Annotated in this window: 91 protein-coding genes, 4 tRNA genes, 2 pseudogenes and 1 riboswitch; of the genes and pseudogenes, 37 read left to right on the top strand and 60 right to left on the bottom strand. The window is 71.2% G+C overall.

Annotated features, from left to right (window positions below; translation table 11 throughout):
- Positions 1–173: 173 nt before the first annotated feature.
- On the top strand, positions 174–692 hold the full coding sequence (locus DVR05_RS08860; protein WP_232832045.1) for an ATP-binding protein: 519 nt from the start codon (positions 174–176) through the stop codon (positions 690–692).
- Between the two features lie 98 nt (positions 693–790).
- Positions 791–1,156, top strand: coding sequence for a hypothetical protein (locus tag DVR05_RS08865; protein ID WP_157982411.1), 366 nt, complete (start codon positions 791–793; stop codon positions 1,154–1,156).
- Positions 1,157–1,238: 82 nt separating this feature from the next.
- Here the strand turns inward: DVR05_RS08865 and DVR05_RS08870 are convergent, their stop codons facing one another.
- The 6 genes from DVR05_RS08870 to DVR05_RS08895 form a co-directional block, all read right to left on the bottom strand.
- Positions 1,239–1,676 carry a hypothetical protein gene (locus tag DVR05_RS08870; protein WP_157982412.1) on the bottom strand — a complete coding sequence of 146 codons (438 nt, stop codon included), beginning with the start codon at positions 1,674–1,676 and terminating at the stop codon, positions 1,239–1,241.
- Between the two features lie 185 nt (positions 1,677–1,861).
- Positions 1,862–2,872 (bottom strand): 3-hydroxyisobutyrate dehydrogenase, encoded by a 1,011-nt coding sequence (gene mmsB, locus DVR05_RS08875; RefSeq protein WP_232832046.1) that lies wholly within the window; start codon positions 2,870–2,872, stop codon positions 1,862–1,864.
- Positions 2,869–3,990, bottom strand: coding sequence for an enoyl-CoA hydratase/isomerase family protein (locus tag DVR05_RS08880; RefSeq protein WP_116245366.1), 1,122 nt, complete (start codon positions 3,988–3,990; stop codon positions 2,869–2,871). Before DVR05_RS08880 ends, mmsB begins: the two co-directional genes overlap by 4 nt.
- Positions 3,990–5,129, bottom strand: a complete 1,140-nt coding sequence (locus tag DVR05_RS08885; protein WP_116245367.1) for an acyl-CoA dehydrogenase family protein — start codon at positions 5,127–5,129, stop codon at positions 3,990–3,992. Before DVR05_RS08885 ends, DVR05_RS08880 begins: the two co-directional genes overlap by 1 nt.
- A gap of 9 nt (positions 5,130–5,138) precedes the next feature.
- Entirely contained in the window at positions 5,139–6,665 is a 1,527-nt protein-coding gene (locus tag DVR05_RS08890; protein WP_116245368.1) for a CoA-acylating methylmalonate-semialdehyde dehydrogenase, read from the bottom strand.
- A 212-nt stretch (positions 6,666–6,877) separates the two neighbouring features.
- A riboswitch (cobalamin riboswitch) is annotated at positions 6,878–7,065 on the bottom strand.
- Between the two features lie 141 nt (positions 7,066–7,206).
- Positions 7,207–7,794 (bottom strand): TetR/AcrR family transcriptional regulator, encoded by a 588-nt coding sequence (locus DVR05_RS08895; RefSeq protein WP_116245369.1) that lies wholly within the window; start codon positions 7,792–7,794, stop codon positions 7,207–7,209.
- 429 nt (positions 7,795–8,223) lie between these two features.
- Between DVR05_RS08895 and DVR05_RS08900 the strand changes: the two genes are divergently transcribed.
- Positions 8,224–9,327, top strand: coding sequence for a sialidase family protein (locus DVR05_RS08900; protein ID WP_116245370.1), 1,104 nt, complete (start codon positions 8,224–8,226; stop codon positions 9,325–9,327).
- Position 9,328: 1 nt separating this feature from the next.
- Complete coding sequence (locus DVR05_RS08905; protein ID WP_116245371.1) at positions 9,329–9,613, top strand: ubiquitin-like small modifier protein 1; 285 nt, start codon at positions 9,329–9,331, stop codon at positions 9,611–9,613.
- 154 nt (positions 9,614–9,767) lie between these two features.
- Here DVR05_RS08905 and DVR05_RS08910 read toward each other — a convergent pair whose 3' ends face one another.
- Positions 9,768–10,922, bottom strand: coding sequence for a DUF418 domain-containing protein (locus DVR05_RS08910; RefSeq protein ID WP_232832047.1), 1,155 nt, complete (start codon positions 10,920–10,922; stop codon positions 9,768–9,770).
- A gap of 143 nt (positions 10,923–11,065) precedes the next feature.
- Between DVR05_RS08910 and DVR05_RS08915 the strand changes: the two genes are divergently transcribed.
- The gene (locus DVR05_RS08915) at positions 11,066–12,310 is read left to right on the top strand and encodes a sensor histidine kinase (protein WP_116245372.1); all 1,245 of its coding nucleotides are present in this window, start codon (positions 11,066–11,068) and stop codon (positions 12,308–12,310) included.
- Positions 12,307–12,954 (top strand): response regulator transcription factor, encoded by a 648-nt coding sequence (locus DVR05_RS08920; protein ID WP_116245373.1) that lies wholly within the window; start codon positions 12,307–12,309, stop codon positions 12,952–12,954. Before DVR05_RS08915 ends, DVR05_RS08920 begins: the two co-directional genes overlap by 4 nt.
- A gap of 129 nt (positions 12,955–13,083) precedes the next feature.
- Here the strand turns inward: DVR05_RS08920 and DVR05_RS08925 are convergent.
- Positions 13,084–13,353, bottom strand: a pseudogene (locus DVR05_RS08925) (short-chain dehydrogenase); the annotation flags it as partial.
- Between the two features lie 234 nt (positions 13,354–13,587).
- Between DVR05_RS08925 and DVR05_RS08930 the strand changes: the two are divergent.
- Both DVR05_RS08930 and DVR05_RS08935 read left to right on the top strand, forming a co-directional pair.
- Positions 13,588–13,881 carry a DUF1778 domain-containing protein gene (locus DVR05_RS08930; RefSeq protein ID WP_232832048.1) on the top strand — a complete coding sequence of 98 codons (294 nt, stop codon included), beginning with the start codon at positions 13,588–13,590 and terminating at the stop codon, positions 13,879–13,881.
- Positions 13,878–14,399 (top strand): N-acetyltransferase, encoded by a 522-nt coding sequence (locus DVR05_RS08935; RefSeq protein WP_116245374.1) that lies wholly within the window; start codon positions 13,878–13,880, stop codon positions 14,397–14,399. Before DVR05_RS08930 ends, DVR05_RS08935 begins: the two co-directional genes overlap by 4 nt.
- 30 nt (positions 14,400–14,429) lie before the next feature.
- Here the strand turns inward: DVR05_RS08935 and DVR05_RS08940 are convergent, their stop codons facing one another.
- On the bottom strand, positions 14,430–15,902 hold the full coding sequence (locus DVR05_RS08940) for an SDR family NAD(P)-dependent oxidoreductase (RefSeq protein ID WP_232832049.1): 1,473 nt from the start codon (positions 15,900–15,902) through the stop codon (positions 14,430–14,432).
- A gap of 186 nt (positions 15,903–16,088) precedes the next feature.
- On the opposite strand from DVR05_RS08940, the gene DVR05_RS08945 reads away from it, so the two are divergent.
- Positions 16,089–16,754, top strand: coding sequence for an HAD family hydrolase (locus DVR05_RS08945; RefSeq protein ID WP_116245376.1), 666 nt, complete (start codon positions 16,089–16,091; stop codon positions 16,752–16,754).
- 120 nt (positions 16,755–16,874) lie between these two features.
- On the opposite strand, the gene DVR05_RS08950 is transcribed toward DVR05_RS08945, so the two are convergent.
- The 11 genes from DVR05_RS08950 to DVR05_RS09000 all read right to left on the bottom strand — a co-directional run bounded on the left by DVR05_RS08950 (position 16,875) and on the right by DVR05_RS09000 (position 30,885).
- Complete coding sequence (locus tag DVR05_RS08950) at positions 16,875–17,177, bottom strand: DUF6221 family protein (RefSeq protein WP_116245377.1); 303 nt, start codon at positions 17,175–17,177, stop codon at positions 16,875–16,877.
- 80 nt (positions 17,178–17,257) lie between these two features.
- Positions 17,258–18,085, bottom strand: coding sequence for a glutamate ABC transporter substrate-binding protein (locus tag DVR05_RS08955; protein WP_116245378.1), 828 nt, complete (start codon positions 18,083–18,085; stop codon positions 17,258–17,260).
- A 22-nt stretch (positions 18,086–18,107) separates the two neighbouring features.
- Positions 18,108–19,565 (bottom strand): hypothetical protein, encoded by a 1,458-nt coding sequence (locus tag DVR05_RS08960; protein WP_116245379.1) that lies wholly within the window; start codon positions 19,563–19,565, stop codon positions 18,108–18,110.
- 6 nt (positions 19,566–19,571) lie between these two features.
- Complete coding sequence (locus DVR05_RS08965) at positions 19,572–20,252, bottom strand: FHA domain-containing protein (RefSeq protein ID WP_116245380.1); 681 nt, start codon at positions 20,250–20,252, stop codon at positions 19,572–19,574.
- 73 nt (positions 20,253–20,325) lie between these two features.
- Positions 20,326–21,702, bottom strand: a complete 1,377-nt coding sequence (locus DVR05_RS08970; RefSeq protein ID WP_116245381.1) for a protein phosphatase 2C domain-containing protein — start codon at positions 21,700–21,702, stop codon at positions 20,326–20,328.
- A gap of 17 nt (positions 21,703–21,719) precedes the next feature.
- On the bottom strand, positions 21,720–24,044 hold the full coding sequence (locus DVR05_RS08975; protein ID WP_116245382.1) for a serine/threonine-protein kinase: 2,325 nt from the start codon (positions 24,042–24,044) through the stop codon (positions 21,720–21,722).
- Positions 24,045–24,048: 4 nt separating this feature from the next.
- Positions 24,049–25,278, bottom strand: a complete 1,230-nt coding sequence (locus DVR05_RS08980) for a hypothetical protein (RefSeq protein WP_116245383.1) — start codon at positions 25,276–25,278, stop codon at positions 24,049–24,051.
- Positions 25,279–25,504: 226 nt separating this feature from the next.
- The gene (locus DVR05_RS08985; protein ID WP_116245384.1) at positions 25,505–26,152 is read right to left on the bottom strand and encodes an HdeD family acid-resistance protein; all 648 of its coding nucleotides are present in this window, start codon (positions 26,150–26,152) and stop codon (positions 25,505–25,507) included.
- Between the two features lie 191 nt (positions 26,153–26,343).
- On the bottom strand, positions 26,344–27,633 hold the full coding sequence (locus tag DVR05_RS08990; protein ID WP_116245385.1) for a citrate synthase: 1,290 nt from the start codon (positions 27,631–27,633) through the stop codon (positions 26,344–26,346).
- 763 nt (positions 27,634–28,396) lie between these two features.
- Complete coding sequence (locus DVR05_RS08995; RefSeq protein ID WP_116245386.1) at positions 28,397–30,019, bottom strand: peptide chain release factor 3; 1,623 nt, start codon at positions 30,017–30,019, stop codon at positions 28,397–28,399.
- Between the two features lie 92 nt (positions 30,020–30,111).
- A complete protein-coding gene (locus DVR05_RS09000) occupies positions 30,112–30,885 on the bottom strand; it encodes a TetR/AcrR family transcriptional regulator (protein ID WP_116245387.1) in 774 nt (257 codons plus the stop codon).
- 173 nt (positions 30,886–31,058) lie between these two features.
- Between DVR05_RS09000 and DVR05_RS09005 the strand changes: the two genes are divergently transcribed.
- Positions 31,059–32,213 carry an acyl-CoA dehydrogenase family protein gene (locus tag DVR05_RS09005; protein WP_116245388.1) on the top strand — a complete coding sequence of 385 codons (1,155 nt, stop codon included), beginning with the start codon at positions 31,059–31,061 and terminating at the stop codon, positions 32,211–32,213.
- Between the two features lie 87 nt (positions 32,214–32,300).
- On the opposite strand, the gene DVR05_RS09010 is transcribed toward DVR05_RS09005, so the two are convergent.
- The 3 genes from DVR05_RS09010 to DVR05_RS09020 are packed head-to-tail and all read right to left on the bottom strand — an operon-like array spanning position 32,301 to position 33,601.
- Complete coding sequence (locus DVR05_RS09010) at positions 32,301–32,519, bottom strand: type II toxin-antitoxin system HicA family toxin (RefSeq protein WP_116245389.1); 219 nt, start codon at positions 32,517–32,519, stop codon at positions 32,301–32,303.
- The gene (locus tag DVR05_RS09015; protein WP_116245390.1) at positions 32,519–32,743 is read right to left on the bottom strand and encodes a type II toxin-antitoxin system HicB family antitoxin; all 225 of its coding nucleotides are present in this window, start codon (positions 32,741–32,743) and stop codon (positions 32,519–32,521) included. The genes DVR05_RS09010 and DVR05_RS09015 overlap by 1 nt, the downstream gene beginning before the upstream one ends.
- 45 nt (positions 32,744–32,788) lie before the next feature.
- Positions 32,789–33,601, bottom strand: coding sequence for an NAD-dependent epimerase/dehydratase family protein (locus DVR05_RS09020; protein WP_116245391.1), 813 nt, complete (start codon positions 33,599–33,601; stop codon positions 32,789–32,791).
- A gap of 268 nt (positions 33,602–33,869) precedes the next feature.
- On the opposite strand from DVR05_RS09020, the gene DVR05_RS09025 reads away from it, so the two are divergent.
- The 3 genes from DVR05_RS09025 (at position 33,870) to DVR05_RS09035 (ending at position 36,825) form a co-directional block, all read left to right on the top strand.
- Positions 33,870–35,060, top strand: a complete 1,191-nt coding sequence (locus tag DVR05_RS09025; RefSeq protein ID WP_116245392.1) for a sensor histidine kinase — start codon at positions 33,870–33,872, stop codon at positions 35,058–35,060.
- Positions 35,057–35,746, top strand: a complete 690-nt coding sequence (locus tag DVR05_RS09030) for a response regulator transcription factor (RefSeq protein ID WP_198659105.1) — start codon at positions 35,057–35,059, stop codon at positions 35,744–35,746. The genes DVR05_RS09025 and DVR05_RS09030 overlap by 4 nt, the downstream gene beginning before the upstream one ends.
- 155 nt (positions 35,747–35,901) lie before the next feature.
- Entirely contained in the window at positions 35,902–36,825 is a 924-nt protein-coding gene (locus tag DVR05_RS09035) for a glutaminase (protein WP_232832050.1), read from the top strand.
- A 43-nt stretch (positions 36,826–36,868) separates the two neighbouring features.
- On the opposite strand, the gene DVR05_RS09040 is transcribed toward DVR05_RS09035, so the two are convergent.
- The 13 genes from DVR05_RS09040 to DVR05_RS09090 form a co-directional block, all read right to left on the bottom strand.
- Positions 36,869–38,626 (bottom strand): serine/threonine-protein kinase, encoded by a 1,758-nt coding sequence (locus tag DVR05_RS09040; protein ID WP_116245394.1) that lies wholly within the window; start codon positions 38,624–38,626, stop codon positions 36,869–36,871.
- Positions 38,627–38,884: 258 nt separating this feature from the next.
- Positions 38,885–39,982 (bottom strand): cytochrome P450, encoded by a 1,098-nt coding sequence (locus DVR05_RS09045; RefSeq protein WP_116245395.1) that lies wholly within the window; start codon positions 39,980–39,982, stop codon positions 38,885–38,887.
- On the bottom strand, positions 39,979–41,265 hold the full coding sequence (locus tag DVR05_RS09050) for a cytochrome P450 (RefSeq protein WP_116245396.1): 1,287 nt from the start codon (positions 41,263–41,265) through the stop codon (positions 39,979–39,981). Before DVR05_RS09050 ends, DVR05_RS09045 begins: the two co-directional genes overlap by 4 nt.
- A gap of 350 nt (positions 41,266–41,615) precedes the next feature.
- Positions 41,616–43,907 (bottom strand): cation-translocating P-type ATPase, encoded by a 2,292-nt coding sequence (locus DVR05_RS09055; protein WP_116245397.1) that lies wholly within the window; start codon positions 43,905–43,907, stop codon positions 41,616–41,618.
- Positions 43,908–44,115: 208 nt separating this feature from the next.
- Positions 44,116–44,286 carry a hypothetical protein gene (locus DVR05_RS26980; RefSeq protein ID WP_198659106.1) on the bottom strand — a complete coding sequence of 57 codons (171 nt, stop codon included), beginning with the start codon at positions 44,284–44,286 and terminating at the stop codon, positions 44,116–44,118.
- Position 44,287: 1 nt separating this feature from the next.
- Entirely contained in the window at positions 44,288–44,503 is a 216-nt protein-coding gene (locus tag DVR05_RS09060; protein ID WP_116245398.1) for a heavy-metal-associated domain-containing protein, read from the bottom strand.
- A gap of 589 nt (positions 44,504–45,092) precedes the next feature.
- Complete coding sequence (locus DVR05_RS09065) at positions 45,093–45,692, bottom strand: GNAT family N-acetyltransferase (RefSeq protein WP_116245399.1); 600 nt, start codon at positions 45,690–45,692, stop codon at positions 45,093–45,095.
- A gap of 240 nt (positions 45,693–45,932) precedes the next feature.
- Positions 45,933–47,432 (bottom strand): sodium:alanine symporter family protein, encoded by a 1,500-nt coding sequence (locus tag DVR05_RS09070; RefSeq protein ID WP_116245400.1) that lies wholly within the window; start codon positions 47,430–47,432, stop codon positions 45,933–45,935.
- 224 nt (positions 47,433–47,656) lie between these two features.
- Positions 47,657–47,944, bottom strand: a complete 288-nt coding sequence (locus DVR05_RS09075) for a GNAT family N-acetyltransferase (protein WP_116245401.1) — start codon at positions 47,942–47,944, stop codon at positions 47,657–47,659.
- A gap of 164 nt (positions 47,945–48,108) precedes the next feature.
- The gene (locus DVR05_RS09080) at positions 48,109–49,047 is read right to left on the bottom strand and encodes a DUF5996 family protein (protein WP_116245402.1); all 939 of its coding nucleotides are present in this window, start codon (positions 49,045–49,047) and stop codon (positions 48,109–48,111) included.
- Between the two features lie 70 nt (positions 49,048–49,117).
- Positions 49,118–49,315, bottom strand: a complete 198-nt coding sequence (locus tag DVR05_RS26545; protein ID WP_157982413.1) for a hypothetical protein — start codon at positions 49,313–49,315, stop codon at positions 49,118–49,120.
- Between the two features lie 155 nt (positions 49,316–49,470).
- Positions 49,471–50,205: an rRNA methyltransferase gene (locus DVR05_RS09085; RefSeq protein WP_116245403.1), complete on the bottom strand. Its 735-nt coding sequence runs from the start codon at positions 50,203–50,205 to the stop codon at positions 49,471–49,473.
- Between the two features lie 117 nt (positions 50,206–50,322).
- Positions 50,323–50,397 (bottom strand) — tRNA-Asp (locus tag DVR05_RS09090).
- Between the two features lie 97 nt (positions 50,398–50,494).
- Here DVR05_RS09090 and DVR05_RS09095 point away from each other — a divergent pair.
- Positions 50,495–50,902, top strand: a complete 408-nt coding sequence (locus DVR05_RS09095) for an RNA-binding S4 domain-containing protein (RefSeq protein WP_116245404.1) — start codon at positions 50,495–50,497, stop codon at positions 50,900–50,902.
- A 31-nt stretch (positions 50,903–50,933) separates the two neighbouring features.
- Here DVR05_RS09095 and DVR05_RS09100 read toward each other — a convergent pair whose 3' ends face one another.
- The 6 genes from DVR05_RS09100 to DVR05_RS09125 form a co-directional block, all read right to left on the bottom strand.
- The gene (locus DVR05_RS09100; protein ID WP_116245439.1) at positions 50,934–51,725 is read right to left on the bottom strand and encodes an alpha/beta fold hydrolase; all 792 of its coding nucleotides are present in this window, start codon (positions 51,723–51,725) and stop codon (positions 50,934–50,936) included.
- Positions 51,726–51,798: 73 nt separating this feature from the next.
- Entirely contained in the window at positions 51,799–52,644 is an 846-nt protein-coding gene (locus DVR05_RS09105; RefSeq protein ID WP_116245405.1) for an ABC transporter ATP-binding protein, read from the bottom strand.
- A 1-nt stretch (position 52,645) separates the two neighbouring features.
- Positions 52,646–53,731, bottom strand: a complete 1,086-nt coding sequence (locus DVR05_RS09110) for an iron chelate uptake ABC transporter family permease subunit (RefSeq protein ID WP_198659107.1) — start codon at positions 53,729–53,731, stop codon at positions 52,646–52,648.
- Positions 53,728–54,780 (bottom strand): iron ABC transporter permease, encoded by a 1,053-nt coding sequence (locus DVR05_RS09115; RefSeq protein ID WP_116245406.1) that lies wholly within the window; start codon positions 54,778–54,780, stop codon positions 53,728–53,730. Before DVR05_RS09115 ends, DVR05_RS09110 begins: the two co-directional genes overlap by 4 nt.
- 13 nt (positions 54,781–54,793) lie before the next feature.
- Positions 54,794–55,837, bottom strand: coding sequence for an iron-siderophore ABC transporter substrate-binding protein (locus DVR05_RS09120; RefSeq protein WP_116245407.1), 1,044 nt, complete (start codon positions 55,835–55,837; stop codon positions 54,794–54,796).
- Positions 55,838–56,050: 213 nt separating this feature from the next.
- Positions 56,051–56,638 carry a TetR/AcrR family transcriptional regulator gene (locus DVR05_RS09125; RefSeq protein ID WP_116245408.1) on the bottom strand — a complete coding sequence of 196 codons (588 nt, stop codon included), beginning with the start codon at positions 56,636–56,638 and terminating at the stop codon, positions 56,051–56,053.
- A gap of 100 nt (positions 56,639–56,738) precedes the next feature.
- Here DVR05_RS09125 and DVR05_RS27835 point away from each other — a divergent pair, with 100 nt between their 5' ends.
- The gene (locus tag DVR05_RS27835; RefSeq protein WP_116245409.1) at positions 56,739–57,317 is read left to right on the top strand and encodes a dihydrofolate reductase family protein; all 579 of its coding nucleotides are present in this window, start codon (positions 56,739–56,741) and stop codon (positions 57,315–57,317) included.
- Positions 57,318–57,379: 62 nt separating this feature from the next.
- Here the strand turns inward: DVR05_RS27835 and DVR05_RS09135 are convergent, their stop codons facing one another.
- The 5 genes from DVR05_RS09135 to DVR05_RS09150 all read right to left on the bottom strand — a co-directional run bounded on the left by DVR05_RS09135 (position 57,380) and on the right by DVR05_RS09150 (position 62,816).
- A complete protein-coding gene (locus tag DVR05_RS09135) occupies positions 57,380–58,606 on the bottom strand; it encodes a PP2C family protein-serine/threonine phosphatase (RefSeq protein ID WP_116245410.1) in 1,227 nt (408 codons plus the stop codon).
- 741 nt (positions 58,607–59,347) lie between these two features.
- Positions 59,348–60,787: an AAA family ATPase gene (locus DVR05_RS26550; protein WP_157982414.1), complete on the bottom strand. Its 1,440-nt coding sequence runs from the start codon at positions 60,785–60,787 to the stop codon at positions 59,348–59,350.
- 202 nt (positions 60,788–60,989) lie between these two features.
- Positions 60,990–61,229, bottom strand: coding sequence for a hypothetical protein (locus DVR05_RS09140; RefSeq protein ID WP_116245411.1), 240 nt, complete (start codon positions 61,227–61,229; stop codon positions 60,990–60,992).
- A gap of 2 nt (positions 61,230–61,231) precedes the next feature.
- Positions 61,232–62,068: a phosphoribosylaminoimidazolesuccinocarboxamide synthase gene (locus tag DVR05_RS09145; protein WP_116245412.1), complete on the bottom strand. Its 837-nt coding sequence runs from the start codon at positions 62,066–62,068 to the stop codon at positions 61,232–61,234.
- A 7-nt stretch (positions 62,069–62,075) separates the two neighbouring features.
- Positions 62,076–62,816 (bottom strand): GntR family transcriptional regulator, encoded by a 741-nt coding sequence (locus DVR05_RS09150; RefSeq protein ID WP_116245413.1) that lies wholly within the window; start codon positions 62,814–62,816, stop codon positions 62,076–62,078.
- 564 nt (positions 62,817–63,380) lie between these two features.
- Between DVR05_RS09150 and DVR05_RS09155 the strand changes: the two genes are divergently transcribed.
- From DVR05_RS09155 to DVR05_RS09225, 16 genes are all read left to right on the top strand, one after another.
- Positions 63,381–63,641, top strand: coding sequence for a hypothetical protein (locus DVR05_RS09155; RefSeq protein WP_116245414.1), 261 nt, complete (start codon positions 63,381–63,383; stop codon positions 63,639–63,641).
- Entirely contained in the window at positions 63,629–63,817 is a 189-nt protein-coding gene (locus DVR05_RS09160) for a hypothetical protein (protein ID WP_232832051.1), read from the top strand. The genes DVR05_RS09155 and DVR05_RS09160 overlap by 13 nt, the downstream gene beginning before the upstream one ends.
- 82 nt (positions 63,818–63,899) lie before the next feature.
- Positions 63,900–64,040, top strand: a complete 141-nt coding sequence (locus DVR05_RS26985; RefSeq protein WP_198659108.1) for a hypothetical protein — start codon at positions 63,900–63,902, stop codon at positions 64,038–64,040.
- Entirely contained in the window at positions 64,033–64,458 is a 426-nt protein-coding gene (locus tag DVR05_RS09165; protein ID WP_116245416.1) for a hypothetical protein, read from the top strand. The genes DVR05_RS26985 and DVR05_RS09165 overlap by 8 nt, the downstream gene beginning before the upstream one ends.
- A complete protein-coding gene (locus DVR05_RS09170) occupies positions 64,455–65,708 on the top strand; it encodes a winged helix-turn-helix domain-containing protein (RefSeq protein ID WP_116245417.1) in 1,254 nt (417 codons plus the stop codon). The genes DVR05_RS09165 and DVR05_RS09170 overlap by 4 nt, the downstream gene beginning before the upstream one ends.
- The gene (locus DVR05_RS09175; RefSeq protein ID WP_116245418.1) at positions 65,705–65,992 is read left to right on the top strand and encodes a hypothetical protein; all 288 of its coding nucleotides are present in this window, start codon (positions 65,705–65,707) and stop codon (positions 65,990–65,992) included. Before DVR05_RS09170 ends, DVR05_RS09175 begins: the two co-directional genes overlap by 4 nt.
- Complete coding sequence (locus tag DVR05_RS09180) at positions 65,989–66,252, top strand: hypothetical protein (RefSeq protein WP_116245419.1); 264 nt, start codon at positions 65,989–65,991, stop codon at positions 66,250–66,252. The genes DVR05_RS09175 and DVR05_RS09180 overlap by 4 nt, the downstream gene beginning before the upstream one ends.
- Complete coding sequence (locus DVR05_RS09185; RefSeq protein WP_232832052.1) at positions 66,245–66,622, top strand: hypothetical protein; 378 nt, start codon at positions 66,245–66,247, stop codon at positions 66,620–66,622. Before DVR05_RS09180 ends, DVR05_RS09185 begins: the two co-directional genes overlap by 8 nt.
- Before the next feature lie 68 nt (positions 66,623–66,690).
- Entirely contained in the window at positions 66,691–68,700 is a 2,010-nt protein-coding gene (locus tag DVR05_RS09190) for a hypothetical protein (RefSeq protein WP_116245420.1), read from the top strand.
- A 216-nt stretch (positions 68,701–68,916) separates the two neighbouring features.
- On the top strand, positions 68,917–69,201 hold the full coding sequence (locus DVR05_RS09195; protein ID WP_116245421.1) for a hypothetical protein: 285 nt from the start codon (positions 68,917–68,919) through the stop codon (positions 69,199–69,201).
- Positions 69,202–69,228: 27 nt separating this feature from the next.
- A complete protein-coding gene (locus DVR05_RS09200; RefSeq protein WP_116245422.1) occupies positions 69,229–69,417 on the top strand; it encodes a hypothetical protein in 189 nt (62 codons plus the stop codon).
- A gap of 146 nt (positions 69,418–69,563) precedes the next feature.
- Positions 69,564–69,890 carry a hypothetical protein gene (locus tag DVR05_RS09205; RefSeq protein WP_116245423.1) on the top strand — a complete coding sequence of 109 codons (327 nt, stop codon included), beginning with the start codon at positions 69,564–69,566 and terminating at the stop codon, positions 69,888–69,890.
- Between the two features lie 446 nt (positions 69,891–70,336).
- A complete protein-coding gene (locus DVR05_RS09210; RefSeq protein WP_198659109.1) occupies positions 70,337–70,735 on the top strand; it encodes a hypothetical protein in 399 nt (132 codons plus the stop codon).
- Positions 70,736–70,745: 10 nt separating this feature from the next.
- Positions 70,746–71,438: an ATP-binding protein gene (locus DVR05_RS09215; RefSeq protein ID WP_116245425.1), complete on the top strand. Its 693-nt coding sequence runs from the start codon at positions 70,746–70,748 to the stop codon at positions 71,436–71,438.
- A gap of 98 nt (positions 71,439–71,536) precedes the next feature.
- Positions 71,537–71,785, top strand: coding sequence for a helix-turn-helix transcriptional regulator (locus tag DVR05_RS09220; RefSeq protein WP_369974512.1), 249 nt, complete (start codon positions 71,537–71,539; stop codon positions 71,783–71,785).
- Complete coding sequence (locus DVR05_RS09225) at positions 71,785–73,224, top strand: tyrosine-type recombinase/integrase (protein WP_116245426.1); 1,440 nt, start codon at positions 71,785–71,787, stop codon at positions 73,222–73,224. Before DVR05_RS09220 ends, DVR05_RS09225 begins: the two co-directional genes overlap by 1 nt.
- Before the next feature lie 129 nt (positions 73,225–73,353).
- On the opposite strand, the gene DVR05_RS09230 is transcribed toward DVR05_RS09225, so the two are convergent.
- From DVR05_RS09230 to DVR05_RS09245, 4 genes are all read right to left on the bottom strand, one after another.
- Positions 73,354–73,427, bottom strand: a tRNA-Phe gene (locus DVR05_RS09230).
- A gap of 28 nt (positions 73,428–73,455) precedes the next feature.
- Positions 73,456–73,530: transfer RNA gene (locus tag DVR05_RS09235), tRNA-Asp, on the bottom strand.
- 90 nt (positions 73,531–73,620) lie between these two features.
- Positions 73,621–73,693, bottom strand: a tRNA-Glu gene (locus tag DVR05_RS09240).
- Positions 73,694–73,782: 89 nt separating this feature from the next.
- Positions 73,783–75,300, bottom strand: coding sequence for a metallophosphoesterase (locus DVR05_RS09245; protein WP_116245442.1), 1,518 nt, complete (start codon positions 75,298–75,300; stop codon positions 73,783–73,785).
- A 107-nt stretch (positions 75,301–75,407) separates the two neighbouring features.
- Here DVR05_RS09245 and DVR05_RS09250 point away from each other — a divergent pair, with 107 nt between their 5' ends.
- The 3 genes from DVR05_RS09250 to DVR05_RS09260 all read left to right on the top strand — a co-directional run bounded on the left by DVR05_RS09250 (position 75,408) and on the right by DVR05_RS09260 (position 78,002).
- Positions 75,408–75,758: a metallopeptidase family protein gene (locus DVR05_RS09250; protein ID WP_116245427.1), complete on the top strand. Its 351-nt coding sequence runs from the start codon at positions 75,408–75,410 to the stop codon at positions 75,756–75,758.
- A 311-nt stretch (positions 75,759–76,069) separates the two neighbouring features.
- A complete protein-coding gene (locus tag DVR05_RS09255) occupies positions 76,070–77,374 on the top strand; it encodes an MFS transporter (protein ID WP_116245428.1) in 1,305 nt (434 codons plus the stop codon).
- Between the two features lie 196 nt (positions 77,375–77,570).
- Entirely contained in the window at positions 77,571–78,002 is a 432-nt protein-coding gene (locus tag DVR05_RS09260; protein WP_116245429.1) for a PaaI family thioesterase, read from the top strand.
- Between the two features lie 15 nt (positions 78,003–78,017).
- On the opposite strand, the gene DVR05_RS09265 is transcribed toward DVR05_RS09260, so the two are convergent.
- Both DVR05_RS09265 and DVR05_RS09270 read right to left on the bottom strand, forming a co-directional pair.
- Positions 78,018–78,794 carry an SGNH/GDSL hydrolase family protein gene (locus DVR05_RS09265; RefSeq protein ID WP_116245430.1) on the bottom strand — a complete coding sequence of 259 codons (777 nt, stop codon included), beginning with the start codon at positions 78,792–78,794 and terminating at the stop codon, positions 78,018–78,020.
- Between the two features lie 6 nt (positions 78,795–78,800).
- Positions 78,801–79,397, bottom strand: a complete 597-nt coding sequence (locus DVR05_RS09270) for a PadR family transcriptional regulator (RefSeq protein ID WP_198659110.1) — start codon at positions 79,395–79,397, stop codon at positions 78,801–78,803.
- 106 nt (positions 79,398–79,503) lie between these two features.
- Here DVR05_RS09270 and DVR05_RS26555 point away from each other — a divergent pair, with 106 nt between their 5' ends.
- Entirely contained in the window at positions 79,504–79,659 is a 156-nt protein-coding gene (locus tag DVR05_RS26555) for a hypothetical protein (RefSeq protein WP_157982415.1), read from the top strand.
- On the opposite strand, the gene DVR05_RS09275 is transcribed toward DVR05_RS26555, so the two are convergent.
- From DVR05_RS09275 to DVR05_RS09285, 3 genes are all read right to left on the bottom strand, one after another.
- Positions 79,656–79,847 carry a hypothetical protein gene (locus DVR05_RS09275; protein WP_116245431.1) on the bottom strand — a complete coding sequence of 64 codons (192 nt, stop codon included), beginning with the start codon at positions 79,845–79,847 and terminating at the stop codon, positions 79,656–79,658. The two genes, DVR05_RS26555 and DVR05_RS09275, sit on opposite strands and share 4 nt — an antisense overlap.
- Positions 79,848–80,104: 257 nt before the next feature.
- On the bottom strand, positions 80,105–81,226 hold the full coding sequence (locus tag DVR05_RS09280; RefSeq protein ID WP_116245432.1) for an IS630 family transposase: 1,122 nt from the start codon (positions 81,224–81,226) through the stop codon (positions 80,105–80,107).
- An 82-nt stretch (positions 81,227–81,308) separates the two neighbouring features.
- Positions 81,309–86,765: a carboxyl transferase domain-containing protein gene (locus DVR05_RS09285; RefSeq protein ID WP_116245433.1), complete on the bottom strand. Its 5,457-nt coding sequence runs from the start codon at positions 86,763–86,765 to the stop codon at positions 81,309–81,311.
- 495 nt (positions 86,766–87,260) lie between these two features.
- On the opposite strand from DVR05_RS09285, the gene DVR05_RS09290 reads away from it, so the two are divergent.
- The gene (locus DVR05_RS09290; protein ID WP_116245434.1) at positions 87,261–87,743 is read left to right on the top strand and encodes a DUF1269 domain-containing protein; all 483 of its coding nucleotides are present in this window, start codon (positions 87,261–87,263) and stop codon (positions 87,741–87,743) included.
- Positions 87,744–87,848: 105 nt separating this feature from the next.
- Here the strand turns inward: DVR05_RS09290 and DVR05_RS27335 are convergent, their stop codons facing one another.
- Both DVR05_RS27335 and DVR05_RS27340 read right to left on the bottom strand, forming a co-directional pair.
- Complete coding sequence (locus DVR05_RS27335; RefSeq protein WP_232832053.1) at positions 87,849–88,064, bottom strand: hypothetical protein; 216 nt, start codon at positions 88,062–88,064, stop codon at positions 87,849–87,851.
- A 60-nt stretch (positions 88,065–88,124) separates the two neighbouring features.
- The gene (locus DVR05_RS27340) at positions 88,125–88,376 is read right to left on the bottom strand and encodes a hypothetical protein (RefSeq protein WP_232832054.1); all 252 of its coding nucleotides are present in this window, start codon (positions 88,374–88,376) and stop codon (positions 88,125–88,127) included.
- Positions 88,377–88,760: 384 nt separating this feature from the next.
- Here DVR05_RS27340 and DVR05_RS09300 point away from each other — a divergent pair.
- Positions 88,761–89,452: pseudogene (locus DVR05_RS09300) on the top strand (transposase family protein).
- A 34-nt stretch (positions 89,453–89,486) separates the two neighbouring features.
- Here the strand turns inward: DVR05_RS09300 and DVR05_RS26560 are convergent.
- Complete coding sequence (locus tag DVR05_RS26560) at positions 89,487–90,032, bottom strand: hypothetical protein (protein ID WP_157982416.1); 546 nt, start codon at positions 90,030–90,032, stop codon at positions 89,487–89,489.
- 78 nt (positions 90,033–90,110) lie between these two features.
- Positions 90,111–90,440: a hypothetical protein gene (locus tag DVR05_RS09305; protein ID WP_232832055.1), complete on the bottom strand. Its 330-nt coding sequence runs from the start codon at positions 90,438–90,440 to the stop codon at positions 90,111–90,113.
- Positions 90,441–90,660: the final 220 nt, after the last annotated feature.

Genomic DNA, 90,660 nt, shown 5'->3' on the forward strand with positions numbered 1-90,660 from the left:
ACCAGCCGTTCCACCATCGACACAGGAGCAGGCTACCGAGAACCCAAATGAGATGAGCTCTAAACCACATCGACTCCAGCACATCCGACGTTGGTGGAGCGATGAACGGTCCCACGCACAGTGTGCCCCAGTCGGCTGAGCCTCCAGGTAACGATCGGCGTGGAGGAGCAGCGATGCATGAAGCCGACATCCCGCGACCGAGGCGCGGACAGCAGCACGAGGACCGGCGGGTGGCGGGCGGGTTGCCGGTGCGCGTGCGGGGTCGGCGGCTGGGGGAGTCCACCGCCTACTTCGACGGGACGCCCGACCAGGTCGGCCGTATCCGCGACTGGAGCCAGAACGCCACCGGGCTCGATCCGGTCGAGGCCGCGCCGGTGGGACTGGTCGTCAGCGAGTTCGTGACCAACGCCGTCCGCCACACCGCTTCCGGCGGCCGGTGCGGCCGAGTGAGGGTCTGCGTCGAGGTCCTCCCCGGAACCGTCGTGCTCGTCTCCGTGACCGACGACGGCCCCCGCCCCGGCCGGCGGATCACCCTTCCCCGTGTTCCCGAACGGACGAAGGACCCGTACCCGGGCGGGCGCGGACTCCTCCTCGTGGCCGCCGTCGCCGAGAAGTGGTGGTGGACCGGCCGCTACGGCGGCCCCCTCACCCTCTGGGCACTGATCGACCCCCACCGCGACCTGGTCCGATGACCGGCCGGGAGCCAGCCGCGCACAAGAAGATGCCCCGGCCGGTGCTCCACCACCGGTCCGGGGCGCGATCAACCACCTGAGCAAGCAGGAGAATGACCATGCACCACCCTAACGGGCGGCACCGCAGGCCCGCCGCGTCCCTCGCCGCGCGGCTGTGGCAGCTCGCCGCCGCCGCGCTCGCGACGGCCCTGGCCTACGTGTGCACCCCCGAAACTCCCGGTCCTGGAACCCGAGCGATCACCCCGGCCCCCGAGCGCCCCTCGCTGGCCCCGACACCCCTGGCAGAACCCGACGCCCAGGAACCCGGACCCGACGAGATCGGCGGTGCCCTCGTCCGCCCCTACGTGCTCCCCCGCATCCCCCGGCCGCGGCTCCCCGAGGGTGACCTCCTGGCGGGACCGGCACCGGGTGAGTTCGACGGACTCGCCTCCCTCGTCCGCACCTACCTCCACCGGTCGGACTGACCGGACACGCCTGTGGCGGGGCGGCGGTACCGCCGCCCCGCCACGGCACCCCTCGGAGGGCGCGATGATCACGGGCGCCTGGTCAGCCGACGGAGCCCTCCGTGGTGCGGAACCACTCCTTGGCGCTCTGGCTCTCGATGAGGATCGCCACGGCCACCATGAGGACGAACCCCAGAACCGCGTTCTCCCCCATCAGGAGGTTCAGGACGGCGGACACGAAGGCGAGCACGACGACCGCGCGCAGGAGCGTCTGTGTCCTGGCACCTCCCCGACCCATGGTCACGAGCACGTAGCCCTCGAAGGCGACGATCACGACCCCGACGACCATGAGCAGTAGGGCGGTTTCGTAGGACATCCCGGTCTGGGCCTCCGTCTGGGCTCGGAGGGAGGGGTCTCCCGACGCCATGACGAACCCCAGTGTCGCGACACCGTAGATGATGACGGCCAGAACCAGTCTGATAGCGAGGACGACCCGGACCGCCTTGAGGTTGCCGGGCATGGGGAGCACAGGGGGGTTCATGGAACTCTCTCGTGTGGGGAACGATGCCACTGGCTTGGACACGATCCGTGTCGGCACGGTTCCATGAAGTTCGCGATTCATCGGAAACGCACCGAACCACCCCTCTCCGCAACCGACGAGGCGCCCCCGAACGGCGAACGCCTCCGCGCGCCACGCACGCGGAGGCGTTCGCCGTGTCCCGTGGGTCAGGAGCCGCCGCCTGATCGGCCGCCTGACTCGACGCCCGGTTCGATCTCCGACGCGCCGACCGATCCGGCCGCCTCCAGCCCGCCGTCCGCTCCGCCGTCGTCCGGCTTCCCGGACCGCTCACGGATGGCGTTGACGATCGCGGAGAAGTCCCGCTCGGTCTCCAGCCCCTCGGCGAAGGCCGCGTAGATCCGGGCCGCGTGCAGCCCGATCTCGGCCTCCACCCCGGTGTCGCGCAGCGCGTTGGCCGCCAGCCCCAGGTCCTTGGCCATCAGCGAGGCGGCGAACCCGGGCTGGTAATCCCGGTTGGCCGGGCTGGTCGGGACCGGCCCCGGCACCGGGCAGTTCGTGGTCAGCGACCAGCACTGGCCGGACGCGGTCGAGACCACGTCGAACAGCGCCTGGTGGGTCAGCCCCAGCCGCTCGCCGAGCACGAACGCCTCGCTGACCGCGATCATCGACGCGCCCAGCACCATGTTGTTGCAGATCTTCGCGGCCTGCCCGCCGCCGGGCCCGCCGCAGTGCACCACCTTGCGGCCCATCGCCGACAGCAGCGGTTCCACGTCGGCGAAGTCGGCGCCCTCGGCCCCCACCATGAAGGTGAGCGTCGCGGCGGTCGCGCCCACGACACCGCCCGAGACCGGGGCGTCCACCGCCCGGTGGCCCGCGGCGACGGCCGCCGCGTTGGCGGCGCGGGCGTCGGCCACGTCCACGGTCGAGCAGTCGACGAAGAGCGTCCCGGGGCGGGCGGCGGCCAGCAGCCCCGTCTCCCCGTCGGCGCCCCGGTAGGCGGAGAGCAGGTGCCGTCCGCTCGGCAGCATCGTGACGACCACCTCGGCACCGGCGACCGCGTCGGCCGGGCTGTCCGCAGCGCGCACACCCGTCTCGGCGGCCTTGGCCAGGGCCTCGGGCACCAGGTCGAACCCGGTGACCGTGTGCCCGGCGGTCACGAGGTTGGCGGCCATCGGCCCACCCATGTTGCCCAGTCCGACGAACGCGACGGCGGTCATGCACGGCTCCCCTCGTCGATGAGTCCCAGCGGCCCGTCCGGCGCGGCGGCGAAGAACCGCGCCACGTGGCTGTCGGACACCTCCGCCAGCCGGTCCGGCGCCCACCTCGGGTTCCGGTCCTTGTCGATCACCTGCGCCCGCACGCCCTCGACCAGGTCGGGGGAGGACAGGGTGGCGCACGAGACCCGGTACTCCTGCTCCAGGACCGCCTCCAGCGTGGGCAGCTCCCGGGCCCGGCACAGCGCCGCCAGGGCGACCTTCACCGAGGTGGGCGACTTGCTCTCGATGACGTCGGCGGCGCGCGCGGCGTCCTTGTCTCCGTGGGAGCGCAACCGGTCGACGATCTCCTCGGCGGTGTCGGCGGAGTAGCAGGCGTCGATCCAGTGCCGGGAACCGGCCAGGTCACCGGCCGGGACGGTCTCGGCGAACCGGCCGACGGCGTCGGCGACGTGCTCGGCGGAGGCGGCCTTGGTGAGCGCGTCGGCCAGGTCGGCCAGCCGCTCGGACGGGACGAAGTGGTCGGCGAGGCCGGTGTACACGGCGTCGCCGGGGCCGACCGAACCGGCGGTCAGGGCCATGTGCGTGCCGGTCTCCCCGGGCGCCCGGGACAGCAGGAAGGTGCCGCCGACGTCGGGCACGAACCCGATCGTGGCCTCGGGCATGCCGACGGTGGAGCGTTCGGTGACGACACGGACGCTCCCGTGCGCGGACACGCCCACCCCGCCGCCCATGACGACGCCGTCCATGAAGGCGACGTACGGCTTGGTGAATCGGGCGATGTGCGCGTTGAGCAGGTACTCGTCGCGCCAGAAGGCGGCCGCCTCGCGGCCGTCCCCCCTGGCGCTGGCCTGGATGGAGCGGATGTCGCCGCCCGCGCACAGGCCGCGCTCCCCGGCCCCGTCGATGAGCACGGCGGCCACCGTGTCGTCGCCCTCCCACGCGGTGAGGACGGCCTCGATGTCCCGCACCATGGCGTGGTTGAGGGCGTTGATCGCGCGGGGCCGGTTCAGGGTGATCCGGCCGAGCGCGCCCTCGACGCGCGACACGACCTCGGCGTCGGAGGGGGTGGGCGGGGCGGTTCCGGTGGACGCGGGGGCGGCTCCGGGTGTCTCGGACATCAGGCGGCCCCGGTGAGTCCGCGAGCGATGATCAGGCTCATGATCTCGTTGGTTCCTTCCAGGATTCGGTGCACCCGCAGGTCGCGGACGATCTTCTCAATCCCGTACTCGGTGAGGTATCCGTACCCCCCGTGCAGTTGGAGGGCCTCGTCGGCGACGGTGTACCCGGCTTCGGTGGCGAACCGCTTGGCCATCGCGCACAGCTGCTGCGCCTCGGGTTCGCCCGCGTCCAGGGCGGCGGCGGCCCGCCACAGCAGGGACCGGGCGGCCTCCAGCTCCGTGGCCATCTCGGCGAGCCGGAACCGCAGCGCCTGGGCGTTGATCAGCGGCGCCCCGAACGCCTCGCGGTCGGCCAGGTAGGCGGTGCTGGCCTCCAGTGCGGCGCGGCCCCCGCCGAGCGAGCAGGCGGCGATCCCGAGTCGGCCGCCGTTGAGGCCGTGCATCGCGATCCGGAAGCCGTCGCCCTCCTCCCCCAGACGGCGGTCGGCGGGGACGCGGACGCCGTCCAGGATCACCTGGCGGGTGGGCTGGGCGTTCCAGCCCATCTTGGCCTCGTTGGCGCCGAAGGACAGCCCCGGGTCGTCGCGGTGGACGACGAAGGCGGACACCCCGGAGGCCCCGGCGTCCCCGGTCCGGGCCATGACCAGGTACACCTCCGAGGCGCCCGCGCCGGAGATGAACTGCTTGGTGCCGGTGATGACGTAGTGGTCGCCGTCGCGTTCGGCGCGCGTGCCGAGCGCGGCGGCGTCGGAGCCCGCGCCGGGTTCGGTGAGGCAGTAGCTGCCCAGGGTGTCGGCGGCGCAGAGGCCGGGCAGCCAGCGGGCGCGCTGTTCGGCGGAGCCGTAGCGGTCGACCATCCAGGCGACCATGTTGTGGATGGACAGGTATCCGGCGATGGACGGGCAGCCGGTGGCCAGGGCCTCGAAGACGATGGCCCCGTCGAGGCGGCTGAGTCCGGAGCCCCCGGACTCCTCGCCGACGTACACGCCGCCCAGGCCGAGGTCGGCGGCCTTGCGGAGCACGTCCACGGGGAAGTGCTTGGCCTGGTCCCACTCGACGGCGTGCGGCGCGAGGTGCTCGCGGGCGAAGTCGCGGGCGGTCTCGGCCAGGATGATCTGGTCCTCGGTGAGTGTGTTCACTGCGGCCGCCTAGCGCATGACCGGGATCGTGAAGCTGGCGCCCTCCTTGGCCCCGGACGGCCAGCGGGAGGTGACGGTCTTGGTGCGCGTGTGGAACCGGATCGAGTCGGGGCCGTGCTGGTTGAGGTCGCCGAACCCGGACCGCTTCCAGCCGCCGAAGGTGTGGTAGGCGACGGGGACCGGGATCGGCACGTTGACGCCGACCATGCCGGTGTTGACGCGCTGGGAGAAGTCGCGGGCGGTGTCGCCGTCGCGGGTGAAGATCGCGACGCCGTTGCCGTACTCGTGCTCGCTGGGCAGGCGGAGGGCCTCCTCGTAGGTGTCCGCGCGCACGACGCAGAGCACGGGGCCGAAGATCTCCTCGCGGTAGATCCGCATGTCGGGGGTGACCCGGTCGAAGAGGCTGGGGCCGGTGAAGAACCCGTCCTCGTGGCCGGGGACGGTGTGCCCGCGCCCGTCGACGACCAGCTCCGCGCCCTCCTCGACGCCGAGGGCCACGTAGCGCTCGACCCGTTCCAGGGCCTCGCGGGTGACGAGCGGGCCGAAGTCGGCGTCGGGGTCGTGGGAGGGGCCGACCCGCAGGGCGCCGATGCGCTCGGTGAGACGGGCGACCAGCGCGTCGGCGGTCTCCCGACCGACCGGGACGGCCACGGACACGGCCATGCAGCGCTCGCCCGCGGAGCCGTAACCGGCGCCGAGCAGCGCGTCCACGGCCTGGTCGAGGTCGGCGTCGGGCATGACGATCATGTGGTTCTTGGCCCCGCCGAAGCACTGGGCCCGCTTACCGTGCGCGGTCGCGGTCGTGTAGACGTACTCGGCGATGGGGGTGGAGCCGACGAACCCGACGGCGGCCACGCGGGGGTCGGTGAGCAGGGTGTCGACGCTCTCCTTGCCGCCGTTGACGACGTTGAGCACGCCCGGGGGCAGTCCCGCCTCCAGGAAGAGTTCGGCGATGCGGAGCGGGACGGAGGGGTCGCGCTCGGACGGTTTGAGGACGAACGCGTTGCCGCAGGCGAGGGAGGGCGCTGCCTTCCAGAGCGGGATCATCGCCGGGAAGTTGAACGGGGTGATGCCCGCGACGACGCCCAGCGGCTGGCGGAGGGAGTGGACGTCGATCCCGGTCCCGGCGTTGTCGGTGAACTCGCCCTTGAGCAGGTGCGGGATCCCGGCGGCGAACTCGACCACCTCCAGGCCGCGCTGGATGTCGCCGTGGGCGTCGGCGACGGTCTTGCCGTGTTCGGCGGACAGCAGGCGGGCGAGGGTCTCGCGTTCGTCGTCGACGAGCTGGAGGAAGCGGAGGAGGACGCGGGCCCGGCGCTGGGGGTTCCAGGCGGCCCACTCGGGCTGGGCGCGTTCGGCGTCGGCGATGGCGGCCTCGGTCTCGGCCCGGTCGGCGAGGGGGACGCGGGCCTGGACGGTGCCGTTGTTGGGGTCGAAGACGTCGCCGAAGGAGCCGGACCGCCCGGGGACGTGCTTTCCATGTACGAAGTGCGTGAGTTCGCGGGGCTCGTCGGGTTCGTGGTTCTCACTGACCATTGGCGCACCAGCTCTCGTCTGGAGGGGGAGGGGCACGGGGGCATGGGGAACGGGGCCGCGATGGTGCGCGGCCGTCCGGGTGGCCCGTGGTGTCGGGTCGCCGGGTTCAGCGGTCGTGCCCGATCGCGTGGCCGGGCGGTGTCGCGTGCCCGGACCGGGTCGCGTGGGCGCGTACCGGTGCCATGCGTGCTCGCTCCGTCCTCGTGGATCACACGGTTGTGGACAGCCGCGGCCGGTCTCCTGACTCCCGGATCGGCGCGCTCTCCCCGCCTTCCCGGCTGACGCCGGTGGCATCGCCTGGAAGAGCACTCCCCGGACACAGTGGCGGGACCGTGCCGGATTCGCACCGGCTTCCCTGCACCGCGGCTCTGTGACGCCCACCATATAGTTGGACGTCCAAGTAAATCCAGAGCCTCCGGACTGTGACCCGGACCACACGGACTGAGAGGTGGTCCGGGACACCGGACGCCGGCGGTCCGGGACGGGGAGACGGGCGGACACGCGCCCGTGCGCCCCGCGGCCGGGGACCGGAGGTCGGGTGCTACCGCTCCAGGGCGGCGAGGAGCCCGTGGGCCTCGTCCAGGCGGACGGGAACGGCCTCCGGACCCTCCGACAGGCGCATCGCGGTCAGCTCGCAGGCCATCGCGACGTGGGCGGCCAGGACGGCCACGGCCTCCGCCGCGCCGACCTCCATGAGCGCGTTCGCCAGCTTGTCGGCCCGGCACTGCCGCATCAGGAGATAGCGGGACCTGAGGTCGTCGCTCTCCCTCAGCAGTCGCATCAGCACCGCCGCGTGGTCGGGCGACAGGGCGACGTGCGCCTGGGCGCCCGCCTCGCGCAGGAGCGCGACCGCGGCACCGAGATCGTCCGCCACGGGAGCGGACGCCTTCTCGCGCACGTGGGCGCAGACGCGGTCGGCCTCATCCGCGTCGTCCGCGAACAGCACCTGTTGTTTGTCCCCGAAGTACCGAAAGAAGGTGGTACGCCCCACCTCGGCACGTTCGGCGATCTCCGCGACGGTGACGTTGTCGAATCCGTGCTCGGCGAAGAGCTGGAAGGCGGCCGACACGATCAGCGCGCGGGCCTTGCGCCGTTTACGGGCGTGGAGCGTGTCCGGGGGGTGGTGCATGAGGCGACCCTATCGAGTGGGAACCCGGTTCTCCCTGAGACTTGGAACCATAAGGACTCTGGTCCCAAAACGCTCCGTGAGACCGGGGTAGCGGGAATCGTACGGCCGATCTGGTTGCGGACACGGGCGTCGGGCTCGACCAGGGACCCCACGCGCATGTTCCGGTTGGGCCGGAATTTTATTGCAGAACCGACACCGGATGACAACCGCATCAGGGATCGACCGGCACCGAGATGGAATGTGGTTCCTCACCCAGAGGGTTATGCCTACGGCGCGGGCCTCCATTTCGCCGGGTGACCGAAATTCCACATCCGGCGAAACAGTCAAGTTTCCTAACCATAGGTGGCGCCACCGTTCGCGCGACCTCCCCCAGAATGACGTCCCCCTGTGCCACAGTGGGAGACCCGCATCACATCCTGGGAGTTGGTTATGACGTATCTCCTGGTCATAGGCACGCGCAAGGGACTCTTCACCGCCAGCAGCGAGGACCGGCGCGCGTGGGAGGTGACCGGACCCCACCGGCTCGACACGGCCGACTACGCGAGTATGAGCTCGGTGTACGCCGTCGGGGTCGACCCGCGCTCCGGCCGCATCCTCGCCGGAGCCGAGAGCTCGCACTTCGGCCCGAGCGTCTGGTACAGCGACGACAACGGCGCTTCGTGGCACGAACCGGACACCGCCCCCATCGCCTTCCCCGAGGACACCAACGCCTCGTTCACCCGCGTCTGGCAGTTCGCCTTCGGGCCTGAACCCGACACGGTGTACGCGGGTGTGGAACCGCACGCCCTCTTCCGGTCGACGGACGGGGGGCTGAGCTTCCGGCTGGTGCGCCCCCTCTGGGACCATCCCCACCGGGCGGACTGGTTCCCCGGCGCGGGCGGCGGCGCGATCCACACCATCCTGCCGGGGCTGCTGGGGTCGAACGGGCGCTCGCCGGAGGCCATGACCGTCGCCATGTCCACCGGCGGCGTCTACCAGACCCGCGACGCCGGGGCGACCTGGACGCCCGCCAACAAGGGCGTCTCGGCCGTGTTCCTCCCGGACGAGGAGCCCGAGTACGGCCAGTGCGTCCACAAGGTCGCGGCGGCGCCGAACGGGGTCCTCTACCTCCAGAACCACCACGGGGTCTACCGCAGCGCCGACCCCGCCGGGGAGGGGTGGACGTCCATCGAGAAGGGACTGCCCTCCAACTTCGGGTTCGCCGTGGTCGCGCACCCGGGACGCCCGGAGACCGCGTTCACCTTCCCCGTGCTCAGCCAGGAGGTGCACCTGCCGCCCGACAACCGCCTGGGCGTGTACCGCACGGACGACGGCGGCGACAGCTGGCGCCCGGTCACCGAGGGCCTGCCGCAGGGCCCCTACTTCGGGATCGTCCTGCGCGACGCGGCCTGCACCGACGGGGCGGACGTGCCGGGGTTCTACTTCGGGACCCGGACCGGTGACGTCTACGCCGCCACGGACGACGGGAAGCGCTGGCACCAGGTGGCCGCCCACCTGCCCGACGTCCTGTGCGTGCGCGCCGTGGAGGTGTGAGGTGCGCGTGACGGTCCACCTGCCGGGGCTGCTGCGGGCGGACGCCGGGGGCGCCGCCCACGTTCCGGTCGAGGTCGACGACGGCGCCGGGCTGCGGGGCGTGCTGGACGCGCTGACCGCCCGGCACCCGGGCCTGGACCGGCGGATCCGCGACGAGCGGGGCGCGCTCCGCCGGTACGTGAACGTGTTCGTCGACGGAGACGAGTGCCGGGGCATCGGCGGACTGGACGCTCCGGTCCCCGACGGGGCCGAGGTCCGGCTGCTGCCCTCGGTGGCCGGCGGTTAGGGCCGTGCGTGTCGCGGGTTCCCGGCGCGCCTCCCCCGCCCGTCGCCCGCCACCGCCCGCAGAGGCGCTTCGCGCACCGGGTGGGCCACCGCCCTCCGACCCCTGTCGGCGTCCGAACGCACCCCCGGGGCGACCGCTCCGGGGCGGCCTCCGGTCAGGCGTCCGCGGGCACCCGGCGCATCGGCATCGGGCGGAGGTGGGTGAGGGAGCGCCACACCCACTCCAGGGGTCCCAGCCGGAACCGGCGCATCCACCACCGGGCGCCCAGCGCCGTCACCGCGAAGTAGGCGGCGGCGACACCGTACTGACCCAGCAACGGGATCTCGCCCTCGAAGGGGGACATGGTCAGGAGGAACACGGCCGTGCTGCCCAGGTACACGGTCAGCGTCATCCGGCCGAGCGGGGCGAAGGCGCCCAGCACCCGCGAGGCGCCGCGCCCCCGGCCGACCAGCCACCAGACCAGACCCAGGTAGAACAGGGCGCCGCCGATCCCCGAGAGGGAGCCGCCCAGGGAGACGAGCGCGTCCGACACCGGGTGCGTGACCGGCACGCCGTCGGCCCCGAGGTGGACGGGGACGCCGTCGGCGTCCACCCGCACCGGGAACAGCAGGTCGGCGGAGAACATGGCGACCAGGCCGACCGCCTGGCCCGCGAGCCCCGACCAGATCATCCGGACCGGCAGGCGGGAGGGCTCGCCCCGGCGCTCCGGGTCGAGTTCGGGGCGGCGGGCCAGCCACACGCCGACACAGAAGAACGCCAGGGTCTGCGGGACGAGGGAGACCAGGATCCACACGCCACCCGTCGGCATCAGGAGCTCGAAACCCGGCGCGAGCGCGAAGAGCAGGACGGCCGCGACCAGCGGACGGCGCCGCGCCCCGGCCAGCAGCACCGGCATCAGCGGAGCCAGGACGATCGCGGTGATCGCGTAGTGGGTGAGGATGTCGCCGTCGAACACGAGCAGGTGCGGCACCCCGAAGAGCAGCCCGAGCACGGCGTAGCGGCGGGCCATCACCGTCATGGGGCGCTGACCGCGCCGGACCGCGCCCCGCCACGCGAGCACGGCGCCCACGCCGAGCAGGACCATGAGCATGGCCCGGGCCTTGCCGGACATCAGCAGCGAGGCGGTGCCGTCGACGACGCTCGTCAGCGTGGACACGGGCACGGCGCCGACGCGCTCGGCGGCGAACACGACGACGGTCACGTTCATCATGACCACACCGATCATCGCGAGCGCCCGCGCGACGTCGAGGAAGGCCACCCGGGGAGCGGGCGGCGCCTGGGGTTCGGGGCGGGTATGGATGTCGGTCACGGGTTCCCCTCCTTGGTAGGCACCCGTCAACCCTCGCCCGCGGACCCCCCGTCGCACATCGACCGATCCGCCGACCCCCGGGACGCGCCGTCTCGTCCTTTCGGTCGAGGCCGCGCACCGGGTTCCTGCCTAACCTGATCATCATGGCGCTGAACAGGGCGTTCGCCCGCATCACCGGACACCTCTCGCACACCGACGGCGGACTGCCCCGACTCGTCGCGTGGGGAGCGGCCGCCCTGCTGCTCCTCGCCTGGTCCCTCGACCTCGCCGACACCGCGCGGTCCCTCCACGCGCCCCAGGACTGGCTCGGCCCGCCGGTCACGTCGCTCTACGCCCTGGCCCTGGGGTCCGGCTCCCTGCTCGTCCTCCTCTGCCTGGTCGCGCTCCGGCCGCGCACCCGGGCGACCGCGACCGCGCTCCTCGGGCTCGGCGGCGCCCTCACCGTCACGGCGGTCTCCGCGGCCCTGTGGTTCCCGCCCAAGGGCGAGTTCGGGTACGCCTTCGCCCTGTCCGAGGTCCTCGCTCTGTTGTTCCTGCTGTCGCTCACGGCCCTGCGCTGCCGAGCCTGGCAGATCGGCGCCGTCTCCGCGGCCGCGTACGCGGCCTTCCTCTCCGAGTACCTGCGGGAGCCGCACTGGACGGGCCAGCTCTCCCTCTCCCTGGTGCTCCTCGGACTGGGCCTGGCCCCGGGGCTGTACCTGCGGTGGCGGGCGGCCCGGCACGCCGCCCAGGTGGCGGCGGTTCGGGCGCACGAACGGCTGGCCCTCGCCCGCGACCTGCACGACGTGGTCGCGCACGAGGTCACCGGGATCGTGGTCCAGGTGCAGGCGCTGCGGCACGTCGCCGAACGCGACCCGGAGACGGTGCGGACGGCGCTGCCGGAGATCGAGGCCGCGGGCGCACGCGCTCTGGAGTCCATGCGCGGTATGGTCTCCCGGCTGCGGGAACACGAGGACGCCCCCCTGAACCCGAACCCCGCCGAGGGGCTCAGCCGGTTGGCCGCGCCCGCCCGCCCCGGCCGTCCCGAGGTGTGCGTGCACACCAGCGGCGGGGTGGCGGACCTGCCGCCCTCCGTCGGCACGGCGGTCCTGCGGATCGTCCAGGAGTCGGTGACCAACGCGCTGCGGTACGCGCGCGGCGCCGAGCGGGTGAGCGTGGCCGTGGAGGTCCTCGACGACGGTGTGCGGCTGCGCGTGTACGACGACGGACGCGGCGCCGGGGTCCAGACGGGCGGCGGTTACGGCCTGGTCGGCATGGCCGAGCGGGCCAGGCTGCTCGGCGGGGAGCTGACCGCCGGACCGCTGGGCCGGAGCCGGGGGTGGGTGGTACGGGCGTGGCTGCCGCTGCCCGACGGGGCGCCGAACGGCCGGAACGGAGACGACGCGTGACGATTCGGGTACTGATCGCCGACGACCAGCGGATGGTGCGGACCGGCTTCCGCTACATGCTGGACGCCGAGGACGACATCGAGGTCGTCGGCGAGGCGGATGACGGGGTGGAGGCGGTGCGGCTGGCGCGGGAACTGCGCCCGGACGTGACGCTCATGGACATCCGCATGCCGGGAGTGGACGGCCTGGAGGCCACCCGGCGGCTGGCCGGACCGGGGGTGGCCGACCCGCTGCGCGTGGTCGTGGTGACCACGTTCGACCTGGACGAGTACGTCCACGCCGCGCTGACCGGCGGGGCCGTGGGGTTCCTGCTCAAGGACGCGGGCCCGGCGCTGCTGATCGAGGCGGTGCGCGCGGCGGCCCGGGGCGACGCCCTGGTCTCCCCGAGGATCACCGTCCGGTTGCTGCGGCACTTCGCCGAGACGGGGCCGCGTCCGAGGGGGGACAGGGCCGGGCTCACCGACCGGGAACTGGACATCGTGCGCGCGGTGGCGCGCGGGCTGACCAACACCGAGGTGGCCGCGGAGCTGTACGTCACGGTGAGCACGGTCAAGACCCACCTGGCGAGCATCCAGAACAAGCTGGGGGCACGCAACCGGGTCGAGATCGCCGCCTGGGCCTATCGGGGCGGCCACGTGGACTAGAGCGTGTCCCGCGGGCACACACCCTGCGGCGCGGCGGGCAGCACCCACGGAACACGCCCTGGTGCGGGCTTCTCGGAGCATTCGCCCGGACACGGGCCGAAGCGAAGCGGAGTCCCGCGGCGGACACCTCTACCAGGCGGCGGGAGCGTAGTCCTTCAGAAAGCAGCCGTACAGGTCCTCGCCGAGCTCGCCGCGGACGATGGGGTCGTACACCCGCGCCGCCCCGTCCTCCAGATCCAGGGGGGCGTGGAACCCGGCCTCGGCGATCCGCTCCTTGTCCGGGTGCGGCCGTTCGTCGGTGATCCAGCCCGTGTCGACGCTGGTCATGAGGATGCCGTCGGTCTCCAGCAGCTCCTGGGCGCTGGTCCGCGTGAGCATGTTGAGCGCGGCCTTGGCGACTTGAGGGGTTTGTGAGACCGCAGCCCCCTCGCACACCCCCACACGCCCCCAAGCCAAGGGCACCATGTGCGGACCACCCCCACGGACGACCGGCAAGCGCGTTTTCGCCCCAGCCGACAGCCGCCTCACCGGTACGCCCTGCGTCCCGTGGCCATGAAGGGGGCATCGCTGTTCGCCGAAGACACACTCCTGCGTGTGCACATTGTGCGTACAATCTGGGGTATGACTACCCCCATGAAGTCAGAAAGAATCCATCTGAGAGTCGACGACCGGCAGAAGGCCCTGCTTGAGGCCGCAAGCACCGTCTCGGGGGACACGATCTCAGCCTTCGTCCTCGGCGCGGCCACCGAAGCGGCGGCGAACATACTGGCAGACCGGCGGGTCTTCACGTTGGACGAACAGGAGTGGGCCGCCTTCGACTCGGCCCTGGAGCGTCCCGCACGCGACATCCCCGGGTTGCGAGAGCTACTGGCCGGACCCACTGTGCTCGACGAGAACAACTCGCAGCGCCATGAGGACGACACGTGAAGCCAAGGTTCGGATCGGTCGAGCCGCTCACCGCACATCACAGGACAACCGACTTCGACTGCGGATCACACGCCCAATCCGACTGGTTGACCGACCATGCGCTCCAAGCACACCGCTCAGGTGGATCACGCGTCTACGTCGTGTGTGACGAAGACCCGAACATGGATCGTCCAGTAGTCGGCTACTACGCTCTGGCCGCTGGAAGCATCGCTCCCTCCTCGGCTCCCAGCCGACTCCTGCGCGGCGCTGGCAAGTACCATCAGCCCGTTGTCATCCTGACCCGGCTGGGAGTCGACATCCGTGTCCAGGGGACGGGGCTCGGCAAAGCCCTCGTAGTCGATGCGCTGCGCCGGGTCGCAGTAGCTTCCGAAACGATCGGTGTCCGTGCTCTCCTCATCCACTGCGAGAGCGAATCAGCACGACAGTTCTACCTCAGCCTCGCTCAGTTCGAGCGGAGCCCAAGCGATCCGATGCACCTCGTACTGCTGATGAAGGATCTCCGCCGCGCACTCGCTTGATCCGTAGACCCGCCCCGAACTCGGACACTCCTACCAGGCGGCGGGAGCGTAGTCCTTCAGAAAGCAGCCGTACAGGTCCTCCCCGAGCTCGCCGCGGACGATGGGGTCGTACACCCGCGCCGCCCCGTCCTCCAGGTCCAGGGGGGCGTGGAACCCGGCCTCGGCGATCCGCTCCTTGTCCGGGTGCGGCCGTTCGTCGGTGATCCAGCCCGTGTCGACGCTGGTCATGAGGATGCCGTCGGTCTCCAGCAGCTCCTGGGCGCTGGTCCGCGTGAGCATGTTGAGCGCGGCCTTGGCCATGTTGGTGTGCGGGTGGCCCGCGCCCTTGTAACCGCGCCCGAAGACGCCCTCCATGGCGGACACGTTGACGATGTAGGCGCGCCGGGCGGAGGAGGCCGCCAGGGCGGGGCGCAGGCGGTCGACGAGCAGGAACGGGGCGCTCACGTTGCACAGCTGCACTTCGAGCATCTCGACGGGGTCGACCTCGCCGACCTTCCGCGTCCAGCTGTTGACCGGGGCCAGGTCCGGCACCAGGCCCCCGGCGTCGATGGCGTCGCCCGCGCGCACCCGCTCCATCGAGGCCGACCCGGTGGTCAGGGCCAGCGAGGTGAGCATCTGCGGGGTGAGCGCGTGCGGGGCGACCCGGAACTCCTCCGCCCCCCGTTCCTCCGCCCCCTCCAGGGCGCGGGGCCGCACTTCCCCGAGGACCAGCGGCTCGGGCAGTCCCTCCCCGGTGAGCGGTTCGGCCTCGGCGGCGATGAGCGGACCGTAGGACCCGGGTGAGCGCCGCACCGTCTGCGCCGCGTTGTTGATGAGGATGTCCAGCGGCCCCTGTCCGGCCACGGTGTCGGCCAGCCGCAGGACCTGGGCGGGGTCGCGCAGGTCGACGCCGACCACGCGGAGCCGGTGCAGCCATCGGTCGCTGTCCGGCATGGCGGCGAAGCGGCGGACCGCGTCCTTGGGGAACCGCGTGGTGATGGTGGTGTGCGCGCCGTCGCGCAGCAGCCGCAGCGCGATGTACATGCCGATCTTGGCCCGGCCGCCGGTGAGCAGGGCGCGCCGACCGGTCAGATCGGTGCGCGCGTTGCGGCGCTCCCGGTTCAGGGCCGCGCACGCGGGGCACAGCTGGTGGTAGAAGGCGTCGACCTCCGTGTACTTCTCCTTGCACACGTAGCAGGGCCGGGCCCTCCTGAGCACCCCGGCCAGGGCCCCGGTGACTCCGCTGGTCAGCGCGCGGCCGTTGGTCTCGTCGTCGATCCGGTCCGGAGCGGCGGTGGCGGTGGCGGAGAGCACGGCGTCGTCGTGCGCCTTCGCGGCGGCCCTGCGGGCGCGCCGCCGCTTCTCCTTCACGATCTTGAAGAGCTTGGCGGAGGCCCGTTGCAGGGCGAGCGAGTCCGGGTGGTCGGTGGGAAGCTCCTCCACCCGTGCGATCACGTCCAGGCACACACGCAGGTGCTCCGGGTCGACTCCGATCTCCGTCGTCTCCGTCACGTCTTCCGTCACCGCTGACTCCACCACTGTCCTCCACGGCCCCCGGGGCGGGGCCAAAAGGAACCATATGCGCATCCGGGGACCGGACCGGGAACGATCCGGTGCGGGGCGGGACCGGTTCCGGACGCGTGGGGGCGGCGGCGACCGGTCTGGGTAGGACGCTGTCAGCGACCCCTCCCCCCGGTAGGAGCAGAGCAGATGCCACCTCGCCCCGTCGCCCTCGCCTTCGACGTCCTCGACACCCTGTTCCCGCTGGGACCGCTGGAGTGGCGGTTCCGCGAGGCGGGGATCCCCCGCGTCCTCATGACCCGCTGGATCGACCACGTGCTCCGCGACACCTTCGCGCTGGCCCTGCTGGGCGGCGACCGCTCGTTCGAGGACGTGGCCCGGGGGTCGCTCAGGGACATCACGGGACACCAGATCGCCCCGGCGGCGGAGGACTCCATCATCGAGGGGATGTCGCGGCTCGAACCCCGGCGCGAGGCCGCCGCGGCCGTGACCGCCGCGCGCGAGGCGGGCCTGCGGGTGGTGACCCTCGCCAACGGCGACGAGCTCCCGACCCGGGAGCTGCTGGAGCGGGCGGGCCTGCTCGACCTGGTCGAGGGGGTGTTCGGCGGCGCGTCGGCGGGGGCCTGGAAACCGGCCGCGGCGCCCTACCTCGCGGCGGCGCGGGTGCTGGGGGTCGAGCCGCGCGAACTCGGCCTGGTCACCGCGCACGGGTGGGACGTGGGCGGCGCGAGGCGGGCCGGGCTGGTGACCGGGTGGTCAGCCCACCTGGAGGGCCGCTTCCCGGCGGTGTTCCCGGAGCCGGACGTGTCCGGCAGGGACCTCGACCAGGTGGTGAAGGCCCTGCTGGCGCTGTGAGCCGCGGCCCGGCCCCGGGAGGTCGACGTTCCAGCGTCCGACCAGGGCGGGTACCGCGCCGAAGGCGTCCGGTGGGGGCGCCCGCCCCGCCGCGAAGCGCAGGAGCGCGGCAGGGACGGCTCACTCCTCCCAGGACCGGTCGTACTGGGGATGGTTCCGGTACACCGTGGCCAGGTACTTCACCGCCCGCCGCCAGGCGAGGAGTTCCGACCACGGGTCGCCGCCGCCCTCGGCGGGCGGGGAGGGCGTGGGTTCGAGGGTGCGCATGCTCGCGGAGTGGGCCTCGGCGTAGCCCGCCACGATCATGCGCTTGGCCGCCACCTCGGCCAGCGCCCGGTCCCGGCCGCGAGTTCCCGCGGGGACGGCCCTCGACGCGCGCTCGTCCTCGTCCAGCCGCGCGTTCAGGAACTCGACGATGGTCACGGAACGACCCTCCTCCGGTCACCGCACAGCCCTACACCCCGCTCAGTATCCGTGATCCGCCGACGGCGATCCACCCACCGTCAGGGGCAGCCCTCGAACTGCGGAACGCTCGTGACCAGGTCCAGGCCGGTGTCCCCGAACCACCTCTCCAACAGTCGCCCGGCGGTCCCGTCCTGGTACATCTCGGTGATCGCCTTGTTGACCGTCTCGCACGCGCGCACGTCGCCGTGCGGCAGTCCCACCCCGTACTTCTCCTCGGTGAACGGGTTGTTGACCAGCCGGAAGGAGTCCGGTTCCCGGGCCAGGAAGCCCGCCAGGATCAGGTTGTCCGTGGACATCGCGTCCACCTCGCCCTCGCGCAGGGCGTCGACGCACGCGCCGTAGCTGGGGGCGTCCGTCTGCTCGACCCGGATACCGAGGCCCTCGGTGATCCGACGCGCCGAGTTCGACCCCCTGCCCTGGCACAGGCGGAGCCCCTCCAGGTCGCGCACGTCGTCGATGTCGGTGTCCTCCGCCCGGACGAGCAGGTCCTGCTGGGCCACGTAGTACGGCCCGCCGAAGGTCACCTCGGTCTTGCGGGCCTGGGTGATGGAGTAGGTCGCCACGACCATGTCCACCTCGCCGCTGACGAGCAGGTCCTCGCGTTCGGCGGAGGTGACCCCCACCAGCTCCACGCGGTCGGCGGAGAAACCCATCCGCTCGGTGAGGTAGTGGGCGACGTCCACGTCGAAGCCGGTCAACTCGCCGTCGGGGCCCAGCAGACCGGTGCCGGGCTGGTCGTACTTGACGCCCACGGTGATCGACTCCGCGTCGAGCACCGAGGTCTCCTCCCCGAGCGCCTCGGAGCACCCGGACAGGCCCAGCGCCAAGGCGGTCGCCACGGCGGCGGAGCGGTGTCGCAACCTCATCGTCCCGTTCCTCTCTCGGGTGTCAGCGGTACTCGGCCAGCCGGGGGCGGACCCCGAGCGCGACCAGGGCGAGCACGGTCAGGGTGAGCACGGGCAGCCCCAGCCGCCAGGGGGTCAGCGCCGCGTCCCCCCGCGCGATGCCGTCGACGAAGGCCCTGCGGTGCAGGTCGGTCAGTTCGTCCAGCGCCGTGACGTAGGCGGGGAAGGCGCCGTCGCGCGAGTCGGCGACGGACATGCGGGTCTCGACCGCGGCGGCCAGATCGCCGTCCCGGGCGGCGGCGCGCAGGTCGCGGTCGGCCGCGTGCAGTCGCTCGTAGGTCTCCAGCACCTCGGCGAGCGCGTCCTCCTGACCGGGCAGCAGCGATCCCTGCGCCCGCTCGCCGAGGTACCCCAGGGTGCCCGGGTCATCGTCGTCGGGGCCGTCCGCCCCCGGCAGGTCGGGGTAGGCGTCGGCGACCTCGTCGACCGCCGCGTAGTACTGTTCCAGGTTCTCGGCCGGACGGAACAGCACCTGCTGGGCGCGTTCCAGGTAGACCTGCTGGTAGTTGTCGGCCAGTTCGGGGTCGCCGAGGTAGCGGCTCTGGTCGGCCTGCATGTCGGTGGCGATCGCCCCCGCCCGCGCGAGCGCCATCGCCGCGTCCAGCCCCTCCTCCTTGGCGGCGCGCTGGTGGTCGTTGCTGAGTTCGAGCGTGACCACGACGCCGACGGTCAGGGCGAGGACCCCGGCGGTCGCGCCCAGGAGGGGGACGTTGAAGCGGCGGCGGAAGCGCAGGCGCAGGTAGAGCTGGAGCGCGACCAGTGCCGCGAGCGCGGCCGCGCCGACCCCGCCGACCGTCAGCATCCCCCACGCGACCGAGCGCTGCCCCTCCTCGTGGTTCTGCCGCACGATCGCGGAGGAGTCCAGCCCCAGGTTGAACGCCTTGGGCAGCAGCTCCGTGTGCATCAGCTGGGTGGCCTTCCGGTACTCCTCCAGCGCCTCCTCGTCCACCCTTCCCGGCGGGGCCTCGGCCTCGTCGTTGAGCAGGAGTGCGCGGGAGGCGTGCCGCTCGTAGGCGCCCATCCCGTCCAGGACCGCCTGGACGGTGCGCTCCTCCACGCTGTCGCCCTCGGTGAGCGAGGCGGCGTGGAGCAGCGCCTCGTCGGCCTGGCGGCGGCTGGCCTCGAAGCGGTCCAGCGCGTCGGCGCGCCCGGACCCCAGGTCGTGGTCGGTCCCCATGAGCAGGACGTCGGCCATGCGCGCGTCCATGTCGGCCAGGGCCAGGTACAGGTCGGTGGTGGCCATGGCGCGCGGACCGGCGTCGCGACCGAGCACGTCGAGGCCGGACCGGGCCTGGCCGAGGGCGGTGTTCGCGGACGCGAACAGCCCCGTGACGGCGACGACGCACACCACCGTCAGCGCCCACACGCGGGCGGGGGTGGAGTTCAGCCGGAACCGGCGGCGCCCGGTCCGGGGCGGCGACCCCGCGGCGTCGCCGGTCACCGGGCCTCACCCCTTGCGCAGGGTGATGGCCGTCCACGCGCCGACGTAGATCCGATCGCTGTCATTCAGGGGAACCTCCACGTTGCGGGGGATGGGGTCGGCGGCCCCGTTGATCGTCGTCCCGTTGACCGACCCCGGATCGAGGACCGCCCAGGTCCCACCGGACGCGGGAAGCAGGATCGCGTGGACGCGGGAGACGGCGGGGTCCCCGTCGGGGCCGCCGAGGTCGATCTCGGGGGTGAACCCCCGTCTGGCGCTGTGCCGGCCGATGTGCACGCGTGACCCCCGGAGCCTGACGCGACGCTGCCGGTGGTGTGCGGGGAAGGGGATCTGGGAGGTGTCGAGCCTGCCCTGGTCGGCCATGTACTGGTAGTAGGCGGGGTCGGCGGTCACGATCGCGAGCCAGGAGACTCCGTGTCCGGGGTCCGCGGAGGGGCTCCGGCGACCGCCGGAGCGCGAGACGAAGTCGAAACCGCACTCCTCGCAGAAGCGGCCGGTGCGGGGCGTGGCGCAGACGGGGCACGGGCCGCCGCGGGGTTCGACCGCGGCCCGGGGGGACGGCGGTTCCGCCGGGCCGTGGGGGATCGCCGGTGGCGACTGGCCGGGCGGGGTCGGGCGCAGCCGCAGACCACACACGTCGCAGACGTCGGCCGTGGTGGACCTGTGACCGGAGGGGCAGCTCGACATGGGTCCCTCCTACCCGGGTCCTGGGGCGTCACGGGGCGGGGTCCGGGGGTGGCGGGAGGGTCTGGCGGGGTGGTCAGACCTGTCCGGCACGGGGTCCCCCTCCTCGGCCGGGCACCGGTATGACCACCACGGTGACGTTGTCCTTGCCGCCGGCCTCAAGGGCGAGTTCGACGTACCGGCGGGCGGCCTCCCGGGGCGCGGTTCCGGCACCGGGGACGGCCGCGGTGAGGTCGGCGGCCTCGGGGTAGTAGTTCCACAGACCGTCGGTGCACAGCACGACGGCCCCGGGGCCGGTGGGGGTGACGGTGGAGACGTGCGCGTCGACCTCCCCGGAGTCGGCGCCCATCCACGCGACCAGGGCGTGCGCGTTCGCCGAGCGCATCGCCTCCTCGCGGGACAGCATGCCCATCTGCACCATTGCCTCGCTCCAGGAGTCGTCCCTGGTGAGAAGGGCGGACGCACTGGCGGCGGGGCCGCCGGAGAGCCAGTAGGCGCGGCTGTCGCCGACCCACCCGACTGTGACGGTGCCGGTGTCGGGGCGCACGACGGCGGAGACGAACGTGCAGGCGGGCGCGGATCGGGGGGAGTCGGCGATCGCGGCCACGGCACGGGCGGCGTGGGTCATCGCCGCGCCGGTGGCCGCCCGGGGGTCGACTCCCTGGCGCAGGTGCTCGGCCAGGACGGCGACACCGGCCTCGGCGGTCACCCGGGACGCCTCGTCGGGGCGGGGCGAGGTGGACACCCCGTCACAGACCACGGCGACGACGGCGCCGGGCGCGTGGGGGTCGTCGGCGGGCAGGGCGCGGACCGTCATGGCGTCCTCGTTGCGCTTGTGTCGGTGCCCGCGGTCGCTGACGCCCGCGGCGTCGCCGGTGGACACCTCGACGTGGTCGCGTCCGGTGGGTTGGAGCAGGCCGCAGGTCGTGCAGTACCCGTCCCGCACCCGTCCCGGACACCAGGTGCACAGGGCGGGGTTGGTGGGGGTGATCGGAACGCTGCCGCTGGCTGGCGGCGGCCACTCCGGCACGGAAGGCTCGGACGGCATGGACGGTTCGCCGGCTCTGTCCGGTCTGGGTGCTTCGCCGAGTCTGGAGGTCTCGGCGGGGCCGCGGCGCCCACCGTCCGGGGTGGAGAGGACGTCGTCGCGCCGCAGGGGTTGGGTGGCCAGGGAGTCGGCGCCGTCGTCGGGCGCCGGGCGCGTGGCGCCGGACAGGCTCACCTGGGGGGCGGTGGGAGCGCCGTCCTCGGGGACGAGCCCGGGGCGTCCCCCGTCCTCGGGCCCGGGGGTCGCCCCCGACATGCTCACCTGGGGCGCGGTGGGCACCCTGTCGGGGTTCTCGGCGGGAGCGTCCCTGATGTCGTTCGGAAGGGTGCGGCCGCACCCCTCGCAGAAGCTGTCACCAGCGGTCACTCTGTCGGCGCAGGCAGGACAGGTCCGCACCTTGGACATCGACGTACCTTCGATTCTCACAGCAGCGTCACGGGGCGTAGGGAGTTGGCCTTGTCCACGAGTTCGTGGCGTTCACGCACCGAGCCGGCGCGATGAGCCAGGGTACGGTAGCGCCGTTCCAGATTGGCACGCACACCGTTCTCCGAGAACGGAGCCCCCAGGAGCACGCGGTCCGTCGGCGCGTGACCGCCCTCGTCGAGCCAGGTCAGGACGTTTTCCAGGACCCGGACGGCGAGCCGGTCGGTGGCGGCGCCCAGGCCGAGGCGTTCCAGGCGCTGGCCCGCCTCCAGGAACTCCGCCGCGCCGGTGGAGCGGTGCCGGTCGGACAGGACGGACACGAGCGCGGTCTGGGCGTGCACGTAGCGGCTGGACAGTTGGGGGACGGTGTCCAGGACCGAGATCGCCGCCGCCCGGTCGTCCTGGGCGAGGCGGATCCGCGCCAGACCGAAGGCGGCGCTGACGAAGGAGTGGTCGGTGTTCCACACCGTCTGGTACTGGCGGGCGGCGGTCACGTGGTCGCCGACCCGTTCGCTGGCGATGGCCAGGCCGAGTTTGGGGGCGCTCTCCCCCGGCAGGAGGGCGTAGATGCGGTCGAAGTGGACGACGGCCTCCTCGAATCGGCCGTCGCCCAACGCGGCGACGGCGAGGTACCACCCGGTGCGCCAGTCGCCCGGGACCGCCTCGCTGAACCGGTGCAGGGCGTCCACGGCCTCATCGCGGCGGCCCGTCGTGATCAGGGCGCGGCACAGCATGAGCAGGGTCTCGGGCGAGGGCGCGGTCATGCCCCGCAGGATGGGGATCAGTTCCTCGTCGGCCAGGGCGGAGAAGCCCCGGAGGCGTTGGGCGTCCAGATCGTCGTCGCCGATGTGGGGCGTGGGCAGGAGCGCCGCCGCCTCGGTGGGCGGGGGCGGGGCGAGCAGGCGGTCGGCGTCGAGCGCTCCGAGCCCGGTGCCGCCGACCGGGTTCTCCTCACCGAACAGGGTGGAGGGCGCCGGGTGCGGCGAACCCTTGATGTCGGACAGCACCTCGCGCAGGACGCCGATGAGCTGGTCGGCCATCTCGTCGGCGCTCTGGAAGCGCATCCGCGGTTCGGCGTGGGTACTGCGGCGCAGGAGGCGGTCGAAGGACTCGTGGTGCCTGAGCAGCGGCACCGTGTCGGCGGGCGGGAGCGTGTGCGCGTACTCTCCCCTGGCGTCGAACCGGAAGCTGAGGACGGCCAGGGTCCGCCCCACGGAGTAGAGGTCGGAGCTGATCGAGGGGCCGGGGAAGCGCAGCTCCTCCTCCGGTACCCGGTAGCCGGGCGTGGTGTAGACGGAGCTGGAGCCGTCGTCCATGCGCCGGACGCCGCCCAGGTCGATGAGCTTGATCTGCTCCTCGCTCTGCATGACGTTGTCCGGTTTGAAGTCGCAGTAGAGCAGGCCCTTGCTGTGCAGGTAACCCACGGCCCGCAGGCTCTCCAGAGCGTAGGCGAGGGCCTGGTCGACCGGCAGGACCTCGTGTCCGGCGCCCTGTCCGCCGTGTTCGGTCAGCAGCTCCCGCAGCGACCTGCCGCCGACGTACTCCATGACGATGTGGCCGGAGGGGATGCCGGTGTCGGGGTCGGGGTGCTGCGAGAAGTTGATGATCTTGACGATGTTGGGGTGCTCGACCTCCGACAGGAACGAGCGCTCGGCGGCGGCCGCCTTGTGCGCCTCCGCGTCTCCGGCGTTGAGCAGGCCCTTGAGCACGACCCAGCGGTCGTTGACGTTGCGGTCCTTGGCCAGGTAGATCCAGCCCAGTCCGCCGTGGGCGATGCAGCCGAGCACCTCGTACTGCCCGCCGACCAGGTCGCCGGGGGCGAGCTTGGGTGTGAAGGAGAAGGGGGTGCCGCACCTGGGGCAGTACCCCTCGGTCCGGCCGGGGCGACCGTCGCGGGAGCGGCCGACGCGTTCGTTGCAGGCGCCGCAGAACCGGTTCTTCTCCGCGACGACGGGCTCGCTCATGACCGCCTCGGCGGGGTCCCGGTAGGGGACCGGGGGCACCTGGACCATGCCCAGTCCGAGCGTGCCACGCGCGTAGCGGCGGCTGGTCCGGCCCGATCCCGTGCCCGGGCCGCTCACGCTTCCCGCCCTCGGGGCGGGGGCGGAGGGGTGCCCGTCGCCCGGGGCCGGGTGGGGATGCGCGGGACCGTCGCCGGAGGGGGCCGCGGAGCCGGAACCCGGCGCCGGGGGCGGCACCGGAGGGGCCAGGGGGACCCGCTCGGTCCTGGCGTGGAGGGCGTCGGCCGGCGCCCGACCGCAGGAGGGGCAGGAACCGTCCTCGATCCGGCCGTCGCAGCCGGGTCCCGTGCACGTGGTCGTCATGTGTTCACACCTCCTCGTGCCCGCCGTCCGGAAGGCCGTCGCCGGAGGGGGTTCCGTCCTCGGGGAAGTCGTCGCCGGAGACCTCCTTGAGCGCGCCGAGGTAGGCGGCCAGCGCGACGGTGGCGGCGCGCAGGTCGCAGGGGACCGACCACAGTTCCCAGTGCGCCGCGCCGTGCAGCGCGGCGAGCCGCGCGTCACCGGCCAGGCCGAGCCGGACGGAGAGCGCGCGGAAGGCGTCCAGTCGGCCGCGCAGCTCGGCCCGGCGTTCCAGCAGGCGGGTGAGTCCGTTCTCGCGCTCGCGGGCGTCGTCGGCGGCGAGGTGGATGGCGCGTTGGAGCTCGCCCAGGCGGGTGCCGAGTTCGCGCCAGCGCCCTTCGTCACGGAGGACGTCCAGTGCGGCGATGGCCGAGCGCAGGCCGGGGACCGGGTCCGGGACCTCGGGCGCCTCGGGTGCCAGGACCTTGGCGACGACCTGGGCGCGCAGGCGGTGGGCCCGCCGGACGACCATCTCGACGTCGTCGACGGCGAAGCGGAGGCGGTCGACGGTCTCGTGGTAGGAGTCGCGCATGCGCAGGGCGTCGCGGAGTTCGCCGCGGGTGCGGTCCAGCAGTTCCCGCAGGCGCTCGATCTCGGTGGTGACCACGCGCCCGTCGACGACGAGTGACAGCGGGTCGCGGCGGATCACCTCACCGATCCGGAAGAGGGCGGCGCGCAGGTCCTCGTACTCGTCCTCGTCGAGGCCGACCATGTCGGCGTACGTGCCGATCTCGTGCCACATGGACTCGAGTTCGCCGAGCCGGGGATGGAGGGCGTCCCAGGCGGTCTCGACCGCGGAGATGGCCTCGGTGACCTCCTCGTAGTCGGCCGTCACCCGGGCGACGGCCTCGGCGAGGGTGATCCGTTCGTCGGAACCGCCTGGAGAGGCGTCGGTGCGCGGAAGCACCACCGAGGGGCCGTCGAGGAGGCGGGTGAGTTCGCTCTGGGCGTCGGGGTCTCCCGAGACGCGCAGCTTGGTGGCGCGCTCGACCACGTCCCGCACGGCGGGGTGCACCGCCCGCAGGCTGTGCACACGCGCGTCCGCCCGCTCCCAGCGCTGCCTGGTGCGCCCGACCAGGTCCGTCTCCCTGAGCAGGCGGTGGCAGACGTGGCCGTCCAGATCGGTGCGGTAGAGGGTGATCCGGTCGGCCTCACCGCGCACACGGTTGAGCGCGTGGTCGATGCCCTCCCAGCTCATCGGAGGCATCCGTGCCCCTGGCGCGCTCCCCACCTTGCCGTACCACTCCCGTCTCACCCGCCCACGCCCGATCCGCGTGAACGGCCCAGTGCTCCCGGTTTCCAGATACGAGTCTGGCCGCCGCCCTCCCGAACCACAAGGGCGCCCCGGCGTTCGGCCGTGACCGGCCACGGCGGGGGCCGCCCCCGGAGCACCGCGCCGGAGCGGAGGAGCACGAGGGCGCCGCCTAGGTGGCGACGGGGCCCGGCGGCTCGTCTCCCTCGTCCGGACCGGTGTCCTCCGGCTCCTCACGCACGCGGTTCCCGGGCAGGGCGTAGGTCTCGGCGACGCCGCGCAGCCGGAACCCGGCCACCGCGAGCACGATGCCGAAGATGATCGCGTAGACGCCGACGACGAGCACGATGGCCTGCGCGCCCTCCAGGGGCCAGAACCACAGCAGCAGACCGAACACGATCGACAGGGCGCCGACGAAGATGAGCAGCCACTCGGAGCTGATGCGTGCTCGCAGGCGGATGGCGGTGACGATCTCGGCCACACCCGTCACGATCGCCCAGGCACCGATCACGAACACCAGCGCCATGACCGCCACGAGGGGCCAGATCAGCGCGATGAGACCCATGATGACGCTGAGCACCGCCTGCACGATCATCGACGCCCGGCTGCCCGGCGTCGCGCGGAAGGCCGCCGCCCCCAACGCGCATCCGTCGACGAGCGCGAACACACCGAAGACGACGGCCAGGCTGACCAGGGTGAGCCCGGGCCAGAACAGGGCGAGCAGACCGAAGAGCACGGCGGCGACGCCGCGCAGGACCACCACCCACCAGTTCCGGCTCATCTCCCCGAGCATGTCGCCGGCCAACGCGTACCGGACCATCCCAGCCTCCCGAGTCCCTCGCGGTCGCCCGTGGTCACGGGACCTTACGGGTGCAGCTTCCCCCGGGGGGCGCGCCCCGACGACAGTCGACGGGCAAAATGCCTGGCAAGGGAGGGTAGCGGCGGGCTACGGGGACCGGATACGCCAACGCCCGCCCCCGGTGGCGGGGGCGGGCGGTACGGGTCTGGGGATCAGCCCTGACCGGGGTAGCGGCGCTCGCCGGAACCGATGTAGTGCTGGCGCGGGCGCGCGATCCGGAAGGCCGGGTCGTGCAGCTGCTCACGGTAGTGGGCGATCCACCCGGGCAGACGGCCCAGGGCGAACAGCACGGTGAACATGTTGGTCGGGAAGCCCATGGCCCGGTAGATGACGCCGGTGTAGAAGTCGACGTTCGGGTAGAGCTTGCGCTCGGTGAAGTAGGAGTCCGCGAGCGCGGCGGCCTCCAGCTTGAGGGCCAGCGAGAAGAGCTCGTCCGGGTTCTCGTGGTTGTCGAGGATCTGGCTGGCCAGACCCTTGATCTCCTTGCTCCGCGGGTCGAAGTTCTTGTACACGCGGTGGCCGAAGCCCATCAGGCGGACCTCGCGGGCCTTCACGCGCGCCAGGAAGTCCTCGATGCTGGTGCCCGAGTCGCGGATCTCCTCCAGCATCTCCAGCACGGCCTGGTTGGCGCCACCGTGGGACGGCCCGGACAGGGCGTTGATGCCCGCGGCGATGCTGGCGAAGATGTCGGCCTGCGCGGAGCCGACCACGCGGACGGTGGCGGTGGAGCAGTTGAGCTCGTGGTCCGCGTGCAGGATGAGCAGCAGGTCCACGGCTTTGCCGAACAGGTCGCCCAGCTCGCCGTCGGCGGCGTTGTCGCCGAACGTCATCCGGATGAAGTTCTCGACGTAGTCCAGGGAGGCGTCCGGGGCGATCGGCTTCTCGCCGATGGAGTTGCGGTAGATGCGGGCCGCGATCGTCGGCAGCTTGGCCAACAGCCGGATCGTGGCGAGCTCCACCTGGTTCTCGTCGGAGGGGTCGACGCTGTCGGCGTAGTACGCCGCGAGGGTGTTGACGGCGCTGGCCATCAGCGACATCGGGTGACCGTTGCGGGGCATCGCGTCGATGAAGGTGCCCATCTCGGCCGGGATGTCGGCGTTCTCGCGCAGCTTGTCGGAGAACTCCTTGAGCTGACCGGGCTCCGGCAGCTCCCCGTAGATCACCAGGTAGGCAACCTCAAGGAAGCTGCTTCCCACGGCGAGGTCCTGGATCGGGTACCCGCGGTAGCGCAGGATGCCCGCGGCCCCGTCGATGTAGGTGATCTTCGAGCTACACGAAGCGGTGTTGCCGAACCCCGGATCCAGGGTGGTCATACCGGTCGCGCCCAGCAGGGTCTTCAGCTCGATGGTGCGCTCACCCTCGGTGCCGGTGAACACCGGCAGCTTCAGTACGCCGCCCTCGTAGTGCAGCTCCACCGTGCGCTCTTTGTCGTCTTCGCTCATGCCCGAGGTCAACCTTTCCAGGCGGGGGATACGTGAGGTGCTCAGCCGCGGGGCGGTCAGCCGCCGCGTTCTTGATTCACTCGTTATTGTTCTGTTTTGTTAAACGACGGTTAAGCAAAATCATATAAGTTTCACCGATTCACGAACAGGTGACATGCAACACATACCCCGACGAGGGCAGAATTACCGCACGGTGAAGATTTACAAACTTTGCCGACCGTCGATTACTCCGTGATCGCCCTGAGGCGTCGCGGGCGACACCGGGGGTCCCCCGATGGCGCCCAGCCTCCTGTGCCGGTCCCCTGAGCACTCCGCCACCCGTCGAACCCGATGACCCCCGGACACCCTTCACAGATGTGGACAGGTACCGCGGAGCCCGGTGCGACGAGGTGTCCGTACGCGCCCTAGTGGCCTCCCCACAGGGTACCTTCGCCCTGATCACGGGCGTTGAGGAGGGGTACCGACAGAGCGGTGATCTTGGCCTCTGCGGAGCGCCCCGCGACCCCGTCCGTCACTCTGGTCACACGTCGACGCGCCCACCGTGTTCGAGGGTGGTACGGAGGGCTCGTGAGTTCACACACGCATCGGGCGGCACGTGAGAACTCCGGTAAACGGCACGCACACGGTCATCGGACCGATGGTCCCGATTCCGCCCGGCCGTCGACCGTGTCCGCGCAGTCATTGACCCGGCGGAAGGGATGCTGCTGCCCCGAAAACACTGAAGTGAAACCCCCGAGTGACAGCTTTTTCGTCACAGTCGGGGCTACTCCTCCTCGACGCCTCCGGCCAGCAGCGGTTCCATGAACAGGTCGGGGTGGTCACGCTCGATCACCCGCAACCGCCACTTGTTGTGCACCAACACCAACAGCTCCCCGTCACCCCGCCGACGCAGCACCTCCGCCCCGGACAGGGCGTGCAGCGCCGGCGCGGACTCGGCATCCGTGCGCCGGGCCACCGAGTACTCCAACGGCGAGGTCTCGATCGGGGAACGGAACTCCTGCTCCATACGGTGCCTGACCACGTCGAACTGGAGCGGACCCACCGCCGCCAGCACCGGGGCCTGCTCCCCGCGCACGTCCGAGGTCAGCACCTGCACCACGCCCTCGGCGTCCAGCTGCGCGATCCCGCGCTGGAACTGCTTGTACTTGCCCGCGTCCTGTGCCCGCGCCACCACGAAGTGTTCGGGGGCAAAGCTCGGGATCGCCGGGAAGCTCACCTTGGGCCCGTCGTAGAGGGTGTCGCCCACCGCCAGCGCCTGGGCGTTGACCAGAGCGATCACGTCCCCCGGGTAGGCCACGTCGATCGTGGACCGGTCCGAGCCGAACACCGCCTGGGTGTACTTGGTGGCGAACGGACGCCCCGTCGCCGCGTGGGTGAGCACCATCCCGCGCTCGAACCGGCCCGAGGAGATGCGCACGAACGCCATCCGGTCCCGGTGGTTGCGGTCCATGTTGGCCTGCATCTTGAACACCTGGCCGGAGAACGGCGCCGCCACCGGACGCGGCTCGCCCCTGTCGTCCGACTTGGCCGCCGGTGCGGGCGCCAGGTCCACGACCGCCTCCAGCAGCTGGCCCACACCGAAGTTGGGCAGCGCGGCGCCGAACAGCACCGGGGAGGACTCCCCCGCCAGGAAGGACTCCTCGTCGTAGTCGGCGCCCAAAGCCTCCAGCAGCTCGATCTCCTCCTGGGCCTGTTCCCACGCGGCGCCCTCGATCCGGGCCGCCTCGTCGGGGTCCAGGGTCTCCTCGATCGCCTTGCGCGCGCCGCCGGGGGTGCGGGTCATCTTGGTGTAGGTGCCGCTGGCGCGGTCGATCAGGCCCCGGAAGTCACCGGCGATGCCCACCGGCCAGTTCAGCGGGGTCGGCCGCAACCCGATGCGCTGCTCGATCTCGTCCAGCAGCTCCAGCGGCTCGCGGCCGGGCCGGTCCCACTTGTTGACGAAGGTGATGACGGGCATCTTCCGGGCCCGACACACGTCGAAGAGCTTGAGTGTCTGCGGCTCCAGGCCCTTGGCCGAGTCCAGCAGCATGATCGCGCAGTCCACCGCTGAGAGCACCCGGTAGGTGTCCTCGGAGAAGTCGGCGTGGCCGGGGGTGTCCAGCAGGTTCAGCACCCGGTCGGAGTAGTCGATGCGCAGCGCGGCCGAGGTGATGGAGATCCCCCGGTCCTGCTCCATCTGCATCCAGTCCGAGGTCACCCCCTTGCGGTCGCCCTTGCCGTGGACCGCACCGGCCGAGGAGATCGCCGCCGCGTGCAGGGCCAGAGCCTCGGTCAGCGTCGACTTACCGGCGTCGGGGTGGGAGATCACCGCGAAGGTGCGCCGCCGACCCGCCTCCCGCGCGACCTCGGCCTCCTGCCGTGTCGTGCCCGCCTGATCCACGCTCATTCCCGTGCCCGTCCCGCGTCGCTGCCACTTCCCGACCCCGTCCAGAGTACGCCCGGTGGCGGACTCCCCGGAGCGCCCTGTGGACGACCCGGTCACGACGTCGCTCGCGGCCCCCGCACCGCCGCGGTGATCCGGCGCAGCAGCTCGTCCCGACCGGTGTCGCTGGGGTAGACCGCGACCAGCACGCTCTCGCCCGCGGGCGGCTCCGGCTCCGCCGGCTCCTCCCCGGCCGGGGTCCTCCCCCGCCCCTCGCCCTCCAGCACCGTCGCGGCCGTCCGGCGCACCAGGTCCGTCGCGGTGTCGAACCGCTCCCACACCCGCCCGGGGTCCTGGTCGGGGGCGCGCAGCCACGACCTCAGGACGTGGTTGTGCGCGGCGATCAGGGACGCGGCCACCACACCGGCCACCAGGGAGTGCCCCTCCCCGCGGTCGGCGGCCAGGTACCGGGTGAACGCCGCCTGGTAGCGGGCGGTCATGGCCACCTCGCGGTCGCGCAGCCGGGGGTGGGCGCGCACGAGCCGGTACCGGGGGACGGTGATCTCGGGGTCGCGCAGGTACCCCTGGAGGACCAGGCGCGCGGCCGCGCACACCGAGTCCAGCGGATCGTCGGGGGATGCCTCCAGGTAGCGGACCACGGTGGAGAAGAGTTCGTCGTGCTCGGCGAAGAGGATGTCCTCCTTCGACCCGAACCTGCGGAAGAGGCTGCGGCGGCTGACCCCCGTGGCCGCGGCGATGCCCTCCATCGTGGTGGCCTCGAACCCGTCGTCGGTGAAGAGCCGGACCGCCGCGAGCACCACGTCGCGCGTGTCCACGCGCGCCGCGCCGCCCCGGCCCTCGGCGCGTTCCCGCGCACCCGTCCCGGCCACGGGTCCACCCCCTCCACCTCGACATCGTGGTCCGTCCGTCTCGGACGACATCCAGCAAGGTATCCGACCTCGTCTGTGTACTTCGTCCCGTTCACCCCCTACCCTGGCACTGAATGCCATACACCGGCACGCGGTGCCACAAGCCGGGACACGCCACCGGAGAGGGAGCGGACATGAGCGACTTCGACCTGTTCAAGACCAGCGAGGAGCACGAGGAGCTGCGCGAGGCCGTGCGCTCCGTCGCCGAGGACAAGATCGCCCCGCACGCGGCGGAGGTCGACGAGACCAGCTCCTTCCCCCAGGCGGCGCACGACGCCCTGGTCGCCACGGACTTCCACGCCGCGCACATCGAGGAGAAGTACGACGGCGTGGGCGCCGACGCCCTCGCGACCTGCATCATCATCGAGGAGGTCGCCCGCGCGTGCGCCTCGTCCTCGCTGATCCCGGCGGTCAACAAGCTCGGCACCATGCCGCTCATCCTCGGCGCGTCCGAGGAGGTCAAGCAGCGCTACCTGCCCGAGGTCGCCCGCGGCGAGGCGATGTTCTCCTACGGCCTGTCCGAGCGCGAGGCCGGTTCCGACACCGCGAGCATGCGCACCCAGGCCGTGGCCGACGGCGACGACTGGATCCTCAACGGCCAGAAGTCGTGGATCACCAACGCCGGGGTCAGCAAGTACTACACGGTCCTGGCCGTGACCGACCCCGAGGGCGCCCGCGGCCGCAACATCTCGGCGTTCGTCCTGCACGCCGACGACGAGGGCTTCACCCTGGGCGAGCCCGAGCGCAAGCTCGGCATCAAGGGCTCCCCCACCCGTGAGCTGTTCTTCGACAACGTGCGCGTCCCCGGCGACCGCATGGTCGGCGCCCCCGGGGAGGGCCTCAAGATCGCTCTGCGCACCCTCGACCACACCCGCGTCACCATCGGCGCGCAGGCCGTCGGCATCGCCCAGGGCGCCCTGGACCACGCCGTGGCCTACGTCAAGGAGCGCAAGCAGTTCGGCAAGGCCGTCGCCGACTTCCAGGGCGTGCAGTTCATGCTCGCCGACATGGCGATGAAGCTGGAGACCGCCCGCCAGATGGTCTACGTCGCGGCGGCCAAGTCCGAGCGCGGCGACGACGACCTGCCCTTCTACGGCGCCGCCGCCAAGTGCTGCGCCTCCGACGCGGCCATGGAGATCACCACCGACGCCGTGCAGCTGCTGGGCGGCGCGGGCTACGTGAAGGACTTCCCGCTGGAGCGCATGATGCGCGACGCCAAGATCACCCAGATCTACGAGGGCACCAACCAGATCCAGCGCCTGGTGATGGCCCGCCAGCTGCTCAAGTAGGCCGCAGGAACGCCGAGGCCCCGGCCGTCCCGCCCCTCCACCGGAGCGGAGCGGAACGGCCGGGGCCTCGGCGTGCGCGGGCGAGGCTCAGCGGAGGGCTCGAAGGTCCTCCAGGCTCAGCCCCGCCTGGGTCAGGATCGATCGGAGTGTGCCTCGCTTGAGTTCCTTGTGCATCGGCACGATCACGATCCTGAACTCCTTGCGGAGCCTGACGTGGTCACCGCGTGTGGTGACGTGCTCGAATCCGGCCTTCTCCAGGGCACGCTCGACCTCGCGACCGGAGAGCACGGGACAGTGCGGCCCCATCAGGCGGGGACTCGGACGTCGACCGGGGCGATCATGGTCAACGTCGGCAGCTCGGGCGTCTCCCCGTCCTCGAAGTACGGTTCGAGTGCCTCGCGAAGGTTGGCGACGGCCTCCTCGACCGTCTCGCCCTGGGAGGCGACCTCGACCTCGACGCCTCTGGCGACGTATCCACCGAGTTCGGTGTCCGGAGTGACCGTGGCGTTGAGGTGCAGCGTGCGCTCCATGCCCCTCAGCGCAGCCGAGCCGGGCCGGGGAGTCCCGGGACCGGCTCAGACCGTGGACTCGCGGACGAAGCGCGCGAAGGGGATCGGGTCGCGGCCCAGTGCCGTGCGCACGTCCCCGGTGACCCGCGCGGCGGCACCGGCGACGGCGGCGGCGAACCGCTCGTTGAGCGTGTCCACGTACCGTTCGCCCCACCCCCGGTCGGTGGCCCGGAAGTAGAACCGCGACTCGTCCACCGACTTGAACCGCCACACCGGGCTGTCGGTGCCCTTCGTCATCCGCACCGCCTCCCGGAACGGGAGCGCCTGGGGCCCGGTCAGCGTGTACTCCCGTCGGTGGTGGTCCTCCAGCAGGGCCGCGACCGCCGTATCGGCCACGTCCCGGGCGTCCACGAAGCTCACCGCCGTGTTCTTCCGGACCGGGAGTTCGAGCCTGCCGTTGCGGGCGCGCGCCAGACCGGCGAAGGTGCCCTCGGTGAAGTCCTGGTCGAGCCAGTTCGGGCGCAGCACCGTCCACCGCGCGAACAGCTCCTTCGCCCGGAGTTCGGCGGCGCGCTGGTCGGAGTCCGAGGGGGCGTGCTCGGTGCCCATCGCCGACATGACCACGGCGTGCTCCACCCCGGCCTCCGCCGCCCGGGTCAGGAAGCCCGCCACCCGTCCGCCCAGGCCGAGGCCGACGGGCGTCACCACGAAGACGCGCTCGACGCCCTTGAGGACGTCGTCCCACCCGGTGGTGTCCGTCCAGTCCAGACGGGTCTCCGACGTCCGCGACGCCCCCGTCGCGGCCACCCCGCGCCGACGCAGCCCGGCCAGGACGCGCCGGCCCACCATCCCGGTGGCTCCGGTGACGAGTGTGCTCATCGGACAGACCCCCCACGATCGGTTCGCTCCGGGGGGCGTGTCCCCCCGCTCCGCGCGCCCCGTTCGGGCCCCACGGTACCGACCGGCGCGCACCGCGCGTGACGTTCCGGTTTCGGGGCCGCCCGGCGCCGGCGGCCGCCACCGCGAGGTCGGCGGACAGGGCGCGGTCGCCGACGCCCCGCAGGACCCCGCGCACGGGACCGCGCCGGGGCGCGGGGGCATGCATCGAACGCCGGTGTCCGGCCGGGCGAGCCGTAGACTCCGGGCGATGAACGCTGCCACGCCCCCCGAACCGCGACGACGGCGCAGTGCGCGCGACTGGGCCGTGGACCTGGCGATGTTCCTGCTCGCCGTGGGGTTCGGTCTCATGGTCATCGCGGACCCCGGCCAGTCCCCGCACGGCCCGATCGGCCCGGACGCGCGTCGCGACCTCCCCCTCTGGCTGGCCGTCACCGAGCAGCTGGTCGCCTTCGCGGGCTGCGCGGCGCTGTGGTGGCGGCGGAGCCGCCCGGTCGGGATCGCCGTGGTCCTGGTCGTGCTGTCGGGTGTGTCCGCGCTCATCGCCGGGGCGATGCTCATCGCCCTGTTCTCCCTGGCGGTGCACCGCCCTCCGAAGGTCAGCCTCTCGGTGTTCGGGCTCGCCGTGGGGGCGTCCTTCCTCCACTCGGCCCTGTGGCCCGACCCCTTCGTCCCGCTCTTCGTCGACTTCCTGCTGGGGGTGGCGATCCTGGGCACCGTCACCGGCTGGGGCCTGACCGTCCACCACCGCAGGAAGCTCGTGGAGTCGCTGCGCGACCGCGCCGTGCACGCGGAGGCCGAGGCCCGGCTCCGGGCGGAGCAGGCCCAGCACCAGGTCCGCGAGGCCATCGCCCGGGAGATCCACGACGTGCTCGGCCACCGGCTGTCCATGCTCAGCGTGCACGCGGGCGCCCTGGAGTACCGGCCCGACGCCTCCTCCGAGGAGGTCGCCCGCTCGGCGTCGGTGATCCGCGAGAGCGCGCACCAGGCGCTCCAGGACCTGCGGGAGGTGATCGGCGTGCTGCGCGCCCCCGTGGGCGAGCTGCCCCAGCCCACGCTGGCCGACCTGGAGCAGCTCGTGGAGGAGGCGGACCACGTCGGCGCCCGGGTGGAGCTGGTGCGCGACCACGAGGGCACGGTGCCCGAACGGGTGGGGCGCACCGTCTACCGGGTCGTCCAGGAGGCCCTGACCAACGTCCGCAAGCACGCGGCCGGAGCCGACACCCTCGTCCGCGTGGCGGGCGCACCCGGCGAGGGGCTGACCGTGGAGGTGCGCAACGGCCCCGCCTCCGCGCCCCGGCCGCCCGGTCCGGTCGACGGCGCGGGACAGGGGCTCGTCGGGTTGGCCGAACGCCTGTCGCTGGCGTCGGGCCGCCTGGAGTACGGGCCGACCGACGGTGGTGGCTGGCGTCTGTCCGCGTGGCTACCGTGGCCGGCATGAGCGAGACCGAACGGGACACCCGCGAGATCGGTGTGGTGATCGTCGACGACGACGCGCTGGTGCGGGTCGGCCTGGTGATGATGATGGGCGGCGCGCCCGACATCCGGGTCCTGGCCGAGGCGGGGGACGGCGGCGCCGTCCCCGACCTGGTCGACGAGCACGCGCCGGACGTGGTGCTGATGGACATCCGGATGCCGACGGTGGACGGTCTGACCGCCACCGAGCGCCTGCGGTCCCGGCCCGACGCCCCCGAGGTGCTCGTCCTCACCACCTTCGACGCCGACGAGCACGTTCTGCGCGCCCTGCGCGCGGGGGCGGCGGGCTTCCTGCTCAAGGACACCCCGCCCGCGCAGATCGTGGAGTCCGTCCGCCAGGTGGCCCGCGGCCTGCCCGTCCTGTCGCCCGGCGTGACGCGCCGCCTCATCGACCGGGTGACCGCGGGCGACCACGGCGGGCGCGCGGAGCGGGCACGGGAGCGGCTCGCGGCGCTCAACGCGCGCGAGCTCGACGTGGCGGTGGCCGTGGGGCAGGGGCGGTCCAACGCCGACATCGCCTCGCGGCTGTTCCTGAGCGTGCCGACGGTCAAGACGCACGTGTCCAGCGTCCTCACCAAGCTCGGGCTCAACAACCGGGTGCAGATCGCCCTGCTGGTGCACGACGCCCGGCTCCTCGACGGAACGGACTGATCCCGCCCCTCGATCCGGCGGAGCCGGTCGCGCGACGGGCCGGACACGCCGGGCCGCGCGGGGACGGCCGGGGCGCTTCCCCCGTTCCACGGACACCGGCACGCATACTGTGTGTGACCACAGCGTGACCAGTGGTGCGAGAGGGGTGAGGGGCCGTGACCGGCCGCGTCGACCTGCCCGGGGTGCTCGACGCCGTCATGGAACGGGTCGAGCCGCACATCGGCGAGGGCCGGGACGCCGACTACATCCCGGAGCTCAGCAAGGTCGACCCGCACCAGTTCGGGTTCGCGGTGGCCACCGTCGACGGCGAGGTGCACGCGGTCGGGGACTCGGCGGTGCCGTTCTCCATCCAGAGCGTCTCCAAGCTGTTCACGCTCGCGCTGGTGGTGAGCCGGTCCGGCCACGGGATCTGGCGGCGCGTGCACCGGGAACCGTCCGGCAACGCGTTCAACTCGCTGTACCAGCTGGAGTTCGAGAGCGGTGTCCCGCGCAACCCGTTCATCAACCCCGGCGCGATCGTCGTCACCGACCAGCTGCTCAGCGACACGGGCGACGCGCTGGGCGCGCTGCGGGAGCTGTTGCGCGAGGAGACGGGCAACACGGGGCTGGACGTGGACACGGTGACCGCGCGCTCCGAGACCGAGACCGGTCACCGCAACCGGGCGCTGGCCTACCTCATGGCGAGCTTCGGCAACATGCGCAACCCGGTCCCCCAGGCGCTCGACCACTACTTCCGCCAGTGCTCGATCACCATCAGCGCGGAGGACCTGGCCCGGGCCGGGCTCGTGCTGGCCAGGCACGGGGTGCGGGCGGACGGCACCCGGCTGATGAGCCGCGAGGACGCCCGCCGGATCATGGCGGTGATGCTCACCTGCGGCACCTACGACGCCGCGGGCGAGTTCGCCTACCGTGTCGGCCTGCCGTGCAAGAGCGGGGTGGGCGGCGGCATCCTTTCGGTCGTGCCCGGCAGGTACGCGGTGGTGGCCTGGGCGCCGGGGCTGGACCCCAAGGGCAACTCGGTCGCGGGGGCGCTGGCGCTGGAGGCCTTCACCGACGTCACGCGGTGCTCGGTGTTCTGAGGGGCCGGGGCGCGGCACGCCCCGGCGGCGGGGACGTCGCCTCTCAGGAGGCGGGCTCGAAGCTCTCGGCCATGCGGTCCAGGAGTTCGTGGTTGGCCTCGGGGTCGTCGCCGCTGGCGACGAGGAACAGCGCGTAGCCCTTGGTCTCGGTGTGGAAGCCCCGGTTGATGGCGTGCATCCGCCCGTTGTCTCCGTCGAAGGTGAACTCCCAGTCGGCGGCGCTGACGTAGGCGTCGGCCCAGTCGGCCTCGACGTCCCTGATGCCGATGCGGGAGTAGCCGGGGAAGTTCCGGCTGCCGACCGGTTCGAAGGCCCGCCAGTCGTCACCGGCGTCGGGGTTGGGGGAGTCGGTCTGGTCCACCTGGAGGTACCCGCCGTCGGGGTTGCGGAAGAAGACGCTGGAGCCCCGACGGTCGGCGCTCCACCCCTCGGGGACGTCGACGGAGAAGCCGGTGGGGTCCTCGTGGCGGGTGAGGAAGTCCCACCGGTCGTCCTCTCCGTCCGTCTCCTCCTCCCCGTCCCCCGGTTCGGCGTCCGGTGCACCGGCCTCCGGTGTGGCGTCGGCGCCCCGGGGGTCCTCCTCCCCCGTCCCGTCGACGGACCCGCTCGCGGTTCCGGCCGCGTTCTGGGCGCGGTCCATGCTGACCAGGGCGCTGGTGACCGCGCCCGCGACCAGCAGCACGACCGCGGCGGCGACGACCAACGCGACCCTGATCCGCCGCGGTCCCCCGCCGCGCCCGGGGGCGCTCCCGGACGGGGTCGACGGGGCGGACGGGGGCGTGGCCCAGGCGACATCGGCCGTGCCGCCGGAGTCCGTGGCGCGGGAGACGCCGGCGGCGTCGGCGTCCCCGGACGCGGCGGCCTGGTCGGGGACCCGCTCCGGACCGGCGTCCGCCGCGCCCGCCGGCCCGGGTTCCCCGGTCGGGCGGGTGGTCGCGAGCGTGGTCGCGGCGCCGGAGGAGGCGGCCTCCTCGGCCTCCCGGATCCCGCGCAGGAGGGAGCGCGCCTCGGCGATGGAGAGCCGGTCCTGCGGCTCCTTCGCGCACAGCCCCTCCAGGACGGGGCGGAGCGGACCGGCCCTGACCGGCTCGGGCAGGTCCTGGGTGCAGATCGCGGTGAGCGTCGCCATCGGTGTGGGCCGGTCGAACGGCAGCGTCCCCTCCACCGCCTGGTAGAGGGTGACGCCCAGCGCCCACGCGTCCGAGGCGGGGCTGGCCTGGAACCCCTGCGCGACCTCCGGCGCCAGGTAGCTGGGGGAACCGATGAGCAGCCCGGTGCTGGTCAGGTGGGTGGAACCGTCCAGGTGGGCGATGCCGAAGTCGGTGAGGACGGCGCGGTTCTCCCCCGCGATGAGCACGTTTCCGGGCTTGATGTCGCGGTGCACGATGCCCCGGCCGTGCGCCTCGGCCAGTCCGGCGCCCATCTGTTCGCCGATGTCGGCGACCCGGCGCACGGACAGCGGTTCCCCGGAGCGGATCAGGTCGCCCAGGGAGGGCCCCTGGACCAGCTCCATCACGATCCAGGGGCGGCCGTCCTCCTCGGCCACGTCGAACACGGTGATGATGGACGGGTGGCTCAGCTGCGCGGCACTGCGCGCCTCACGCAGCATCCGGGTGCGCAGGACCTCCACCTCCTGGGCCGGGAGGCCGGGCGGCGTGGTCAGTTCCTTGACGGCGACCGGGCGGTCGAGGAGGGTGTCGGTTCCCCGCCAGACCCGGCCCATGCCGCCCTCGCCGATGACCTCGTCCAGGCGGTACCTGTCGACCAGGGAGCGACCGGGTTCGGCTGCCGAACTGTTCATGTGGCGCGATTCCTCTGAAGGGGAGGGGAGAAAGGGCAGGGGTGACCGCGGAAGCGGGGCGCGGCGGGGGACGGGGGACATCCCAGAGTTTAGGCACCCGGGGCGGGGTCGGCACCGGCGGTGACGGCGTCGCGGGAGCCCGTCCGCCGCCCCGATACCGGGAACATGCCCCCTGAAATGCGACGATCCCACCAGAAGAGCGGCGAACCCCCTCCGGTGGGACCGTGGTCACCGGGCGTGTCCCACCCGGCGTCACTCTCAGCGCAGGCGCACCGGCAGCTCCTCGACCCCGGAGATGACGATCGACGGCAGCGGCGTCAGCTGCTCTGGCGGCACGGCCAGGTCGAGCTTGGGGAACCGCTCGAACAGGCGGGGCAGGGCCTCCCCCGCCTCCATCCGGGCCAGGCTCGCGCCCAGGCAGTAGTGGCGCCCGTGGGAGAAGGCCAGGTGGGAGGTGTCCTCACGGGTGATGTCGAACTCCCCCGCCGTGGGCCCGTACCGTTCCTCGTCCCGTCCCGCGCCGCCGTAGCCGAGCAGCAGGGGCTCCCCCGCGGGGACGCGCACCCCGGCCAGGTCGAGGTCGCGCGTGGTGTAGCGCATCGGCAGGTACTCGGCCGGGCCGTCCCAGCGCAGGACCTCCTCGACCGCCGCGGACCAGGGCACGCGGCCGGCCATGAGCATGTCGAGCTGGTCGCGGTGGGTGACCAGGGCGCGCACGGCGTTGGCGATGAGGTTCATCGTGGTCTCGTAGCCCGCGCTGATGATCAGGAGCAGGCTCCACATGAGCTCCGCCTCGCTGAGCCGGTCGTCCTCGTCGCGGGCCGCGATCAGGGCGGTGGTCAGGTCGTCGCCCGGCTCCTCGCGCCTGGTCGCGATCAGACCGGTGAGGACCCCGGTGATCTCGGTGAACGCCGCCATCGCCGCCTCGGGCGTGACGCTCTGGTCGAAGAACTGGCCGACCAGGCGGTTCAGCTTCGGCCGGATCGCCTCGTCGAGCCCGAACAGGTCGCTGGTCACGATCATCGGCAGCGGTTGGGCGACCAGGGCCCGCAGGTCCACGACGCCGTCCTCGCTCGCCGCGGCCGCCTCCTCCAGACCGTCCAGGAGGCCGTCGATGATCGCGACGACCCCGCCGCGCAGCAGTTCGATGCGGCGGGGGGTGAACGCCTTGGAGACGAGTTTGCGCAGCCGGGTGTGCTCCTCGCCGTCGCTGGTCAGCATGTTCTCGGCGATGATCCACGAGATGAGCGGCCAGTCCGGCGGGATCTCACCCGCGTTGAACGCCCGCCAGTGCCGCTTGTCCTTCTGCACGTGCGGGCTGGCGAGCGCCTCGGTGACCGCCGCGTGGCTGGTCACGACCCACGCAGCAACCTCACCAGGAAGTTCGACAGGGACGACAGGCCCGAGCGCGCGGAGCTGGGCGGCCTGGGACCGGAGGTTTCCGGGGGCGAGTCGGACGGGCTCCATGAGGGTCCTTCCACATCGGTGGGGGGCAGGGGGGACTGCGGGGTGAACCGGACGGGGAGCTGGAGGGGAAGGCAGGACAGGGCGGTGATCTGCCAGCGCAGGTCCTCGCGCGGCACCGCCACGCGAAGCCCGGGGAGCCGGGCGAGCAGGGTGCGCAGCGCGATGGTGGTGATGGTGGTGGCCTCGTCGCGTCCGGGGCACCGGTGCGGCCCGGCTCCCCAGGCGACGTGGGCCCGGTTGGGAGACTCCTCCAGGCGTTCGGCGTTCTCCCGCCGGTAGAAGTGGTTGGCGGCGGCGAAACTCAGCGTGACCGGCTCGCCCGCCCGGATCGTCCGGCCGTCGCCGAGGGGCACGTCCACCCGCGGGTAGATCACCGGGTAGTTGATGATCGGCGGCTCCAGCCACAGGACGCGGTCGACGACGTCGGCCAGGGCCGCGTCGGAGGGGACCCGGTCCGGGGTGGTCACCGGCTCGGCCAGGGCGGAGCGGACGGCGGCGCCGATGAGGTTGGCCGTGGGCTCGTTGGCGGCCCCGACGATGAGGAGCATCTGCATGATGACCTCCTCGTCGGTGAGCCGGGCGCGGTGCTGGATGAGGCGGGTGGTCACGTCGTCCCCGGGCGCGCGGTGCCTGGCGCCGACCACCTCGGACAGGACGCGCTCGGCCTCGGCGTTGGAGCGCTCGGCGTCCACGCCCATCCACATGTTGCGCATGGCGGCGGCGAAGCGCAGGCCCTGGTCCTCGTCGAAGCCGAACAGGTCGTTGAAGACCAGCAGCGGGAGCATGCGCGCGTACTCGTCGAGCAGGTCCGCCTCGCCCCGCGCGCAGAACTGGTCGATGAGGCCGTCGGCGTAGCGGCGGGTGATCCCGCGCAGGTCCGCGTCGTCGACGGCGCCGAGGCTGTCGGTGATCGCGCGGCGGTAGCGCTGGTGCTCGGATCCGTCGACGAACAGGGCGTTCGTCCGGGGCGCCATCATCGGCAGGAGCGGGGAGTCGGGGGCGACCCTCCCCTCGCGGAAGTCCCGCCAGACCCGTGAGTCGTGGGTGAACGTGGTGGTGTCCCTGGACCAGGAGATGAGGGTCTCGTAGTCGGTGACCAACCACCCGTGGACACCCGGCTCGAGTTCGACCGGGACCACCGGGCCGTGCTCGGCGCGCAGTTCGGCGTACACGGCGTAGGGGTCGGGGTGCGGTTCACTCCGCTGGAACGTGGCGTAGGGGCATCCAGATGTCACGGGGGCCTCGTGTGAGGGGGAGGGGGGCGGGGCTGGCGTCGGTCCGGGGGTCTGCGTCCTTCGGGTCACGGCGGTACCGTGCGGATCGGTACCGACGAGCCCTCGTGGGGCTCCGCGCAAACCCTAGCGGGCGGCTTCGCGGAACGCGAGACCCGATTCACACCGAGTCATCCGCGCTTCCCCGGAGATCAGGGGTTTCGGGCGGAGATCCGCCCCGTCCGCGGACACGCGACCGCCCCGGGACGCGGGGTCCCGGGGCGGTGGTCGATCGGGTGCGGGCGACCGGATCAGGCGGCGGTGGCGTGGTCGCTGAGCGGCCGGAACCGGCGCAGCCGCTGGCTGTTGGTCACCACGAACACGCTCGACAGCGCCATCGCGGCCCCCGCCAGCATCGGGTTGAGCAGGCCGAGCGCGGCCAGGGGCAGGGCCGCCGAGTTGTAGGCGAAGGCCCAGAACAGGTTGCCCCGGATGGTGGCCAGGGTCCGCCGCGACAGCCGGACGGCGTCCGCCGCCGCGCGCAGGTCCCCGCGGACCAGCGTCAGGTCACTGGCCTCGATCGCCACGTCCGTCCCCGTTCCCATGGACAGCCCCAGGTCGGCCTGGGCGAGCGCGGCGGCGTCGTTGACCCCGTCGCCGACCATCGCCACGGTGCGGCCCTCGTCCTGGAGCCGCCGGACGACGTCGACCTTGTCCTCGGGCAGGACCTCGGCGACCACCTCGTCGATGCCGACCTCGGCGGCCACGGCACGGGCCACGGCCTCGTTGTCGCCGGTGAGCAGGATCGGGGTGAGCCCCAGGTCACGGAACTGGCGGACCGCCTCGGCGCTGGTGGGCTTGACGGTGTCGGCCACGACCAGGACCCCCCGGGCCCGGCCGTCCCAGCCGACCGCGACGGCGGTGCGGCCCTCGGCCTCGGCGTCGGCGACCGCGGCGGCCAACTCCTCGGGCAGGGTCTGCGACCACTCCTCCAGCAGGGCCGTCCGGCCGACCAGGACGGCGTGCCCCTCGACGATCCCCTGGACTCCGCGTCCCTCGATGTTGGCGAAGTCCTCCGGGGTCGGCAGGGTTCCGACCCGTACGGTCGCACCCTTGGCGATGGCGCGGGCGATGGGGTGCTCGGAGGCGTTCTCCAGGGCCCCGGCCAGGCGCAGGAGCTCGTCCTCGTCCTGGCCGTCGGCGGTGGTGACCCCAAAGAGCGCCATCTGGCCGGTGGTGACGGTGCCGGTCTTGTCGAGGACGACGGTGTCGACGCGGCGGGTGCTCTCCAGGACCTCCGGGCCCTTGATGAGGATGCCGAGCTGGGCGCCACGGCCGGTGCCGACCATCAGGGCCATCGGGGTGGCCAGGCCGAGCGCGCACGGGCAGGCGATGATCAGCACCGCGACGGCGGCGGTGAAGGCGGCCGACACCGACCCGCCGGTGCCGATCCAGAACCCGAGCGTGCCCACGGCGATCATGATCGCGATCGGGACGAAGACGCCGGAGACCCGGTCGGCGAGCCGCTGGACCTGCGCCTTGCCGTTCTGGGCGTCCTCCACCAGGCGCGCCATCTGGGCGAGCTGGGTGTCGGAGCCGACCCGCGAGGCGCGGACCACGAGGCGGCCGCCCGCGTTGACGGTGGCGCCGACCACGGCCGTTCCGGGCGCGACCTCCACCGGGACGGACTCGCCGGTGAGCATGCTCATGTCGACGGCGGAGGTGCCCTCCTCGACGGTGCCGTCGGTGGCGATCTTCTCGCCGGGGCGGACCACGAAGCGGTCGCCGACGGCGAGCCGCTCGACGGGGACGGGCTCCTCGCGGGCGTCCGGCCCCTCGCCCCGCAGAACGGTGACCTCCTTGGCGCCCAGTTCGAGCAGGGCGCGCAGGGCGGCCCCGGCGCGGCGCTTGGAGCGGGCCTCGAAGAACTTGCCGAGGAGGATGAAGGAGGTGACCCCCGCCGCGACCTCCAGGTAGATGTTGGCGGAGCCGTCCGCGCGGGTGATGGTGAACTCGAAGGGGTGCACCATGCCGGGGGTTCCGGCGGTGCCGAGGAAGAGGGCGTACAGGGACCACAGGAACGCGGCGGTCACCCCGAGGGAGACCAGCGTGTCCATGGTCGCCGTGCCGAGCCTGAGGTTCTTCCACGCCGCGACGTGGAAGGGCAGCGCGCCCCAGACGACGACGGGCGCCGCGAGGGCGAGGGACGCCCACTGCCAGTAGGTGAACTGGAGGGCCGGGACCATCGCCATCGCGATGACCGGGACGGAGAGCAGGAGCGAGACCAGCGCCCGGTCGCGCAGGGCGCGAGCGGGGTCGTCCGGCTCGGCGGTCGTCTCCTCCGGTCCGGTCTCGGGCTGGGGGACGGTGGCGGTGTAGCCCGCCTTCTCGACCTGGGCGACGAGCTCGTCGACGGCGACGGGTTCACCCTCGAAGGACACGCGCGCCTTCTCGGTCGCGAAGTTGACGCTGGCGGTGACGCCCTCCATCCGGTTGAGCCGCCTCTCGATGCGGTTGGCGCACGCGGCGCAGGTCATCCCGCCGATGGCGAGTTCGACCGGGGCCGTCTCGGGGCTCGGCGCCCGGGTGTCGCTGGTACTCAATTCAACGCTCCAACCGCTGTCAGTGTCCGTGTCTGGGGTCCTCCGCCTCGCTTCGGACCGTGTTCGGGCGCCCCGGAGGCGGGGCGCCGACCGCCCGTCGCCCTCCACCACCCGTGAAGGGCGCCTCCGGCGCGGCCCTGTCCACAGGCACCCTGTCGGCGCCCGAACGGCGAACCCCGTGGGGGGAATCGCTCCGGGAGATCAAGCCCTACTCGCGACCGTGAACCGCTCCGCCGCCCGGATCCTCCGCCGCGCTCTCGGTCTGGCCGATGACGCTGTCGGGGAGGAGGGGGCCGACCAGGGAGCCGACCCCGAGCATCGCGGCGAACACGGCCACGAGTCCGAGGGCGAAGAGCCCGAGCCTCGTGGTCACGTTCATGTCAGTTCCGCACCTCGTATCCGGCCTCGTCGATGGCGGCGCGGACCGCGGCGTCCTCGACCGGGCCCTCGCCGGTGACGGTCACCTTCCGGCTCTCCAGGTCGACCTTGACGTCGGAGACGTTCGCGACGCCGGTGACCTCCTTGGTGATGGCGTTGACGCAGTGGCCGCAGCTCATGCCGTCGACCTCGTAAACAGCGGTGGTAGTGGTGGCCATGTCGCCTCCTGAGTACGTGGGTACCTCGGCGACCCGGGGTCGGGTCGCTCCATCTGGGAACAACTATACCCCCCAGGGGTATTGATCCGTCAAGCGCGTCGGAACGATCATCGCGACCCTGTGCCCGAGATTACCCCAGGGGGGTACAAAGGCACGGCAAAGACGCCCCCTTCACGGCGGCTGCGGCCAACCGGCCGCCGTCGAGGTCCGCGGGGAGGCGGCCGGCCCGCGCGGCGGCCCGTTGGACGGCGAGAACCCCGCGGTCAGCGCATGGGCGACGCGGACTCCGGGGATCCGAGGATCGACTGCGCGGCCCAACCCCCGCGCCGCGCCTTTCCGTCCCGCCCCGAGCGCGGCCCCGGCCCACGTCACGGCGGTCGCCGACGATCTCGCCGACCGCGGACGGGCGGTCCTCCGCTCCCGGCTCCGGAGGGGGAGGGGACGTTCTCGTCACCACCGGGTGGATCGACCGCGCCGACCCGCGCCCCTGATCCTCCGGGATACCCTCCCCCGGTTCCCGGGCGCCTTCCTCAGCGGTGTTTCGGACGGCTCCACCCGCCCGATTCGGCGCCTTCCGCGCCGCCCGACCTCAGTCCGCCTTCAGCTCCAGCCGGGCCACCGTCCGCTCGCTGGCGTGGTGCGGGAAGAGCGAGAACCCCGCCCGCCGGAACATCTCGACGGTCCCCGTGTACACCTCCGCGCTGGGCGCCCGGCCGCCCGCCGTGTCCACGGGGTAGGCCTCCAGCACCCGCGCGCCGCCCGCCCTGGCGTACTCGACGGCGCCGTCGAGCAGGCGGCTGCCGAGCCCCCGGCGCCGCCGCCTCGGCGGCAGCCAGAAGCAGACCAGGGCCCACACCCCCGGTTCGTGCGGGTCCGCGGGCCGCAGGGACCGCGACCGCGACAACCGGATGTAGTCCTCCCGGGGCGCCACCGACACCCACCCGCACGGCCCGTCGTCGTCGTAGGCGATCAGACCGGGGACACGGCCCTCCAGGGTCAGCCGACGCAGCTCCCGCTTGTTGTCCACGCCCCGCTGGGAGCGCTCACACGAGGTGCTCGCCGTGTGGTCTTTCGCGCGTCTGCGAAAGAACGTGCACCAACAGTGCCCGTAGGCCCCGGTCGGTCCGAACAGGTTCTCCAGGTCCGTCCACCGCTCGGCGGTGGCGGGCTCGATTGAGACGATGGACATCCGACTCCCTCGGCGAGACACACGGGCGCCACAACTGTGATGCAGAACACTAGCGCCTCGGCTTCGTGACCGAAAGAACACGGATGCCGGTAAACAAGAGGCTTTCCGGACTTCTACACGATTCGTACGGTTCGCCGTCTCCGTGTGCCCCCACGCGCGGGGGGCGGTGACCCGGTCGTCGGCCCGGTCACCGCCCCCGCCGCACGGGGCCGTCACCCCGCCGGCCCCGGTGCGGACGGCTCAGGACGACCCCTGCTTCCGGACGCCGGAGAGGACCTCCTCCTCCGACTCCCAGCACTCGACCCCGCGCAGGTCGGGCATCCGGTCCCGGGTGAACACCGGGTCCCGCCCCTCCCGACGCTGCTGGTTGTAGTCCTTGAGCAGGCGGAACGCGATCAGTGCCAGCGGCGTGATCGCCAGTAGGTTGATCAGCGCCATGGAGCCCATGGTCGTGTCGGCCAGCGTCCAGACCAGGTCGATCGACCCCAGCGAGCCCAGGAAGGTCGCCAGCAGGAACACGACCTTGTACCCGATCAGCACGCCCCGGTGACCGGTGAGGTACTCGATGTTGGACTCACCGTAGTAGTAGTTGCCGAGCACCGACGTGAACGCGACCAGCAGGATGATCACGGTCATCAGGTGCAGCGCCCACGGGCCCAGCGACGCCATGACGGCGTGCTGCGCCAGGTCGCCCTCCAGTTCCCCGCCGACCTGGTCCCCCGCGGCGAGCAGGATGATGAAGGCGGTGACCGTGCACAGCACCAGGGTGTCGAAGTACACGCCCAGCGTCTGCACGAGGCCCTGCTTGGCCGGGTGCGTCACGGAGGCGCTGGCCGCCGCGACCGGCGCCGATCCCAGACCGGCCTCGTTGGAGAACATCCCCCGGCGCACACCCTGGATGATCACCGTGCCGAGCGTGGCCGCGCCGAACTCGCGCAGGCCGAAGGCGTGCTCGAAGATCGTGGCGAACACGGCCGGGATCGCCTCGTAGTTCATGGCCATGATGACCAGACCGATGACGACGTACAGGGCCGCGAACGACGGGATGAGCGCCTGGGCGGTGTGCGCGATCCGGCGGACGCCGCCGAAGATGACCAGAGCGGTGACCACGACGAGCACGGCGCCGACCGCGGCCGACAGCCACATCCCGGAACCGGTCCCCAGGGTCTCGGAGGAGTTGGCCACCGCGCCGGCGATGGTGTTGCTCTGCACCGCGTTGAACACCATCGGGAAGGTCAGGATGAGGATGACCGCGAACAGGACCCCCATCCACCGCTGGCCGAGCCCGCGCTCCATGTAGTAGGCGGGGCCGCCCCGGTAGCCGGACCGGTCGCGGACCTTGTAGAGCTGCGCGAGCGTGGCCTCGACGAAGCTGGCGCCGCCGACCACCGTCGCCATCAGCCACATCCAGAACACCGCGCCGGGACCGCCGAGCGCGATGGCGACGGACACGCCGACGATGTTGCCGGTGCCGACGCGCGCCGCGGCCGAGATCATGAACGCCTGGAGCGAGGAGACGGCCTTCTTGCCGTCGGGCGCCGTCTCGGGTTTGCTTCTCAGGACCCGGAACATCTCGGGCAGCATCCGGAGCTGGACCACGCCGGACCCGAAGGTGAAGTACAGGCTGACGACGACCAGGAGCGGGATCACGCCCCAGGACCAGAGGATGTCGTTGTTGAAGTCCCCGATGGCGCCGGTGACGCGTTCGTCGAGGGTGGGGGTTGCGTCTGCGACTAACACGACGGGTGAGCTCCTTCGCTCCGGGATACAACGGGCAACCGCAGCCGTATACCCCCGAACACGGGTCACTCACCCGTGGGTGCGCACCGTCACGGGAAGGTGATTTTTCCGTTACGCGAAAGTTCGATCTCTCCGTGGACGCGGTGACCCCCGGCGGGGGGCATCGCGGGGACCGCCCCCGACCGGGACGGACGCCTGCGCCCGGAGCACCCGACCGGACCGGCTCAGGCCCCCTGGACCAGGTCCCCGTAGCCCGGGTGCCGCTCCAGGAACGCCTGGACGAACGGGCAGATCGGCACGACCTTCAGGTCGCGGGCGCGGATGTCGTCGAGGGACTCCCGCAGGAGCGTGCTGGCCACGCCCCGACCCTCGAAGGAGGATTCCACCTCCACGTGGGGCAGGGCGAGCACCCCCTCCTCGATGAGGTGGTAGGCGGAGAAACCCACCACCCGTCCGTCGGCGCTCACCTCGTATCTCGACCGCTCCGGCGCGTCGACGACGGTCAGGTCCATGCCACTCCCCCGCTCCGGGTGCCCTCCGCGGGCCCTGCAGGCGCGTTCCGCTTCCGGGGCCCCATTCCCCCGGAAACTCCGCGCACACCAAAGAACGGGGCAAAACTGCCAGGTGTTCCCGAACCGGAGCGCCCGGCGACCTCCTCCGGCGGCGGCGACCGCCCTCAGTGGCCGGCCCGGTACGGATCGGTGATCCCTCCGGGACAGGCCAGCGCGTCGATGTCCCACCCGGCCAGCTCCGCCCCCGCCCGGTAGGCGCTCTCCAGGAACTCCAGGACGGTGGCCCGCGGGTCCGGCGCCTTGCGCGCGTCGGCGTACCGCAGCAGCGCCAGGTGCCCGTGGCCGCTCTCCACCCACTCCGCCGCCGTGGGCGCGAGCCGCCGCTCGGTCAGCCCCCGGGGTTCGGGGGCGGTGTAGGAGTAGAAGCACGGTTCGGGGATGTTGTCGTCGCCGAACCAGAACCCGAAGCTCACGACCTCCCGCGAGTAGGCCTCGCGGATCAGTTCGCCCGCCTCCTTCGGTTGCGGCACCGGGTGCGGGGAGAAACGGGTGACCGCGATGTCGAAGGTGTGCCAGAAGTGGTGCACGGGGCTGGTCTTGCCGGAGAACCCCGCCGAGAACTCCTCCAGGACGAGGTTGACCTGGCTGAGGATCTGCCAGTACCGCGTGGCGTGCTCGGGCACGTAGGTGGCGTGCTCGTGGTCCTCCACGAACGGCCGCTCGGTGTCGGGCAGGTCGAACGGGTGCGCCTCCGGGATGCTCCCGTCCACGCCCAGGCTGTCCAGGGCGGACTGGAACCGCAGGTAGAAGGAGGCGACGCTGTTGCCCTGGAGCGGGAAGGACACCCGTGCCCCGTCGATGTTCGACGCGACCAGTTGGTGGCGGACGAAGTCGAAGTCGACGGTGAACACGGGGTTGCCGTCCACCATCCCCATCGGACGCGTCGTGATCCCCGTGCCGGTCAGGTGGAAGGGCACGTGCCACCAGTGGTTGCGGCGCGGGCTGTGGCGCAGGCGCGTCTTGCCGACGATCTGCTCGAAGCGGTGCAGCGTCTGCTTGGTGTCGTACCACGTGTCGAGCGGGAAGGACGGGAACAGCTCCATGATGCCGGGTCTCCTGGGTGGTGCCTTCTGGGCTGGGCGGCGGTGCGGGCTCGGGCCCCGGGAAACGCGGTCACCTGGGCCGGTGCGGGTAACCGTGCCGGTCGAGCGCGGGGCGGTCCGGCACGACCGCCGGATAGTCGTCCACCCGGGTGAGGGCGGTCCCGTCCTCGGCGGACACCTCCCGGGAGCACGGCCCGACCTGGTTCACTCCGCGGGCCGGACGTACCGGACGCCCCCACGGGACTCCGCGCTCGCCTCGTGACGTCATGAGGACAACCCCCGTTCACCGCTGCCTGACCCGGCGGGCCCCGACCCGGATCCCGCCACGTTCCGTAACTGAATATGCCTGATCCGGCACGGATGTCACGTTTCCCACTCCGTGAGGGGTGACAATCGGCCCCGGACGGAGGAGGACGGGGGGCCTCAGCCGGAGGAGGGGGCCACGTCGCGGGCGCGGACGAGGACCGCCGAGCGGTTGCCGACCCGCACGCGTTCGAGGGCCCGCACCCCCTCGGGCAGCGCGATCCGCCGGGTGCGCGCCGTGACGACCACGACGGCCCGATCGGGCAGGACACGGCCGAGCGAGGCCAGCAGGGCGCCCACCGGGTCCCGACCCGGCACGGCCCCGGACCACCGGGTCATCTCCCCGTAGGGCACGTCCGTCACCACCAGGTCGGCGTCGACCGGTTTCTCCAGGGTGAACACGTCGGCCACCGCCGAGTCGTGCGGCAGGTCTCCGCCCATCGCGGCCAGACCGGCGGCGAGGTCGGCCGCCGCCTCGGCCCGCTCCACGAACGCCACCCGTCCGAAGTCCCGCGCCGACCGGCGCAGCTCCGCCTCACGCGCCGCGAGGCCGGAGGCCGTCAGCAGCTCCAGGTTGCGTGCCGCCAGCTCGACCGCGTCGGCGTCCACGTCCGAGGCGCGCACGTGGGAGATCCGGTCGCGGTGGAGCAGCCCCAGCACCGTGACCAGGTACCCGCCGCCGCAGCAGGGGTCCCACAGGCGCACCGGGGTGTCGTGGACGTGGGCCAGCGCGCGCTGGAAGAGTTCGCTCGCCAGTCGCACGGGGAAGCCCGGGTACCCGGGCGCCGAACGCAGTACCTGCCCGCTCGCCAACGCCGAGTGGTCCGCCCGCTCGGTGGCGTACCGGTAGCCCAACGTGCCGTCATCCTTCCGTGACCGGTGCCGTCGCCTCCGAAGGGGACCTTCCCCCTCGCGCGGGTTCCACCCCACAACGACAGGAGCCCGGCACCTCGCGGTGCCGGGCTCCGGCTGCGGTCCTGACGGGATTTGAACCCGCGGCCTCCACCTTGACAGGGTGGCGAGCACTCCTAACTGCTCCACAGGACCTCGTTGCAGGAACAACTCTAGCGCGACTTTGGAGTACTTCGTACCGCCGCCCGCCTAAAGTGGCTCACAACGCCCGACGAGACCGAGAGGAGAGGGTGTGAGCGACCCGTCGGCGCCCCTGCCGTCCGGCCCCGAATCCACCCGGGTCGACCGCTGGCTGTGGGCCGTCCGCCTCACCAAGACGAGGTCGGACGCCGCCCAGGCGTGCCGCGGCGGCCACGTCCGCGTCAACGGCCGCCCCGCCAAGGCGGCCACCGCGGTGAGGGTCGGGGACGAGGTCCGCGTCCGCCTGCACGGCACGACGCGGCTGGTCGACGTGAGCCATGTCATCGTCAAGAGGGTCGGGGCGCCCATCGCGACGCGGTGCTACGTCGACCGGACACCCGCCCCTCCGCCCCAGGCGACCGGACCCGTGATCCGGCGGGACCGGGGCGCGGGCCGCCCGACCAAGCGCGACCGGCGCCAGCTCGACCGGCTGCGCGCCGAGCGGTGGCCCCCGGCCTGAGCCGGACCGGAACCGGCCGGATCGCCCGGTGTCAGCCGGACAGCGGGTGCTCCGCCAGGAAGTCGAGAACCTCCCGGGTGGCCCCGGGCGCCGCCTCGTGCGGGTACCCGTGGCGGACCCCGGGCAGGAGCGACAGGCGTGCGCCCGGGATGCGCTCGGCCAGCAGTTTGGCGTTGGCGGCGGGGGTGAGTTCGTCGTCCTCGCCGTGCAGGACCAGCGTCGGCGCGGTGATGGCGGGGAGCAGGTCCCACCCGTCGTGGCGGAGGCTGGCCTCGTAGTGCCGCCGCTGGGCGCGCAGGGGGTTGCGCGGCACGATCGTGGCGACGGTGTCCGGGTGCGCGTCGGCCCAGGCCGGTGTGTAGAACAGGTGCGCGATGAGCCCGCGCCCCTCCTCGGTGTTGGCCTTGCGCAGGGCCAGCGACGCCTCGCGGGGGCGCTCGACCTCGTGCGTCCCGCCCGGTGCGGTCGAGCCCAGGATGAGGGCGCCGATCCTCCCGGGGGACGTGGCCGCGAGCGTCTGCGCGACCTTGCCGCCCATGGAGAAGCCGTAGACGTGGGCGCGCCCGACGCCGAGGTCGTCCAGGACCGCGAGGGCGTCGCGGGCGAGGAGGTCCATCGTGTAGGGCTCGTCGACCGGGGCGTCGCTGTCGCCCGTGCCGCGCAGGTCCATCCGGACGACCCGGTGGCGGCGGGCCAGCCCCTCGGCGACCCCGTTCCACATCGTGTGGTCGAGGGACTGCCCGTGGACGAGCAGCAGGGGCTCGCCCTCACCGAGGGTGTCGTACCAGATCCGGGTGCCGTCTGCGGCGGTCGCGTGGCTCACGTGGCCGGACACTACCCGAGCGGCCCCGAACGCGCCGCGGTCCGGGTCACAGTCGCCCGCGGAGCCGCCCGGTTCAGCTCGGCAGGTGCTCGGGGTTGCGCACCAGCGGCGACAGGCTCGGGGTACCGGAGACGGGGTCCGGGTACACCTTCGCCGACAGCCCGAAGACGTCGCGGACCAGGTCCTCGGTGACCACGTCCCTCGGGCGGCCGGAGGCGTGGACCCGCCCCTCCCGCATCGCCACCAGGTGGTCGGAGTAGCGCGCGGCCAGGTTGAGGTCGTGCAGCACCATGACGACCGTGGTGCCCCGGGTCCGGTTCAGCTCCAGCAGCAGGTCCAGGACCTCGACCTGGTGGGCGATGTCGAGGAAGGTCGTCGGTTCGTCCAACAGCAGCAGGTCGGTGCGCTGGGCGAGGGTCATCGCGATCCACACCCGCTGCCGCTGCCCGCCGGAGAGCTCGTCCACCGGCCGCTCCGCCAGGTCCAGCGTGTCCGTCGCCGTCAACGCCTCCTGGACCGCCCGGTCGTCCTCCGCCGTCCAGCGGCGGAACCAGCCCTGGTGCGGGTAGCGGCCCCGGCCGACGAGGTCGGCGACCGTGATCCCCTCGGGCGCGACCGGGTTCTGCGGCAGCAGTCCGACGATCCGGGCGACGTCGCGGGTGGCGAGGGCGTGGATGTCCGAGCCGTTGAGCAGCACCCGCCCCGAACGCGGGGTCAGCAACCGGGCCATGCCGCGCAGCAGCGTGGACTTGCCGCACCCGTTGGCTCCGACGATCGAGGTGACCACGCCCGGTGGCACGCTGACCGTGAGGTCGTGGACGACCGGCTCCTCCCCGTAGCCGAGCGTCAACCCCTCGGTCTCCAGGGAGGTGAAGGCGTCGACGGAGCCCGCCGCGCCGCCGCTGTCGGTCAGAGTCATGTCAACCACCCGCCCCGGACCGGTTGGTCCGCATGAGGAGCCAGAGAAGGTACGGAGCGCCCACGACACCGGTCACCACGCCCACCGGGAGGGTGGTCTCGGGGATCGTGAACTGCGCGATGAGGTCGGACGCGAGCATGATCACGGCGCCGACCAGCGCCGCCGGGACCGGGGCAGGTCGGCCCGAACCCACGGTACGCCGGGCGATGGGCGCGCTGACCAGTGCGACGAACGCGACCGGACCGGTCACCGCCACCGCCGAGGAGGCCAGCGCCACCGAGGCCAGCAGCAGCCAGAACCGGGTGCGCTCCACGGAGACGCCCAGGGCGTCCGCCGGGTCGTCGCCGAGCTCCAGCGAACGCAGTCGCGGGCCCACCACGGCCAACAGCACCGCCAGGATCCCGGCGCAGACCAGCAGCGGGTTCAGGGTGGGCCAGTCGGCGCGGGCCAGACTACCCGTGATCCAGGTCAGCGCCACCGTCGCGTCGCGCACGTCCGTCTGGGTGAGGACCCAGGAGACGACGCTCGTGGCCAGGGCGGCCACGCCGATGCCCGTGAGCAGGAGCCGGTACCCGACCACACCGCGCCGCCAGGCGAGCAGGTAGATCGCGACCGCCGCGCCGACGCCGCCCAGGCAGACGAACCCGGCCAGGGCCAGTCCGCTGATCCCCAGGTAGACCACGCCGACGACCCCGGCCGCGCTTGCGCCGTGGGTGATGCCGACGATGTCCGGACTGGCCAGCGGGTTGCGGACGATGCTCTGGAGCAGGGCGCCCGACAGCCCCAGGCACGCCCCCGCGACCACGGCGGTGAGCAGTCGGGGCAGGCGCAGCTCCACGACGACGAAGCGGGTGACCTGGTCGGCGCGCCCGGTGAGGAGGTCGAGGAGTTCGGGCAGGGACACCGACGCCCGACCCATACTCACCCCGAGCGCCATGAGGGCCAGGAGCACCAGCAGGAAGACGAGCGTGACCCCGAGCTCGCGCCGGTTCCCGCGCAGGCGGACGGCGCGGACGGAGGAGGCGGATCGGTCGGGGGCCGGTCGAGGCGTGGGCGGGCCGCTCGGGGTTCCGGGGTCGCGGATCACAGCCGCACCGCCCTTCCCCGCCGTACCAGGGCGATGAACAGTGGCGCGCCGATCGCCGCGGTGACGATCCCCACCTGGAGCTCCCCGGGCCGCGCGACCACACGCGCGACGACGTCGCAGGCCAGGAGGAGGGTGGGTGCGGCGAGCGCGCTGAACGGCAGGATCAGGCGGTAGTCGAGGCCGACCGCGAACCGCGCCGCGTGCGGCACGAGCAGTCCGACGAAGCCGATCGGCCCGACGGCCGCCGTGGCGGCGCCGCACAGCGCGATGACCGCGAGGGCGGCCAGGCCGCGGGTCCGGGCGAGGTTCTGGCCCAGTCCGCGCGCCACGTCCTCGCCGAGAGCGAGACCGTTGAGGGTCCGGCCCAGTCCCAGGGCGACGACCGCCCCGGCCAGGACGAACGGCCCGGTGCGCAGGAACACGGACAGGTCGCGTGAGGCCAGTGCGCCCACCTGCCAGAACCGCATCTGGTCCAGGGTGGACCGGTCGACGAGGAGGACGGCCGTGACGATCGAGGTCAGCGCCGCCGTGACCGCCGCCCCCGCCAGGGCCAGCTTGACCGGGGTGGCGCCCTCGCGGCCCAGGCTCGACACCCCGTACACGACCGTCGACGCCAGGGCGGCGCCCACGAAGGCGAACCAGACGTACCCGCCCGGGGAGGTGACGCCGAGGAGGCTGATCGCGGCCACCACGGACAGCGAGGCCCCCGCGTTGATCCCGAGCAGCCCGGGGTCGGCGAGGGGGTTGCGGGTCAGGCCCTGCATGACCGCGCCCGCCATGCCCAGGGCCGCGCCCGCCGCGAGTCCGACGAGGGTGCGCGGCACCCGACGGTCGACGATGATCAGGTGTTCCGGGTCGGACAGGTCGGTGTCGAGCAGGGCGTCGGCGACGACGCGGAGCGGCAGGGGGTTGGCTCCCACCGCGAGGCTGCACGCCACGGCGACCGCGAGCCCCGAGCCCAGCAGGACGAAGCCCAGGGGGACGCGGAGCCGCCCGCGGGTCCGGACGGCGGGGGCGGCGCCCGTGCCGCCCCCGGTCGTTGTGGTCATGCCGGCGTCCGCGCTACTCGACGTTCTCGGCCGCGGCGGCCAGCTCCGGCACGTACCGGTCGAGCATCCACGGGACGGACAGGACGGTGGGGGCGCTGCTGGCCATCACGAAGTCCTCGCCGACGATCGGGGCGAAGCGGTCCTCCCGGACGGCGGGCATGGCGGCGACGAGCGGGTCGGAGGTGAACTCCTCCAGGGCCTGCTCGTTCGCGAAGTACATGACCAGGACGTCGGTCTCGATCTCCTGGAGGTTCTCGCGGGAGACCTGGAAGAAGAACGAGTCGTCGGGGTCGGTGTCCAGTTCGGTCGCACTGGCGCCGGGCGCCATGCCCAGGTCGGTGAGCATCTCGACGCGGGGGTCGTACTCCCGGTAGACGTTGAGCACGTCCGCCTCGTTCGCGGCGGCGTAGAAGAAGGTGGTGCCCTCCAGGACGGGGTGCTCGGCGGCGAACTCCTCGACCTGTTCCCGGGTCCGCGCCAGCAGGGCGTCGGCCTCCTCCTCCATGCCGAGGGCGCGGCCGACGATGTCGACCTGCTCCTGCCACGTGGTGGCCCAGGGCTGGTCAGGGTAGGCGACGGTGGGGGCGATGCCGGAGAGGCGGTCGAAGTCCTCCTGGGTGATCCCGGAGTTGGGGGCGAGGATCACGTCCGGGCGGGCCTCGACGATCTCCTCCAGGGGCGGGGCGTCGGAGTGCGCGCCGGTGAGGATGGTGGGGGCCTCGTCGCCGAGTTCCTCGATCCTCTCGGCGTCCCACGGCAGGACGCCGTCCTCGTCGCCCCCGTAGTCGTTGCGGGGCATGGCGACCGGCATCACGTCGAGGGCGAGGACGACGTCCTGGGCGGACCAGCCCCAGGTGACCACGCGTTCGGGCCGCTCGGGGATGACCGTCTCGCCGAGGGCGCTGTCGATGGTGACGGGGAAGGCGCCGTCACCGCCGCCGTCACCGCCCGTGGCGGCGTCCTCGGTGTCACCGCCGGAGCAGGCGGTCAGGAGAGCGGTCAGGGCGAGCCCTGCGGCGGCGTACCGTGCGGGTCCGGGCAGGCGTACTGCGGGCATGCGAAAAGGGCTCCTCAACACGGGGTGGCCGAACCTCCGCCGACCGTCGACGGCATGGCGAGGTCTGGTTAGGTAAGGCTAACAAAACATTGACCCCGGCCTGCCTCCACCCCCGCTTTCGCGACCACGTCCCCGCAGGTGAGAACGGGGTCACCGACGGTAGCAGGGACGGAGCCCGGCGGCGGCCGTCGGGACCGTCTGGCGATGACCCCCTCAGACGGGGTCGTCGGGGTCGGGGACGACCCGCTCGACCGCCGCGTCCACCAGTGCGCGGGCGCGCTCCCGGGGGATGACGTCGGGCAGGGTGAGCCGCTCCAGGATGAGCCAGTTCAACGCCAGGTGGAGCAGGGTGACGGAGGTGCCGCCCCCGGGGAAGCCGGAGCGGACGTGGAAGTCGATGTTGGCGTCCAGGTCCGCGCGGACCCGCTCGGTGAGCAGACGGCGCAGCTCCGGACGGCGCGTGGCCTCCAGGCGCAGCTCGATCTGGGCGAGGAAGCCGGAGCGGAAGTCGCTGACGCGGTCCACGACGTCGTGCATGAGTTCGGCGACCCGGGCGCGGTCGCGCGGCCCCTCCTGGGCGGCGGCGAGGAGGTCGGCCCCGGGCTCCAGACGTTGGTAGAAACGGTGGCCGACCTGGGTGAACAGGTCGTCACGGCTGTCGAAGTAGTTGGAGGACGTGCCGACCGGGACGCCCGCCTCCTGGTCCACGGCTCGGAAGGTCAGACCGCGCGCGCCCTCGCGGGCGAGCACCTCGATGGCGGCGTCGAGCAGGGTGGCCCGGCGCTCGGGGTTCTTGCGCATGGGTGGTTCCCCTTCGTTCGGATTGACATCACTTCAAGCGTAGTACTACATTCAAATCACTTCACTTGAAGTACTTTGCATGGAGTGAAAAGAGGACAGTATGCGCAGACTCGTCTACTACGTCGGCATGTCCCTCGACGGCTACATCGCGGGCCCCGAGGGCCAGGTCGACGACTTCCCGGTGACCCCGGACGTGGTCGACCTCATCGTCGAGGAGTTCCCGGACACCCTGCCGACCCACGTCCGCGAACAGTTGGGCGTGGACGTCCCGAACCCGAACTTCGCCGTCGTCGTCCAGGGCCGGGCCACCTACGAACCCGCCCTGGAGATCGGGATCACCAGCCCGTACGCCCACCTGCGGCAGTACGTGGTGTCGGAGAGCCTCGGGAGGAGCGAGGACCCCGCGGTGGAGGTCATCGCCTCGGACGCGGTGGAGCGGATCCGGGAGCTGAAGGCCGAGGAGTCGGGGGACGGAGGGGACGTCTACCTGGCGGGAGGAGGACGCCTGGCGGGCGCCCTGCTCGCGGAGATCGACGCGCTGGTCGTCAAGCTCTACCCGGTCGTCCTGGGCGCCGGCGTCCCCCTGTTCCGGGCCGACTTCTCGCCGACCCACTTCGCTCTCCAGGGCGCCCGCCCCCTGGAGAGCGGCACGGTCGTGCTGACCTACGACAGGCGGTGAGCGACGCCCGCACGAGACCGGCGGAGACTCGGCGCGGTCCGTACGGTGGGGCCGCCGGTTCCTCAGTCGAGCTCGGCGAGGTGGTCGGCGGAGCCCCCGCGCCACTCGATCATGAAAAGGGTGGCGTCATCGGTGGTGCGCCCGCCCCGTTCCCCCTTCAGCGTGTGGGAGAGTCGGCGCAGATCCGCCCGCGCCCCCTCTGACGGCTCCTTCCCGAGGCGGTTGACGCAGCGGATGAGGCGCTCCTCGCCGAACAGCACCCCGTCTGCGAGGTGCTCCTCGGTGATGCCGTCGGTGTAGCACAGCACCCGGTCACCCGGCCGGAGCGTGTGCTCCTTGAGCCGGGGTCTCTCACCGTTGAGGCCGACGGGCAGCGTCGTCGCGCTCTCCAGCTGCCCCGCGACCCGGCCGTCGCGGATCAGCAGCGGCGCGGGGTGGCCCGCGTTGACCAGTTCCAGCTCACCGGTGGCGATGTTGACGTGCATCAGCTGTGCCGTGACGAAGTGGTCGGGGCCGAACTGCCGGGAGATGGCGTCGTCCATGAACGCGTACTTCTCGGTCAGGCTGATGAACACCCGCCGGGCATGCCGGTAGGCGCCGATGGCGACGGCCGCCATCGTGGCGGCCTCCAGGCCGTGGCCCATCGCGTCGATCACGGCCACGTGCAGGATGTCGCCGTTGAGCGCGTAGTCGAAACTGTCGCCGGCCGCGCGGTAGGCGGGCTCCAGCATGCCGGCCACCTCGACCTGCGGCACGGTCATCGTCAACGGCGGCAGCAGCCCCCACTGGATCTCCGCGGACACGGTCATCGGCTCCCGGCGCCGGACCAGGAAGAACTGGTCGGTGTAGGCGTTCTTGGTGACCAGGATGTCGGCGACCAGGCTGGCGAGCCTGCCCAGCAGGCGCCGGTCGTCGTCGCCGACCGCGTCCAGGGTGAGGGCCATCACCCCCACCTCGTCGCTTCCGTCCAGCAGGGGCAGGTACACGCGGACGCCGCCACGGGGCTGCGGTACCTCGACGACCTCCACACGGAGGAAGGCCCGGCCGGCGGGGGAACCGCCCATCGGCTCGGGTCGGCCCACGTGCAGCCCCTTGCCCGGCAGCGGCACCAACAGCTCCTGCGCGTAGTCCTGGAGCAGGATGGAGACGTCACGGCCGCCGACCTTGGTCACTTCCTCCGCGATCAGCGGGGCGATCAGCCGGGGCGGCATCAACCGGGCCCGATCCAGCAGCAGCCCCAGCAGCCGCTCACCGAAGCCCTCCGGGCGTTCCACCTCATCCTCCGCCATGTTCCGCCCTCTTCCGCTCTCTCCTCGCCCACATCCGGCTCACCGCGCTGATCGACGCGCCCCCGGCCCACCGACGGGGCCCAAGGGACCGGGCGACCCGCGGGACCCTCCCGTCCACCCCTCACATCCTGCCTGTTCGACCACTTTCCGGCCGGTCGCGGCACACCGCTGGCAGCGGTCGGCGCTCTCCGGCCCACGCCGACCCCCGCTCCACCGCGAGGCGTTGGACCCGGCCGTCTCGGGTCCGGACGAGGAGATCACCGCCTACGAGCCCCTGGACCGGACGCCCCGTCCGGGATCCTCCCCGTCGAAAGGGCGTCGGGGCCGCTCGGCCAAGCGCCGTCAGGACGCGTCCGAATCTCCTGGAGCGACCCATACGGCGGAGGACGGTCGGGCGGCGGGCGCTCGGGAGGCTGGGGGCGCGCCCGGCTGAACCGGTTGCTGTCACGTTGACGTCAAAAAACGCCCGGAGCCTGTGGCCTCCGGGCGTCGTCCCTGTTCAGGGTGGGTGGCTAGGGGCGGGGTCGAACCGCCGACCTTCCGCTTTTCAGTAGGCCACGCTGAGCACGCATGCAACCACGTTGACCTGCGCGAACACCGGAACCGGCTTGGTCGCGACGAAACACGGCCGCGCATTGGCCGCTGCATGCCGCTCCGCCCCCACCAAGATGCAACTCAGTCTGAATGCGCCCGCCGATTTTTATCCAGATATTTTTAGAATCTCCACCCCTAAACGCCTCTTTATCCGGAAACTATTCTTTCTATCCCTCTAGCCAGGATCTCACATTCGGCCTTGTTTTCTGAATTACTGTGCCATATTTCGAACGCAACTCGCAAACAATATCCGCGATCTTGTCCAGTTCTCCGAGATAATCTCTCAAGCCACTGGTGATGGTCAAGGCCAAGAAGTTCGCTCAAATAAACTCTCGTGGAAGCTTCTGAGAGCCCGAGCTTCGCTGCAAACTCCGAAGTGAAAAGCAGTGCATTTTCAAAGAGGACTTTCTCAGGAGGTCCACTACCAGGGAGCGCGAGCACACAATCCTCGGGAGATACCTTATCGGATTGGTCTCCATCGATAATTGCCACTGCGGCAACCCTAGAAGAACTGGACAAAATTTTCACAGTTCTCACTACATCGACCCAGGAGCCTGCCTCGATGATCTCCACATTACTAGACAAGGGAAATCCGTGGGCACCGAGAATCAATTGAAGAGTGAGATTGGCAATCTCATCCTCTACCACAACTAATGCCCGAAGCGGGTTCTCTATCCCTAGCGTGTCTCGAAGGTCAGAAATGCGGGAGGGCTCGACTATAACAGGGTTCAGCTCCGAACGCACACACATCAGAACCCAACTCAAGGGAACACGCTCGAGAAAGGATAGGGAGTGAGTTGCTAGGATAACTTGTGTCTTCGACGAACGCGCCAATCGAGCAATTTCGTCGAGAAGCGCTGCATGTCCACGATGAGCTATGTTCGCCTCGGGCTCATCAAGCACGACTGGCCCACCCCAAGGGTTCTTAAGGACCCATCTTATGAAGTGAACACACAACTCTCCATAGCTCATTTGGTGGGAATCGATCCACTCTCCCTTAAGCTTGGCTTTGACATAAGGCCATTCAACGGAGTACTCAGGATCTACTACAACGGGAAAATATATTACCTCCTCGTACGACACACCAAGAATATCCCGGAGCGCTTCCAGGTCTCTCCGGTCCTGAACTTGGGGATCTTCAGAGATCAGGTCAAAATATCGCAGATCGAAATCCTGGAAGAAAATCCCGATCTCTGACGCCAACTCACTTGGATCAAGAAACCTCGGGTGGATTTCTCCAATAGAGTCCGTCAAAGCTGCCGGCGAACCGTAGTCCTCCCCTTCTCGGCCAGGACCGGTCGAATAGCTTATTTCAGATTCATCTCGCCGAACCCTAACATGGCACGTCCCTCGAATAACTGGCCTGTCCCCGCGACTGATCCGATTTTCGTAGAAGGGTGGCCTGTCTGGGTGAAGAATGCCCTTATACAGACAGCTGGCAACGTAGCCAAGCAGTGCACTCTTCCCCGAGCCATGCATTCCGCATACAATAGTGAAAGGTCTAAACCTGACATTTTGCCCCGAGAAAACAGAGTCCTTCGAAAATTCGATGCTCTCTATTTGCTCCGCAGGCTTGAACCTCGCCATCGACTTCCACAGTTCTATTTTCTTACGAGAGATCCCCAAGCCCTACCTCCACCATCTAAGGGCAAAGCTCATCCAGGATAACTGAAACCACAGGGAACTGCAATTTATTTTAGAGCACCCAGGAGCCACCTGCTTCTGAAGGCATTCGACCCGCGATAAAGCCCGGGCCATCAGCCCGGGCTTTCTTCCTCTATAGCCTCCTTTAGGAATTGCGATTCCGATTTCTAGTTCGTTCCTCGTCTGCTTCTTCCCAGGTGCGGTTCATCGCACCCTTGAGGGCTTCCACGTGGTCGACGACGGGCTCCACTCCGAAGGAACGCAGAAGCAGCATCGCGGCGTGCTCCGGCTTCGGGTCGTCCTGCGCCACCGGCTGAAGGCCCTCACGCTCCAGGAGTTCCCGCACCTGCCGCACAAGCTTGTTGCGGTCGTAGCTCTGATACATGCTCACGCCTCCCAGCGCTTGCCGGTGATCCGCTCGTAGACCTCGATGTACCGGGCTCGGGTCGCTTCCACGATCTCATCAGGGATCTCGGGGCCGGGCGGGGTGCGGTCCCAGTCGGTGATGGTGCTGGACCAGTCCCGCACGAACTGCTTGTCGAACGCATGCTGGGGCCTACCCGGCTGCCAGTCGTCCGCAGGCCAGAACCGCGACGAGTCCGAGGTCAGCACCTCATCCGCGAGCACGAGCGTACCGTCCGCCGCGCGGCCGAACTCCAGCTTGGTGTCAGCGATGATGATGCCGCGCTCAGCGGCGATCTCAGCGCCGCGCTTGTACACGTCCAGGGTTACCGTGCGCAGGCGGTCAGCGGTCTCCTGGCCGATCTCCTCGACGACGTCCGCGAAGGTGATGAACTCGTCGTGGCCCTCGGTCGCCTTGGTCGTGGGGGTGAAGATCGGTTCGGGGAGCTTGGAGGCTTCCACCAGGCCCTCGGGGAGCTTGATCCCCGAGACCGTGCCCTGCTTCTCGTACTCCTTGAGCCCGAGGCCCGCGAGGTAGCCGCGAGCGATCCACTCCACGGGGAGCATGGTGAGCTTCTGGCAGCGCACCGCGCGCCCGGCCCACTCCTCCGGGACGTCCGTCGCGGAGATGATGTGGTTGGGCACCACGTCGGCCAACTGCTCGAACCACCACAGCGAGAGCTGTGTGAGGATCTTGCCCTTGTCGGGGATGGGGGTGGGCAACACGACGTCGTAGACGCTCACGCGGTCCGAGGCCACCAGGATGAGGTCGTCACCATCGGCGTAGACGTCGCGCACCTTGCCCGAGTGCAGCAGTTCCATGTCGCTCCTACCTGGAGATCTCGTAGTTGTACGTGGCCCAGCGACGGGCCACGGAGACGGACTGGCCGAACTCGATCACGTCGCCCTCGGCGTTCAAGACCCAGTTCTGCTTGCGCAGGACCGGGGAACCGAGCGGGATGCCCAGCGCCGCGGAGTCCTCCTCCGAGGCGATGTCCGCGCGGAGCTGGTCCTTACCCGCCGCGGCCGTGAGCCCCGTTTGCTCCTCGATGTACTTCGGGGTGCCCTGCGGCAACCGCTTCGCTTCCAGAAGCAGGGGGGCGCTCTCGGCCAGCTCACCCTTGAACCAGGACGTGCTGGCCGAGGAGGGCACGTCATCCCGAAGGGTGACCCGCTGGCGCCGGATGACGTGCGTACCGGCGGGCAGGCCGAGGGCGTCCGCGACTTCCTCGGGTGCCGGCACCAGTTCGGCTGAGCGGATCTCGGCACGCTCGTTCGCCGCGTAGATCCGGCCCTCCAGGCTGCGGAGCACACGGTCCTTGGCGCTGGCCGCCGCCTGGTCGCGGGTGACGATGCTGCCCTTGCCGGGTTCGCTGCGCACCAGGCCCTCAGCCTTGAGCACCCCGACGACCTTGGTCGCGGTCGCCAGCGAGATCTTCCACTTCGCGCTGAGAGCGCGCACGGAATCGATCTTCTGCCCGTCCTGGAGGGCACCGGACTCGATCTCAGCCTTGATGTGCTTGACGACCTGCATGTAGGGCGGGTCGGTTCGTTGGACCTGAGGGGACACGTGTGGCTCCTTCGTGGTGAACATGATCAGTGTACTAGTACGCATAGATGTTCAGCCATGTGAGCTGGGACTCTACGAGCCACAACGCTTCCGAGCCAAGGAATATGCCTACTGTACTAGTACACCTGACGATCGCGTGCTATAACAGTTTCACGGCCACAGGCCGCAGCCCGGAAGAGGACTCCGGTGACCAGGGCAGAGCCCTGTCCACCGCGTGGAATCCCGGAGCGCACGAGCTTTCACAAGCCCTTGAGGCACACAGCGCGCAAGCCCTGACCCCACCCCGAGCAGACAAGGGGCGGCGAAGGGAAGACGTGGCCACGGCACCCCGACAAGGGTGCGCCGACCGGCGGAGAGCGGCGGCACGGAATGGCCGCGCCGCACCCCAGGGGTGCCTGTCCGACCCCGCTTCTCGGCACAACACGGGACGCGGGGCCGGGCCGGGACCACCCGGGTCCATCAGGGCCGTCACCGGCTCGAACAACCGACCAAGCAGAGACGAGTCCCGCCGGGATGCCGCCCGGCGGGACTCCTACGCACTCGCTCACCTGCAAGGAGCAGCACATGCGCACCACCATGATGCCGTCCCCGACGGCTCCCGAGAACAGCACCACTCCCCCCGCGCCGTTCGAGGTCGCCCCCGCAGCGTTGGACGTCCTCGGCATCACCGACACCGACGACCTGTTCGCCGTCGAACTGGCCGACGAGAGCGACCAGGAGCGCGCCGCCCGCTTGGCCGCCGCAGCGGACATCCTCGACGACCGCCTTACCGAGATCACCTATGCCGCCCTGGCGGCCGAGGACGTCCGGGGGTGGGCGCTGTGACCCCCGACCTGCTGCCCCCCGTACTCGCGACCGCCGTCCTCGTTCTCCTGCTCGTGCTGGGAGCACTCCGCGTGGCGGCCGCCTGCCGCAAGGTCCGCTCGAAGCTGCGTCGCCTGTCCCGCACTCGCCTGGTCGTCACCCAGACCACCCGCCGCCGGAAGGGAGGTCGGCGCTGATGCTGCTCGCGATCCTGACCGTCCTGGCCTACCTCGCGCTGGCCGCCCTGATGCTCACTCCCCCGTTCTGGAGGTCGCGCTAATGGCCTCGCTGATTTCGCTGTTCGCCCTGCTCATTCTGTGCGCGCTGGTCTACCTGCTCGTCGGCATCCCGATCGTGAACATCCGTGCTGACCTGCGCACCATCCGTCGCCTCTCCAAGCTGGGAGACCGCCGTGACTGACTCCCGCGTCCCACTGACCGACTACATCGACGAGACCCGCGCCGAGCTTGCCCGCGCAGACGCCAAGGCGTCCGCGCTGACCGCTCTGGGAGGTGCCTCGCTGGCGGTGCTGGCGGCCGGACCTCTGCTGACCGGCGGCACCGCGGCGCACTGGGTGCTGCGGGGCGGAGCCCTGCTTCTGGTCCTGGCGCTCGTCGTGCTCCTGACGGTCGTCCGCCCCCGCACCATCGGCGCTCCGTTCGCTCAAGTCACCGCCGACCCGGAGGGCTGGGAACCCGAGCGCACCCGCGAGCGGCTGGTCAACCTGGCGGCCGTCGCCTCCATCAAGTTCGTCCGCATCCGCATCGCCGTCGACCTGCTGATCGCTGCCGCTCTCGTCATCGGAGCTGGCCTGGTCTGGATGGGAGCCACTTCATGAACCTCCGCCGCAGGCACACGAACAAGACCACCGACGTGGTGACCGACCTCCAAGAGCGCATCCGTCAGGCTCAGGCCCTGGCGGCCGTGCCCGAACAGAAGCTGCTCGCGGACCCGCGCCTGAACCCGCAGACCAGGGCGAGGGCTGACCGCCTCCAAGCGGAGCGGCTGGCGACCGGCCTGGAGATGGAGCACCGCCGGGAGCTGCGGGCGGTGCGCGAGGCCGACCGGCGCGCCGAAGAGGCCATCCGGGCGTCCGCCGCCGTGGACGCCGCCCGCGCCGCGACTGATGAGTCCTACACCGTCCTTGACCTCGTGCGCAGCCGTACGCGGTTCTCCCGGCTGTGCCTGGGAGCCTCGATCGTGCTGTCAGTCGGGTCCGCGATGGGGCTGGAGGCGGCCGTGATCGCCCACCACCCGACCGCCCCGGACGGCATCGGCTACCTCGCCGAAGTCGCCCTGACCGGGATGTCGACCACCGCGATCCTGTGGGCCGGGAAGCTGGCCCGCGCCGAAGCCCTTCCCTCCAAGGGGCGGGCTCGAACCGCGCTGATCGCGCTGATCGCGGTGCCACTGCTGGTGAGCATCATCGGGTCCACGATCGGCTCCGGCCCGGTCGGGGCCGTCGCGTCTGTGGGAGCGGCGGCGTTCTCCGCGATGGCGTACCTGGTGGCCACCACCTCCGCCGCCGCGATCACCGCCCTGGTGGGCCGCATCGACGGCCGCACCCGGACCACGGTGACCGAGGTGCCCGCCGACAACGGGGACCAGGAGCACGGGGAGCCGACGACTCCGCTGCCGCATCACACCGCCGGGCAGGCCCTGGAGGTCGTCGGGGAGGAGATCGCGGAACAGGCCGCCGACTACCTCCGTGACCACACCCGCTCACACGGCGGTCCGTCTGAGCGCTCGCACGACACCACCCGCTCACACGGGCAGTCCCCAGACCGCTCGCACGGCGACGAATCCCCCGACGACAACGGGGCCAACGCCGCATCTGACGAGGTCATCCCGTCTGAGCACCCGTCCGAGCGGGACCGCTCGCACGGCAATGACGAGTCGTCCGAGCGTGTGCTGACCGCGCAGGAGCGGCGCCGCCTGGAGGGCGTCGAGAACCGTCGCCGGGTGGCGGACTTCCTGTCCGATCGCCCCGGCGCTCCCACGGGTGAGATCGCCCAAGCGCTCGGTCTGGCCCCCTCGACCGTCCGCCGGATCCGGCGCGAGATCGAGGACGGGGGCGACGCGTCATGACCGTCCGCCACCGCCCCAAGGTGCGCCGCTGGCGCGAGGAGACCTCGCAAGGCGAAGCGTGGTGCTACACGGTCCGCTGCTCCTGCGAAGCCGAGTTCGATGAGCACTACACCAAGCGCCTGGCCGAGAACGACAAGGCCAAGCACCTGATCGAGGTCGCCCCACCGTACTCCGAGCGGTGCCGCGAGCCCCAGAGGCACCGCTGCCAGCCGCACGACCGCTGCCCGGTATGCGCCGACCAGCTGACCCTGCCCGGATTCGAGGGCCTGGAGGTGCCCGGATGAGCCGTCGTCCGACCTGGCGCACCCGCCTCTCGGCGGCCGCCTCGTTCGTCGATCACCTGCTGTGTCAGGCCGACTCGCTCATCAGCGCGTGGCTGGACGTCCGCCCGCTCCGCAACACCGCCGCCGACGCCGCCGCCTGGCTGGGGCGGACCTGGCGTGCCCACCTACACCACGCCCACGTGCGCCGCTACGGCCCCGGCCGGGGCCTGATCGCCGTCGTCATCAACCGCCGTCCGACCAAGGAGAACACCCGTGGCTGAGGCCAACACCGAGCGCTCGGAACTCAAGCGCATCATGGCGGACCTGGAGTCGATCGAGTTCGAGACCGGCTCGGACATCCGCCGCTACGTCGAGACCACCCGCAAGCTGAGCCGCGCCCTGTCGATGGAACTGGAGTTCTCCGCCCAGGAGCTGGAAGCGGCCTTGAGGGAGCTGCCGCCCGGCGACGGGGAATCGCGTCTGGCGATGCGCCGCAAGGCCAAGAGCGTGACCCGCCACCTGCGCCGGTGCGCTGAGGCCCAGCGCACCGTGGGAGTGGAGGCCGTGCGCACCTGGGCAAGCCTGCACAAGCACTTCGAGTACCTGGTCAAGCGCAAGAAGCGCAAGAAGGCCCTGGACTTGTCCGCCTGACCCGAACCCACCCTGCGGGGGCCACCCGGTGCGGCCCCCGCCCACCACACGAGAATGGAGAGACGCTGATGGCTCGCAACGAGCTGGTGGTGCGCGGCGATCGGGACTCAGAGACCGCGCGACGCGGAAACACCCTCATCGACTACGCCCGCCCTTGGCTGGCCGCCCCGGCGCTGATCCCGGCCGGATACCTGACCCACTGGCTGTGGGGCGACCTGGGGTGGGGCACCGGCCTGGCGGCCGCCGCCATCGCGGCAGCGGGCGCGGTGGTCACCTACGCCACCCACCACCTGACCCACGCACGCACCTGGTACGCCCACCACATCTCCACCGCCATGACCGGCGGGTCCGCCGCGTGGCTGGCACTGGCCACCGGCTTCGGCCCCGGGCGCCCGCTCATGGACGCACTGCTCATCGGCGGGTGGGCCGCCGCAGCCATCTCCAACGTCCACCTGTGGGCGCGTTCGCAGGGCACCGCCGAGGCCGCACCGAAGAAGGGCGTCGGCCGCATCCTGCCGACCTTCGCGGAAGTCGCGGCCAAACTGCACCTCAAGGACGTCAGGGCCAAGCTCACCTCGGACACCGAGATGCAGCAGCGCCACACCCTGACCCTGGACAACGGCACCACGGCCGAGGAACTCCAGAGCCGGGGCAAGGAACTGGCCAGCGCCTACGGGGTCGCTCCCGGCGCGATCCGCGTGATCGAGGACCAGGGCCGCGCCGACCGCGCGGAACTGGTCATCACCAAGAAGGACGTCATGGGCAAGCTCATCCCCTGGGAGGGGCTCAACCCCCAGCACGTGGGCGCCAGCATCGCGGACCACCCGTTGCACCTGGGGACCTACGAGGACGGCGAACCGTTCTTCAACCAGATCACCAACCGGCACAGCCTGACCGTGGGCATGGCCGGGGCCGGGAAGAGCGTCTACGGCAAGGTCAAAATGGTGCAGGTCGCCGCCCGCCGGGACACCTTCACCCTCGCGATCGACCTGGCCAAGGGAAGGCAGACCCTCGGTCCGATCGAGGGTGCGATCGGCTGGCCCGCCTACACCAAGGCCAACGCGCGCGGCCAGCTCGCGGCGGTCAAGCGCGCGATCAAGGATCGCGCCAACTACCTGGCCGACCAGGGGCACTCCCAGTGGGTGCCCGGGTGCGGGTTGACCTTCCTGCACATCCTCGTGGAGGAGGCCGCCGAAGTCGTGGACTTCGACGAGATCGTGGAGGTCGCGCGGGTGGCCCGGTCCACTGGCATCCACCTGGAGCTGTCGTTGCAGCGCGCCACGTGGGGCAACCTCGACACCGACACCCGCGCGAACCTGGGTGATGGCATCTGCTTCGGCGTGCGGGACTTCGCCGACGCCTCGTTCGTGCTACCGGACTACGTGACCGAGGCCGGGTGCGACCCCTCCCGGTGGCGCAAGTCCAAGCCGGGTGCGGCCTACGCCGCGATCGAGCACGTCGACCCGGACCGGCATGTGGTGGCGGTCAAGATGTTCGGCCCACCCACCACCGACCCCAAGGACGAGAACCGCGTCCTGAAGGCCGCCGCCGACTCGTTGCCGGACCAGGACCAGAAGTTGGACCCCATCACCCGCAAGGCATTCGGCGACGAGTACACCGCCTTCCTGGAGAGCCGCGGCCGCACCGCCGCCGCCCCGGCCTCGTCGGCACCCCCCGTGGCGGTGCCCGAAGTCGACGACGAGGAGTTGATCGTGGACGAGGCCATCGAGCCGATCGTGCTGACCACCCCCGACGACGATCCCGAGATCGTCGGTGACATCGACAGCGAGATCCCGCCCCTGGCCCCCGAGGACGACTTCGTGATCGCTCCGAAGAAGGGCACCAAGGGATCGGCGGAGGAAGCCCGCGCCGCCGTGGACGCCCTCATGGAGGAGTGGGGTCCCGGCCACGAGTTCAAGGCATTCGACCTGAAGACGGAGCTGCGGGAGATGGGCGTGGAGCGCAGCAAGAGCTGGCTCTACGGCCAACTGTCCCGCCTGGAGGAGGCCGGTCGCCTGCGCCACGAGGACACCGGGGCGTGGACCGTCCTGGAGGCCCGCCAACTGGTCGACGCCTGACCCCGGGCGCTGCCTGTGGGGCGCCCCCGTCCACCGCCCGGGGTGCCCTCGCAGGGACCGCCCGCACCGATTTCAGGGTTGTCCAACCCGGTTCCAGACCGGTGTCCAGACCCCGTCCAAACCGGGTGTCCAGACCGGTTTGGACACCCGCTGACCTGTAACACCGCGCCGGGGCGTCCACACCGGCTCCCGCACCCCAACGAAAGCGAGACACGCATGGCTCAGGCCACCCCCCACAAGCCCGTCAAGGTCCGTCTCGAAGGGTTCCCGGACGACATCGCCGCGTTCGCCGAACACCTCCAGGCCACCCCGTGGGCGGACGTCCTGGACTACTCCCGCCCCTACCCCAACCGGCGCGGCAACCCGAACCGGTGCCGGGTCTACATGGAGATCCTCATCGGCCCCCAGACCACGGAGGCGGACACCTCCACGACCGTCACCGAGGTCGGCCCGACCGCGATCGCTCCGCCCCCGCCCCGGCAGATCGACACCGACCACTGAACCCAGCGAGCACCCAAGGAGATCACCGTGTTCAACCCCAACGACTGCGAAGCCGAGTTCATCGACGGCAACTACAGCGACTGCGGATGCCCTGTGTGCGGTGACGCCACCGCACACGAGATCGAGTCGCAGTTCGAGGCAGGACTGATCACCCACGAGGAGGCGCTGGAAGCCCACGACGAGAACGACCAGTCCCACATGAGCTGGGACGACTAGCCCTCACACGAAAGCGGTCCCGGTGCCTGGCTGCCAGACAAACCACCGAGACCGTGCCAGTGCGCCCGCACCGCGACGACGGCCCCACCCTCCGCTGGCAGGCACCGGGTGGGGCCGTCTCTCCCGAAACACGAGAGGACCCCAGTATGACCATCAACCAAGACCTCCAGCGCACGGCCGCGCGCGTTCTCGTTGATCTGCTCGCCACCCCTGGTCTGCCGGAGGTGAACTGGAGCCTGTACGCGCTGGGCGGCTTCACCCGGTGCTACACGCCACCGCGCCTGGACACCGACCTGTTGGCGGGACAGGCCGACTCCCACCAGGCGGTCCGGGAGTGGGCCGCGCGTCTGGGCACGAACGTGGAACTGCGCCACGGCACGACCCCGGACGCACGCGCGATCGTGGACGGGGTCGTCGTGAGGGTCTGGTGCGCCCCCGAGTTCCGAGACGACGTGAACGCCTCGGAGGAGTAGTGGCACCGGCTGACCCGAGCACGGTGCGCGGGCGGTGGCTGCGCTACGTCTACGCCACCGCCCGCGTCCCTGACAGCGTGCGCGTGCTGCTGTTGGTGCTGGCGGAGCACATGGACGACGACGGCTGTGTCGAGATCAGCCGAGACGACCTCGCGGCCCTACTCTCCCGCGCTCCGCAACGCGTCTCCGGTCGCTACTCGAAGGCGATCGAAGCGGGACTTCTCCAGCAGGTTCGCCGGGGCACCCGTGGTGCCACATCCGTCTTCCAGGCGGCCCTTCCCGAGGGGGAGTCCATCACCCCCGTGGGTGACACGTTTCCGGGGAAACGGGTGCCGGACCCAAGTCCCGTTTCCGGGGAAACCGATCACCCCCGGGGAGGACATGCTTCCCAGGAAACAGGTCACCCCCGGGGGAGACCAAGCGTCCCCGCTTCGTCACCCCCGGGGGTGACGAAGAGCGACGCCCCTATAAGGGAAGGCGTGCGGGAACAGCCGTCACAGGCCACCCCCACCGCCGCTCCGGAACGACCGGACACGCCCGCCCCGGCCGACCACAAGCGCGTCAACGCACTCGCCACCGTCTACCACCGGGCCACCCACGGCATGGGCGACTGGAACAAGATCCGCGCCGTCGTCAAGAAGGCCCTGAACAGCGGCTACTCGGATGAGGAGATCTCCCGAGGGCTCGAACACGTCGCGGCGGACGGTCGCTTCGCCCTGACCGCCGACACCCTGCGCATCGCGATCAACCGCACCCGCCCACGCCCTCAACTGCGCGTCGTGGGTGGCCACACCCCGTACCGGAACCCCAGCGACTACGGCGACAACCCGGACCCCTGGTCATGAGAGGCACAGCGTGAACACGACCACCGAAACCCAGTTCTTCGCCCGGCTCGCACGCATCACCCGCGAGAAGGGCCTGGACACCACACCCGGCCCGGTAGAGGACGTGCCCCGGCCGGAACTCCCGGGCCACCCCGCCTACCACCACAGGCAGCGGGTCAACGCGGCCCTGACCAAGTTCGAGCGCATGACGCCGCCCCGGTACCTGACCGCCTCGACGGAGCACCCCCGGGTCTGCGACTGGGCCGACCAGGTCGCCGCCGACGTCACGCAGGCGCCGTCCCTCATGCTCTGGGGCGGCACCGGAACCGGCAAGACCCACGCGGCGTTCGGAGCCGTGCGCAGGATCGCCCTGACCGGCCCCACCCGGTTCGGCTTCCTGGCGACCACCTTCCCGGACCTGTACGCCGCGCTCCGCCCCGGAGCATCCGGCGACGAGGAACGCGAACGGCTCATGCGCCGCATGCTGAGCGTGCCCGTGCTGCTCCTGGACGACCTCGGGACCACGAAGTCCTCGCCGTGGACCGAGGAGACGACGTACCGGATCGTCAACCACCGCTACAACCGCATGCTCCCGGTGATCCTCACCAGCAACGAACCGCCCGCCGCCTTGCCCGAGCTGATGGGCGACCGGATCGCGTCCCGGCTGATCGAGATGACGACCCGAGTCGAGATGACCGGCGCGGACCGGCGGCTCACCCGATGAGCGCAGCCGCCCGCAACGCACAAGACGGCCCCGGCCTGTACCGCCAAGCACCGCCGGAGCCGCACCCCGAACCCCGTGAGAGGCAAGGAGTACCTCCCATGATGACCGACCGCGCCAAGCCGCGCCGGGTGCGTCCGGCCAAGGCTCCCACCGTCCCCGCGCAGCGCTCCCGGGGGTGGCTGACCGTGGACGAGTTCTGCGGGGAGCTGATGATCAGCCGCGACACCTTCTACGACTGGCGCAAGAAGGGCCGCGCCCCCAAGTGCGCGAAGCTCCCCAACGGGAGCCTGCGCATCCGCCGCTCGGAGTTCGAGAAGTTCATGACCACCGCTGAGGACAACGCCTGATGATCGAGTCCGACGACCTGAGCTACAGGGTCGCCGTCTGGAAGGTCACGACCTACAAGGGCACCCGGGGCACGACCTACCGGGTGCGCTGGAAGGTCGGCACCGAGGAGTTCAAGGAGCCGTTCAAGAAGAGCGCCCAGGCGGACGCCTTCCGTTCTCAGCTGGTGCAGGCGCAGAGCCGGGGTGAGGCGTTCAGCCTGTCCAAGGGGCTGCCCGTGAGCATGCTCCGGGAGGAACGGCCGGAGAAGTCCTGGTACGACTTCGCGATCTCCTACGTCGACCACAAGTGGCCGGACATCTCCGCCAAGCACCGGGGCAACATCGCGTTCGCCCTGATGATGGCCACGACCGCGCTACTCACCACCGAGCGGGGCATGCCCGATCCGGCGCTGCTCCGGGCCGCGCTGAGGCGGTGGGCCTACAGCAAGACCTACCGTGCGGCGGATCGACCGCCCGAGGTGGAGGAGGCGCTGCGCTGGGTCTCCCAGCACAGCCGCGCGGTCGGGGAGCTGGCGAACCCGAAGGTCGCCGAGGCCGCCGTGCGCGCGGTCACCCGGGACCTGGAGGGCAGGAAGCTGGTGATCGGCTCCCAGCGGCGCAACCACGGCATCCTCAAGGCCGCGCTGGCCCACGCCGTGAGCGAGGGTCTCCTGGAGCGGAACCCGATCGGGGACCTGGAGGCCACCACGTCCCGTTCGGTCCACCAGGTCGACCGGCGGTGTGTGGTCAACCCCGAACAGGCCCGGAACCTGCTCGACAAGGTGAGGGAGTACGGCTACGAGGAGACTGAGCGGCGTCAGGGCATGAAGTCCGGTCCGCGGCTGGTCGCGTTCTTCGGGTCGATGTACTACGCGGCGCTCCGGCCTGAGGAGGCGGTGAACCTGCGCAAGCACAACCTGTCCCTGCCCGCTCCCCGCACCGACACGACCGGTGCCAAGGTCTACGACTGGGGCGAGATCTACGTGGAGGAGGTCACCCCCGACGCCCGGCCCGAGTTCACCAACGACGGCACCAGCCGCGACACCCGGCGCGGACCGAAGCAGCGCGAGGCCGGGGAGGTCCGGCCGGTCCCCTGTCCGCCGGAGCTGACCCGGCTGTTCTGGGAGCACCTGGAGGTGTTCGGCACCGACCCCGAGGGGCGGCTGTTCACCGGAGTGCGCGGCGGACCGCTGGCGACGATCACCTACCGGCGCGCGTGGGCGTGGACCCGCGAGGAGGTGCTGAGCGAGGCTGAGACGCGTTCTCCGCTCGCGAGGCGTCCGTACGACCTCCGGCACACCTGCGTGTCCACGTGGCTCAACGCGGGCGTCTCCGAGACGCTCGTGGCCCAGTGGGCGGGGCACAGCGTGGCCGTGCTCAAGAAGATCTACGCGAAGTGTCTCGTCGGGGAGGAGGACCGGGCCAAGCGCCAGATCGAGGAGGCCCTGCGCCGCTCCTGAACGTGGCCGCGCATTGGCCGCAGGCACCCACCAAGAGCCGCCACGGACCACCGACAACCACCGACACAACAAAGCGCCCCGCTGCCTGTCTTCCCAGGTGGCGGGGCGTTTTCGCATGTCTGCGCCAGGTGGCTAGGGGCGGGGTCGAACCGCCGACCTTCCGCTTTTCAGGCGGACGCTCGTACCAACTGAGCTACCTAGCCATGCGCGTCGATCACTCGACGGCATCTGCGGTCCTGACGGGATTTGAACCCGCGGCCTCCACCTTGACAGGGTGGCGAGCACTCCTAACTGCTCCACAGGACCTTGTTCGGTTGTCACGCCGGGTCGAAAACCCCCGGCGCGTTGCTGCGGTACTCATTCTGCCAGATGTCCGGCAGTGCTCCGACCGCGTCGTACCCCCAACGGGATTCGAACCCGCGCTACCGCCTTGAAAGGGCGGCGTCCTAGGCCGCTAGACGATGGGGGCCCGTGTGACAGGTCAAGCATAGGGGAGATTCCCACCAACTCCAAAGCGATTCACCCGTCCTTCGCGGACGCCCTCCACCTGCGGGAACGTCACCCCCCGGACGGAACCGCCGACGCGTCGACCTCCTCCTCCGGCTCCCGGCCCGCGTCCCCCACCGGACGGTCGGGGTCGGGCTCGATGTGCCGTTCGACCTGCGCGGACGTCAGCCCGATCCCCCCGAGGTCGATGTCGTCGCGCGCCTGGAGGCGCCCGGTCTCCGCGTCCAGGTACAGCACGGACGCCTGGTACGGGATCGGCCGACCGGCGGAGTGATCAAGGCCACCCAACCCGGCGCCGCCCGTGGAGCCCTGCACCAGGAACCGCGTGCCCTCGACGCCGAGCCGCGTGGACCGCTGGTGCTCGTCCCCGGTGAGGACGAGGGGCACCACCCCGTCGAACGCCCGCGCCTGCGTGCGTGTGTGCAGAACGGCCACGTCCACCTCCACACCGGAGTCGGCCACCGACGCCGCCTGCTCCTCGCCCAGTTCGGCGACCTCCGAGGCGGTCGGGTTGAGCCGGGTCGCGTCCGGGGTGAACCGCGGGTCACCCGCACCGTAGAAGGTCAGGCCCGCCACCTCCCGGACCTCCCCGTCGAGCACCACGGCGTTCGGCTGCGCCGCCACCGCCCGCTGGGTACCCATGGAGTCGTGCCGCCCGCGCACCCACACGTAGGGCACCTCCAGATCGGCGATCTCGTCCGCGAAGGCGTCCTCCGCCGCGCTCCCCCGGTCGGTCAGATCCCCGGAGTCCACGATCACGTCGACCCCGTACTGGTCCGCGAGGGTGCCGATGATGGTCCACGACGCCGGGTTGAGGTGGATGTCGGACACGTGCAGCACGCGGATGACCGACTCGTCCTCCTCGTACACGGGCAGCGTCGAGGTCGCCTCGTAGAGCATCGACACGTTGCCCACCAGCCCGGCGAGCTGCTCCTGGTACTGCGTGAACCGGCTCACGACGTCCTCGGCGCTGCCCACCACCTGCGGCGCCCCCGCGATGAGCCCCGTGTACCGGGGTTCAGCGATCGCGCTCGGGTTGAACGTGGCCGCGGCGAGCGCCCCGGACGCCGCGAGCACCGTCAGCGACGTGGCCGCGCTGCCCACCGCCCGCCACACGTTCCGGAACAGCACCAGCCCCGTCACCAGCGAGCCCAGGCCCGCGGCCAGCACACCCCGGACCAGCAGCGCGGTCACCCCGGCGCGCAGGTCCTCACCGATGCCCGCGGCCATGCGGTTGATGGACTCGGGATCGGCGAACATCTCCTCGGCCGCGGACAGCCGGATGTCGGAGATCGTCGCCTCCAGCCGCAGCGGGGCCCGGTGGGTGTCGAAGGCGAGCTGCCCGAAGGGGGCGACGTCGACGACCGTCTCACCGTGCCACTGGGGCACCAGACTGAACGTGACGTCGGCCGGGCCGATCGGGGTGACGACCTGCCCGCCGAGGGCCAGCCCCAGCCACCCGCCGACGAGCCCCGCCACGACGACGCACGTCCAACGCCACGCGCGTCCGGCTCGCACGCGGTCCAAGGCTTCGCGGTAGTCGTACGCGCGGATCGCTCCCCAAGACAACACTCCCCCATGATGCCGCCACCGGTGACCGTTCCCCATCTTTCCTCCCGTCCAGAGTGTTATGTCTCCTCCGGTTCCCTTCCGACCCCCCGCACCCAGGCAGCACAATGACTGGTGTGGTGGAACTGACGCGCGCGCAATTCGAGGAACTGGTCGCGGACGCCCTGGACGAGATCCCCCCTCACCTGGCGCGACTCATGGACAACGTGGTGATCACGGTCGAGGACGAGTCGCCGGACGGCCTGCTCGGGCTGTACGAGGGCGTTCCGCTGACCGAGCGGGGCGACACCTACTTCGGGGTGCTGCCGGACCGGATCCTCATCTACCGGCGCGACATCTGCGCGATCTGCGAGACTCCGGAGGAGGTCGTGGAGGAGGTCCGTGTCACCGTCGTCCACGAGATCGCCCACCATTTCGGCATCGACGACGAGCGGCTCGGCGAGCTCGGGTGGGGCTGAACGTTTCCGGAGCGACAAAGGGGACGAAGGTCCTTTTCACTGCCGGAGGCACCCAATTCGGACCTCACGGGCGGCCCGGAATTCCGGCTCGCCTCCGACACTCCCGCGCACCCGCCCCCGAGCTGCGACGACGATGCGCCTCGGACGCGCCGGGGCACGATCGAACACGTGGGAAAACCTTAACCCAGCGCAACGAATCAGACACGAAATCCCCAAAACGGCTTGCGGGGAGACCCCCATGTCAGGAACGGTTGGTCATCGGGACGCGACACAGCGTGAATTCAACCCTGTAAAAAACGAGGGAGTGCCGGGTGTCGAATCCGAGCCTCGACAAATCGCCTGACGACGGGGACCACGAACCCCCCAGCCACCCGACCGAGACCTGGCGGAACAGCTATCGCGAGGTTATGAGCATCGGCGAGTTCCGCTCCATCTGGCTCGCCCACGCCCTCTCGATGGTCGGCGCCAACGTGCTGAACATCGCCACCAGCATCCTCGTCTACCAGCTCACCGGATCCGCGTTCGCGACCGGCGTCACGCTCGCGGTCACCTTCCTGCCCCCGTTCATCGCCGGACCCCTGCTGTCCGGGCTCGCCGACCTCTTCCCCCGCCGCCAGGTCATGGTGGTGTGCGACCTGCTCCGCGCCCTGGTCGTCCTCCTCATCGCCGTTCCGGGCATGCCGGTCTGGGCGATCTGGGCGCTACTGTTCTGCTCGGTCCTGCCGTCGATCCCGTTCGCCGCCGCCCGCGCGGCGCTCATGACCGAGATCGTCCAGGGCGAGCGCTACGTGGCCAGCACGGCCATCATCCAGCTCACCTCACAGGTCGGGATGCTGACCGGCCTCGTCGCGGGCGGCGTCGTCGTCGGGTTCATCGGTCCGCACATCGCCGTGGCCGCCAACGGCGCCGTCTTCGTGCTGTCCGCGCTCATCGTGCTGGCCGGTGTCCGCGCCCGGCCCGCGGCCCGTTCCGCCGAGGAGGACCGCCCGGGCTTCCTCGCGATGACCCGGGACGGCGCCAAGCTCGTCTTCGGCGACTCCCGTCTGCGCACCCTCGCGCTGCTCGCATGGCTCGCCGGCCTGTACTCGATCCCGTACGGCCTCGCCAAACCGATGGCCGCCGAGATCGGCGCGGGGGACGCCGCGACCGGTTTCATCATGGCGGGCTCCTCGGTCGGGGCGCTGATCGGCGGCCTCGTCCTCACCCGGCTGATCCCGCCGCCCACCCGGATGCGGCTGCTCGGCCCCCTGGCGGTGCTCACCTCGGTGCCGCTGCTGCTGTGGCTGTTCCACCCGCCGCTGTGGCTGATGGTCGCCGCGCTCGCCCTGGTGGGGGTCGCCGGTTCCTACCAGTTCGTCGCCAACGCGGCGTTCGTCCTGTGCGTGCCCAAGGAGGGGCGGGCCCTGGCCTTCGGCCTGGTCGCGGCCGGGCTCCAGGTCGCCCAGGGCGTGGGCATCCTCGTCGCCGGGTTCTTCGCGGAGTTCGTCAGCACCGGCAGCGTCATCGTGGTGGCCGGTGTGCTGGGAATCGTGGCCGCCGCCTTCCTCTCCGTCCCGTGGGCCCGGGCGGTCGGTCCCACGATCGAGCGGATGAACGAGACCGAGCAGGCCCACTGACCCCGTCCCCGCCCTCGGCGGGGTGGCGGCACAGGGCCGCCCGGTCGGCCGCGCCGACAGCCCGGCGCCCGCGCCGAGGGCGCGGCGGCGCTCCCCGGGTCGACTGACCCGCGGGTGACGTCGCCCTTGACAACCGGGGCCCGCACGCAGGAGGGTCGGTGCGCCGGTGACGAGACCCACGGGACAGGGGTGCGGTGTGAGCGGTGATCTTGACCTGACGGTGGCGCGGAAGGTACTGGAGGCCCAGCCCTTCAGCGTCCTGCTCGGCGCCCGGCTGACCGCCTTCGACGGCGAGGGTGCGACGCTGGAGCTGGACATCCGGGACGACCTCCGCCAGCAGCACGGGTTCGTGCACGGCGGGGTGCTGAGCTACGCGGCGGACAACGCGATCACGTTCGCGGCGGGCGCCGCGGTCGGCGCGCAGGTCGTGACCGCCGGATTCACCATCGACTACCTGCGGCCCGCCCAGGGCGACCTGCTGCGGGCCCGCGCGCGGATCGTCCGGGCCGGTCGCACCCGCGTGGTGTGCCGCTGCGACCTGTCCACCGTGGACGCCGAGGGGGCGGAGACCCCGTGCGCCGTGGCGCAGGGGACGGTCTCGGTGCTGGAGGATCAGAACAGCGCCTGAGCCGCGGCGCCCGCCTCACACCCCGGTGGCGCGGACCGGTTCCAGCCGGGGCCGCTTGGCGGTGCGGCCGTCACCCGACGAGCGTCCGCGCAGCCGACGCAGCAGCCAGGGGCCGAGGAACGCGGCGACCCAGGCCAGTTCGGTTCCGGCGCGCCGCCAGGGCGGCAGGGGGGCGAGCGGGGGCAGCGGATCGGCCCAGGAGGCGTCGCACCCCGGGACGCCGAGCGCGTGCGCGACCGCCGCCGCGATCCGGGCGTGTCCCAGCGGTGCGGCGTGGAGGCGGTCTGCGCTCCACAGCCGGGGGTCGGTGGTCACCGGGTGCGGGAAGGTGTCGACCAGCACGGCGCCGTGGCGGCGGGCCATGACACGAATCCGGTCGTTGAGGTCCAGCACGCGCGGCCGCAGCCGCCGCGCCAGCGGGGCGATCCGGGCGATGTCGGGGAAGGTGAAGGTCACCGTGGTCGCGCCGGAGGCGGTGAACGCGGCCAGCATCGCGTCCAGGTCGGCGGACACGGCGTCCGCGTCGTAGCCCGGGCGGACCAGGTCGTTCATGCCGGCCATGACGGTCACCAGGTCGGGTTCGAGGGCGAGCGCCGGGGCCAGCTGCTCGGCGCGGACCTGCCCGGCCAGGCGCCCGCGCACGGCGAGGTTGGCGTAGACCAACCCGTGTTCGTGGGCGGCGAGCGTCTCGGCGAGGCGGTCGGCCCACCCCCGGTAGCCCGACTCCTCGTCGCCGTCGCCCAGCCCCTCGCTCTGACTGTCGCCGACCGCGACGTAGCGCGCGTACCCCACCCGGTCTCACCCCCGGTCGGCGCCGGGCTCGGCACCGGTGTCGGCGCGGGCGGACGCACGGCGGTCGAGGACGGCCAGGACCCGCTCGCCCCAGCGCAGGTTCTCCCTCTCGAACTCCAGACCGCGCATGAGCGTCAGGTAGGGGCCGACCCGCTCGGCGCGGGCCAGGTGCTCCTCCTCGCTCCGCCCGTCCAGGAGCCGGTCGCGCAGCCGCTCGTAGCGGGCGATCTTCGCGCGCGCCCACGCGGTCCGCTCCTCGACCGAGCCCCGGACCGCGTCGGCGTCGCCGACGTCGGCCGCCTGCACCTGGACCAGGAGTTCCTCGCGCACCGCGCCCGGTTTCGGGGGCGTGGCGGTGAACTCGCGCAGCGCCCGGCGTCCGGCGTCGGTGAGGGAGAACAGCCGCTTGTTCGGGCGCTTCTCCTGGTGCACGACACGGGCCCGGACCAGGCCCTCGGCCTCCATGCGGTCCAGTTCCCGGTAGAGCTGCTGGGGCGTGGCCGTCCAGAAGTTGGCCACCGAGGCGTCGAAGCCCTTGGCCAGGTCGTATCCGGACGCCTCCCCCTCCAGGAGCGCGGCCATCACCGCGTTGCGCAACGCCATGAACCGGAGTCAACCAAGTTGATTAGTCAATTTCAAGACTGGACAACTATGTGAATACACCCGCGTGTCCAACGCACCCACCCAACAAGTTGCCGAGGAGGGGCACGTGCGTGCGTTCCGCGCGGCGGTCGACGCCGGGGACATGGCCGCGGTCGAGGCGCTGCCCGCCGAGGCCGGGGAGCGCGCGGTTCGAGCGGATCCGGCGGGAGGCCGCGGAGACCCGGGCCCCACGGACGCTGAGGAGCCGGACCGCGCGCTCTAGCAGCGACCGAACCACCCGGCCAGCCCGGAGCCGAGCAGGGCCACGGCCGCCACGCCGAAGGCCAGCCCCACACCCATCCTGAACACCGCGGGAGGACGGCCGTCCGCGTTCCGTGCCGCGAGGAGTTGGACGATCCCCGCGAAGACGACCAGGAACCAGCCGACGACGGACGACAGGTCGCAGATCACGGCGCTCCCAGGGGGTCGGCGGCGCGACCGGTCGCGCCGGGGACCACGAGCTCGGGTACGGGCGCTCCCACCGTAGTCCTCCGCGACGTCGGCGCGCGGGGGGGCGGGCGCCGGTCCGTCCGGGGACGAGCCCCGGGACGCGGGAGGCCCTCGGCGGGCCGGCCACCGTGGTCGGTGGGCGGCCCGCCGAGGGCCGTACGGGCGCCCGTGACGGGCATCCGCTAGTGCCGTGGCCGGAAACGTTCACCCGTCTGCTTTCACGCCGCGATGAGTAGCGGTCGGCCTCCCCAACGCAGGCCTTTCTCGCTGCGCACCCGGGCACGCTCGCGGCGCTGGGCCGTGAGCACGTCCGGATCGCGGCCATTGGCGTTGCGCCACCGCAGGTAGGCGTGCAGCGCCCGGGTCTGCACCACATGGTTGGGATGGTGGGAGTTGGCGATGGTGAACTGGCGCAGCGGCCCGAAGTGCGCCTCGATCGGATTGGCCCAGGAGGCGTAGGTCGGGGTGAAGCACAACTCGACCTTGTTGCGCCGGGCCCAGGAGCGGATCGCGGGACCCTTGTGCGCGGACAGGTTGTCCATGATCACGTAGATGGGAGCGCCGTCCGGGCGCTGGGCCCGGATCGACTTGAGCGCCCTGAGCGTGTTCGCGCCGCCTTTGCGCCGGTGGTTGATGCCCCACAGGGTGTCGGAGCCCACCGAGTAGCAGCCGTGGAAGTAGGTGATGCCGTGGGTGCGCCGGTAGGTGGCCGGGATCCGGTCCGGGCGGCCCTTGAGGGCCCAGCCCGAGCCCGCGGTGGGGCGGATGCCCAGGGGGCCGAACTCGTCGAAGGCGAAGACCCGGTCGGCGAAGTGCTCCATGACGTGCTCGATGCGATCGAGTTTGGCATCGCGGTCGGGGTCGGGCGAGTCCTTCCAGGTCCGGGTGCGTTGGAAGGTGATGCCGTGCCGGTGGAGCAGAGCGCGCAGGGTCTCGCGACCGATGCGCGGGCCCGTTTTGGGCCTGTGGGCCAGGTAGGCGGCGAGCTTGCGCAGCGACCAGCGGGTGAAGGGCTGGCCGAGCTTGGCTGGGCGGGTCGTGGCCGTCTGGATGACGAGATCTTCCTCGTCTGCGGTGAGCAGGCGGGGACGGCCTCCCGCCCACTTAGGGTCCAGGCACCTCAGCCCTTGGTCGTTGAAGGCGTGGATGACCTCGCGGACGGTTTTCTCATCAGCGGCGACCAGCTTGGCGATGACCGGGACGGTGTTGCCACTGGACGAGGCCAGGATGATCATCGCTCGCCGGTAGCGCACGGTGTTGGTGCTGCCTCGGCGGACGATGCGTTGCAGTTTTTGGCCTTCGGGGTCGGTGAGTCTGCGGGCTCGGACGGGTTCGGCCACCGGGCGCCTTCCAGGGTTGACCGCTGTTGCGGTCAACCCTGGCACCGATCACTCAACCCGGTGAACGTTTCCGGCCACGGCACTAGCTCTGGTGCGCCTCCAGGGCCGCGATGACGCGCGGGCGCAGCTCGGCTGCGCTGATGACGGCGTCCACGGAGCCGACCTCGACCGCGCGGTGGATGTCGTGCACGCGGTCGAACTCCGCGGCCACCTCGCCGAGCTTCTCCGAACGGACCGACACGCGCAGCTCGTCGAGTTCGGCGGTCAGCGCGGCGCGGTCGGCGCCGGAGGCGGCCGCGACCCTGGCCTCCAGGTCCCGCACCCGCGGGTCGGCCGCGGTACGGGCGTTGACCTCACCGGAGAACACCACCGCGGCGGCGGGGGCGCCGCCGAGCACCGAGGCGTAGGAGCCCTCCAGCGCGAGCACGGTCATGTTCGGGTTCAGTGCCTTGGAGAACACCACGAACGCGCCGCCGTGGTACCGCGAGATCACGCAGAACACGATGGGCCCGCGGAAGTTCACGATCGCGCGGCCGATCTCCGCGCCGTACTCCAGCTGGAGCTCGCGCATCGACTCCGGCGAGCCGTCGAAGCCCGACAGGTTCGCCAGCACCACGAGCGGCCGGTTGCCGCTGGCGGCGTTGATCGCCCGGGCGGCCTTCTTCGACGACCTCGGGAACAGCGTGCCAGCGGTGTAGGCGTCCGGGCCGTCGGTGGGCGGGAAGCCGCGCCGCTGGACCGACCGCGACTCGATACCGAGCAGGCACACCGGCATGCCGCCGAGGTGCACGTCCTGCACCACCGCGGTGTCCGCGTCGGCCATGCCCGCCCAGCGCTCCAGCACCGCGTGGTCCTGGTCGGAGAGCGCCCGCATCACCGTCCGGATGTCGAACGGCTTCTTGCGGTCCGGGTTGGCCTCGACGGAGAAGATCTCGCCGACGGTGGTGAAGTCGCTGCCCTCCACCGTGTGCGGGAAGTCGGAGACGTCGCGGTCGACCGGGTCGGTGGTGGTCGCCCGCCGCGGCCGCTCCTCGCCGGGCACGACGTAGGAGTGGTCATAGTGCGCCATCAGCACGTCCCGCGCGGCGGTCAGGTTCGGCGCCCAGTACTGCGCCTGGCCGTTCGGGCCCATGACCCGGTCGTAGCCGCCGATGCCGAAGTTGTCCTCGGCCGACACACCGCCGGAGAAGTCGAGCGACTGCTTGCCGGTGAGCACCATCGCCGAGTCCGGCGTCATGACCAGGATGCCCTTGGTGTGCATGAGCATCGTCGCCTCGGCGTTCCAGTACGGCTGGGCGCCGACGTTGATGCCCGCGACGACGACGTTGATCTCCCCGCCGTCCTGGGTGAACTCCACGATCCGCTTGAGCGCCGCGGCCACCCAGTCCATGTTCTCCGTGCCGGATTCCATGGAGATCCGCGCACCGGCCGAGAGCGCGTACCACTCCAGCGGGACCCGCATCCGCTCGGCCAGGTCCAGCGCGGCGATCACCCGGCGGCACTCCGGCTCCGACAGCGCCCCGAGCGACTTCGTCGGGTCGCCGAGCAGGACCACCCGGCGGACGCCCTCCGGGTGCCCCTCGGTCGGCGTGGTCACCACACCGGCGACGATCGCGGCGGTGTTGCGCCCCTTGGGCCGGTCGACCGGCACGAGCGCGTGGTTCTCGTCGAGGTCGTGCTCCACGAACTCGCCGAGCAGACCGGTCAGCTCGTAGGGGTAGACCGTGTTGCGGCTGCTCGCGCGCAGGACCTTCTGGCGGTAGTCGTCGATCGGCTCGACCGGCTCGTCCGACGGGTCACCGATGGTCAGCTCGGTGCCCCCGGTGGCGTCGAAGGAGATACGGATGGCGACCTTGGCCAGCTCCCCGGTCTCCGGGTCGCGCTGGCGCGCGATGAACAGGATCTCCTCCAGCCCGGCGCCCTCGGTCGTCGGCCGCACCCGCTCGGCGATCATCTCCATCTCCTCGCGGGTGATACCGCTCGGCGGCCAGACGTAGATGACGATCCGGTTGGTGTTGAACCGCTTGCGCGACGGCCGCCGCGACCGCTCCCGGCGGATCGAGTCCAGGCAGGCGGCGAGGGTGTCCTCGGCCGTCGGCAGCGCGACGAGCCTGCCGTCCCGATCACGCAGCTCGGTCAGGTCGCGCACCTGCGCGAACGCCACGAGGCGGTCGTCCGACGGGTTCTCCTTGGCCACGCACTGGAAGAGGTAGACCTCCTCGTCCGACGACGGCAGCCGGGTGAGGTCGAACTTGCTCAGGCGCTCCATCTGCATCCGCTGCGCGATGTACGGGTGCAGGCCGCGGATCAGCCGGTCCTCGGCCATCCCGGTCGGCGACGGACGGAAGGTGAAGTGGTGGTGCATCACCGCGCCGTCGCGCCCGGCGACGGTCGTGGTCAGCCTGCGGACCCGGTCCGGCAGCGGATGCACGCTGAGGACCTCCTGCAACGCGGCGGACATCGCGTCGAAGTCCTCCGGCTGCTTCTCCCAGGCGAGGTAGATGTCGGCGTCGATGTCGTCCTCGCCGTTCGCCAGCTCCGCGAGCCCGCTCAGCGCGCCGCCCAGCGCCTCGAAGCCCACCGCGGCGGAGACCAGGCGCGAACCGGCGCGTTCGGCGACCACGAACGCGCAGCCGCCGACCTCGGCGGTGCGGACACCGGTCAGGCCCTTGTTGCCGTAGTACCGCCGGGTCAGGACCTCCAGCATGACGGAGTTGTCCAGGTCGGCGCGGACGAGCCGCTGGCCGAGCAGCCGCACCAGGGGCTCGGTGCTGCGCACCATCTCGGCGATGCGCTCGGCGCGGTCCGGCGCGTCCGGGTTCGCGTCCAGGTGGCGCAGGTGCCTGCGGACGTTGGCGTAGACGCGGGCGCGGTTGCGGCGCAGGAGCGGCTGGCCGAACCAGGAGTACACGACGCCGCGCGCCAGGTCGGCGACCACGGGGAAGCGGACCTGGGTGGCGGCCACCAGGCGCTCCAGCGCACGACCCGCGGTGTCGCGCAGGGTCGCGTCCGGCTGGGGTTCGCGCAGCCACGCGCGCAGCAGCTCCGTCACCACGGAGACGTCGGCGGACACGCGCTGTTGGGCGAGGAAGATCCGGAACACCGCGGATTCGAGTTCGGGGGAGCGTTCCAGGTCGGTGACCCCGTAGTGCCCGAGCGCCTTGGCGAGCTTGTCCTGGAAGGCGGCGGGCAGTCCGGCCCGTTCGACGTCGAGGCTCTGGAGGTAGGTGTGGAAGTACTCGCGCGCGCTGTGGACGCGGTCGTCGGCGCCGGTCTCCTCGCCCGCCGGACGGTTGCGGCTCAGCTCGGCGAGGTCGGCGAACACGTCGATGAGGCCGAGCTCCTCGGCCAGCGGCCGGTGCCCCTCCGCGACGGCCTCGGCGCGCGCGGCGAGGTAGTCGTCGAACACCCGGCGTTCGTCGCGCGGGTCGCCGTCGAAGCCCAGCAGCAGGCTCCGCACGTCCTCCAGTCCGCGCGCGACGCGGGTGCGGGCCGGGACCCCCTCGGCCGGGGCGGGCAGGTCCAGTTCCACGGACTCGGTGGCGGAGGCGTCCTCGGCCTCGTCGTCGGCGAGCGGTTCCAGACGCAGCAGCGCGGCGCCGGTCTCCACCTGGCTGCCCACGGACACGGCGCACTCCTTGAGCCGGGCCCGGAACGGCGCCCGCAGCACCGTCTCCATCTTCATGCTCTCCAGCACCAGAACCGGAGCGCCCGCCTCGACCTCGGCGCCGACCTCCAGCGGTGTGGCGACGACCAGTGCGGGCGCGGGCGAGCGGAGGACACCGCCCTCGTCGCGGCTGACGCGGTGGGCCACGCCCTCCACCTCGACCAGGTGGATCGGCCCGTGCGTGCCGGTGAGCAGGCGGTAGGAGGTGCCGTTGACGATGATCCGCCCGGTGTGCTCGTCGAAGCGGTCGAGTTCGACGTCGGCGGTGTGGATCTCCTCGCCCGCCTCGATCCCGACCCGGAAGCGGTGCGCGCCCAGGCGTGCGACGCGCACGCGGTAGCCTGCGCCGCGCAGCTTCAGGTCCAGCGGACGGCCGCTCTCGTGCTGCACCTGCGGACGGCCGCCGAACGCCGTCGACAGCAGGCGGTGCTGTTCGACGCGTTCCTCCTCCTCGTAGGCCTCGATGGCCGCGGCGGCCAGGGCGACGGCGGAGTGCCGGTGGGAGACGAGCCCGCCCTCGCTCCGGACGCGGTCGATCCAACCGGTGTCGGCGCTGGCGTCGATGACCTCGGGCCGGTCGAGCAGGTCGAGCACGAAGCTCTTGTTGGTCGCGCCGCCCTCGATGATCACGGTGGTCTGCGCCATCGCCCGGCGGAGGCGGCCCAGCGCCTCGTCGCGGTCGGCCCCGTAGGCGATGATCTTGGCGATCATCGAGTCGAAGTCGGCGGGGATGGTGTCGCCCTCGCTGACCCCGGTGTCCACGCGGATACCCGGCCCGGCGGGCAGGTCCAGCCGCGCGATGCGGCCCGGGGAGGGTGCGAAGTCGCGGTCCGGGTCCTCGGCGTTGAGCCGGGCCTCGATGGCGTGTCCGCGCTCCGCCGGGGGCTCGCCCTCCAGCTTCCCGCCGGAGGCCACGTGCAGCTGCGCCCTGACCAGGTCGAATCCGGTGGTGGACTCGGTGATCGGGTGCTCGACCTGGAGTCGGGTGTTGACCTCCAGGAAGGCGAAGAGCTCGTCGCCGGGGTGGTAGAGGAACTCGACGGTGGCCGCGCCGCGGTAGCCGACCGCGACGGCCAGCCGCTCGGCCGACGTCTTGAGTTCGGCGGTCTGCGCGGGGCTCAGGACCGGCGAGGACGACTCCTCGATGATCTTCTGGTTGCGCCGCTGCACCGAGCAGTCGCGAACGCCGAGCGCCCAGGCGGTCTCACCGTCGGAGATCACCTGCACCTCGACGTGCCGGGCGTGGGTGACCAGGCGCTCCAGGAACACGACGCCGCTGCCGAACGCCCGGGCGGCCTCCTGGCTGGTCCGCTCGTAGGCATCGGCCAGTTCGGCCTCGTGGTTGATGACGCGGATACCGCGCCCGCCACCGCCCGCGGTCGCCTTCAGCATCAGCGGGTAGCCGATCCGCGACGCCGACTCCAGGGCAGCGTCCAGGGTCTCGACCGCGCCCCGGCTCCAGGGGGCGACCGGCACGCCGACCTCCTCGGCGATCAGCTTCGCGCCGATCTTGTCGCCGAGCTTGCGCATGGCCTCGGCGCTCGGGCCGACGAAGGTGACCCCCACCTTCTCGCACAGCTCCGCGAACGCCGGGTCCTCAGCGACGAAGCCCCAGCCGACCCACGCGGCGTCGGCGCCGGTCTCCACCAGCGCGCGCTCCAGCACCTTCAGGTCGAGGTACGGGCGCGCGGACGCGGGACCGAGGTCGTAGGACAGGTCCGCCTCCCGGACGAAGGCGGCCGTGCGGTCGACGTCGGTGTAGAGGGCGACGGTCTCGATCCGTGCCCCTGTCTCCGCGGCGAGGTCTCGTACGGCGTGGATGAGCCGCATGGCGGCCTCACCACGGTTGACGATGGCGACACGAGTGAACACCCGATTGAGTCCTTCTGTAGATCGACGATGTGCGCGCCGCCCCCAAGGCGACACTCCGCAGGGTTCATCCTCCCGGCTGTCGGCCGACGGCGCCATGCCGTCCGTGGAGGAGTCTGGGCGGCATCCGTTGTGGGAAACGTCCAAAAGCCGTCGGTCGCGGCCGGCGGTACCCCGGGGAGGGGTCCGCGCGAGAGGCGCCCGGCGCAGTGTACGACCTCCGAACAGCGAAAACACCCAGATCGCGCAGGTCACCCCGGGTGGCCCCGGCGCCGGGGGGAACCGCGGTTCCGCGCGGAGTCCCAGCGCACGCGCGTGCGGGCGCCGACCGGCCCCGCCGGTGCGGCGGACGGCGGCGGCGATCGGTGTCCGGCATGTCACACGGGGAGCGCCAAGGGGCATGGCGCTCGTTTTCCCCGGTGATGGCGCTACCGCGAAGCCCATCTGGAAACACTGTGAGTGGTCATTGCGTCACCTGGAGACGATCGCGGGGAACGGATGGCGCACCTCGTCGTACTCGGCGTGGCCGACGCCAGGACGGCCGAAGAGGCGTTGGACATCGCGTCGGAGCTGGGCAAGCAGGAGCTGTTGAAACTGGAGGACGCGGCCTACGTCTACAAGGACGCCAAGGGGCGGCCCCGCATCCACCAGACCGTCAACCTCACCGGGGCTGGGGCGCTGGGCGGCGCCCTCTGGGGCACGCTCATCGGGCTGCTGTTCCTCAACCCACTGCTCGGCATGGCCGTCGGCGCCGCCTCGGGCGCGGTCGCGGGCAAGCTCAGCGACGTCGGGATCGACGACGACATGATCAAGCGGATCGGTTCCGAGCTCGACCAGGGCCGGGCCGCGGTCTTCCTGCTCGCGCAGTCGGCCACGCGCGACCGGGTGGTCAGCGCGTTCAAGCCGCTGCACCCGACCGTCATCCAGACCAACCTCGCCCACGACGACGAGGAGGCGCTCGTGCGGGCCCTGAGCGACTGAGCCGCCGTCCACGGGGAGGGCGGGGCTCCTCCCGTGCCCGTCCCGTGCGGCGTGGGAGCCGGACCGGGGAGGGGTCTCAACGCGCGGCCCGGTCCCTGCCCGGGGCTACGCCGCGTGCGGCGTGAAGTACGGACGTCCCACCAGGTCGGCGATGGTGAACTCCTCGAAGGTGACGTCGGTCAGAACGCGGAGGAGGCACTCCGAGGCGGACATCGGCAAGCGCTGCCAAGGGCTGACCTCGGTCCGCGCCACCACCGGCCAGTCCTCCGGCGGCACCTCGGCGTCGGCGGCCCAGGAGAACTCGACAGCCGTCACCGACATGGCCCACGGGATCAGGCCCCGTCCACCCGGACGGTAGAGACCGTACGGATCGAAGACGTTCTACGTGATCGGATGTGTCTCCAATGTCCGCCACAGCGACGCCAGCCGGTCCGCCACCTGCGAGTCGGCACCTCCCGGCGCACCGTACACATGCACATATCCGCTGAACTCCCCCGCGCCGAAACACTGGCAGAGCTCCTTGTCGTCGGCGGGAAGCGCCGTGCCGAGGCGCGCCTCGATCACGTCCCACTCGATACCGATGTCCCTCGGCCGCCACTCGACGGCGTCGGCGATCCGGCCGACCCACGACACGGCGCCCCCCTTTTCGCAGGCATCACGGCACGTTGTCGAGCCGAACCCGGCCCACCCCGGACGTTACCCGCCCACAATGAAACCGAAGTCCGTGCGGACGTAATGCACAAATCGAACGTCCGTTCCACCTTGGTTTCGCTCGATGTTCGCCCTTCGAACTCGCCCGTGCCTCGATGTCTGGAAGATTTTCGTCGAGGTAAACTCGTATGTCGTTCGCAAGCCTACCGTTCACTGAGTTTTTCTCAATGAAACGCGGACGTGGAAGTCGAACGAACTTCGCGGGAGCACCGAAAATGAACATCACGGAACCATCGCTCACAGGCGTGAAGCCCCTGGTAGGACTGTTCTCACCACAAGAAAGTCCGTTGAACCAGAGGCCTCACGTTGGTCACCTATTCTGCCACGCTTGACGTCCCCCGACACGTCGTGGAGTTCCTCTCCCGACTGCTCGCCGCTCACCGACGCACGATCGGCACCCCGAAGAGGTCCCGAGCCCTGGGGCCGTTCCGCCAAGCGATCTTCGTCCTGCGCTGGTTCCGCGAGGCCGGATGCGTCCACCGCCTGGCCCAGGACGCGGGCATCTGTCAGGCCACCGGCTACCGCTACCCGCACGAGGCCCTCGACGTCCTGGCCGCCCAGGCCCCCGACCTGCACCAGGTCCTGAAACGGTGTCGTGACCAGGGCATGAACCACCTGATCCTGGACGGCACCCTCATCGGCTGCGACCGCGTCGCCGGGACCAACGACAAGGGCAACGATGAGTGGTACTCCGGCAAAGCCAAGCACTTCGCCGGCAACGTGCAGTTCCTGGCCGCCCCGGACGGTACCCCGCTGTGGGTGTCCGACGTCGAGTCCGGCTCGCGCCACGACCTGACCTGCGCCCGCACCCGGACATCCCCAGCCCGCTGAGCAGGGATAACCGCGCCCACAACCGCCTCCTGCGCGGTACTCGTGCCCTCGGGGAGCGTGCGGCGGCCGAATTGAAACAGCGCTGGCGTGCCCTGAAACACGTCACGTTCAGCCCGGGCCGGATCATAGCCATCATCCAAGCGGCCCTGGTCCTCAACAGCACATGAAAGTAGAACTCACTGAGAAAACCTCATTAAATTATTATACTGCACGAATCTCGGGCACTCCCCCTCGATCCCCAGCAGAAGTAAGGTAGTTATCACCCAGCCCTCCAGACAGGATTCCGTAGATAAATTCAGATGAACTGATCTGATACTCCTGCCAATAATTTGAGCTTACTACAAATATATTCCAATCGTCCGCTTTTCCAAGTGCGTGCCAGAAAAATTCAACTCCAGTGTCTGTTTCTCCGAATTTTACAAGATTTCTCACTGAGATTTTTCGGGCTTGGTGCGATGGGGAAATTCTAACCTCCTCCCCGCCGGGTTCGATAAATGCGAACTCCCCTCTGTGCACGTACTCCATGTCATCGTGAAATTCAACGAGGCATTCATAGATCGCCCAAGGATCCAAGAGGATGATCCAAGAATACAGGGCAATGCATCCACCATACCGATCCATCAAATATGCGCAATCTGATGTAATTTTCTTACCCCGCCAATGATCAGGAACTGAGTCTACCGCCTCGACGTCGGACCGGCCAGGAATCCCATAACGGGCAACGATTGAATCAACTATCTCGGCCACCAGTTTTCTCCTCTCGCTTGGTTGATGCAGTACTCTCCATTCCTAATTCCCGAACTAGGGCTATTTTCGATACAGATATCAAAACTCCATCCGGAACTTCCGGCTGCCGTCACCGACATGGCCCAGGGGATCAGGCCTCGTCCACCCGGACGGTGGAGGCCGTACGGGTCGAAGGCGTCCCGCGGGAACGGATGTGTCTCCAGCGTCCGCCATCTGAGAGTCGGTGCCTCCCGGCGCACCGTACACATGCAGATATCCGCTGAACTCCCCCACACCGAAACACCGGCAGAGCTCCTTGTCGTCGGCGGGAAGCGCCGTGCCCAGGCGCGCCTCGATCACGTCCCACTCGATACCGATGACCCTCGGCCGCCACTCGACGGCGTCGGCGACCCGGCCGACCCACGACACGACGCCCCCCTTTTCGCAGCCATCACGGCACGTTGTCGACCCGAACCCGGCCTCGACTCTCCTGGCTGATCGTGGTGGACGAGGACCACGGGAGCCTCCAGGCGAAGCCCGTTCCGGGGAAACACGCTTCCAGGTACGGCTGCCCGTGAGCACCCCAGTACTCCAGTTGGACTTCTGGTTTGAACCGTGTTGATCACGTTCGCGGGAGTTCGGTGCCGTT

This window comes from Nocardiopsis sp. FIRDI 009 (assembly GCF_003386285.1).
Lineage (GTDB): Bacteria > Actinomycetota > Actinomycetes > Streptosporangiales > Streptosporangiaceae > Nocardiopsis.

Coding starts and splice junctions, on each gene's coding strand:
- DVR05_RS08860 (WP_232832045.1), top strand. CDS start 174: ATGCATGAAGCCGACATCCCGCGACCGAGGCGCGGACAGCAGCACGAG.
- DVR05_RS08865 (WP_157982411.1), top strand. CDS start 791: ATGCACCACCCTAACGGGCGGCACCGCAGGCCCGCCGCGTCCCTCGCC.
- DVR05_RS08870 (WP_157982412.1), bottom strand. CDS start 1,676: ATGAACCCCCCTGTGCTCCCCATGCCCGGCAACCTCAAGGCGGTCCGG.
- mmsB (WP_232832046.1), bottom strand. CDS start 2,872: ATGACCGCCGTCGCGTTCGTCGGACTGGGCAACATGGGTGGGCCGATG.
- DVR05_RS08880 (WP_116245366.1), bottom strand. CDS start 3,990: ATGTCCGAGACACCCGGAGCCGCCCCCGCGTCCACCGGAACCGCCCCG.
- DVR05_RS08890 (WP_116245368.1), bottom strand. CDS start 6,665: ATGGTCAGTGAGAACCACGAACCCGACGAGCCCCGCGAACTCACGCAC.
- DVR05_RS08895 (WP_116245369.1), bottom strand. CDS start 7,794: ATGCACCACCCCCCGGACACGCTCCACGCCCGTAAACGGCGCAAGGCC.
- DVR05_RS08900 (WP_116245370.1), top strand. CDS start 8,224: ATGACGTATCTCCTGGTCATAGGCACGCGCAAGGGACTCTTCACCGCC.
- DVR05_RS08915 (WP_116245372.1), top strand. CDS start 11,066: ATGGCGCTGAACAGGGCGTTCGCCCGCATCACCGGACACCTCTCGCAC.
- DVR05_RS08930 (WP_232832048.1), top strand. CDS start 13,588: ATGAAGTCAGAAAGAATCCATCTGAGAGTCGACGACCGGCAGAAGGCC.
- DVR05_RS08945 (WP_116245376.1), top strand. CDS start 16,089: ATGCCACCTCGCCCCGTCGCCCTCGCCTTCGACGTCCTCGACACCCTG.
- DVR05_RS08955 (WP_116245378.1), bottom strand. CDS start 18,085: ATGAGGTTGCGACACCGCTCCGCCGCCGTGGCGACCGCCTTGGCGCTG.
- DVR05_RS08965 (WP_116245380.1), bottom strand. CDS start 20,252: ATGTCGAGCTGCCCCTCCGGTCACAGGTCCACCACGGCCGACGTCTGC.
- DVR05_RS08970 (WP_116245381.1), bottom strand. CDS start 21,702: ATGTCCAAGGTGCGGACCTGTCCTGCCTGCGCCGACAGAGTGACCGCT.
- DVR05_RS08975 (WP_116245382.1), bottom strand. CDS start 24,044: ATGACGACCACGTGCACGGGACCCGGCTGCGACGGCCGGATCGAGGAC.
- DVR05_RS08980 (WP_116245383.1), bottom strand. CDS start 25,278: ATGAGCTGGGAGGGCATCGACCACGCGCTCAACCGTGTGCGCGGTGAG.
- DVR05_RS08985 (WP_116245384.1), bottom strand. CDS start 26,152: ATGGTCCGGTACGCGTTGGCCGGCGACATGCTCGGGGAGATGAGCCGG.
- DVR05_RS08990 (WP_116245385.1), bottom strand. CDS start 27,633: ATGAGCGAAGACGACAAAGAGCGCACGGTGGAGCTGCACTACGAGGGC.
- DVR05_RS08995 (WP_116245386.1), bottom strand. CDS start 30,019: ATGAGCGTGGATCAGGCGGGCACGACACGGCAGGAGGCCGAGGTCGCG.
- DVR05_RS09005 (WP_116245388.1), top strand. CDS start 31,059: ATGAGCGACTTCGACCTGTTCAAGACCAGCGAGGAGCACGAGGAGCTG.
- DVR05_RS09010 (WP_116245389.1), bottom strand. CDS start 32,519: ATGGGGCCGCACTGTCCCGTGCTCTCCGGTCGCGAGGTCGAGCGTGCC.
- DVR05_RS09015 (WP_116245390.1), bottom strand. CDS start 32,743: ATGGAGCGCACGCTGCACCTCAACGCCACGGTCACTCCGGACACCGAA.
- DVR05_RS09020 (WP_116245391.1), bottom strand. CDS start 33,601: ATGAGCACACTCGTCACCGGAGCCACCGGGATGGTGGGCCGGCGCGTC.
- DVR05_RS09025 (WP_116245392.1), top strand. CDS start 33,870: ATGAACGCTGCCACGCCCCCCGAACCGCGACGACGGCGCAGTGCGCGC.
- DVR05_RS09030 (WP_198659105.1), top strand. CDS start 35,057: ATGAGCGAGACCGAACGGGACACCCGCGAGATCGGTGTGGTGATCGTC.
- DVR05_RS09040 (WP_116245394.1), bottom strand. CDS start 38,626: ATGAACAGTTCGGCAGCCGAACCCGGTCGCTCCCTGGTCGACAGGTAC.
- DVR05_RS26980 (WP_198659106.1), bottom strand. CDS start 44,286: ATGAACGTGACCACGAGGCTCGGGCTCTTCGCCCTCGGACTCGTGGCC.
- DVR05_RS09060 (WP_116245398.1), bottom strand. CDS start 44,503: ATGGCCACCACTACCACCGCTGTTTACGAGGTCGACGGCATGAGCTGC.
- DVR05_RS09065 (WP_116245399.1), bottom strand. CDS start 45,692: ATGTCCATCGTCTCAATCGAGCCCGCCACCGCCGAGCGGTGGACGGAC.
- DVR05_RS09075 (WP_116245401.1), bottom strand. CDS start 47,944: ATGGACCTGACCGTCGTCGACGCGCCGGAGCGGTCGAGATACGAGGTG.
- DVR05_RS09080 (WP_116245402.1), bottom strand. CDS start 49,047: ATGGAGCTGTTCCCGTCCTTCCCGCTCGACACGTGGTACGACACCAAG.
- DVR05_RS26545 (WP_157982413.1), bottom strand. CDS start 49,315: ATGACGTCACGAGGCGAGCGCGGAGTCCCGTGGGGGCGTCCGGTACGT.
- DVR05_RS09105 (WP_116245405.1), bottom strand. CDS start 52,644: ATGACTCTGACCGACAGCGGCGGCGCGGCGGGCTCCGTCGACGCCTTC.
- DVR05_RS09115 (WP_116245406.1), bottom strand. CDS start 54,780: ATGACCACAACGACCGGGGGCGGCACGGGCGCCGCCCCCGCCGTCCGG.
- DVR05_RS09120 (WP_116245407.1), bottom strand. CDS start 55,837: ATGCCCGCAGTACGCCTGCCCGGACCCGCACGGTACGCCGCCGCAGGG.
- DVR05_RS09125 (WP_116245408.1), bottom strand. CDS start 56,638: ATGCGCAAGAACCCCGAGCGCCGGGCCACCCTGCTCGACGCCGCCATC.
- DVR05_RS27835 (WP_116245409.1), top strand. CDS start 56,739: ATGCGCAGACTCGTCTACTACGTCGGCATGTCCCTCGACGGCTACATC.
- DVR05_RS09135 (WP_116245410.1), bottom strand. CDS start 58,606: ATGGCGGAGGATGAGGTGGAACGCCCGGAGGGCTTCGGTGAGCGGCTG.
- DVR05_RS26550 (WP_157982414.1), bottom strand. CDS start 60,787: ATGGCGAGGTTCAAGCCTGCGGAGCAAATAGAGAGCATCGAATTTTCG.
- DVR05_RS09140 (WP_116245411.1), bottom strand. CDS start 61,229: ATGTATCAGAGCTACGACCGCAACAAGCTTGTGCGGCAGGTGCGGGAA.
- DVR05_RS09145 (WP_116245412.1), bottom strand. CDS start 62,068: ATGGAACTGCTGCACTCGGGCAAGGTGCGCGACGTCTACGCCGATGGT.
- DVR05_RS09155 (WP_116245414.1), top strand. CDS start 63,381: ATGCGCACCACCATGATGCCGTCCCCGACGGCTCCCGAGAACAGCACC.
- DVR05_RS26985 (WP_198659108.1), top strand. CDS start 63,900: ATGGCCTCGCTGATTTCGCTGTTCGCCCTGCTCATTCTGTGCGCGCTG.
- DVR05_RS09170 (WP_116245417.1), top strand. CDS start 64,455: ATGAACCTCCGCCGCAGGCACACGAACAAGACCACCGACGTGGTGACC.
- DVR05_RS09175 (WP_116245418.1), top strand. CDS start 65,705: ATGACCGTCCGCCACCGCCCCAAGGTGCGCCGCTGGCGCGAGGAGACC.
- DVR05_RS09180 (WP_116245419.1), top strand. CDS start 65,989: ATGAGCCGTCGTCCGACCTGGCGCACCCGCCTCTCGGCGGCCGCCTCG.
- DVR05_RS09190 (WP_116245420.1), top strand. CDS start 66,691: ATGGCTCGCAACGAGCTGGTGGTGCGCGGCGATCGGGACTCAGAGACC.
- DVR05_RS09195 (WP_116245421.1), top strand. CDS start 68,917: ATGGCTCAGGCCACCCCCCACAAGCCCGTCAAGGTCCGTCTCGAAGGG.
- DVR05_RS09205 (WP_116245423.1), top strand. CDS start 69,564: ATGACCATCAACCAAGACCTCCAGCGCACGGCCGCGCGCGTTCTCGTT.
- DVR05_RS09220 (WP_369974512.1), top strand. CDS start 71,537: ATGATGACCGACCGCGCCAAGCCGCGCCGGGTGCGTCCGGCCAAGGCT.
- DVR05_RS09225 (WP_116245426.1), top strand. CDS start 71,785: ATGATCGAGTCCGACGACCTGAGCTACAGGGTCGCCGTCTGGAAGGTC.
- DVR05_RS09250 (WP_116245427.1), top strand. CDS start 75,408: ATGACTGGTGTGGTGGAACTGACGCGCGCGCAATTCGAGGAACTGGTC.
- DVR05_RS09270 (WP_198659110.1), bottom strand. CDS start 79,397: ATGGCGTTGCGCAACGCGGTGATGGCCGCGCTCCTGGAGGGGGAGGCG.
- DVR05_RS09290 (WP_116245434.1), top strand. CDS start 87,261: ATGGCGCACCTCGTCGTACTCGGCGTGGCCGACGCCAGGACGGCCGAA.
- DVR05_RS27335 (WP_232832053.1), bottom strand. CDS start 88,064: ATGTCGGTGACGGCTGTCGAGTTCTCCTGGGCCGCCGACGCCGAGGTG.